Source organism: Janthinobacterium sp. GW458P, from assembly GCF_002127585.1.
Lineage (GTDB): Bacteria > Pseudomonadota > Gammaproteobacteria > Burkholderiales > Burkholderiaceae_D > Janthinobacterium.
Genome location: NZ_NEGZ01000006.1, coordinates 1 through 113,356 on the forward strand (window position 1 = coordinate 1; position 113,356 = coordinate 113,356).

Annotated in this window: 109 protein-coding genes, 3 tRNA genes and 2 pseudogenes; 80 read left to right on the top strand and 34 right to left on the bottom strand. The window is 62.3% G+C overall.

The features are described 5' to 3' along the window. The 11 genes from CBW50_RS06355 to CBW50_RS06405 all read left to right on the top strand — a co-directional run. Positions 1-699, top strand: a 699-nt coding sequence (locus CBW50_RS06355) for a response regulator (protein ID WP_139842415.1), incomplete at its 5' end; no start/stop codon positions are given. Further along, on the top strand, positions 696-2,861 hold the full coding sequence (locus CBW50_RS06360) for an ATP-binding protein (protein ID WP_086144761.1): 2,166 nt from the start codon (positions 696-698) through the stop codon (positions 2,859-2,861). The genes CBW50_RS06355 and CBW50_RS06360, both read left to right, overlap by 4 nt. A gap of 174 nt (positions 2,862-3,035) precedes the next feature. Then, positions 3,036-5,246 (top strand): GGDEF domain-containing response regulator, encoded by a 2,211-nt coding sequence (locus CBW50_RS06365; protein WP_086144762.1) that lies wholly within the window; start codon positions 3,036-3,038, stop codon positions 5,244-5,246. A 130-nt stretch (positions 5,247-5,376) separates the two neighbouring features. After that, a complete protein-coding gene (locus CBW50_RS06370) occupies positions 5,377-6,243 on the top strand; it encodes an urease accessory protein UreD (protein WP_086144763.1) in 867 nt (288 codons plus the stop codon). 25 nt (positions 6,244-6,268) lie between these two features. Next, positions 6,269-6,571: an urease subunit gamma gene (locus CBW50_RS06375; protein WP_086144764.1), complete on the top strand. Its 303-nt coding sequence runs from the start codon at positions 6,269-6,271 to the stop codon at positions 6,569-6,571. Between the two features lie 91 nt (positions 6,572-6,662). After that, complete coding sequence (locus tag CBW50_RS06380; RefSeq protein ID WP_086144765.1) at positions 6,663-6,992, top strand: urease subunit beta; 330 nt, start codon at positions 6,663-6,665, stop codon at positions 6,990-6,992. 1 nt (position 6,993) lies between these two features. Further along, positions 6,994-8,694, top strand: coding sequence for an urease subunit alpha (gene ureC, locus CBW50_RS06385; protein ID WP_086144766.1), 1,701 nt, complete (start codon positions 6,994-6,996; stop codon positions 8,692-8,694). Positions 8,695-8,705: 11 nt separating this feature from the next. Next, on the top strand, positions 8,706-9,230 hold the full coding sequence (ureE, locus tag CBW50_RS06390; RefSeq protein WP_086144767.1) for an urease accessory protein UreE: 525 nt from the start codon (positions 8,706-8,708) through the stop codon (positions 9,228-9,230). After that, positions 9,230-9,910 (top strand): urease accessory protein UreF, encoded by a 681-nt coding sequence (locus CBW50_RS06395; protein WP_086144869.1) that lies wholly within the window; start codon positions 9,230-9,232, stop codon positions 9,908-9,910. Before ureE ends, CBW50_RS06395 begins: the two co-directional genes overlap by 1 nt. A gap of 23 nt (positions 9,911-9,933) precedes the next feature. Beyond that, on the top strand, positions 9,934-10,572 hold the full coding sequence (gene ureG, locus CBW50_RS06400; RefSeq protein ID WP_086144768.1) for an urease accessory protein UreG: 639 nt from the start codon (positions 9,934-9,936) through the stop codon (positions 10,570-10,572). Further along, the gene (locus CBW50_RS06405; protein ID WP_226935907.1) at positions 10,569-11,129 is read left to right on the top strand and encodes a HupE/UreJ family protein; all 561 of its coding nucleotides are present in this window, start codon (positions 10,569-10,571) and stop codon (positions 11,127-11,129) included. Before ureG ends, CBW50_RS06405 begins: the two co-directional genes overlap by 4 nt. A gap of 14 nt (positions 11,130-11,143) precedes the next feature. Here the strand turns inward: CBW50_RS06405 and CBW50_RS06410 are convergent, their stop codons facing one another. Continuing rightward, positions 11,144-11,755, bottom strand: coding sequence for a 1-acyl-sn-glycerol-3-phosphate acyltransferase (locus CBW50_RS06410; RefSeq protein ID WP_086144770.1), 612 nt, complete (start codon positions 11,753-11,755; stop codon positions 11,144-11,146). 248 nt (positions 11,756-12,003) lie between these two features. Between CBW50_RS06410 and CBW50_RS06415 the strand changes: the two genes are divergently transcribed. Beyond that, the gene (locus tag CBW50_RS06415) at positions 12,004-12,237 is read left to right on the top strand and encodes a hypothetical protein (protein WP_086144771.1); all 234 of its coding nucleotides are present in this window, start codon (positions 12,004-12,006) and stop codon (positions 12,235-12,237) included. A gap of 197 nt (positions 12,238-12,434) precedes the next feature. Here CBW50_RS06415 and CBW50_RS06420 read toward each other — a convergent pair whose 3' ends face one another. The 3 genes from CBW50_RS06420 to CBW50_RS06430 all read right to left on the bottom strand — a co-directional run bounded on the left by CBW50_RS06420 (position 12,435) and on the right by CBW50_RS06430 (position 14,350). Further along, complete coding sequence (locus CBW50_RS06420; protein ID WP_086144772.1) at positions 12,435-13,490, bottom strand: alkene reductase; 1,056 nt, start codon at positions 13,488-13,490, stop codon at positions 12,435-12,437. 56 nt (positions 13,491-13,546) lie between these two features. After that, positions 13,547-13,843 (bottom strand): helix-turn-helix transcriptional regulator, encoded by a 297-nt coding sequence (locus tag CBW50_RS06425; protein WP_076571682.1) that lies wholly within the window; start codon positions 13,841-13,843, stop codon positions 13,547-13,549. 147 nt (positions 13,844-13,990) lie between these two features. Continuing rightward, a complete protein-coding gene (locus CBW50_RS06430; protein WP_086144773.1) occupies positions 13,991-14,350 on the bottom strand; it encodes a DUF1304 domain-containing protein in 360 nt (119 codons plus the stop codon). A 211-nt stretch (positions 14,351-14,561) separates the two neighbouring features. Between CBW50_RS06430 and sugE the strand changes: the two genes are divergently transcribed. Together sugE and CBW50_RS06440 are read left to right on the top strand one after the other, a co-directional pair. Next, on the top strand, positions 14,562-14,882 hold the full coding sequence (gene sugE, locus CBW50_RS06435) for a quaternary ammonium compound efflux SMR transporter SugE (protein WP_070217981.1): 321 nt from the start codon (positions 14,562-14,564) through the stop codon (positions 14,880-14,882). A 107-nt stretch (positions 14,883-14,989) separates the two neighbouring features. Next, positions 14,990-15,319: an SMR family transporter gene (locus CBW50_RS06440; protein ID WP_071076659.1), complete on the top strand. Its 330-nt coding sequence runs from the start codon at positions 14,990-14,992 to the stop codon at positions 15,317-15,319. Here the strand turns inward: CBW50_RS06440 and CBW50_RS06445 are convergent, their stop codons facing one another. Further along, positions 15,320-16,273: a succinylglutamate desuccinylase/aspartoacylase family protein gene (locus CBW50_RS06445; protein WP_226935909.1), complete on the bottom strand. Its 954-nt coding sequence runs from the start codon at positions 16,271-16,273 to the stop codon at positions 15,320-15,322. It abuts the gene before it with no gap. Positions 16,274-16,420: 147 nt separating this feature from the next. Here CBW50_RS06445 and CBW50_RS06450 point away from each other — a divergent pair, with 147 nt between their 5' ends. Beyond that, positions 16,421-17,533 (top strand): acyltransferase, encoded by a 1,113-nt coding sequence (locus CBW50_RS06450; protein WP_172404693.1) that lies wholly within the window; start codon positions 16,421-16,423, stop codon positions 17,531-17,533. A gap of 49 nt (positions 17,534-17,582) precedes the next feature. On the opposite strand, the gene CBW50_RS06455 is transcribed toward CBW50_RS06450, so the two are convergent. Both CBW50_RS06455 and CBW50_RS06460 read right to left on the bottom strand, forming a co-directional pair. Further along, a complete protein-coding gene (locus tag CBW50_RS06455; RefSeq protein WP_139842416.1) occupies positions 17,583-18,272 on the bottom strand; it encodes a tetratricopeptide repeat protein in 690 nt (229 codons plus the stop codon). A gap of 139 nt (positions 18,273-18,411) precedes the next feature. Then, positions 18,412-18,876 carry a hypothetical protein gene (locus CBW50_RS06460; protein ID WP_086144776.1) on the bottom strand — a complete coding sequence of 155 codons (465 nt, stop codon included), beginning with the start codon at positions 18,874-18,876 and terminating at the stop codon, positions 18,412-18,414. 148 nt (positions 18,877-19,024) lie between these two features. Here CBW50_RS06460 and CBW50_RS06465 point away from each other — a divergent pair. The 12 genes from CBW50_RS06465 to CBW50_RS06520 all read left to right on the top strand — a co-directional run bounded on the left by CBW50_RS06465 (position 19,025) and on the right by CBW50_RS06520 (position 29,780). After that, positions 19,025-19,101 (top strand) — tRNA-Val (locus CBW50_RS06465). Between the two features lie 89 nt (positions 19,102-19,190). Then, positions 19,191-19,267 (top strand) — tRNA-Val (locus CBW50_RS06470). Positions 19,268-19,482: 215 nt separating this feature from the next. Next, on the top strand, positions 19,483-21,390 hold the full coding sequence (gene thrS, locus CBW50_RS06475; protein ID WP_086144871.1) for a threonine--tRNA ligase: 1,908 nt from the start codon (positions 19,483-19,485) through the stop codon (positions 21,388-21,390). 51 nt (positions 21,391-21,441) lie between these two features. Next, positions 21,442-21,963 (top strand): translation initiation factor IF-3, encoded by a 522-nt coding sequence (infC, locus tag CBW50_RS06480; protein ID WP_071650129.1) that lies wholly within the window; start codon positions 21,442-21,444, stop codon positions 21,961-21,963. Positions 21,964-22,190: 227 nt separating this feature from the next. Continuing rightward, on the top strand, positions 22,191-22,388 hold the full coding sequence (gene rpmI, locus CBW50_RS06485) for a 50S ribosomal protein L35 (RefSeq protein ID WP_038493025.1): 198 nt from the start codon (positions 22,191-22,193) through the stop codon (positions 22,386-22,388). 26 nt (positions 22,389-22,414) lie between these two features. Next, positions 22,415-22,774: a 50S ribosomal protein L20 gene (gene rplT, locus CBW50_RS06490; RefSeq protein ID WP_010399214.1), complete on the top strand. Its 360-nt coding sequence runs from the start codon at positions 22,415-22,417 to the stop codon at positions 22,772-22,774. Positions 22,775-22,920: 146 nt separating this feature from the next. After that, the gene (gene pheS / locus CBW50_RS06495) at positions 22,921-23,937 is read left to right on the top strand and encodes a phenylalanine--tRNA ligase subunit alpha (RefSeq protein WP_086144777.1); all 1,017 of its coding nucleotides are present in this window, start codon (positions 22,921-22,923) and stop codon (positions 23,935-23,937) included. 78 nt (positions 23,938-24,015) lie between these two features. Beyond that, positions 24,016-26,442, top strand: coding sequence for a phenylalanine--tRNA ligase subunit beta (pheT, locus tag CBW50_RS06500; RefSeq protein ID WP_086144778.1), 2,427 nt, complete (start codon positions 24,016-24,018; stop codon positions 26,440-26,442). A gap of 172 nt (positions 26,443-26,614) precedes the next feature. Next, positions 26,615-26,962: an integration host factor subunit alpha gene (locus CBW50_RS06505; protein WP_010399205.1), complete on the top strand. Its 348-nt coding sequence runs from the start codon at positions 26,615-26,617 to the stop codon at positions 26,960-26,962. A gap of 10 nt (positions 26,963-26,972) precedes the next feature. Next, positions 26,973-27,377 (top strand): MerR family transcriptional regulator, encoded by a 405-nt coding sequence (locus CBW50_RS06510; RefSeq protein ID WP_086144779.1) that lies wholly within the window; start codon positions 26,973-26,975, stop codon positions 27,375-27,377. Between the two features lie 203 nt (positions 27,378-27,580). Then, entirely contained in the window at positions 27,581-28,213 is a 633-nt protein-coding gene (locus CBW50_RS06515) for a response regulator transcription factor (RefSeq protein WP_086144780.1), read from the top strand. 151 nt (positions 28,214-28,364) lie between these two features. Then, positions 28,365-29,780, top strand: a complete 1,416-nt coding sequence (locus CBW50_RS06520; RefSeq protein ID WP_086144781.1) for a CHASE3 domain-containing protein — start codon at positions 28,365-28,367, stop codon at positions 29,778-29,780. An 80-nt stretch (positions 29,781-29,860) separates the two neighbouring features. Here the strand turns inward: CBW50_RS06520 and CBW50_RS06525 are convergent, their stop codons facing one another. Both CBW50_RS06525 and CBW50_RS06530 read right to left on the bottom strand, forming a co-directional pair. Then, positions 29,861-30,670, bottom strand: a complete 810-nt coding sequence (locus CBW50_RS06525; RefSeq protein WP_086144782.1) for a Crp/Fnr family transcriptional regulator — start codon at positions 30,668-30,670, stop codon at positions 29,861-29,863. A 227-nt stretch (positions 30,671-30,897) separates the two neighbouring features. Next, entirely contained in the window at positions 30,898-32,955 is a 2,058-nt protein-coding gene (locus CBW50_RS06530; RefSeq protein WP_086144783.1) for a methyl-accepting chemotaxis protein, read from the bottom strand. Positions 32,956-33,140: 185 nt separating this feature from the next. Here CBW50_RS06530 and CBW50_RS06535 point away from each other — a divergent pair, with 185 nt between their 5' ends. Next, positions 33,141-34,817, top strand: a complete 1,677-nt coding sequence (locus CBW50_RS06535) for a peptide chain release factor 3 (RefSeq protein WP_086144872.1) — start codon at positions 33,141-33,143, stop codon at positions 34,815-34,817. Positions 34,818-34,868: 51 nt separating this feature from the next. Here CBW50_RS06535 and CBW50_RS06540 read toward each other — a convergent pair whose 3' ends face one another. Both CBW50_RS06540 and CBW50_RS28675 read right to left on the bottom strand, forming a co-directional pair. Further along, entirely contained in the window at positions 34,869-36,761 is a 1,893-nt protein-coding gene (locus CBW50_RS06540; protein ID WP_086144784.1) for an EAL domain-containing protein, read from the bottom strand. Between the two features lie 276 nt (positions 36,762-37,037). Further along, entirely contained in the window at positions 37,038-37,289 is a 252-nt protein-coding gene (locus CBW50_RS28675) for a hypothetical protein (protein WP_139842417.1), read from the bottom strand. Positions 37,290-37,345: 56 nt separating this feature from the next. Between CBW50_RS28675 and rnk the strand changes: the two genes are divergently transcribed. Then, entirely contained in the window at positions 37,346-37,753 is a 408-nt protein-coding gene (rnk, locus tag CBW50_RS06545; protein ID WP_162835757.1) for a nucleoside diphosphate kinase regulator, read from the top strand. A gap of 63 nt (positions 37,754-37,816) precedes the next feature. On the opposite strand, the gene CBW50_RS06550 is transcribed toward rnk, so the two are convergent. The 3 genes from CBW50_RS06550 to CBW50_RS06560 form a co-directional block, all read right to left on the bottom strand. Then, the gene (locus CBW50_RS06550) at positions 37,817-38,845 is read right to left on the bottom strand and encodes a transporter (RefSeq protein ID WP_172404694.1); all 1,029 of its coding nucleotides are present in this window, start codon (positions 38,843-38,845) and stop codon (positions 37,817-37,819) included. 116 nt (positions 38,846-38,961) lie between these two features. After that, entirely contained in the window at positions 38,962-39,660 is a 699-nt protein-coding gene (locus tag CBW50_RS30280; RefSeq protein ID WP_319017173.1) for a YXWGXW repeat-containing protein, read from the bottom strand. A gap of 206 nt (positions 39,661-39,866) precedes the next feature. Next, positions 39,867-40,115, bottom strand: coding sequence for a hypothetical protein (locus CBW50_RS06560; RefSeq protein WP_086144787.1), 249 nt, complete (start codon positions 40,113-40,115; stop codon positions 39,867-39,869). 312 nt (positions 40,116-40,427) lie between these two features. Here CBW50_RS06560 and CBW50_RS06565 point away from each other — a divergent pair, with 312 nt between their 5' ends. From CBW50_RS06565 to CBW50_RS06585, 5 genes are all read left to right on the top strand, one after another. After that, positions 40,428-42,749 (top strand): hypothetical protein, encoded by a 2,322-nt coding sequence (locus CBW50_RS06565; RefSeq protein ID WP_086144874.1) that lies wholly within the window; start codon positions 40,428-40,430, stop codon positions 42,747-42,749. Between the two features lie 19 nt (positions 42,750-42,768). Then, on the top strand, positions 42,769-45,093 hold the full coding sequence (locus CBW50_RS06570) for a bifunctional serine/threonine-protein kinase/formylglycine-generating enzyme family protein (RefSeq protein ID WP_226935911.1): 2,325 nt from the start codon (positions 42,769-42,771) through the stop codon (positions 45,091-45,093). A 62-nt stretch (positions 45,094-45,155) separates the two neighbouring features. Further along, positions 45,156-45,875 carry an SIMPL domain-containing protein gene (locus CBW50_RS06575; protein WP_253251907.1) on the top strand — a complete coding sequence of 240 codons (720 nt, stop codon included), beginning with the start codon at positions 45,156-45,158 and terminating at the stop codon, positions 45,873-45,875. Positions 45,876-45,952: 77 nt separating this feature from the next. Then, positions 45,953-46,351 carry an OsmC family protein gene (locus CBW50_RS06580; RefSeq protein ID WP_086144790.1) on the top strand — a complete coding sequence of 133 codons (399 nt, stop codon included), beginning with the start codon at positions 45,953-45,955 and terminating at the stop codon, positions 46,349-46,351. After that, positions 46,348-47,235 (top strand): pirin family protein, encoded by an 888-nt coding sequence (locus tag CBW50_RS06585; protein ID WP_086144791.1) that lies wholly within the window; start codon positions 46,348-46,350, stop codon positions 47,233-47,235. The genes CBW50_RS06580 and CBW50_RS06585 overlap by 4 nt, the downstream gene beginning before the upstream one ends. A gap of 7 nt (positions 47,236-47,242) precedes the next feature. Here the strand turns inward: CBW50_RS06585 and CBW50_RS06590 are convergent, their stop codons facing one another. The 9 genes from CBW50_RS06590 to CBW50_RS06630 form a co-directional block, all read right to left on the bottom strand. Then, complete coding sequence (locus CBW50_RS06590; RefSeq protein ID WP_086144792.1) at positions 47,243-49,714, bottom strand: TonB-dependent receptor; 2,472 nt, start codon at positions 49,712-49,714, stop codon at positions 47,243-47,245. A 115-nt stretch (positions 49,715-49,829) separates the two neighbouring features. Next, positions 49,830-50,810 carry a FecR domain-containing protein gene (locus CBW50_RS06595; RefSeq protein ID WP_172404695.1) on the bottom strand — a complete coding sequence of 327 codons (981 nt, stop codon included), beginning with the start codon at positions 50,808-50,810 and terminating at the stop codon, positions 49,830-49,832. Beyond that, complete coding sequence (locus tag CBW50_RS06600; protein WP_253251908.1) at positions 50,810-51,328, bottom strand: sigma-70 family RNA polymerase sigma factor; 519 nt, start codon at positions 51,326-51,328, stop codon at positions 50,810-50,812. The genes CBW50_RS06595 and CBW50_RS06600 overlap by 1 nt, the downstream gene beginning before the upstream one ends. Positions 51,329-51,437: 109 nt before the next feature. Beyond that, positions 51,438-52,037: a metal-dependent hydrolase gene (locus CBW50_RS06605; protein ID WP_086144795.1), complete on the bottom strand. Its 600-nt coding sequence runs from the start codon at positions 52,035-52,037 to the stop codon at positions 51,438-51,440. A 510-nt stretch (positions 52,038-52,547) separates the two neighbouring features. Further along, the gene (locus CBW50_RS06610) at positions 52,548-54,101 is read right to left on the bottom strand and encodes an FHA domain-containing protein (RefSeq protein WP_226935913.1); all 1,554 of its coding nucleotides are present in this window, start codon (positions 54,099-54,101) and stop codon (positions 52,548-52,550) included. A gap of 210 nt (positions 54,102-54,311) precedes the next feature. After that, on the bottom strand, positions 54,312-55,160 hold the full coding sequence (locus CBW50_RS06615; RefSeq protein WP_086144796.1) for a class I SAM-dependent methyltransferase: 849 nt from the start codon (positions 55,158-55,160) through the stop codon (positions 54,312-54,314). 77 nt (positions 55,161-55,237) lie between these two features. Further along, a complete protein-coding gene (locus CBW50_RS06620) occupies positions 55,238-56,197 on the bottom strand; it encodes a PP2C family serine/threonine-protein phosphatase (RefSeq protein ID WP_086144797.1) in 960 nt (319 codons plus the stop codon). A 146-nt stretch (positions 56,198-56,343) separates the two neighbouring features. Beyond that, on the bottom strand, positions 56,344-56,784 hold the full coding sequence (locus tag CBW50_RS06625; RefSeq protein ID WP_086144798.1) for a glycine zipper domain-containing protein: 441 nt from the start codon (positions 56,782-56,784) through the stop codon (positions 56,344-56,346). A 120-nt stretch (positions 56,785-56,904) separates the two neighbouring features. After that, entirely contained in the window at positions 56,905-57,435 is a 531-nt protein-coding gene (locus CBW50_RS06630) for a GNAT family protein (RefSeq protein WP_086144799.1), read from the bottom strand. Between the two features lie 174 nt (positions 57,436-57,609). Between CBW50_RS06630 and CBW50_RS06635 the strand changes: the two genes are divergently transcribed. From CBW50_RS06635 to CBW50_RS06645, 3 genes are all read left to right on the top strand, one after another. Beyond that, positions 57,610-59,058, top strand: coding sequence for a M20/M25/M40 family metallo-hydrolase (locus CBW50_RS06635; protein WP_086144800.1), 1,449 nt, complete (start codon positions 57,610-57,612; stop codon positions 59,056-59,058). 72 nt (positions 59,059-59,130) lie between these two features. Then, positions 59,131-59,364: a hypothetical protein gene (locus CBW50_RS06640; protein ID WP_086144801.1), complete on the top strand. Its 234-nt coding sequence runs from the start codon at positions 59,131-59,133 to the stop codon at positions 59,362-59,364. Positions 59,365-59,368: 4 nt separating this feature from the next. Beyond that, a complete protein-coding gene (locus CBW50_RS06645) occupies positions 59,369-60,274 on the top strand; it encodes a LysR family transcriptional regulator (RefSeq protein WP_086144802.1) in 906 nt (301 codons plus the stop codon). A 126-nt stretch (positions 60,275-60,400) separates the two neighbouring features. On the opposite strand, the gene CBW50_RS06650 is transcribed toward CBW50_RS06645, so the two are convergent. The 4 genes from CBW50_RS06650 to CBW50_RS06665 form a co-directional block, all read right to left on the bottom strand. Continuing rightward, on the bottom strand, positions 60,401-61,831 hold the full coding sequence (locus CBW50_RS06650) for an MFS transporter (protein ID WP_086144803.1): 1,431 nt from the start codon (positions 61,829-61,831) through the stop codon (positions 60,401-60,403). Between the two features lie 122 nt (positions 61,832-61,953). Beyond that, on the bottom strand, positions 61,954-63,282 hold the full coding sequence (locus CBW50_RS06655) for a hypothetical protein (RefSeq protein ID WP_086144804.1): 1,329 nt from the start codon (positions 63,280-63,282) through the stop codon (positions 61,954-61,956). Positions 63,283-63,412: 130 nt separating this feature from the next. Continuing rightward, complete coding sequence (locus CBW50_RS06660; protein ID WP_086144805.1) at positions 63,413-65,542, bottom strand: DUF3274 domain-containing protein; 2,130 nt, start codon at positions 65,540-65,542, stop codon at positions 63,413-63,415. A 139-nt stretch (positions 65,543-65,681) separates the two neighbouring features. Next, on the bottom strand, positions 65,682-66,539 hold the full coding sequence (locus CBW50_RS06665; protein ID WP_086144806.1) for an MBL fold metallo-hydrolase: 858 nt from the start codon (positions 66,537-66,539) through the stop codon (positions 65,682-65,684). 525 nt (positions 66,540-67,064) lie between these two features. Here CBW50_RS06665 and CBW50_RS06670 point away from each other — a divergent pair. After that, positions 67,065-67,313, top strand: coding sequence for a hypothetical protein (locus tag CBW50_RS06670; RefSeq protein WP_086144807.1), 249 nt, complete (start codon positions 67,065-67,067; stop codon positions 67,311-67,313). A gap of 100 nt (positions 67,314-67,413) precedes the next feature. Here the strand turns inward: CBW50_RS06670 and CBW50_RS28680 are convergent, their stop codons facing one another. After that, entirely contained in the window at positions 67,414-67,605 is a 192-nt protein-coding gene (locus CBW50_RS28680) for a hypothetical protein (protein ID WP_139842418.1), read from the bottom strand. A 50-nt stretch (positions 67,606-67,655) separates the two neighbouring features. Between CBW50_RS28680 and prpB the strand changes: the two genes are divergently transcribed. The 5 genes from prpB (at position 67,656) to CBW50_RS06695 (ending at position 75,708) form a co-directional block, all read left to right on the top strand. Then, positions 67,656-68,543, top strand: a complete 888-nt coding sequence (gene prpB, locus CBW50_RS06675; protein ID WP_086144808.1) for a methylisocitrate lyase — start codon at positions 67,656-67,658, stop codon at positions 68,541-68,543. An 81-nt stretch (positions 68,544-68,624) separates the two neighbouring features. After that, complete coding sequence (prpC, locus tag CBW50_RS06680) at positions 68,625-69,779, top strand: 2-methylcitrate synthase (RefSeq protein WP_086144809.1); 1,155 nt, start codon at positions 68,625-68,627, stop codon at positions 69,777-69,779. Positions 69,780-69,802: 23 nt separating this feature from the next. Next, complete coding sequence (gene acnD / locus CBW50_RS06685) at positions 69,803-72,397, top strand: Fe/S-dependent 2-methylisocitrate dehydratase AcnD (protein WP_086144810.1); 2,595 nt, start codon at positions 69,803-69,805, stop codon at positions 72,395-72,397. 61 nt (positions 72,398-72,458) lie between these two features. Continuing rightward, positions 72,459-73,679 carry a 2-methylaconitate cis-trans isomerase PrpF gene (gene prpF, locus CBW50_RS06690; protein WP_086144811.1) on the top strand — a complete coding sequence of 407 codons (1,221 nt, stop codon included), beginning with the start codon at positions 72,459-72,461 and terminating at the stop codon, positions 73,677-73,679. 142 nt (positions 73,680-73,821) lie between these two features. Next, the gene (locus CBW50_RS06695; protein WP_086144812.1) at positions 73,822-75,708 is read left to right on the top strand and encodes a propionate--CoA ligase; all 1,887 of its coding nucleotides are present in this window, start codon (positions 73,822-73,824) and stop codon (positions 75,706-75,708) included. A gap of 41 nt (positions 75,709-75,749) precedes the next feature. Here CBW50_RS06695 and CBW50_RS06700 read toward each other — a convergent pair whose 3' ends face one another. Further along, on the bottom strand, positions 75,750-76,463 hold the full coding sequence (locus CBW50_RS06700) for a S24 family peptidase (protein ID WP_086144876.1): 714 nt from the start codon (positions 76,461-76,463) through the stop codon (positions 75,750-75,752). A gap of 149 nt (positions 76,464-76,612) precedes the next feature. On the opposite strand from CBW50_RS06700, the gene CBW50_RS06705 reads away from it, so the two are divergent. From CBW50_RS06705 to CBW50_RS30300, 37 genes and pseudogenes are all read left to right on the top strand, one after another. After that, positions 76,613-77,029 carry a FeoC-like transcriptional regulator gene (locus tag CBW50_RS06705; protein ID WP_139842419.1) on the top strand — a complete coding sequence of 139 codons (417 nt, stop codon included), beginning with the start codon at positions 76,613-76,615 and terminating at the stop codon, positions 77,027-77,029. Positions 77,030-77,047: 18 nt separating this feature from the next. Further along, positions 77,048-77,590 carry a zinc finger-like domain-containing protein gene (locus tag CBW50_RS06710; protein WP_086144814.1) on the top strand — a complete coding sequence of 181 codons (543 nt, stop codon included), beginning with the start codon at positions 77,048-77,050 and terminating at the stop codon, positions 77,588-77,590. Between the two features lie 331 nt (positions 77,591-77,921). Continuing rightward, positions 77,922-79,127, top strand: a complete 1,206-nt coding sequence (locus tag CBW50_RS06715) for a phage tail tube protein (protein ID WP_139842420.1) — start codon at positions 77,922-77,924, stop codon at positions 79,125-79,127. A gap of 75 nt (positions 79,128-79,202) precedes the next feature. Further along, on the top strand, positions 79,203-79,655 hold the full coding sequence (locus tag CBW50_RS06720) for a hypothetical protein (RefSeq protein ID WP_139842421.1): 453 nt from the start codon (positions 79,203-79,205) through the stop codon (positions 79,653-79,655). 8 nt (positions 79,656-79,663) lie between these two features. Beyond that, a complete protein-coding gene (locus tag CBW50_RS06725) occupies positions 79,664-79,999 on the top strand; it encodes a hypothetical protein (RefSeq protein ID WP_086144817.1) in 336 nt (111 codons plus the stop codon). Positions 80,000-80,115: 116 nt separating this feature from the next. Further along, positions 80,116-84,657, top strand: coding sequence for a tape measure protein (locus CBW50_RS06730; protein WP_086144818.1), 4,542 nt, complete (start codon positions 80,116-80,118; stop codon positions 84,655-84,657). Then, complete coding sequence (locus tag CBW50_RS06735; protein WP_253251909.1) at positions 84,654-86,147, top strand: hypothetical protein; 1,494 nt, start codon at positions 84,654-84,656, stop codon at positions 86,145-86,147. The genes CBW50_RS06730 and CBW50_RS06735 overlap by 4 nt, the downstream gene beginning before the upstream one ends. Positions 86,148-86,155: 8 nt before the next feature. After that, positions 86,156-86,983, top strand: a complete 828-nt coding sequence (locus CBW50_RS06740; RefSeq protein ID WP_139842422.1) for a hypothetical protein — start codon at positions 86,156-86,158, stop codon at positions 86,981-86,983. Continuing rightward, the gene (locus CBW50_RS28685; protein ID WP_139842423.1) at positions 86,980-87,258 is read left to right on the top strand and encodes a hypothetical protein; all 279 of its coding nucleotides are present in this window, start codon (positions 86,980-86,982) and stop codon (positions 87,256-87,258) included. Before CBW50_RS06740 ends, CBW50_RS28685 begins: the two co-directional genes overlap by 4 nt. Next, positions 87,255-87,995: a hypothetical protein gene (locus CBW50_RS28690; protein WP_139842424.1), complete on the top strand. Its 741-nt coding sequence runs from the start codon at positions 87,255-87,257 to the stop codon at positions 87,993-87,995. The genes CBW50_RS28685 and CBW50_RS28690 overlap by 4 nt, the downstream gene beginning before the upstream one ends. Continuing rightward, complete coding sequence (locus CBW50_RS06750; protein WP_139842425.1) at positions 87,992-88,822, top strand: hypothetical protein; 831 nt, start codon at positions 87,992-87,994, stop codon at positions 88,820-88,822. The genes CBW50_RS28690 and CBW50_RS06750 overlap by 4 nt, the downstream gene beginning before the upstream one ends. Beyond that, positions 88,822-90,600: a hypothetical protein gene (locus tag CBW50_RS06755; protein ID WP_086144823.1), complete on the top strand. Its 1,779-nt coding sequence runs from the start codon at positions 88,822-88,824 to the stop codon at positions 90,598-90,600. The genes CBW50_RS06750 and CBW50_RS06755 overlap by 1 nt, the downstream gene beginning before the upstream one ends. Before the next feature lie 14 nt (positions 90,601-90,614). Then, positions 90,615-90,797 (top strand): hypothetical protein, encoded by a 183-nt coding sequence (locus tag CBW50_RS06760; RefSeq protein ID WP_086144824.1) that lies wholly within the window; start codon positions 90,615-90,617, stop codon positions 90,795-90,797. A 75-nt stretch (positions 90,798-90,872) separates the two neighbouring features. Then, positions 90,873-91,301 carry a hypothetical protein gene (locus tag CBW50_RS06765; RefSeq protein ID WP_070313495.1) on the top strand — a complete coding sequence of 143 codons (429 nt, stop codon included), beginning with the start codon at positions 90,873-90,875 and terminating at the stop codon, positions 91,299-91,301. 23 nt (positions 91,302-91,324) lie between these two features. Then, complete coding sequence (locus CBW50_RS06770; RefSeq protein WP_226935917.1) at positions 91,325-91,813, top strand: glycoside hydrolase family 19 protein; 489 nt, start codon at positions 91,325-91,327, stop codon at positions 91,811-91,813. Continuing rightward, complete coding sequence (locus CBW50_RS29280) at positions 91,810-91,950, top strand: hypothetical protein (protein ID WP_172404696.1); 141 nt, start codon at positions 91,810-91,812, stop codon at positions 91,948-91,950. The genes CBW50_RS06770 and CBW50_RS29280 overlap by 4 nt, the downstream gene beginning before the upstream one ends. A 785-nt stretch (positions 91,951-92,735) precedes the next feature. Further along, complete coding sequence (locus CBW50_RS06775) at positions 92,736-94,223, top strand: nucleobase:cation symporter-2 family protein (RefSeq protein ID WP_086144825.1); 1,488 nt, start codon at positions 92,736-92,738, stop codon at positions 94,221-94,223. Between the two features lie 68 nt (positions 94,224-94,291). Then, positions 94,292-94,378: transfer RNA gene (locus CBW50_RS06780), tRNA-Leu, on the top strand. Positions 94,379-94,551: 173 nt separating this feature from the next. Next, positions 94,552-95,760, top strand: coding sequence for an integrase arm-type DNA-binding domain-containing protein (locus CBW50_RS06785; protein ID WP_086144826.1), 1,209 nt, complete (start codon positions 94,552-94,554; stop codon positions 95,758-95,760). Between the two features lie 319 nt (positions 95,761-96,079). After that, positions 96,080-96,472: a plasmid mobilization relaxosome protein MobC gene (gene mobC, locus CBW50_RS06790; RefSeq protein WP_071075382.1), complete on the top strand. Its 393-nt coding sequence runs from the start codon at positions 96,080-96,082 to the stop codon at positions 96,470-96,472. After that, positions 96,462-97,181, top strand: a pseudogene (locus CBW50_RS30285) (relaxase/mobilization nuclease domain-containing protein); the annotation flags it as partial. The gene mobC and the pseudogene CBW50_RS30285, both read left to right, overlap by 11 nt. A gap of 172 nt (positions 97,182-97,353) precedes the next feature. Next, entirely contained in the window at positions 97,354-97,704 is a 351-nt protein-coding gene (locus CBW50_RS30290) for a hypothetical protein (RefSeq protein ID WP_367301822.1), read from the top strand. After that, a complete protein-coding gene (locus CBW50_RS30295; protein ID WP_226936019.1) occupies positions 97,701-98,306 on the top strand; it encodes a DNA-primase RepB domain-containing protein in 606 nt (201 codons plus the stop codon). The genes CBW50_RS30290 and CBW50_RS30295 overlap by 4 nt, the downstream gene beginning before the upstream one ends. A gap of 318 nt (positions 98,307-98,624) precedes the next feature. Further along, complete coding sequence (locus tag CBW50_RS06800; RefSeq protein WP_086144828.1) at positions 98,625-98,876, top strand: hypothetical protein; 252 nt, start codon at positions 98,625-98,627, stop codon at positions 98,874-98,876. Between the two features lie 472 nt (positions 98,877-99,348). Then, the gene (locus tag CBW50_RS06805; RefSeq protein ID WP_086144829.1) at positions 99,349-101,544 is read left to right on the top strand and encodes a hypothetical protein; all 2,196 of its coding nucleotides are present in this window, start codon (positions 99,349-99,351) and stop codon (positions 101,542-101,544) included. A gap of 553 nt (positions 101,545-102,097) precedes the next feature. Then, positions 102,098-102,280 carry a hypothetical protein gene (locus CBW50_RS28695; protein ID WP_139842426.1) on the top strand — a complete coding sequence of 61 codons (183 nt, stop codon included), beginning with the start codon at positions 102,098-102,100 and terminating at the stop codon, positions 102,278-102,280. A gap of 223 nt (positions 102,281-102,503) precedes the next feature. Then, positions 102,504-102,767, top strand: a complete 264-nt coding sequence (locus CBW50_RS28700; protein ID WP_139842427.1) for a hypothetical protein — start codon at positions 102,504-102,506, stop codon at positions 102,765-102,767. A 671-nt stretch (positions 102,768-103,438) separates the two neighbouring features. Further along, positions 103,439-103,840 (top strand): ribonuclease E inhibitor RraB, encoded by a 402-nt coding sequence (locus CBW50_RS06810; RefSeq protein WP_086144830.1) that lies wholly within the window; start codon positions 103,439-103,441, stop codon positions 103,838-103,840. Positions 103,841-103,930: 90 nt separating this feature from the next. Continuing rightward, positions 103,931-104,194 carry a hypothetical protein gene (locus CBW50_RS06815; RefSeq protein ID WP_099420385.1) on the top strand — a complete coding sequence of 88 codons (264 nt, stop codon included), beginning with the start codon at positions 103,931-103,933 and terminating at the stop codon, positions 104,192-104,194. Positions 104,195-104,565: 371 nt separating this feature from the next. After that, positions 104,566-105,183, top strand: a complete 618-nt coding sequence (locus CBW50_RS06820) for a hypothetical protein (protein ID WP_086144832.1) — start codon at positions 104,566-104,568, stop codon at positions 105,181-105,183. Positions 105,184-105,223: 40 nt separating this feature from the next. Further along, positions 105,224-105,370, top strand: a complete 147-nt coding sequence (locus CBW50_RS29285; RefSeq protein WP_157792277.1) for a hypothetical protein — start codon at positions 105,224-105,226, stop codon at positions 105,368-105,370. Between the two features lie 28 nt (positions 105,371-105,398). Continuing rightward, entirely contained in the window at positions 105,399-105,821 is a 423-nt protein-coding gene (locus tag CBW50_RS06825; protein WP_139842428.1) for a hypothetical protein, read from the top strand. Positions 105,822-105,962: 141 nt separating this feature from the next. Then, positions 105,963-107,125, top strand: a pseudogene (locus tag CBW50_RS06830) (IS30 family transposase). Between the two features lie 46 nt (positions 107,126-107,171). Then, entirely contained in the window at positions 107,172-107,462 is a 291-nt protein-coding gene (locus CBW50_RS28705) for a hypothetical protein (protein ID WP_139842429.1), read from the top strand. Between the two features lie 212 nt (positions 107,463-107,674). Next, positions 107,675-108,097 carry a hypothetical protein gene (locus CBW50_RS06835; protein WP_086144834.1) on the top strand — a complete coding sequence of 141 codons (423 nt, stop codon included), beginning with the start codon at positions 107,675-107,677 and terminating at the stop codon, positions 108,095-108,097. 175 nt (positions 108,098-108,272) lie between these two features. After that, positions 108,273-108,824: a hypothetical protein gene (locus CBW50_RS06840; RefSeq protein ID WP_086144835.1), complete on the top strand. Its 552-nt coding sequence runs from the start codon at positions 108,273-108,275 to the stop codon at positions 108,822-108,824. A gap of 94 nt (positions 108,825-108,918) precedes the next feature. Further along, a complete protein-coding gene (locus CBW50_RS30300) occupies positions 108,919-109,281 on the top strand; it encodes a hypothetical protein (RefSeq protein ID WP_086144836.1) in 363 nt (120 codons plus the stop codon). A gap of 165 nt (positions 109,282-109,446) precedes the next feature. On the opposite strand, the gene CBW50_RS28710 is transcribed toward CBW50_RS30300, so the two are convergent. The 5 genes from CBW50_RS28710 to CBW50_RS06865 all read right to left on the bottom strand — a co-directional run bounded on the left by CBW50_RS28710 (position 109,447) and on the right by CBW50_RS06865 (position 113,343). Continuing rightward, positions 109,447-109,797, bottom strand: coding sequence for a hypothetical protein (locus tag CBW50_RS28710; protein WP_139842430.1), 351 nt, complete (start codon positions 109,795-109,797; stop codon positions 109,447-109,449). Positions 109,798-110,081: 284 nt separating this feature from the next. Continuing rightward, positions 110,082-111,806, bottom strand: a complete 1,725-nt coding sequence (locus CBW50_RS06850) for a methyl-accepting chemotaxis protein (protein WP_086144837.1) — start codon at positions 111,804-111,806, stop codon at positions 110,082-110,084. Positions 111,807-112,132: 326 nt separating this feature from the next. Further along, complete coding sequence (locus CBW50_RS06855) at positions 112,133-112,483, bottom strand: DUF4440 domain-containing protein (RefSeq protein WP_226935919.1); 351 nt, start codon at positions 112,481-112,483, stop codon at positions 112,133-112,135. Between the two features lie 38 nt (positions 112,484-112,521). Next, a complete protein-coding gene (locus CBW50_RS06860; RefSeq protein WP_086144839.1) occupies positions 112,522-112,734 on the bottom strand; it encodes a hypothetical protein in 213 nt (70 codons plus the stop codon). Between the two features lie 108 nt (positions 112,735-112,842). Continuing rightward, a complete protein-coding gene (locus CBW50_RS06865) occupies positions 112,843-113,343 on the bottom strand; it encodes a DUF2939 domain-containing protein (RefSeq protein WP_157792275.1) in 501 nt (166 codons plus the stop codon). Positions 113,344-113,356 lie beyond the last annotated feature (13 nt).

A 113,356-nucleotide genomic window follows, 5' to 3' on the forward strand; every position in this document is an offset into this window, starting at 1 on the left:
CAGGCGCCGGGCCGGGTGGCGCGCCTGCCGCCCGGCCAGCGCGGCCGCGCGGTGCTGCTGGTCGACGATGACGAGAATTGCCGCAAGCTGCTCTCCGGCCTGCTGGCGCCGCTGGGTTTCCTGCTGCAGGAGGCGGCGGGCGGCGCACAGGCGCAAGCCATGCTGGCGGCGCAGCGCTACGACATGGTGCTCAGCGACTGGCGCATGCCGGACATGGACGGCCTGGCGCTGACGCGCTGGCTGCGCGCGCAGGATGGCCTGGCGCAGCCGCGCCTGGTGATCATGACCGCTTCCGCCTTCGAGGAAGAAAAGCAGGAGGCGCTGGCGGCCGGCGCCGACGGCTTCCTGCGCAAGCCGATCGAGCAGGAACACCTGTTCGCCATGCTGGAGCAGCAGCTGGGCTTGCGCTTCCAGCGCGCCGCCGCCAGCGAACAGGCGCCGGACGGCGCGCCGCCCGACGCCTTTGATCTGGATCAGGCGCTGGACCATCTTGATGCGGCCGAACGGCAGGCGCTGCTCGAATCGGTGCGCGCGCTGGACCTGCGGCGCAGCGCCATCGTGCTGGCCGGCGTGGCCACCCGCTGGCCGCAGCTGGCCGCGCATCTGTGCGCCATGCTGGAGCAGCACCAGTACCAGCAGCTGTGCGCGGCGCTGGCGCGGCCCGTGGCGTCGACGTTCGCGCAAGGCGCCGACGCATGATGCAGCCGTCGTTCAAGCATGCGCGCCTGGGCGGCGTGTCCATCGTGCTGGCCGTCAGCGTGGCGCTGACCTTTGTCGTCACCGCGCTGCTGCTGGTGTTCGCCGTGCTGTTTTACGAGTCCGAACGCGAACAGCGCTGGCAGCAGCTGCACAGCAGCCTGTCGGTCAGCGCCGACCAGCTGGCCGTGGCCATCGAACTGCCGCTGTGGAACCTCGATGAAAAGCAGATGCTGGCCATCATGCGCAGCACCCTGGGCAAGCGCGACCTGGTGGCCAGCGCGCTCACGCCCGGCATCGGCAAGGAGACGCTGGCCCTGCGCCGCAACGGCGACGGCGCGTTCGAGAGCGTCTCCGCGCTGCCCGACGATCCCGGCCTGCTGGTGGCGCGGCGCTCGGTGACGATGGGCGGGCAAGTCATCGGCGCCGTCACCGTGTATGCCACGCCGGCCCTGCTGCATGCGCAGCTGCGCCAGCGCGCGCTGGCCATCGGCGCCATGATCGTGGCGCTCGACGTGATCCTGGTGGCCAGCATCTGGCTGCTGATGTGGTGCCTGATGATCAAGCCCCTGCGCGCCATCGGCCAGTATGCGGCCGGCGTCAGGGCGGGGCAGAGCGAAGCGTTCGGCACCCCGCCGAAAGCCTGGTTCCTGGGCGAGCTGCGGACCCTGTACCGCAGCATCCGCGACATGGTGGCGCTGCTCGACAGCCGCTACCGCGCCCTGCAGCGCAGCGAGGAGCGCGTGCAGATGGCCACGGGCGCGGCCAGCATCGGCATCTGGGACTGGAACGTCGTCAGCGATGACTTGCAGTGGGATGAGCAGATGTATACGCAGTTCAAGGCCGATGCGGGCGGCGCCACGGCGCCGGCAGCGATCTGGCGCGCGGCGCTGGTGCCGCACGACGTGCCGGCGGCAAAGCTGGCCCTGCGCGCGGCGCTGCACGCAGGCCATGCGTTCACGCACGAGTACCGCATCCTGTGGCCCGATGGCGCCATCCGCTACATCAAGGCCGACGCCGTGATCTTCCGCGACGGCCAGGGCATGCCCATGCGCCTGGTGGGCTCGAACTACGACATCACGGCGCACCGCGAGGCGGAACTGGAGCTGCTGCGCCACCGCCACCACCTGGAAGAGCTGGTGGCCGAACGCACGGGCGCGCTGTCGGTGGCCGTCAGCCAGGCGCAGGCGGCGAACCGCGCCAAGAGCACCTTCCTGGCGAACATGAGCCATGAACTGCGCACGCCCTTGAATTCCGTGATCGGCTTTTCGCGCCTGATGGCCGCCTCGCCCAACATGCAGGCCGATGAAAAGCGCAATCTCGACATCATCCACCGCTCCGGCAATCATTTATTGAGATTGATCAACGAAATCCTCGAGCTGTCCAAGGGCGAGGCGGGACGCCTGCAGGCGCAGGCGGAGGTGGTGGCGCTGGCGCCGCTGCTGCAGGAAGTGATGGACATGCTGGGCATGCGCGCCGAGCAGCAGGGCATGGCGCTGCGCCTCGATTGCGTCGCCGTGCCGCCGGCCGTGCTGCTCGACGCCACGCGGCTGCGCCAGGTGCTGCTCAACCTGATGTCGAACGCCGTCAAGTTCGCCGGCGGCGGCGAGGTCGTCTTGCGCGTGCGCGGCGAGCGGCGCGAGGGCGAGCAATGGATGTTGTCGTTCGCCGTCAGCGACACGGGCATCGGCATCGCCGCGGCGGACCAGCAGCGCATCTTCGAGCCCTTCGTGCAGGCCGACAGCGCGGGACCGAAGGACGGCACGGGCCTGGGCCTGGCCATCTCGCGCGAATTCGTGCAGCTGATGAAAGGCGAGCTGACGCTGGAGTCCAAGCCGGGGCGGGGCGCCACGTTCAGTTTCAGCATCCCCGCGCAGGCGGCCGAGGCGCCCGTGCAGGCGTCCGTGCCGCCGCCGGCGGCGCCTGCGCACGAGGCCCCGCCGGCACTGCGGGCGCAGGACTTGCTGCTGCTGGCCGGGGAAGAGCGCGCCGCCTTACTGGTGGCGCTGCGCGAATTGAACCTGGCCAGGGTGGCATCGCTGCTGGCGGCCCTGCCGGCGGCGGCGGCACCGTTGCTGGCGCCGCTGCAAGCCATGCTGGACCAGCATCAGTACCGCCAGCTGTGCGACTTGCTGGCGAATGAGGGCGCGCTGGCGCTCGCGTAAAAGTGTGGGCTGACAACATCGGTTTCGCTGAAAAGACGGACTAAGTGGCGCCGATGGATGGTGCTAAATTGCAATAAAGATTATGATGATAGTACGTAGTTCACCGCAAAAAAATGTCTTGTCCAGCGTGGCGCCAGAGCGCCGCGCCTCATCCAAAGCTGAGAGAACTGCTACATGCACCGCGATTTTTCGGAAGTGAATTCGAAGGGCGAAGTACTGATCGTTGAAGATACGCCGGCGTCGCTGAAGCTGTTGAGCGATTTGCTGGGCGGCGCCGGCTACGCGGTGCGCCAGGCGCCGAACGGCGAACTGGCCCTGTGGACGGCCCAGGCGCGCCCGCCGGAGCTGATCCTGCTCGACGTGCGCATGCCCGGCCTCGACGGCTTTGAAGTGTGCCGGCGCCTGAAGGAAATGCCGGCCCTGCGCCAGGTGCCCGTGATCTTCCTGTCGGCGCAGTACGACACGGACGACAAGGTGCGCGGCTTTGCGCTGGGCGCCGTCGATTTCATCGCCAAGCCCTTCCAGGCCGAGGAAATCCTCGCCCGCACCGATGCGCATGTGCGCCTGGCGCGGGCGCAGCTGCAGCTGGCGCAGGAGCGCGCCAACCTGGAGCGCCGCGTGGCCGAGCGCACGGCCGAACTGGAACAAGTGGCCAGCACGCTGGCGCGCGAAGTGCAGATCCGCCGCGCCAACGAGGAATTGCTGCGCCTGTCGGGCCAGGTCTTCGAAGCCACGCAGGACGCCATCCTGATCACCGACCCGGCCGGCATCATCGTCACCTCGAATCCTGCGTTTACCCGCATCACCGGCTACGCCGCGCGCGAGGTGCTGGGCACCGACATCATGCGCCTGCATGCCGAATACACGGGCGAAGCGGTGCTGCAGGCCATGCGCCAGGGCCTGCACAGCAGCGGCTGCTGGTCGGGCGAGGTGCAGACCCGGCGCAAGAGCGGCGACACCTATCCCTGCCTGCTCAGCGTCTCCACCGTGCATGGCCCGGACGGCGCCGTCATCAACTACGTGGGCGTTTTCCTCGACATCAGCGAGCGCAAGGCCGAGCAGCACCTGATCGATTTCCTCTCCTACCACGACGCGCTGACAGGCTTGCCCAACCGCGTGCTGATGCGCGAGCGCTTCGAGCAGGCGCGCGTGAGCGCCGTGCGCGACCGCCAGCAGGTGGTGCTGATGTGCCTGGACCTGGACCGCTTCAAGAACATCAATGACTCGCACGGCCAGGCCGTGGGCGACAAGGCGCTGCAGGTGGTGGCGCGCTTCCTGACGGGCTGCGTGCGCGAAGGCGACACGGTGGCGCGCCAGGGCGGCGACGAATTCCAGATCCTGCTGCTCGACGATCCCCTGCTGGGGCGCACCTTGGCGCTGGCGCAAACCATCCTGGCCGGCCTGCGCGAAGAGCTCAGCGTCGACGGCGAGCGCCTGGCGCTGACCACCAGCATCGGCATCGCCCTGTGCCCGGCCGACGGCAACAGCCTCGACGACGTGCTGCGCCATGCCGACACGGCCCTGGTGCGCGCCAAGGAAATGGGGCGCGACCACTATGCGTTTTTCACGGAGCGCATGGGCAGCGATATCCGCGCCCGCCTGGCCATGCAGCAGCAGCTGCGCGGCGCCATCGGCCGCGACGAATTCGAAGTGCATTACCAGCCGCAGATGTGCTTGCGCACGGGCGCCATGCTGGGCGCGGAAGCGTTATTGCGCTGGAACAACCCTGTGCTGGGCAAGGTGCCGCCCGGCCTGTTCATCGCGCTGGCCGAGGAATACGGTTCCATCACGGCCATCGGCGAGTGGGTGCTGGAAAGCGTCTGCGCGCAGATCCGCGTGTGGCACGACGCGGGCCTGGGCAGCATCAAGGTGGCCGTCAACCTGTCGGGCAAACAGTTTGCGCAGGACCGCACGGTGCCTTTCGTCGAGGCGGCGCTGCGCAAGTACGGCATCGCGCCGGCCTGCCTGGGTATCGAAATTACGGAAAGCACGGTGATGGGCGACCCGGACAAGGCCGTGGCGGCCCTGACGCGCCTGAAGGATATCGGCGTGGGCATTTCGCTCGACGACTTCGGCACCGGCTATTCCAGCCTCGGTTACCTGAAGCGCTTCCCCATCGACGTGCTGAAGATCGACAAATCCTTCGTCGACGACGTCACCACCAGCAGCAGCGACGCGGCCATCGCCCGCTCCGTCATCTCGCTGGCGCACAATCTCGACATGCGCGTCATCGCCGAAGGCGTGGAAACGCGCGAGCAGGTCGATTTCCTGACGGAACACGGCTGTGATGAAATGCAGGGCTATTATTTCAGCCGCCCCCTCGCGGCCGCCCCATTCACGGACTTGCTGCGCGAGCGGCGCACGCTGGCCGTGGCCCAGGCCTAAGCGCCGCGGTGCGGCCGATGCACCATGGCGGTGCGTGCGCCGCAGCGCGGTGCAGGATTCTCACTTTTCCTTCCCCTGATGCTGGCACATATCCTGCTTAGGTAATCGCTTATTTACGCGATTGCCCCGCATGCCAGACAGTACCCACCCAGCCACGCCCTCACAGGCCAGCGCGCACGGCGCCTGGCAGGCGCGGCTGCGCCTGGGCTTCGCGCTGCACGATGGCGTCAGCCGCCTCGTCGAACGCGCGCACAGCGGCCCCCTGCGCGTGCAAAAGCCCCTGTATCCGGAAGGCGGCGCCGTCTGCCACGCCATCATCATCCACCCGCCAGGCGGCGTGGTGGGCGGCGACCAGCTGGCCGTCGACGCCACGGCGGGCGAGGGCGCGCACGCCTTGCTCACGTCGCCGGGCGCCGCCAAGTGGTACCGCGCGAACGGCCATGTCTCGGGCCAGCACGTCGTGCTGCGCGCCGGCAGCGGCGCCGCCATCGAGTGGCTGCCGCAGGAAAGCATCTTCTTCGACCAGGCCTGCGTGCGCCTGCGCCTCGAGGTGGAACTGGCGCAAGACGCCGGCTACATCGGCTGCGACATCGTTTGCCTGGGCCGCAGCGCCGCGGGCGAAATTTTCAGTACCGGCAGCATCAGCCAGCAGGTGCGGATCCGCCGCGGCGGCAGGCTGCTGTGGTGGGAGCAGGGCGTGCTGGCCGCCGGCGGCGCCCTGATGGCCAGCCCCCTGGGCCTTGCCGGCCACACGGTGTGCGCCACCCTGATCGGCGTCGGTGCGTCCGTTTCCCCCGCCGTGCTGGCCGCCTTGCGCGAGATCAAGGTGCCTGCCGGCGCCGCGTTTGGCGCCACGCACATGAAATCGCTGGTGGTGGTGCGCCTGCTGTGCGGCGACAGCGAGGCGGCGCGCCGCGTCATGCTGGCCGCCTGGCAGCTGCTGCGCCCCGCCATGCTGGGACGCGCCGCCGTCGTGCCCCGCATCTGGAACACTTGAACAGGAAAGAAGCACAAGGAAAACCATGGACCTGACACCCCGCGAAAAAGACAAGCTGCTCATTTTTACGGCCGCGCTGCTGGCCGAACGGCGCCTGGCGCGCGGCTTGAAGCTCAATTACCCGGAAGCGGTGGCCCTGATCAGCGCCGCCATCATGGAGGGCGCGCGCGATGGCAAATCGGTGGCGCAGCTCATGGCGGACGGCACGAAGATACTCTCGCGCGCCGACGTCATGGACGGCATCGCCGAGATGATCCCCGATATCCAGGTGGAAGCGACTTTCCCCGACGGCAGCAAGCTGGTGACCGTGCACCACCCGATACCGTAGTTTTCCGGCCAGCCAGGGCGTCACCCGCGCCAGGGCTGTTCTTGCGCCGGCCACCCGCCGGCAAGCGTTGCGATCTTTGAAGGAGTCTCACATGACCCCAGGCGAATACAAACTGGAAGAAGGCGAAATCAGCCTCAATGCGGGCCGCGCCACGGCCACCGTGGTGGTGGCCAACCGGGGCGACCGGCCCATCCAGGTGGGCTCGCACTTTCACTTTTTCGAGGTCAACCCCGCGCTGGTCTTCGAGCGCTGGCGCGCCTACGGCATGCGCCTCAATATCACGGCCGGCACGGCCGTGCGCTTCGAGCCGGGCCAGCAGCGCACCGTGGAACTGGTGGCGCTGGCGGGCGAGCGCAAGGTCTACGGCTTCAACGGCGCAGTGATGGGCGAACTGCAGGACACTCCACCAGGAAAGGATTGAGATGGCCAGCATTCCCCGCAGCGCGTATGCCGAGATGTTCGGCCCCACCAAGGGCGACCGCATCCGCCTGGCCGACACGGCACTGTTCATCGAGATCGAGCATGACTACGCGATCTACGGCGAAGAGGTGAAATTCGGCGGCGGCAAGGTGATCCGCGACGGCATGGGCCAGTCGCAGCGCTGCGCGGCCGAAGTGATGGACACCGTCATCACGAATGCCGTCATCCTCGACCACTGGGGCATCGTGAAGGCCGATATCGGCCTGAAAAACGGGCTGATCTCCGGCATCGGCAAGGCGGGCAACCCGGACATCCAGCCAGGCGTGACCCTGGCCATCGGCGGCGCCACCGAGATCATCGCCGGCGAAGGCATGATCGTCACGGCCGGCGGCGTCGACACGCACATCCACTTCATCTGCCCGCAGCAGATCGAGGAAGCCCTGATGAGCGGCGTGACCACCATGCTGGGCGGCGGCACGGGGCCGGCCGTGGGCACGGCCGCCACCACCTGCACGCCGGGCCCGTGGCATCTGCACGCCATGCTGGCGGCGGCAGATGCCTTCCCGATGAACCTGGGCTTCATGGGGAAAGGTAATGTGAGCCTGCCGCTGCCGCTGGAAGAGCAGGTGCGCGCGGGCGCCATCGGCCTGAAACTGCACGAAGACTGGGGCAGCACGCCGGCCGCCATCGACAATTGCCTGTCCGTCGCCGACCGCATGGATATCCAGGTGGCGCTGCACAGCGACACCCTCAACGAGGGCGGCTTCCTCGAACATACGCTGGCCGCCTTCAAGGACCGCACCATCCACACGTTTCACACGGAAGGGGCGGGCGGCGGCCATGCGCCCGACATCATCGCCGCCGTGGGGCAAGCCAACGTGCTGCCCTCGTCGACCAACCCCACGCGCCCGTTTACCGTCAACACGCTCGACGAGCACCTGGACATGCTGATGGTGTGCCACCACCTGGACCCGGCCATTGCCGAAGACGTGGCCTTTGCCGAGTCGCGCATCCGCCGCGAAACCATCGCCGCCGAAGACATCCTGCACGATATCGGCGCCATTTCCATGATGTCGTCCGATTCGCAAGCCATGGGGAGAGTCGGCGAAGTGATCATGCGCACCTGGCAGACGGCGCACAAGATGAAGGTGCAGCGCGGCGCCCTGGCGCCCGACACGGCGCGCAGCGACAATTTTCGCGCCAAACGCTACATTGCCAAGTACACGATCAACCCGGCCATCACGCACGGGATATCGCACGTGGTCGGCTCCATCGAGGCGGGCAAGATCGCCGATATCGTGCTGTGGAAGCCGGCTTTCTTCGGCGTCAAGCCGTCGATGATCTTAAAGGGCGGCATGATCGCCGCCGCGCAGATGGGCGACCCGAACGCCTCGATTCCCACGCCGCAGCCCGTGCATTACCGCATGATGTTCGGCGCCTTCGGCGGCGGCCTGAAAAAATCGTTCACCTTTGTCTCGCAGGCGGCATGCGAGCTCGATATCGGCCACCAGTTGAAACTGAACAAATCCGTCATCGCCGTGAAGAACATGCGCGGCCTGCGCAAGCAGGACATGATCCACAACGGCGCCACGCCGCACATGGAAGTGGACCCGGAAACCTATGCCGTGCGCGCCGACGGCCAGCTGCTCGTGTGCGAGGCGGCGGCCGTGCTGCCGATGGCGCAGCGTTATTTTCTATTTTAGCGAGGGACACCATGCTCACATTGCATACCAGACTGGCGCCTGACGACACTCGCGCCGCCGTTGTCCAACTCGTGCTGCCCTACGACCAGCGCGAAAAATGCCGGCTGCGTGCCGTGCTGTCGAATGGCGAAGAGGTGGCCGTGTTCACCGTGCGCGGCACGGTGCTGCGCGACGGCGAGCGCATGACGGGACCGGGCGGGCAGGTGGTGCGGATCGTCGCCGCGCGCGAAGCGACTTACCTGGTGCGCTGCGCGGATGCCCACACCCTGCTGCGCTGCGCCTTTCACCTGGGCAACCGCCACACGCAGGCGCAGGTGGGCGACGGTTTTTTGCGCATCCGCAAGGACGTGGTGCTCAAGGAGATGCTCGAACGCTTGCAGGCGACCGTGACGGAAGAAAGCGCGCCGTTCGAGCCGGAAGCGGGCGCCTACGGCGGCGGCCATGGCCACCACGACGGCCACGGCCAGCATTTGCTGGCGCCCGTGCCGCTGCGGCAGAAGATCCACCGTCCCGGCGATGCACCGGGCGCCGCATGATGCAGGCCTCGGCCCTGCTGCATCTGTTGCAGTTCGCCAGCCCGGCCCTGCCCATCGGCGCCTACAGCTATTCGCAGGGGCTGGAAGCGGCGCTCGAATCAGGCCTGGTGAGCGACGCGGCCACGGCGCGCGCGTGGATCGCCGAGCATCTGACCTTGGTGGTGGCGCGCTGGGAAGCGCCCCTGTGCTGGCGCTTGATGCAGGCGTTTGCAGCGCAGGACCTGGGCGCCGTGCAGCGCTGGAGCGAGCGTTTCATCGCTTCGCGCGACACGGCGGAATTTCGCGCCGAGACCATCCAGATGGGATACTCATTGAGCAAATTGCTGGCCGAACTGGGCGTGGCCGACGGCGTCTTGATCGACATGCTGCAGGGCCGGCCGGAGGTGGCGCTGCCCACCGCCTATGCCTGCGCCGTGGCGGCGCTGGCCATTCCGCGCGAGGAGGCGCTGCTGGCCATGCTGTTCGCCTGGGCGGAAAACCAGGTGCTCGTCTGCGTCAAATCCGTGCCGCTGGGGCAGGTGGCGGGCCAGCGCCTGCTGCTGTCGCTGCGGCCCGACCTGGAAGCGGCCGCGCTGACGGCGCAAACCTTGGCAGACGACGAGATGGGCAACTGGGCGCCGGGCCTGTCGCTGCTGTCGATGCGCCATGAAGTGCAGTACAGCCGCCTGTACCGTTCCTGAACACTACACCGAGAGACCACAACATGACATCGATTACCTCAAACCCCCTGCGCGTGGGCATCGGCGGCCCCGTCGGCTCGGGCAAGACGGCCCTGTGCGAAATGCTGTGCAAGGGCATGCGCGAGCGCTACGACATGGCCGTCATCACGAACGACATCTATACCAAGGAAGACATGGAAATCCTGCTGCGCGCCGATGCCTTGCCGGCCGAACGCCTGATGGGCGTGGAGACGGGCGGCTGCCCGCACACGGCCATCCGCGAGGATGCGTCCATCAATCTGGAAGCGATCGCGCGCATGCAGGCCGATTTTCCCAATCTCGACCTGATCCTGGTCGAATCGGGCGGCGACAACCTGGCCGCCACCTTCAGCCCGGAACTGTCGGACCTGACCATTTACGTGATCGACGTGGCCGGCGGCGAAAAGATCCCGCGCAAGGGCGGGCCCGGCATCACGCGCTCCGATTTGCTCATTATCAACAAGACGGACCTGGCGCCCTACGTGGGCGCCAACCTCGACGTGATGGCGCAGGACGCCAGGCGCATGCGCGGCGAGCGCCCCTTCGTGTTTACCAACCTGCGCAGCGGCGACGGCGTGCAGGTCGTCATTGATTTTATCCGCGAGCAAGGTTTGCTCGATCAACCCGGCAAGGAGCTGCAATGAGCGCAACACTGATGAGGAAAACGGCCGCCGCGGCCGCGCTGTGCCTGCTGGCCTTGCCTGCCATGGCCCATCCCGGTCATGGCGAGAGCGCGGGCCTGCTGGCCGGTTTTGCCCATCCGTTCACGGGCATCGACCATTTGCTGGCCATGCTGGGCGTGGGGCTCTGGGGCGGCCAGCAGCGCCGCGGCTGGAGGCAGCCCGCCACTTTCCTCGGCATGATGCTGCTTGGCGCGCTGGCCGGCATGGCGGGCTTGACGGTGCCAGGACTGGAAACGGGCATCGCCGCCACGGTGGCGCTGGCGGGACTGGCCATCGCGCTGGCGCTGGCCTTGCCGAACTGGCTAAGCTTGGGATTGGTGGGGATGTTTGCGCTGGCGCATGGCAATGCGCATGGCCAGGAATTGCCGGTCGCCTCGGCCGCCTGCGGCTTCCTGCTGGCCTCGGCCATGCTGCTGTGCGCTGGATGTTTCACCGGCCAGGTGCTGGCCGGGCGCGTGCTGCGCCTGGCCGGCGTGGCCATCACGGCCGCCGGCGTGGTGCTGATGGGGCTTGCTTAATCGTTTAAGCGCGTTTAAGCGCCGGGGCGCTTCTCGGACAGCACGATGGGCGCCGCCTTTTCCGGATGCAAGCCCTGATGGCCCGCATATACGGCGGCGATGGCCGCCATGTCGGCCTCCTTGTCGCCCGTCAAGTACAAATGGTCGACGACGCCCAGCACCTTGTTCGGATAGTCGATGTAGACGAGCAGCAAGGGTACCTTGGCGGCCAGCGCCAGGTGATAAAAGCCGCTTTTCCAGTTCGGGCGGTAGCTGCGCGTCGCTTCCGGCGTGATGGCCAGCCAGTACCAGTCGGCGGCCAGCATGCGTTCGGCCTGGCGGCCGATGGTGCCGCTGGTGGTGCTGCGGTCGACCGGTTCGCCGCCCAGGTAGCGCAGCACCTTGCCCATGGGGCCGCGGAACAGGGAGTCCTTGGCCAGCCAGCGGAACGGCAGCGACAGCGCCCATTTGCCGAACAGGCCCACCATGAAATCCCAGTTCGACGTGTGCGGGTAGACGACGGCGATGCCGCGCGGTCCCGGCAGGGGACGAAAGCGCATGCGCCAGCCGAACAGGTGCAGCACCCGCAGCGCGCAGCGCTGGTGCCAGGTGGGCAGCGCGCCCGGCTGTATGAATAAATCGTCCATTGATACCCTTCAGTGACACTGTTTTAATGGGATGGCGCTGATGGCCATTTTCCTTGAAGCAAAATTCTGCGCAGGCATTCTATACGGGGCTGGCGGTGGCGACAAGCAGCCGGGCCCGCTATCCATGCGGTATCGGGGCTCTTCGTACTGCCATTTTAACCATGCCCGGGCTCTGCGCCGGGCACTAAATGCCTGCCATGTGGTCAAAACTTGATGCAGTGTAGATCCACCAGACATGGAGCCATGGTATGAAGAACAGTATCGATGCATTCAATAGCAGCAATGACGGGGAGAATGTCAGAACGGACAAGGCGATGGCCGAGCTGGTCGAACGGGGCGTCGCTTTCCACCACGCCCTGGGCAGGACGGTGGCGACGGCTTATCTGCGCGAGCATGCCGTGCCGGCCGAGGTCATTTACCGCGTCTTCAGCAGCGCCCAGGCGCGCCGGCCCGCGCGTCCGGCGCGGCGCCGATGGCGTTGAGCGGCCCGGGTGTTGCGCATTTGGTGTTGAGATAAAACAAACGGCGGGCGTTTCGATAGCCGCGCTTTTTCTGCGCTTGTATCGTTGCGCCCGCCGCAAAGGGCGGGGCGCGCCGCGGGTGGACCGCTGCACGCTGGTTTGTCGGCGATTCGCTGGCTGTTAGCTATCTATTTGCCAGTTGTCTATCCGCTGGCTGCTCAGGCCAGCGCCGGATAGTCCGTGTAGCCGGCCGCGTCCGGGGCGTACAGGGTGGCCGGGTTCAGCGGGTTGAGCGGCGCATCGCTGTGCAGGCGGATGGGCAGGTCCGGGTTGGCGATGAACCACAGGCCGAAGGCCACGGCATCGGCTTCGCCCTTGGCCAGCAAGGCTTCGGCCGCCGCCTTGTCCATTTTTTCGTTGGCAATGTACACGCCGCCGAACTCCTGCTTCAGGTAGGGGCCCAGGCGGTCGTCACCGAGCGCTTCGCGCGCGCAGATGAAGGCGATGCCGCGCTTGCCCAGTTCGCGTGCCACGTAGCCAAAGGTGGCGCGCGGGTCGGAATCGCCCATGTCGTGCGCGTCGCGGCGCGGCGCCAGGTGCATGCCCACCTTGTCGGCGCCCCATACTTCTATGCACGCATCCGTCACTTCCAGCATCAGGCGGGCGCGGTTTTCGATCGCGCCGCCGTAGTTGTCCGTGCGCAAGTTGGTGCTGTCTTGCAGGAACTGATCGAGCAAGTAACCATTGGCGCCGTGGATTTCCACGCCGTCGAAGCCCGCTTTCTTTGCATTTTCGGCGCCCAGGCGGTAGGCGGCCACGATGCCGGGGATTTCTTCCGCGTCCAGCGCGCGCGGCGTGACGAATTCCTGTTGCGGGCGCACCAGGCTCACATGGCCGGCCGGCTTGACGGCGCTGGGCGCCACGGGCAAGTCGCCATTCAGGAACAGGGGCGCGGAAATGCGGCCCACATGCCACAGTTGCAGCACGATCAGGCCGCCCGCCTCATGCACGGCGCGGGTGATGTGTTTCCAGCCTTCCACCTGTTCCTCGGACCAGATGCCCGGCGTGTCCGCATAGCCCACGCCCTGCGGCGTGACGGCCGTCGCTTCCGAGATGATCATGCCGGCCGAGGCGCGCTGCGCGTAGTACTCGGCCATCAGGGCGTTGGGCACGCGCCCCGGATTGCCGGCGCGCGAACGCGTCAGCGGCGCCATGATGATGCGGTTTTTCAGTTGCAGGCTGCCGATGGTGATGGGGTCGAATAAGGTTGTCATGATTGCTATTTTTCCTGTCGAGAGTGCCGCGGACGGCGATATGGATGGGGTTGCTGTTACAGACCTTGCTGCATGTGCTCCAGAAAGGCCTCGATGGTGGCTTCATTGCGCTTGAAAAAGCTCCATTGGCCAACTTTCCTGGCGGAAATCAAGCCGGCCTTTTGCAAGGTGGCCAGGTGGGCCGAGACCGTCGACTGCGACAGCCCCAGCCGGCGGTCGATCAGGCCGGCGCAGACGCCGAAGTCGAGCGGATGGTCTTGTTCGCAAAAATACTGCTCCGGCTCCTTCAGCCATTGCAGGATCTGCCGCCGTACGGGATTGGCCAGCGCCTTGTGGATGGCGTCGATGTCCATGCTGTTTCTCCTGGTCGATGTTCGTCTTCAAACGATATATGTATCGTCTTTTGTGAATTTCAATATCGTCATATTACGATATAAATGAAAAACGTGCTGGCCGGGGGATTTTTCAGGCGGGGCGGCCCGCTGGCCGCCCGGCGGGRATCAGGCGAAGTGAAACAGCAGCAGGGCGAGGATGGCGGGCACCGTTTGCAGGTAGAGGATGCGCGTCATGACGGTCATCGCGCCCCACAGGCCGGCGACGGCGATGCAGGCCAGGCCGAACACGGTGAACGCATGGGCGATGGCCGCGTCCGGGTAGAAAAAGCCCAGCGCCAGGGCCGCGACGAGAAAGCCGTTGTAGCAGCCCTGGTTGGACATGGCAGGGCGGACGATTTCCGCTTTTTCCTTGCTCAGGCCAAAGACCTTGCGTCCGCGCGTATCGAAAAGGAGGGTTTCCAGCAGCACGATGTAGATGTGCAACAGCATAATGATCGCCGTCAGAATCTGGGCCAGAACGTGCATCGTCGCTCCTGAAAGTTTTGGATTCAGCAATTATGCTGCCACAAGCATGTTTTTTGGCAATATTTGATTGGAGCGGCCGCACTGGAAAAAATGTACTGGCGGCAAGACCTTTCACCGAATGGTATACTTTTCCCTTTGCTCCTGTGGGGACGACCCCGCTCGATGTGGGGCTGCATGGCGGGGACGACCCTGCCGCCTCGGGAGAATAATCATGGCGTGGATCATCCTGGTCTTGGCTGGCTTGCTGGAAATCGGCTGGGCCATCGGCCTCAAATACAGCGCCGGCTTTACCCGTCTCGTGCCATCCGTCCTCACGGCGGTGTCCATGCTGGGCAGCGTGGTGATGCTGGGCCTGGCCCTGCGCACCTTGCCGCTGGGCACGGCCTACGCCATCTGGACAGGCATCGGCACCGTGGGCACGGCCATCTTCGGCATCATGGTGCTGGGCGAACCGGCCAGCGCCGCGCGCATCGCCTGCATTGCCCTGATCGTCTCGGGCATCCTGGGCTTGAAGCTGCTCAGCCCGCAATAAGGTTTTCCTGACGCGCCCCGCGGCGTCGCGTTGCCTGCCTGAGCGGGTGACGGGCGAGGCGTTGTTGTTTCCGCCCTCTTTGAAAGGATGCAAGCATGAGCCTTGCCATGACGTATTTCTACCTGGCCATCGCCATCATCGCGGAAGTCATCGCCACCAGCGCCTTGAAGGCGTCCGATGGTTTCAGCCGCCTGTGGCCCAGCATCATCACCGTGATTGGCTACAGCATCGCGTTCTGGTGTTTGTCGCTGACCTTGAAGGTTATTCCTACCGGCATCGTGTATGCGATCTGGTCCGGCGTGGGCATCGTGCTCATTTCCGCCGTCGGCTGGTTCTGGTTCAAGCAAAGCCTCGATACGCCGGCCTTGATCGGCCTGGGGCTGATCATTGCCGGCGTGCTCGTCATTAACTTGTTTTCCAAGTCGGTCGGCCACTAATCAAAAGCTGCTGGCCACCCGCGCCAGGTAATACCACTCGGCGTTGGCTTGCGCGTTGACGTCCGGGAAGAGGATGTAGGCGTCGAATTCGGCCGTCACGGGCGTGCCGTCCGCACGCACGCCGATCTGCTCGCCCTGTTTGACCTTGTCAAAGCTGGACCAGGTCTTGATGAAGCGGTCATCCGCGTGCAGCTTGTCGTGGACGACGACCATGTTCAGCGCTTCCATGTCCGCGTCGGCGATGGGTTCCGGTTGCGGCGCATCAATGACGCCTAAAAAGGCCAGGGTATTCTTGATGGCGCGGTAGGCCACGTCCGGCGCGTCCGGGTCCGCGTGCTGGCCGCATTCCAGGGTCAGCGCGTAACCGCCCGTCGAGCGCATGTATTCCGTCGTGCCCACGCCATAGCGCAAGACCAGGCCTACCTGGTCGCTATTGCCCAGGCGGCGCTGCACGCCCTGGCCATACGCATGCAGCCAGCCATCGACGAAGCGGCGCACGCCCAGGCGGCGCGCCAGTGCGCGTTCCTGTTCTTCATGTTTAAAAGGTTGCAGCGGGCCGTCGTTGTTGCGCGGCCCCACCATGACGAAAGGCTGGCTGTCGGCATTGAACGAGTGCAAGTCCAGCAGCACGTCGTGCTGGCCCAGCAGCGGGCACAGCCAGTTGGCGATGCGGTCTTCGAAATCCTGCGGATTATCGTTTGGAAACAAATTGCGGTTCAGGTTGCGGTCGCCGCTGCGCACGCCCTTGGCGTAGGCCAGCGGGTTGGTGATGGGCACGAAGGTGACGCTGCCGGCCACGATGGACAGGGCGCCGCTGTCGAGTTCAGCCATCACGCGGTGGATGCCCTTGGTGCCGCAGGTTTCATTGCCGTGCACGGCGCCCGTGATGATCAGGCGCGGGCCGCTGCCCTGGCCCGTGTAGTTGATGGACTTGAAGTGGAGTGCGCTGCTCATGCTGGACATATCCTATGCTGTTGCGGGAAGGGAAAGCGGGGTCGGCATATTTTAGCGGGATTCGCCGTGCACGCCTGCAAAAATGTGGCCATGGCGCACTCTGGCGTGGCATGATCGGCGCCACCGTTGTTTTCCCTTGCCGATACCATGTCCAGTACGCCCCATCCTTCCCGCCTGTACGGCCTCGACACCTTGCGGGCGCTGGCCATCGTGCTCGTCTTCATGAACCATTATTTGCTGTTCGTCAGCGAGGGCGGGGCGTTTGGTTTCTGGGGAGAAATCGGCTGGGCGGGCGTGGACCTGTTCTTTGCCCTCAGCGGCTATCTGATCGGCAACCAGATCTTTGCCGCCTTGCGCAGCGAGCACGGCTTTTCCTTGCCCCGCTTCTATGCGCGGAGATTTTTGCGCACCTTGCCCAATTTCTATGTCGTGCTGGCTTTGTACTATGTGTGGCCCGCGTTCCGTGGCGACAGTGCGTTATTGCCGCTGTGGAAATTCCTGACGTTTACGCAAAACATCAACCTGACGCCGGGCACGGCGTTTTCCCATGCCTGGTCGCTGTGCGTGGAAGAGCAATTCTATGTGCTGTTGCCGGCCGTGGCGCTGGTGATTGCCGCCTGCCGCAAGTCCTTGCTGTGGGCCTGGCTGGCCGTGGCCGCCAGCTTGATCGTCGGCATGCTGCTGCGCGCCTATCTGTGGGATGAGTACGTACAAGTGCCGCGTGGCGGCCTCGGCTATTACAAGTACATTTATTACGCGTCGTGGTGCCGTTTCGACGAGCTGGTGGCGGGCGTGGCGCTGGCGCTGCTGAAAAATTACCACCCTGGCGCCTGGCTGCGCCTGACATCCCATGGTAATCGCACTTTGCTGGCGGGAATCTTTGGCACGGCGCTGATGTTTTACGTGTTCCTCGCCGATCACTATGGTCATGCGGTGACCGTGTTCGGCTATCCGGCCCTGGCCGCCAGTTTTACCTTATTGCTGATCGCCGCGCTGAGTCCTGCCAGTGCTTTGTATCAACTGCGCGTGCCGGGCGCGGCCAGCCTGGCGTTGTGGTCGTATGCGATTTATCTGTTGCACAAACAACTGTGCATCTTGCTGCGGCCGCTCTTGCAGGATATGGGGTATGGCCCGGACGGCGCGCCGGCGATACTGATCAGTGTTGCCGTCAGTATCTTTACGGGCTGGCTCTTGTATAGAGTGGTGGAAACGCCGTTCATGCGATTGCGGGCGCGTTATGTGCCGGCTAATCACCGCTGAGGTACGGCATTTCCCGCAGTGGGCTTTGCCAAGGCTGCATCATGCATGTTTAACGCCGGCCAAAGCCCGAGCCGGAGCCAACCCTCGTGCCAGCGCAGCAAAATATATCGTCGAATCTTTCAACGGATTTCATTTTTTCAAACAAGCTGGCCTTGAGTATTTCTCCCCTTTCCCTCTCTCTTTTGCTCATGTGAGATAGTGCCTCGTTGATTTGTGGCCAATCGCAAAAGGTGTCATGTGGCGCGCAAAAAGAGTGCCATGCATAGGCCTCGGCAATATCGTAGACCTTGGACTTTTTGTCTACGTAGTACAGGAGGACGTTCATCTCTGCCTTGGCAAATCCCCGTTCCGCAGCGCCGCGAAATAATTGCAGCAAGTCCGCATCGCGCGCGCCTCCGCGGAGCTGCAAGACGCTGGCAAGGTGGAACATGGATGGCGGGAAAAATTTCGCGGCGGATTTTGATAGGTAGAACACCGCAGTGTCGAGGTCACGGTCCTCGCAAGCGCCGAGGTAGGCCTTGATACCCATCAAGTGCTGAGCCTGCGTATCGCCGCTGTCGGCGCGCGTCTTGACGAGTGTGTGTGATTCAGTGCTGCAATCTTGCGGCAATGCCTCTACGATACGCTGGCTCGCAGGTGCCTGCACATCTTCTGCGCCGGCTACGCCTGGACCAGCCATGGCGGCAATCAAGAGAGTAGATTGCAGCCACATGGCGATCTTGGTTGAACGTTTTTTCATTGTCTCTCCTGGCCTGATGGTCATTTCAAATGGCGTGCTGCCGGTGTTGTCGGCAGGCATCATTGTTCTTGGAATGTACAGGAACCTGCTACGACGAAATTGACGTGGCGCATTTGACAGGCAAGTTCGCAGGAGTAAATTACATATCGATCACATTGAGTCCTCGCGGCGTGCCCACCAGTAATTCCAGGATGGCATGCACGCGCAGGTTCGTCTCTTCATGTTCCGTGTTGACGATCAGGGCGCGCAGGCCGGGCACGGCTTCCGCGATGTGGGGACTGGCGTAGGCATTGATCAATAACAAGACCAGGTCCGTGGCGCCTGCGCCCGGTTGGCGCCGCAGCCGCTCGTGGATCACGTTCAACAGCGCGCGCTGCATGCGCGGCGTGGGATTGGTGATGTAGGCGAAGACGCTAGGCGTGTTGGCGATGGCCGCGCACAGACGCCGCTCCATCTCGTCGGGCTTCACGTCGGAAGCGATATCGAAATACGCGGCTTCCCAGCGCGTGCGCGCATACGGGTGGCCGGGCGGGAAGGAGTCGGCCGTTTCAAAACCGCAGATGCGGCTCAGGGTTTTCAGCCAGGCGAATAGGGTGGAGTTCATGCCGCGATTCTAGCGGCATTCCGCGCATGCCGGGCCGACTGTATATAAAGGGGGCTGACGCCCGGGAAGCGGATGAAAAACAGATTAAAGTTTCCTGTAAAACAGCCCTTGTCATTCTGGGAAAGCCTCTCTATAATGCTGGTCTTCGGGGCGGTTAGTTCAGCTGGTTAGAATACTTGGTCGACATCCAAGGGGTCGGGGATTCGAATTCCTCACCGCCCACCAGAATTTAGCAGTAGGCAGTTTTTAAGAGTTTTAAGCTGGCGCAAGCCGCAAGCGGTCATTTGAAATACAATGATCAACAAAAGTTTTACGGGCGGTTAGTTCAGCTGGTTAGAATACTTGGTCGACATCCAAGGGGTCGGGGATTCGAATTCCTCACCGCCCACCAGAATGCAGTTAGAGAGAAAGGGTAAACCGGTTATGACACCGCGAACTACTACCAAGCTTTGGGAGTGACGCTAGTCGAACGGGTTTCCTTTGTCTCAAAAAAGTGAAAAACGCGGCTAGTCCGCGTTTTTTTGCGTCTGCGTTTTCCTTTCAGTTTTTCTGTCCACACCATTCATTGCAGTTTTACCTGGCGCCAGCGCCGATATGGAGATCAATATGCTTACAATCCGACTTCCCGATGGTTCCGCCCGTCAATTTGACGGCCCGGTCACCGTGGCCCAGGTTGCGGCCAATATTGGTACCGGCCTGGCCAAGGCTGCCCTGGCGGGCAAGGTCGACGGCAAGCTGGTCGATACTTCCTATTTGATCGAGCGGGACGCGGAACTGGCGATCGTCACGGACAAGGACGCCGACGGCCTGGAAGTGATCCGCCACTCGACGGCCCATTTGCTGGCGTATGCCGTCAAGGAATTGTTCCCGGACGCGCAAGTGACCATCGGTCCCGTGATCGACAACGGCTTTTATTATGACTTCGCCTACAAGCGTCCGTTCACGCCGGAAGACCTGGTCGCGATCGAAAAGAAAATGGCGGAACTGGCCAAGAAGGATGAGCAAGTCACGCGCAAGGTCGTCGCCCGCGACGAAGCGATCGATTACTTCAAGGGCATCGGCGAAGCCTACAAGGCTGAACTGATCGGCTCGATTCCTGCCGACCAGGAAGTGTCGCTGTATTCCGAAGGCAAGTTCACGGACTTGTGCCGCGGCCCCCACGTGCCATCGACGGGCAAGCTGAAAGTATTCAAGCTGATGAAGCTGGCCGGCGCCTACTGGCGCGGCGACTCGAAAAACGAGATGCTGCAGCGTATCTATGGCACGGCCTGGGCCAAGAAGGAAGATCAGGAGTTGTATCTGCACAACCTGGAAGAGGCGGAAAAGCGCGATCACCGCAAGCTGGGCAAGCAGCTTGATTTCTTCCATTTCCAGGAAGAAGCGCCGGGCCTGATCTTCTGGCACCCGAAAGGCTGGTCGATCTGGCAGCAAGTCGAGCAATACATGCGCAATGTGTACCAGGTCAACGGCTACCAGGAAGTCAAGGCGCCGCAAATCCTTGACCGTGGCCTGTGGGAAAAAACCGGCCACTGGGATAATTACCGTGAAAACATGTTCATCACGGAATCGGAAAACCGCGCCTATGCGCTGAAGCCGATGAATTGCCCAGGCCATATCCAGATTTTCAACAATGGCATGCGCAGCTACCGCGACTTGCCATTGCGCTACGGCGAATTCGGCCAATGCCACCGCAACGAGCCGTCGGGCGCCTTGCACGGCATGATGCGCGTGCGCGGCTTTACGCAGGATGACGGCCACATTTTCTGCCTGGAAGAGCAGATCGCCGGCGAAGTGACGGCTTTCCACCAGCAGGCCATGGATGTGTATACGGCGTTCGGCTTCACGAATATCGACGTGAAACTGGCCTTGCGTCCCGATAACCGCATCGGCACGGAAGAGTCGTGGGATTTCGCCGAGGAATCTCTGCGTTCGGCCCTGCGCGCCTGCGGCGTGGAATGGACGGAGTTGCCGGGCGAGGGCGCCTTCTATGGTCCGAAGATCGAATACCACCTGAAGGACAGCCTGGGCCGCGCGTGGCAGGTGGGCACCGTGCAGATCGATCCGTCGATGCCGGGCCGCCTGGGCGCCGAATACGTGGCCGTGGACAACACGCGCCAGGTGCCCATCATGCTGCACCGCGCGATCGTCGGTTCGCTGGAACGTTTCATCGGCATCCTGATCGAACACTATGCGGGCGCGATGCCGCTGTGGTTGTCGCCGGTACAGGTGTCGGTGTTGAATATTTCCGACGCTCAAGCCGATTATGTACAGGAAGTTACAACAAAACTGCGCAAAGCGGGGCTGCGCGTACAGGCTGATTTGCGTAACGAGAAGATTACCTATAAAATACGTGAACATTCCGTACAAAAATTGCCTTACATCTTAGTAATTGGCGACAAAGAGCGGGATGCGAATACAGTGGCCGTGCGGGCGCGGGGCAATGTCGATCTGGGCGTCATGTCCGTCGATGCCCTGATAGAGCGACTCAAACTTGAAGTCGACACCAAGGCCTGACGAGGAAACTCGCTGCACGACCGTCTTACAAGATTTTTAAAGGAAATTACAATAGCTACTGACAAGTCACATCGCATCAATGGCGAAATCACTGCCCCTGAAATGCGTTTAAGCGGGGTCGATAACGAGCCACTCGGTATCGTAAGTTTGGCTGAAGCCTTCCGCCTGGCGGAAGAGGCAAACGTCGACCTGGTGGAAATTGCGCCTACCGCGCAGCCACCGGTGTGCCGTTTGATGGACTACGGCAAATTTAAGTATTCGGAGCAGAAGAAAGCTCACGAAGCCAAATTGAAGCAAAAGATCATCCTCGTGAAGGAAGTCAAATTCCGTCCGGGGACTGATGATGGTGACTACAATATCAAGTTGCGTAATCTCATCAAGTTCCTCGAAGATGGCGATAAAACCAAGATTACCTTGCGTTTCCGCGGTCGTGAGATGGCGCATCAGGATATTGGCTTCCGCATGCTGGAACGTCTGAAGGCCGATCTGGAGCCATATGGCCAGGTCGAGCAGTTCCCGAAGATGGAAGGCCGCCAAATGATCATGGTTCTTTCGCCTAAGAAGAAGAAGTAAGCTACAATAGCGTTTTACTGTGGGTGAATACAGCGCGTGCCAGCATTGGCGCGGCGTCAAACCCCAGGCAGAATTTGCGCGGCCCGCTCAGCAATGTGCGGGCCGCGTGAACTGTAGCGGACTCGCATCCGCTGCACAACATGTGAAAGCAGGCATCTAAGCGCAACGTCGTGTTGCCACCTGCAATCCTGTTATAAATGGAGCTGTCCGTAAGAGGACAGATTGCTATGCCTAAAATGAAGACCAAAAGCTCCGCGAAAAAACGTTTTCGCGTGCGTCCAGGTGGAACTGTCAAGTCGGGTCACGCGTTCAAACGCCACATCCTGACCAAGAAGACCACCAAGAACAAACGTCAGTTGCGCGGTACCCGTAACATCAACGCATCGGATGTTACATCCGTCATGCGCATGATGCCGACTGCTTAATCTCACACTCAATTTAAGGAGTTACTATGCCTAGAGTAAAACGTGGGGTTACAGCTCGTGCCCGTCATAAAAAGATTCTTGTTCAAGCTAAAGGCTACCGTGGTCGCCGCAGCCGCGTATACCGTGTTGCCAAGCAAGCAGTTATGCGCGCTGGCCAATACGCTTACCGCGATCGCCGCAACAAGAAGCGCGTTTTCCGCCGCCTGTGGATCGCCCGTATCAACGCCGCTTCCCGTGAGCATGGCGTGACGTACAGCGTATTCATGAACGGCTTGAAAAAAGCAAATATCGAACTGGACCGTAAAGTCCTGGCCGATATGGCTGTGATGGACAAGCCAGCATTCGCTGCGATTGTCAACGCAGTGAAAGCAAAAATCGCTGCGTAAGCACGGTTATTGCACAACGTCATCCGCAGGGTGACGTTATAAAGAGCGGGGCAGGGGTTTTAACACCTTATGCCCCGTTTCCGTTTTTGATTGTTGGATTTTAGCTAACCGAGTCCAGAATTGATGTCCAAAACAGGAAATGCCGCATGAACTCCCTAGAAGAACTCGTCGTCTCGGCCCAGGCTGACTTTATCGCCGCCGCAGACGCTGCCGCACTTGAAAACGCCAAAGCCCGCTACCTGGGCAAGACTGGCCAGATTACCGAAATGATGAAGGGCCTGGGCAAGCTGGAACCGGACGCGCGCAAGGCGCAGGGCGCCCTGATCAACGCCGTCAAAGTACAGATCGAAGACGCGCTGACGGCGCGCCGTGATGCGCTGGCCGATGCCCAAATGCAAGGTCGCCTGAATGCCGAAGCGATCGACGTGACCCTGCCAGGCCGTGGCCGCATGCCTGGCGGCATCCATCCCGTCATGCGCACGTGGGAGCGGGTCGAGGAAATCTTCCGCTCGATCGGCTTCGACGTGGCCGATGGCCCTGAAATCGAGAACGACTGGACCAACTTCACGGCGCTCAACAGCCCGGAAAACCACCCAGCCCGTTCCATGCATGACACGTTCTACATCGACGGCAACGATACCGATGGCAATCCCTTGCTGCTGCGCACGCACACGAGCCCGATGCAGGTGCGCTATGCGCGCACGCATACGCCGCCGATCAAGGTCATCGCGCCGGGCCGCACCTACCGCGTCGACAGCGACGCCACCCATTCGCCCATGTTCCACCAGGTCGAAGGCCTGTGGATCGCCGAAGACATCAGCTTTGCCGACCTGAAGGGTATCTACCTGAACTTCGTCAAGGCCTTCTTTGAAACGGATGACCTGCAGGTGCGCTTCCGCCCGTCGTACTTCCCGTTCACGGAACCGTCGGCCGAGATCGACATCGCCTTCGGCTCCGGTCCCTTGAAGGGCCGCTGGCTGGAAGTGTCGGGCGCCGGCCAGGTGCATCCGACCGTGGTGAAGAACTTCGGCCTCGATCCCGAGAAATTCATCGGTTTTGCTTTCGGCTCCGGCCTGGAACGCTTGACGATGCTGCGCTATGGCATCAACGATCTGCGTCTGTTTTATGAAGGCGATTTAAGGTTCCTGAAGCAATTCAACTAAGCGTTGTTCCGTTTGATTCATGGCGCTTGAGCGCCTGTGCGCTCGCGCTGTGAGCTTTGACCATTTGAAGGCTTGATTATGCAATTTTCCGAAAACTGGCTCCGTACCATGGTCGATCCGAAGATGACTTCGGACGAACTGGCCCATCTGCTGACTATGTCCGGTCTCGAAGTCGAGGACGTCGATCCCGTCGCCCCGCCATTCTCGAACGTGGTCGTGGGCCTGGTCCTGGAGATGGAAAAACATCCGAACGCGGACCGCCTGAATGTGTGCCAGGTTGACGTCGGCACGGGCACCATGCTCAACATCGTCTGCGGCGCGCCCAACGTGCGCCCGGGCTTGAAAGTCGTCTGCGCGATGGCAGGCGCCGTGCTGCCTCCTGGCGCCGACGGCAAGCCGTTTGAAATCAAGGTGGGCCAGCTGCGCGGCGTCGAGTCGCAAGGCATGCTGTGCTCCGCGCGCGAATTGAAATTGTCGGAAGAAAACGCCGGCCTGATGGAATTGCCGGACGACGCGCCGATCGGCCAGAATTTCCGCGATTACTTTGCGCTCAACGACCTGAAATTCACCATCAAGTTGACGCCGAACAAGGCGGATTGCCTGTCCGTGCTGGGCGTGGCGCGCGAAGTGTCGGCCCTCACGGGCGTGCCGCTGAATGCGCCGCAGTTCCGCACCGTGCCCGTCACCAGCGACGAAATCCTGCCCGTGAAGGTGAGCGCGCCGGATCTGTGCGGCCGTTTCACGGGCCGCGTCATCCGCGGCTTGAACGCCCGCGCCGCCACGCCGGACTGGATGAAGCAGCGGCTCGAGCGCAGCGGCCAGCGTCCGCTGTCGGCCCTGGTCGATATTTCCAATTATGTCATGCTGGAACTGGGCCGTCCCAGCCACGTTTTCGACCTGGCAAAGATCCACGGCAGCCTCGACGTGCGTTGGGGCAAGGCGGGCGAATCCGTCAAGCTGTTGAATGGCAACACCATCGCCGTCGACGAATGGCTCGGCGTCATTGCCGATGAGCAGGAAATCGAATCGCTGGCCGGCATCATGGGCGGCGACGCCAGCTCGGTATCCGACGATACGGACAGCATCTACCTGGAAGCGGCATTCTGGTGGCCGAACGCCATTCAGGGCCGCGCCCGCCGTTTGAATTTCTCGACCGATGCGGCGCACCGCTTCGAGCGCGGCGTCGATTTCGCCACCACCGTCGAGCACATCGAGCGCATCACGGCCCTGATCGTGGAAATCTGCGGCACGCCGGCCACCACCGTCGGCCCCGTCGACGACCACGTGGTGAACTTGCCGCAACGCCAGCCCGTCACCATGCGCACGGCGCGCGCGCAAAAAGTCATCGGCGTGCCGCTGACGGATGCGCTGATCGCCGATATCTTCACGCGCCTGGCCCTGCCGTTCACCCTGGCCGACGGCGTGTTTTCCGTGACCTCGCCCAGCTACCGTTTCGACATCGAGATCGAGGAAGACCTGATCGAGGAAGTGGCGCGCGTGTATGGTTTTGAAAACATCCCGACCCGGCCGCCCGTGGCGGCGAACGTGATGCAGATTGCACCGGAAAATACCCGCTCCTTGTTTGCGGTACGTCATGTGCTGGCTGACCTGGGATTCCAGGAAGTGGTTAACATGAGCTTTGTCGATACGGCATGGGAACGCGATTTCTCGGGTAACACGCAGCCGATCAAATTGCAGAACCCGATCGCCAGCCAGATGAGCGTGATGCGCTCCTCGCTGATTGGCAGCCTGATCGCCAATGTGCGCTATAACCTGAACCGCAAGACCAACCGCGTGCGCATCTTTGAAGTGGGCGCCATCTACCAGCGCGACGACAGCGTGCAAAACGGCCCCCTGTCGGTAGCCGGCTACGCCCAGCCGAAGCGCGTGGCCGCCATGGCATACGGCGCCGTGGCTGACGAGCAATGGGGCCAGGCTGCGCGCACGGTCGATTTCTTCGACGTGAAGGCGGACCTGGAAGCGCTGTTCGCACCGCTGGTCTTGCGTTTCAGCAAGGCAGAACATCCAGCCCTGCATCCGGGCCGTTCGGCCAACGTGGAACTCGACGGTAAAGTCATTGGTTTCATCGGCGAACTGCACCCGCGCTGGATGCAAAAATATGACTTGCCGCTGGCGCCCGTGCTGTTCGAAGTCGATGCCGCGGCCTTGACGCAGCGCGAAGTTCCCGTGTACCAGGAAATCTCGAAATTTCCTGGCGCCAGCCGCGACCTCGCCGTGGTGGTCAAGCAATCGGTGGCAGTGCAGGATCTGCTCGATACGTTCCAGGCTGCCGCCAAGGCCAGCCCGGCAGCACGTATCGTGCAAGCCATTGTTTTATTTGATGAATATCGTGGAAAAGGGCTGGAAACGGATGAAAAAAGCCTTGCTTTCCGGATTAGCTTGCAAGATACTCAAAACACCCTGCAAGACGATGTCGTCGATGGCCTGATGGCTGTGTTGATCGATGCCGCCAAGCAGGGCCACGACGCGAAACTGCGTTCGTAATTACCGGACCGGCCGTCGCTTTTTGCGTGACGGCCTTTCCGTCGTCAACCGTAGACGAACCGGCCATGTGGCCGGTTCGGGCGCACAGAAAAGGCAGGGCAGGAAAATTAATAATAGCGACGTTGATTCCGCCGTACTGCAGTCCGCATTGGCCGCCGATCTGCATCGGGCCATGCTGGTTGCCAAAGTGCGCCAGGAAGCGGAAAAAGATTTGCCCACCTTGACCAAGGCGGAACTGGCCGAACTGTTGTTCGAGCAGGTGGGCCTGAACAAGCGCGAAGCGAAGGATATGGTCGAGACCTTTTTCGACGAGATCCGCAATGCGCTCGAGCGCGGCGAAGCCGTCAAGCTGTCCGGTTTCGGCAATTTCCAGTTGCGCGACAAACCGCAACGGCCGGGCCGCAATCCGAAGACGGGCGAAGAGATTCCCATCACGGCGCGCCGTGTCGTGACTTTTCATGCGAGCCAGAAGCTGAAAAGCATGGTCGAAGAGACCAGTCCGCTGGCCCGTGCAGCCTGAGTGAGTGGCGATGAACGAGCGCATCAGTAAAACCGAGTTGATCGCCTTGCCGCCCATCCCGGCCAAGCGCTATTTCACGATCGGCGAGGTCAGCGAGTTGTGCGGCGTCAAACCGCATGTACTGCGCTACTGGGAGCAGGAGTTTTCCCAGCTTAAGCCGGTCAAACGACGTGGCAACCGCCGTTATTACCAGCACCATGAAGTGCTGCTGATACGGCGGATCCGTGAATTGCTGTACGAACAAGGTTTTACCATCAGCGGCGCGCGCAACAAGCTCGACAGTCGTGGCGCGGCGCATGCCGTCATCGACGATGTTCCCGTCCTGCCGGCCGAGCCCTTGCCGCCGCAGGAAGCGCCGCTGGACCGCGTATGGATACGCAATGAATTAATTGCGATTTTAAACTTGCTAAAATAAGATTTGTACCAATATAGGTCGGGTTGTCCGGTGCCAGCTGCCAATACTGAGCTGGCGCACCGCCTTGGTGCGGTGGCCGTAGCGGACGGCGCGCCATATTTTGAATATAATGTTAATGTTGCGTTTTTGTTAGTAACGCTGAACCGGAGCAGCGTTCAGGTTCCGGTAGTCTTTCCCAGGCCAGGAAAATTTAAGGGGAAACAATGATACGCGTTGCCATTTGTGATGATCACCAAATAGTACGAGCTGGATTCAAACAGATTTTTTCGTCGTCAAGCGACTTCAGTGTCGTGGCGGAAGCCGGTACGGGGCGCGAAGCGCTCGATATCGCCCGCCGCGAGATTTGCGATGTGCTGTTGCTCGATATTGCCATGCCCGACCAGAGCGGCATCGATACCTTGCGCACGATCCGCCAGGGCCAGCCGGAATTGCCCGTGCTGATACTGAGCGGCTATCCTGCGCAGCAATATGCGCTGAACCTGTTCAAGATGGGGGCAAACGGCTATCTGAACAAGGAATGCGAGGCCGACGAGCTGATGACGGCCGTGCGCACCGTGTACCAGGGGCGCCGCTACGTCAGCTCCACCGTGGGCGAATTGCTGGCCCAGTCGTTCGACCGCGATACGAATGCCGCGCTGCACACGGAATTGTCGGACCGCGAGTTCCAGGTCTTTTTGCGCCTGGCGCGCGGCGCTACCGTGTCCGATATCGGCGTGGCCTTGTCGCTGAGCATCAAGACGGTGAGTACTTACCGTACGCGCATCATGGAAAAAATGGGCTTGCAATCCAACAGCGACTTGACCTATTACGCAATGAAAAACAATTTGCTTGACTAGCGCGGCGGTGCGATCATGGTCTCATGATCGCCCGGCATGCCAGCCTGGCACGACTTGATGTTGTGCAGTGCAGCAGTCTGTGGCGAGGATTATAATTGGCCGGCGCCGGTGTTCTTTCCCGCGCCGAACCTTGCTAAGGATGCACATCAGGATGTATTTCACCGCTGAACCGGCCCCGAATCACCGCCTGCCCCTCTACAAGACGATCCTGTGCGTGACTTGCGCCTTGCTGCTTGTACTCAATGGTTTCAGTCTCTTCCATAACCTGCAATCGCTGAAGGGCACGAATGCCTTGCTCAGCCAGAGCGCCCGCGTGGCCGACCGCCTGCAGTACCTGAACGTGCTCGTGCTCGATGCGGAGAGCAGCTTGCGCGGCTATTTCATTTCCGGCTCGGAAACCTATTTGGGGCCGTCGAAGACGGCTTCCATGGAAATCGACAACGAATTCAATGAGTTGCAGACCTTGCTGGCGGGCAGTCCGACCCAGCTGAAGAACCTGGCGCAACTGAAAAGCTTGATTCGTCGCAAGATGTCGATGTTGCAACAGGCAATTGAGGTCTACAAGCAGGGCGGGTTGGCCGAAATCGTCAATATCTCGCGCGTCACCGATGACCGCGCCACCATGGATGAAATCCGCCTGCAGGTGGTGATCATGACGCGCGAGCAGAATGAAGCGCTGACGTCCGGCAGCGCCGCCTTTTACCATGAGTACCAGAAAGCCGTGATACTCGGCATCGGCATCAATGCGCTGGCCATCCTCGTGCTGGTCATGTTTTACCAGCTGGTGCGGCGCAGCTTCCAGAACCGCGCGGCCGTCGAGTACGCGTTGCAAAATGCCAATGACACGCTGGAATCGACGGTCACCAGGCGAACCGAACAATTATCCGTGCTGTCGCGGCATTTGATCAGCGTCAATGAAGTGGAGAAGGCGCGCCTGGCGCGCGAGCTGCACGACGAACTGGGCGCCAATTTGACCTCGATCAGCATGGACCTGGGCGCCGTCACGCAGCAACTGGCGCACACGCAGCCGGAACTGGCCGCGCAATTGCGCCGTGCCAAGGCAACCTTGCTGGAGACGGTGGAACTGAAGCGCCGCATCGTCGAAGACCTGCGCCCCAGCCTGCTGGACAACCTGGGCCTGTGCGCCGCCATCGAAAGCTATTGCGAGGATTTCGCCCGCATGAGTTCGGTGCGCTGCGAAACGGACGTGGCCATCAATATCGACAATCGCGAAGCGACCCTGACGATCGCCCTGTTCCGCATCGTGCAGGAGTCGCTGACGAACATCCTGAAATATGCGCGCGCCGGCATGGTCAGCGTCACCCTGAAACGCAATGAGCACGGCCTGGTGCTGCGCGTCATCGACGACGGCATCGGCATCACGGACGAGGCCCTGCAAAAGCCCATGTCGCACGGCTTGCTGGGCATGCGCGAGCGGGCTCTGTTGCTGGGCGGCACACTGACCGTGCGCCAGGGCCCGGAAGGCAAGGGCACGTGCGTGGAAGCGGTGATTCCCTTGCCGCTGACGCCGGAACCGGAAGAGATCGACGAAGACGCCAGCGTTTAAGTGCTGACGGGCGAAAAAATGGCCAGGCATGCAGCCCGGCCATTTTTTTATCCATCCTGCTGATCCAGGTCAGCAGCGCATCAGCAACGGGAAACGTCGCGCAGCAAACGGTCGTATTCCGTCTTGGCCACCTTGTAGCACTCGCCCGCATAGCATTCGAGGCCGGCGCGGTCCAGCACCGTGATGTTGCCGCGGCGATAGTGGATCAAGCCTTCTTCCTGCAATTTGCCGGCGGCGGCCGTGATGCTTTCGCGGCGCACGCCCAGCATGATGGAAATGAGTTCCTGTGTCACTTTCAATTCATTCGATGGCGAACGGTCCAGGCGGTCCAGCAGCCAGCGGCACAGTTTTTGCTCGATCGAGCTGTGGCGGCCGCCGACGGCGTTCTGCGCCATTTGCGCAAACAGGGCGTTGGTGTAGCGCATCAGCAGCTGGGGCAGGGCGCCGCCCTGGTTGAAGGCGTCGCGCAGGCTTTGCGTTTTGAGGCGGTAACCGTAGCCGGCGCTCTGCACGACAGCCGTGCACATGGCGCGTTCGCCCGCCAGCAGCGAGGCGCCGGCCACGCCTTCATGGCCGACGACGGCGATTTCCGTCGTGGCGCCGTCTTCCATCACATACAGCAGGGAAATGATGGCGGTGGTGGGGAAATAGCTGTATTCCAGGTTATTGCCGTAGGCATACAGTTCCTTGCCGAAAGGCAGTTCCACCAGTTCCAGGTCCTGGAACAGCGATTCGAGCGCGGCGCGCGGCAGGGCGGCCAGCAATTCATTCTGTTGTGCGCTACTGAGGCTGACCCGCGACGCAAGCTTGATTTCCCGGCCGGCCGCCGGCATGGCGCGCGGCAGCAACTGGTTCTTCTGGACCGGGGTGCTAAGTTGAGTATGGTTCATGGTATGTCCTCACAGGCTTTTTACATCGGAGTGCGATTGCCGCGTTGCTGGTCAAAAAATCGGCCGGTTCCATCTGGAAACGGCGTTTTTTTTCAACCGCGCGGTGCAGATCGCGATGTAGCTACTTTAAAAGCTTATGTAAGTGGCGAACATAAGATTAGCAGTCGCCACTTTGTAGTCTCTACTGAGGCGAAATTGTAGTCCTTGTCCTACATGCACACTTTAGCCTAGCTAGCCTTGCGCCGTTCTGCGCGATTTTGTGATATGACGCGCGGCTTGTTGGCGCTCCACAGGCCGGCCGGACGCACGCTGGGCAGGCCGTCGCGCATGCCGGCGGCCGGTGCCGGACGCTCGGCAGGTACGTCCTTTTCTCCCAGGCGGAAGCGGCTGACGGCCTGCGTCAGCGCCCCGCCTTCCTGGTGCAGGCGCTGCGAGCCGGCGCGCGCCTCCTCGACCAGGCCCGCGTTCTGGCGCGTCATGTCATCGATCTGCGCCAGCGCCGCGTTGATCTGGGCAATCTCGCCATTCTGCTCGGCGCCGGCGCTGCTGATGCGACCGATGACGACGGCCACCTGCTGCACGGCGTCGACCACCTGCCGCATGGTGCTGCCGGCCGCGTTGACCAGGTCGCCACCGGCGTCCACGGTGGCCACGGAATCGCCGATCAGGCGCTTGATCTGCTGCGCCGCCTCGCTGGAGCGCTGCGCCAGGCTGCGCACCTCGGCCGCCACGACGGCAAAGCCGCGCCCCTGTTCGCCCGCGCGCGCCGCTTCCACGGCCGCGTTCAGGGCCAGGATGTTGGTCTGGAAGGCGATGCCGTTGATGACGCCGATGATGTCGACGATCTTGTGCGAGCTGGCCTTGATCGAGGCCATGGTCTCGACCACGGCGCTGACGGTCTCGCCGCCGCGCAGGGCCACTTCGGCGGCCGACGCCACCAGGGTGCGCCCCTGTCCTACGTGGGCTTCGTTGCGGCCCACGGTGGCCGTCAGCTCGCGCATCGAGTCCACGGTGGCGCCCAGCGCCTGCGACTGCGTGGCCGTGTGGCCGGACAGGGCGGCGTTGCCCTGGGCGATATCGGCGCCGGCCGCCGCGATGACGGCCGCGCCGCCGCGGATTTCCTGCACCAGGGTGGCCAGGCCGTGCGTCATGGCGCCGAAGTCGCGCACCAGGTCGCCGATTTCGTCATGCGCCTGCGAGGTGATGCGCTGCGACAGGTCGCCCGCCGCCGCCGCTTTCACGGCCACGCGCAGCTGCGTGACGTCGCGCGCGAACGCGGCGTAGAAGCCGGCGCACAGGTAGGCGGCGGCCAGCAGCACCAGCAGCATGGTGCCCAGGACCAGGGCGCGGCGCGCCTGGTCGCGGGCGATGCGGTCCAGCAGCAAGCCGTCCAGCGCCGTGGCCGAGGCGCCGGACAACGCGTGCAGGGCGTCGATGGCGTGCATGCCGGCCGCGTGGAATTGCGCGCCCGAGGTCTGATCGTAGGAATTCGTCACTTCGTTTTTCGTGCGTTCGAGGAAGGCCAGCGCGGCCGGCACGGCTTTCAGGGCCGGCTGCAGGCTGGCGCGCAGTTCCGGCCGGGTGCCGAGGATTTCGTCGAAGCGGGCCGGCAGGCGTTCCAGCTCGTGGCGCGCGATCAGGGCATTGGCGTTGACGAGCTGGTCTTCGTTGGCTTCGAACAGGCCCGTGTCGATGTAGGCGGCGCCGCGCCCGGCGATGTCCGACAGGCTCTCGGCCAGGTCGGGCAGGGTGGCCGTGAAGACGGCGCTCAGGTGGTTGGCGCCCGCGTCCGGGTCCAGGCTCAGGTGCGAGCGGTCGGCCACCAGCTGGCCCAGCTTGCCTGCCTGGCGCAGCAGCGCCGTGTGCGCCGCGTAGCTGTCGCGCGCCGCGAGGCCCGCCTGGCGGCCCAGCAGCGCTTGCCACTGCTTCGTCAGCTCGGCCGCCTGGGGCAGGCCGGCGCCCGCCGGCAGGCGCGCCAGGGCCGCCAGAGAAGCCGTGATGCGCGCGTTCAGGGCCGTGTTGTCCATGCCCGCCTTGCCGCTCAGGCGCAAGTGTTCGAGGCCGCGCCGCTGCTGCAGCAGCCGCGTCCCTTCCTGCAGCTGGCGCACATAGGCCACGCCCAGCTGCGCGTCCTGCGCCTGGGCCAGCGACTTGCCCAGTTCCGAGATCAGCAGGGTCGTCGCCAGCGCCAGCGGCAGCAGGAAGACGAGGCAGACGAGCATGAATCTGGGCAGCAGTCGCAAGCGCTGCATGAGTCGGATGGCGGGGGTGAGGAGCATTTTCATCGGGTTTCCAGGGTAGGGTGACAACATTTCTGCAGTGCAATGTTGCCTGCGGATTGTGACCCCTTGATGAACTGCGCCCCGGTCAGCCGATTTTGCCGTTCGCCAGAGTGAAGCAGTTCACACGGAAGGCCGATCCTTCTGTAAAATCGAGGGTTTTTTGCGAGGGCCATATTATGGTCACCAATATGGCCAACGAGAACGACATCAATACCCCCGATTCCAGCGACAGCGCGGACAGCGCCGCAGCGCCGGCGAGCAGCAAGGCGCCGGCCGTGATCGCGCGCGAAGTCAAGCGCCGCCGCACTTTCGGCATCATTTCCCACCCGGATGCGGGCAAGACCACGCTGACGGAAAAACTGCTGCTGTTCTCGGGCGCGATCCAGATGGCCGGCACCGTCAAGGCCCGCAAATCGGGCCGCCACGCGACGTCGGACTGGATGGAGATCGAGAAGCAGCGCGGCATTTCCGTCGCTTCCTCGGTGATGCAGTTCGAATTCCGCGACCACGTCGTCAACCTGCTCGACACCCCGGGCCACCAGGACTTCTCGGAAGATACCTACCGCGTGCTGACGGCCGTCGACTCGGCCCTGATGGTGATCGATGCGGCCAAGGGCGTGGAAGCGCAGACGATCAAGCTGCTGGCCGTCTGCCGCATGCGCAATACGCCCATCGTCACCTTCATGAACAAGATGGACCGCGAGACGCGCGATCCGCTGGAACTGCTCGACGAACTCGAATCGGTGCTGAAGATCCAGTGCGCGCCCGTCACCTGGCCTATCGGCATGGGCAAGAACTTCCGCGGCGTGTACCACCTGCTGAACGACGAGATCATGCTGTTCAAGGCCGGCGAGGAAAAGGCCGACGGCGCCTTCGAAATCATCAAGGGCATCGACAATCCGCGCCTGCAGGAGATGTTCCCGCTTGAGATGGATCAATTGCGCATGGAAGTCGAGCTGGTGCACGGCGCCTCGCATCCGTTCAACCTGGAGGAATTCCTCTCCGGCGTGCAGACGCCCGTGTTCTTCGGTTCGGCCATCAACAACTTCGGCGTGCGCGAGATCCTGTCCGCGCTGGTCGACTGGGCGCCGGCGCCGCGCGAGCGCGACGCCACCGTGCGCTCCGTCGATCCGACCGAGCAGCCGTTCACGGGCTTCGTCTTCAAGATCCAGGCGAACATGGACCCGGCGCACCGCGACCGCATCGCCTTTTTGCGCGTGTGCTCGGGGCGTTTCGAGCGCGGCATGAAGGTCAAGCACTTGCGCCTGGGGCGCGAGATCAAGGTGTCGAACGTGGTGACCTTCATGGCATCGTCGCGCGAACAGGTGGAAGAAGCGTACGCGGGCGACATCATCGGCTTGCCGAACCACGGCAACATGCAGATCGGCGACAGTTTTTCCGAAGGCGAGATGCTGACCTTTACCGGCATCCCATACTTCGCGCCCGACTTCTTCCGCTCCGTGCGCATCCGTAATCCCTTGAAAATCAAGCAGTTGCACAAGGGTTTGCAGCAGCTGGGCGAAGAGGGCGCGGTGCAGGTCTTCAAGCCCGTGCAGGGCGGCGAACTGGTGCTGGGCGCTGTCGGCGTGCTGCAGTTCGAAGTGGTGGCCAGCCGTTTGCTCAACGAATATGGCGTCGACGCCGTGTTCGAGGGCACCAGCATCAGCAGCGCGCGCTGGGTCAGCTGCGACGACAAGCGCGTCCTGCAGGATTTCGAGAACGCGCTGGGCCACAACGTGGCCTACGATGCGGCCGGCAACATGGCCTATCTGGCCACGTCGGGCGTCAACCTGCGCCTGACGGAAGAGCGCTGGCCGAAGCTGACGTTCCACGCGACGCGCGAGCATTCCGCGAAATTGGCTTGATGAATATCAAGTAGGTGCCAGGGGGGCAGAACCAGCGGTTCTGCCCTTTTTTTACGCCGGCAGGATCGTGCGCGTGCTCCAGTCGCGCCGTTCCAGCAGCAATGCCGTCAGCTGCGCCGCCGTCATCGGGCGCGCGAAGAAGAAGCCCTGCACGTTGTCGCAGCCCGCTTTCCTTAAAAACTCCACCTGCTGCAGTGTTTCCACGCCTTCGGCCACCACTTTCAGGTGCAGGCTGTGCGCCATGGCGATGATGGCCGTGACGATGGCTTCGCCCTCGCCGGGCAGGTCGTGCACGAAGCTGCGGTCGATCTTCAGCTGGTCGATGGGCAGGCGCTTCAGGTAGGACATCGAGGAATAGCCGGTGCCGAAGTCGTCGACCGACAAATGGATGCCCGTTTCCTGCAGGCGCCGCATCAGTTCCACATTGGCGTGGATATTGTCCATCAATACCCCTTCCGTGATTTCCAGCTCCAGCAAGCCGTGCGGCAGCTGCGTCTCCTGCAGGATGGCGCGGATGTCGTCCATCAGGCCAGGATCGCTCGCCTGGCAGGCCGACAGGTTGACGGCCACATGTTCCAGCGAATCGAGCAGGCCCGCCTTGCACCAGGCGGCCGCCTGGCGGCAGGCGCTTTGCAGCACCCAGCGCCCCAGGTCGACGATGATGCCGCTTTCCTCGGCCACGGGAATGAATTCGCTGGGGCTGAGCTGGCCCATGTCGCGGCAGTTCCAGCGTATCAGCGCTTCCACGCCGACGATGCGCCCGCTGCGCAGGTCGATCTGCGGCTGGTAATGCAGATACAGTTCCTCGTTCTGCAGGGCGCGGCGCAGGTTCGCTTCCATGCGCAGGCGGCGCTGGGCGCGCAGCTCCATTTCCGGCTGGAAGACGGCGTAGCGGTTCTTGCCCTGGTGCTTGGCGTGGTACATGGCCGTGTCGGCATTGCGCGTCAGGGTCGCCACGTCGCGCGCGTCGAACGGGTACAGGCTCATGCCGATGCTGGCGCTGACGTACAGCTGGTGGCCTTCGATGGCGAACGGTTCGGCCAGCACGGCGAGGATCTTGCGCGACACGCTGGCCATTTCCGAGGCGTCGTCGGCCGGTTCGACGATGACGACGAATTCGTCGCCGCCGATGCGGCAGATGATGTCGGTGGTGCGCAGGATGGCCATCAGGCGTTCGGCGACGAGCTTGAGCAGCTGGTCGCCGCAGTGGTGGCCCAGGGTGTCGTTGACCACCTTGAAGTTGTCCAGGTCCAGCAGCAGCAGGCCCACGCTGCTGTCCTGGCGGTCGGCGCGCGCCAGCGCGTAGGCCAGGGCGTCATTGAATTCATGCCGGTTCGGCAGCTGCGTGACGGGGTCGACGTGGGCCAGGTAATGCAGATGGTTTTCCGCATGCTGGGCGGCGATGCGCGTGCGGCGCACCATCAGGGTCGTCAAGCCGAACGCGCACAGGCTGACGAGCAGGGTAAAGGCGGCAAAATGCGCGAGGCTGCGGTATTGCTGCGCCAGGCTGGCGCGCAGGAACAGGGCGCCGCCGCCAGGCAGGGAGGCAGTGAAGGTGGCGTTGCCAGCCAGAAAGTCAACGTGCAGGCCCGGGCGCGGCGCGGCCGGCGCGGCATCGGCGCCGTGGCGCGCATAGCGGGCAAACGGCGTGCCCTCGGGTTTGTACAGCAGCGCCTGCTGGAGTTGGGGAGCGGCGGACAGGGTGGCAAGCGTTTGCTCTGCGGCAAGGAGATTGTTCTGGCGCAAGGCCGCGCTGGCGGCGGGAGCCAGCATGCCGGCCTGTATCTGCAGGTTGCGCTGCAATGATGCTTGCAAGGAAAACCACTGGAACAGCACCAGCAGCAGGCTGGCGGCCGTCAGCATGGCTGCCGCGGCCAGCAGGTTCAGCCTGGCTATCCGGTCGCCGCGCAATTGCGCCGACGGCAGCATCAATGGCGTCATCATGCCGCCTTTCCTTGCCGGCCCGGCTTGCCGCCGCCCCGTGTGATCCCGCCTCGCCCTGCCATACTTTGCGTTCCAGTCTGATGAAAACCGATGTGAGCCGGAACTCTCAACGTGTTGTTAAGGCCGACATATTGTCATTTTGCAGCGTGAAAGTACAGGCTGTGCGGCAATTTAGTGGGCCAGCCGCAGTCCGGCGGCAGCATGCATGGCGACCAGGGAGAAGCAGGCCGGCACAGGCTAAAAAACGAGGCATGTCTTTCTAATAATTTTTGTGTTTTATTTTAATCCTTTTTTTGCCGGCTGGTTTTTTTTCAAAAAAGAGATGCTGGCCGTAAACAAAATGCCGTGGTGAATAACTTTGCGGCGGCTGCCGAGTTTATTGCTGGTGTAAATATTGCATTGCAAGTCGTTGATTTTAATAAATTTTACGGGGGAATGTGCAAACGCTATGGCCTTGCCACGCGAGTTCGTCCATAATCCGCTGATGATGGACGTTCTGATGCTGTTTGTTTTGTCTGCCGCGGCCAAGTAACTTGCCGCCAGCGAAACCGGACGCCGCCCTAATGATAATCAGTGAGGATATCTTGGAAAAAAAACCAAAAATTATTTTGTCGTCACAAGACCTGGAACGACTGGAAGCGTTGTTGTATGCCTTGGGAAATAACTTGTCGCCGGACAAAGCCGCCTTGCTCGATGAGCTGGGCCGCGCCGAGGTGCTCGAGCCGCAGGAGATACCGCCGACCGTCGTGACGATGAATTCCACCGTGCGCTTCACGGTGGAGAACAAGGAAGAGTTTTGCCTGACGCTCGTCTATCCGAAGGACGTGGAAGGCCAGGCCGACCGCATTTCCGTGCTGGCGCCCGTCGGCAGTGCGCTGCTGGGCCTGTCTGTCGGCGACAGCATCGCCTGGCCTATGCCCGGCGGCGTGGTGAAGGTGAAGATCGAGGAAATCGTCTATCAGCCTGAACGGGCCGGCGAATACCACCGCTAGGCGCGGCAAGCAGTGACGGCGGACGGCGCCTGCCGTTCGCCTGCCAGGCCGTGTTTCCAATAGTCAACTATTGCGTTGCACGCGCACCACCAGCCATCCCGCCACGACCGTGAACGTGACGATGATGGCAACGATGATCCAGAAGCCCTGCGGGTGCTGGGCCAGCGGAATTCCCCCCACATTCATGCCCAGCATGCCGGCGATGATATTGATCGGCAAGGCCAGCACGGTGACGATGGTCAGCACGAACAGGCTGCGGCTGTTTTCCTCGTTGACCCTGGCGGCAATCTCTTCCTGCAGCAATTTGATGCGTTCCTGCAGCGAGGACATATCGCTGAGCACGACGGAAAACTCCTCCGTCGACTGGCGCAATTCCAGGCTGTCCAGCTCCGACACCCATGCGGGCGGGCGCTGCAGCAGGCGGAACAGGGCGGCCGGTTCCGGCGCCAGCAGGCGCTGCAGCCGTACCAGCACGCGCCGCATGGCGCCCAGGTCTTCGCGTTTCGGCACCAGCCGCCCGGCCAGCAAGTGGTCTTCGATGTCGTCGACCCGCGCCACGGCGTCGCGCACGATGTTGACCAGTACGTCGGCCTGGTCGCGCAGCAGATGGACCAGCAGCTCCACCGACGAGCGGATCGGCTCGTGGTTCTTGATGACGGCCTGGCGCAGGCGTTCGATCGACTGCAGCGGCGCGCGGCGCGCCGTGATGACGAGGTCTTGCGCCACGCTGGCCCACATGGTGGAAATGTCGGACGCCTCGAACGAGAAATTGTGCACCACGTCGTTGACGACGGCGATCAGGGTGTTTTCCGCCTGCTCGATGCGCGTGGAGCGCGAGCCCTGGTGCAGGGTTTCATAGAATTCGTCGGCCAGCTGCGTATGCGTCATCAGCCATTTTTCGCTGGCCGCATGCGACAAATTAAAATGCAGCCAGACGAATTCCTGCGCCGGCCGTGCCGCGCCCGCATTGAGCCAGGCCAGTGCGGCCGTCGAGTCGAGCGCCAGCGGCTGACCGTCGCGGCCAAACAGGAAGCCCCAGACGAGGCCCGAGGTGTCCGAGCCATAGGTAAAGCCGGCAGTTTCCATCGCCATCGTGAATCTTTCTCGCGCAGTGTGATTGATCGTCGCGCGATGTTAATACACGGATATGTCCGGAAAATGACAAGGCCACCGCGATGGGTGGCCTGGACGGGAACTGCCGCCGCGGATTAGTTGCGATGGGGATTGTCGGGCCGACGGTCGTCGCGGTTCGGAATGCCGTCGCCGTCGCGGTCGTGGCGGTTGCCATTGTCGCGGTCATAGCGGTTGGGGATGCCGTCCCGGTCGCGGTCGCCGTTCGGGCCGCGTGGCGACCAGCGGCCTTGCTCCATCTGCCAGCGGCCGTCGCGCTGGTTCCAGGCGGGCGGCGCATACACGTAGCCGGGGCGTTCGGCGATCCACACGCCCGGCGTCCAGGCATAGCGCTGGGCACGCCATTCCCAGTGGCCGGGCGCCCAGACGTAGCCGTGGCGCGCGCGCGGGATGGCTTCGCGGCGCGGCGGCGGCGGGGCGATGCGGATCTCGTCATAGCGCACGGGCTGCACCTGCGCCGCGACCCAGCCACCCCGGTCCAGGCGCCATTGATTGTTTTCCTGTACCCAGGCGGCGCGGCGGTACTGGTTGCCGCCCCGTTCACGCAGCCATTCGCCGCTGTTCCAGACGTGGCGGTGGCCGTCCCAGTTCCAGTAGCCGGGCGCCCAGACATAGCCGGCGCGCGCTGGCGGCACGCTTTCAAACCGTGGTGGAGGCGGGGCGTTGCCGATGACAATGCTGACGCCGACCTGGCTTTGCGCCATCGCCTGGACTGGCAAGAAGGCTGCGGTGCTGATGGCGAGCATGGCTGCTGCGTAGAGTGTGATGGGTTTCATTTCCGTCTCCATTTCGGTGAGTGCATGAAATGGACTATAGACACTTGCCGGCGCGGTGATCGCCTTTGATTCAACTTATTACAATTGACACAATGCTGGGTGTCCGTGTATCCGTGGCGGATACAAATGGCGGCCTGGCGCGGATACTTGCTGTGTGGAATTAATGGTGCTGCGGCGCCAGGCGGCGCGGGGGCGTCATGCGCGGCTCACAGTGCGCTGGCGGTGGCATTGGCCAGCATGGCCTGGCGTTCCTCGATCAGCGAGGTCTTCTTTTCCTGTTCCGTCAGGCGTTTGGCGCTGACGACCACCACGGGAATGGCGTGCGCCCGCGCCACGTCGCCAGCCTTGGCGGGCTGCGGCTGCATGAAGCTGACATAGCTGGCGGCGCAAGCGATGGCGACGGCGACGGTGAAGATGACTTCCATGTTGTTCAGCGTGCTTTTCAGTGGTTTCATGATCGTTCCTTTCGGGTGGCGGGTGGGTATGCATGCACTGTAGCCAAGGGCGCGCCGGGCCGCCATGCGCATGCGACCAGCCGTGGTTTTGGCGGGATGGCCTGCAAAAAAACGGCGCTGAAACGCCGGCGGGGGCGGCTGGTGGTGCGACGGCTGGAATTGAGGGCTAAATAGCCCTGTATCCGGGCATATGAATGCAATTGCCACATGGCATTATTTGAGACTGCGCGGCGTAGCGTGCGCCGCCGGCGCTCCTGCTAGAATCGCTACGGCAGCCAGCGCGCGCGCAATCATTCTCATCAGGAGTCACACATGTTCCAATTGTTTGGTTTTGGCGGCGCCCGCTGTCCCCGTTGCGAGCACAGGAACGGCGCCGCCGCCGGTTACTGCGCGCAGTGCGGCCTGTCGCTGGGCGCGCCCGACAGCGATGCGGTGCTGCACGCCAACCAGTGGCGCCTGGCCGACGAACAGCTGGCCCTGTTCTTTGGCGTGCGCGAGCTGTCGTCCCTGTTCGGCGCCGCCGCGCGCCGCCTGCAGGTGCCCGCCGAAACGCGCGCCTGGATCGTGCAGACGGACGCTTTCACCTTGATACCGGCTGGCGACTACGACAGCGCCGCCTTCTTTGCGCGCCTGCCGGCGCTGCTGCCGGCGCGCCCGGCCGAAGTGCTGATCGCGCGCGCCGGCGCCGTGAACCTCGATTTCGACCTGCCCGACCTGGCCAGCACGGAACTGCTGAACATCGCCGCCTCGCTGCGCGTGGACATCGCGCTGGGCCAGCCCGATGCGTTCGCGCGCCAGTTCATGCGCGCGCCGGGCGCCGTCACGCGCGCCCACCTGCACGCCTTGCTGCTGCCGTCCGTGCGCCAGATTGCGCTGGAATTCATCGGCAGCCGCGCGCTGCGCGAGATGGACGCGAATGCCGACCTGCGGCCCGAATTGAACGAACGCCTGCAATCGGCCCTGACGCAGCGCCTGGCGCCGTCCGGCCTGGCCGTGGCGCGCGTGGAAACGCTCAGCCTGCGCCACGACAAGCGCGCCGGCGACGGTTCCGCCGCTGCCAGCATCGGCACGCTGTGGCTGGGCGGCTTGCCGGCGCAGGAACTGGAGCAGCACAGCCTGGAGCGCATGAAACAGCTCGACCAGCTGTATGACGAGGAAGAATGGCAGCGCATCCGCCGCGAAGAGCTGGCGGCGCGCCATGCGCAGCGGCGCGCCGAGCTGCAGCAGGACGCGACGGTGGAAAAGGCCGAACTGGGCCACCAGGAGGCGGAACGCCTGCAGGCGCTGCGCGGACGCCAGATCGACCTGTACGGCCGCATCCTGGAAGCGAAATCGCGGCGCCAGGCGCTCGACCACGGCGCCGCGCTGGCGCTGGGCGAACTGGAACAGGAGCTGGCGCAGAAGGGCGCGCAGCGCGCCGATGAAGCGGCCAACTGGGAACACGTGCGCGCGCTGGCCGCCATCAAGATGCGCAGCGAGCTGGAATTGTCACAGCTGAGCGGGCGCGAGCAGATCCAGCTGGCGCAGCAGCGCTTCACGCACCAGGTGCATTTGCAGTCGATCGCGCAGCAGGTCGAGAGCGCGCTGCTGATCGACGACGAGGCGGGCCGCCGCGCCCAGCTGGCGCGCCTGCGCCAGGCGGAAGCGGACGCCGCCCGGCGCGAGGCGCAGCTGGAGGCGGAGCAGCACCAGGCCGCCTGGCAGGGCCTGATGCTGGCCAACGCGGCGCGCAAGCGCGAGGCCGAGCGGGTGCAGGAGTGGGAAGACCAGATGCAGCTGGCGCGCCAGCGCGAACTGCTGCGCGCCGAGGCGCACAAGGACGAGGCGGCCCAGGTGCAGGCGGCGGAAATCGCGGAAAAGGTGGCGGCGCTGCGCCGCGGCGGCGCGCGCGAAGAGGCCGTCGCGCAGCAGGAAAAGCTGCTGCGCACCATCGAGGCGGACGGCGTGCACGCGCGCCAGCTGCAGCAGCAAGCGCAGCTGGCGCAGTTCGACGCGCTGGCCATCGAGGAACAGCGCCAGCAGCTGCGCCAGCTGGAACAGGAAGCGCAATGGCAGCGCGACCTGCTGGCCATGGCACAGCAGCGCGACACCGATTACGCGCGCTGGAAGGGCGAATACGAAGCCCTGCTGGCGCAGCAGGCGCACGCGGCCGAACTGGCGCGCATCGACATCGACCGCATCGAGAAAATCGGCACCCTGAGCGACACGGGCAAGCTGGCCATGGCCGCCGGGCAGAATGCGGCCGCGCTGGCGCAAGTGCTGAAGGTGCAGCTGCAGGCGGGCATGAGCGCCGAGCAGCTCCACGCGCTGGCGGCGCTGGCGGCGGCCGAGAACAGCGTCGCGCCGCTGGACGCGCTGCGCATGGCGCAGGACAGCGTGGCGCAGGAACGCAGCTACCTGGAAGGCCAGGCGGAGCGCGAACGGCGCCAGCAGCTCGACCTGATCAACTTGCAAAATGCGGCGCATGCGCACGGCCTGTCGGCGCAGGCGCAGCTGGGCGCGGCCGTGGCGCAGGCGCTGCAGCCAGGCGCCGCTGCTGCGGCTCCGGCGCGCTGCAAGAACGGCCATGCGCAGCGCGCCGGCCATCCGGAAGATAAATTCTGCGCCGCCTGCGGCGTCGCCTTGCAGCCTTGACGGAAGCGTTTCACCCCAGATGATGCAAAAAGCACGAGAAAAACTGCGGGAACTGCGCGCCCTCCACGACGACGGGCTGCTCAGCGAGCAGGAATTTGAAAGCCGCAAGAACGCCATCCTCGACGCCGAATACGCGCCGCCTGGCGCCACGCCCGCGCCGCTGCCCGTGCGCCAGGGCACGGAGCTGGGCTTCATGACGGGCCAGGAAATCGGCCCGCAAAACCGTCGCTACCGGCTCGAACGGCTGATCGGCACGGGCGGCATGGGACAGGTGTGGCAAGCCACCGACCTGGCCACGCACGCGGAGCTGGGCAGCAGCGAAATGGTGGCGCTGAAGATCCTGCCGCCGCAGCTGACGCAGAGCGCCACGCACGCCAAGCTGCTGATCGAGGAAGCGACGCAGGCGCGCAAGCTGGCGCATGAAAACATCGTGCGCGTCTATGAGTGGGCGCAGGACCCGGCCACGGCCAGTTATTTCATCATCATGGAATGCCTGGACGGCGAAGACCTCGAACATTACCTGGGGCGCCAGGGCGCGCTGTCCCTGCCGACCGTGCAGGAACTGCTGCAGCCGGTCGCCGACGCGCTGTCGTATGCGTGGGAAAAGCACAAGCTGGTGCACCGCGACCTCAAGCCGGGCAATGTCTTCCTGACGGCGAAGGGCGACATCAAGCTGCTCGATTACGGCATCGCCACGCGCGTGCGCAATGCGGGCAGCAGCCTGGGACTGGAAACGCCGAACGCGGGCACGCAGGGCTACCGGGCGCCCGAAGCGGGCACGCACCAGCGCCAGCCCAGCCCGCGCCTCGACGTGTACGCGGTGGCGGTGATGATTTACCAGATGCTCGAAGGGCGCATGCCGTTCGACGACGCGCGCAGCGCCAGCGACCTGCCCTCGAAGCCGCAGGCGCTGAATGCGCCGCAGTGGCAGGTGTTGCAGAACGGTTTTTCGCTGACGGCGGAACTGCGGCCGCAATCCGTGCAAGCCTTGCTGGAAAGCCTGGAACGCGCCGCCGGCCCATCGCCGGAAGAACTGGCCGAACTGGCGCGCCAGGAACAATCGCGTCTGGCGCAGCAGCAAAAGCAGGCGGCGCTGGCGGCCGGGCAGGCGCGCGAGGAAGAACTCAGGCAGGCCCGCATACGGCAGGAGGAACTGGACCAGCGCCGCAAGGCGGAAATCCAGGCGGCGGCATTGGAAAAACAGCGCCAGGACAAGCTGCGCCGCGAGCGGGAAGCACAGCGCCATTTCGAAGCGGAAGAGGCGCGCAAGCTGCGCAAGGAGGCGCTGCGGGGCCAGCTGCGCGCGCGCCGCGAAGCCGATGCGGCGATGGCGCTGCAGGAGCACCAGGAACTGCAGCGCAAGGCCATCGTCGCCAAGGCGGAGGCGGCCTACCGCGCCGAGCAGGAGCGCGCGCGCCGCGAAGAGGCCAGCCGCGCCGCGGCGCAGCAGTTGCAGCAGCAGGCGCCGGCCGCCGTGGCAGCGGCCGAGACGGCGCCGCCGCCCGGCCATGCGGAACCGGTGGCCAATGCCGAAGGCGTGCTGCGCGACGATTTTCTCGATGGTTCGGGCCAGGGCCCGGAACTGGTGCTCATTCCCAGCGGCCGTTTCCAGATGGGCGCGCACGAGACGGAGCACAAGGCCGCCATCCAGGCCGGTTCGCAGCAAACCTGGCTCGACCGCGAAACGCCGCAGCACTGGGTGGGCATCGAGCGGCCGTTCGCGCTGGCGCGCCACCCCGTCAGCGTGGGCGAATGGCGCGCCTTCGTCAAGGCGACCGGATGGGCGGGCGGCTCGGAAACGGACTGGGACAATCCCGGTTTCGTGCAAACCGACCTGCACCCGGTGGTGGGCGTGAGCTGGAATGACGCGCAGCTTTACCTGGCGTGGATGAGCGAGCGCACGGGCCGGCAATATCGCCTGCCCAGCGAGGCGGAGTGGGAATACGCGTGCCGCGCCGGCACGCGCACGGCCTTCAACGTGGGCGACACGATCAGCACCGAGCAGGCCAACTACGACGGCCTGTACGTGTACAACGGCGGCCCGCGCGGTGTGTACCGGGGCGGCACCACGCCGCTGGGCACCTTCGCGCCGAATTCCTGGGGCCTGTTCGACATGCATGGCAATGTGTGGGAATGGGTGCAGGACGTCGTGCATGACAACTACGAAGGCGCCCCTGTCGACGGCAGCGCGTGGGAAGAGGGCAGCGACAGCAGCCGGCGCATCCTGCGCGGCGGCTCCTGGCTGTACCACCCGCGCTACTTGCGCTCGGCCTTGCGCAACGGTTTTTCCACCGTGCTGTCGAACGACATCGTAGGATTCCGGGTAGCGCGCACGCTCGATTAATTTGTTGTTAAATGTGTCATATTGGCGGATACTTCATGCACCCCAACCGTGCTGGAGTCTCCGTGTTCAAACGCCGCCTGCTGTCCATCGTGTTCGTCTGCCTGCCCGTCTCCGCCCTGGCCGGCGATTTGCCCTCCTATCCCTTCATCCACGCGACGGGGACAGCGTTCAGCTTTGTCATGCCGGACCTGGGCGAGATCGATTTCGACGTCAGCGCCTTCGATCCCGCGCCGGACGTGGCCACGGCGCTGGTGCAGGCGCGCATCACGGAAATCAAGGCGCTGCTGGTGGAGCAGGGCTTGCCCGAGGCGGCGGCCGGCATCGAGGTACGCGACGTGCGCAAGGAAATCCGCAAGGGCGCAGAACAGGATCCGGCCAACCCGCAGTACACGCTCAAGGCCAGCGTGCATATCAACGTGGCTGACCTGTCGAAGTGGCCGGCCGTCATGCGTCCGCTGCTGGCCATGCCGAATATCGACGCGTTTGCCGTTACCTTCGGCGCCACGCAGCGCATCCGCCTGGAAGAAGAACTGATGGGCGAGGCCGTCAAGGATGCGCAGCGCAAGGCCGACGCCATGGCGCGCGGCTTCGGCAAGCGCGCGGGCGCCGTGGCCGGCATTTCCTCGGACCAGCTGAAAAACCTGGGCAATGCGGTGGGCCTGGTGCCGTCCGACCGCTACCAGCGCGCCAACAGCCGCCAGCGGCAAAATCCCGACGACATGCTGACAGTGACCAGCCTCAAGATGGGACAGACGGTCGACGCCGTGTTCCGCATCAAGTAGCCAGGTGCCGGGGGGCGGGCTGCGCAAAGCGGGCAAACGGTGTAAATTGTGGCTTTCCAAACGCACCAAGGAACGCCATGCCCATCAAAGCCATCCGCGACCAGTCGCAACCCATGCGCCACATCGTGCACGTGCGCGATCACATCATTTCCGCCGATGCCTCGGTGGACGAAGGAGGCGGCGATTCCGGCCCGTCGCCGCACGACCTGTATGACGCGGCCCTGTCGGCCTGCAAGGCGCTCACCGTCGTCTGGTACGCCAGACACAAGGGCATCCCGCTGGAACACGTGGAAGTATCGACCGAGCGCGATGCCAGCGAAGAGCGCAAGGGCGTGTACCGCCTGGCCGCCACCCTGCACCTGACGGGCGAGCTGACGGATGCGCAGCGCCAGGAATTGCTGGCTGCGGCCGGCAAATGCCCGCTGCACAAGCTGATGACGGCGGTGACCACCGAAGTGACGACGGTGCTGGCATGAGCGCGGCCATCCTGAAAAGCCACGAAAAGGACCTCGGCGGCGGCTTTGTCGTGCGGCGCCTGCTGCCTTCCGCGGCCAAGCAGGCCGTCGGCCCCTTCATCTTTTTCGACCATTTCGGCCCCATCGACGTGGCGCCCGACGCCAACCATGACGTGCGTCCCCATCCGCATATCGGCCTGGCCACCGTCACCTATCTGTTCGAGGGCGCGATCGACCACCGCGACAGCATCGGTTCCTGCCAGCGCATCGAGCCGGGCGCCATCAACTGGATGACGGCCGGGCGCGGCATCGTGCATTCCGAGCGCACGCCGCACGACCTGGCCGGCCAGCCGCACCGCACGCACGGCTTGCAGCTGTGGGCCGCGCTGCCAAAGGCGCACGAAGAGGACGCGCCGAGTTTCACGCACACGCCGCAGGCTGACATTCCCGTCGTGACGCTCGACGGCGCCGTCGTGAAAGTCCTGATTGGCACGGCGTTCGGCCAGACCTCGCCCGTGCGCAGCTACATGCAGACGGTGTACCTGGACGTGGCGCTGCAGGCGGGGCGCGAGTTGCGGCTGGAGGGCTTGCCGCCGGAAGCGGCCATCTATCCGGTCAGCGGAGAGGTATCGGTCGATGGCGTGCTGCTCGCGCCGCACACCATGGCCTTGCTGGAGGAGGGGACGGTGCCCGTGGTGACGGCAGGCGGCGGCCCGGCGCAGTTCGTCGTCATCGGCGGCGAGCCGCTGGACGGCCACCGCTACCTGTTCTGGAACTTCGTCTCGTCGAGCAAGGAGCGCCTGGCGCAGGCGGCCGACGACTGGAGCGCCCAGCGCATGGGGCAGGTGCCGGGCGAGACGGAATTCATCCCGCTGCCGAAGGCGCCCCTGCGCCCGGCGACCTGAGTCCCGCTTAGAAGCGCGCGCGCAAGGTCAGTTGCGCCTTGCGCGGCTCGCCGTAGAAATTGCCCCATGCGGGCGCACCCACGGTCTGGTAATAGCGCTTGTCGAGCAAATTCGTCACGGACAGTGAGGCCGTCCAGTTGCGGTCGATCTGCCAGGCGGCGCGCGCGCTCCACAAGGCATACGCGCCCTGCGCCACGGTCACGTCGCGCGTGATGCGCGAGCTCTCCGTCTGGAAGTTCACGCCGCCGCCCACGCTCCACTTCTGCAAGGCGCCGGGCAGGCGGTAGTCGCTCCACGCGCGAAGCATGTGGCGCGGCGAGTAGGTGCTGGCGAACATCACGCCCGCGTTCGACGTCTGCTCCAGGTATTTGAAATTGTTCAGCGTGTAGCCGGCGAACAGCTGCCAGCCCGGCGCCACTTCGCCGCTGATTTCCGCATCGAGGCCTACACTGCGCACCTTGCCCGTCGAGAAATAGCACTCCGTGCCGCTGGAGCAGGCATTGGCCAGGTCGAGTTCCGCGCGGTTGCGCTGCTCGATGCGGAACAGCGCCAGCGAGGTGTTCACCTTGCCGTCGAACAGTTCACCTTTCACTCCTGCTTCCAGGTTGCGCCCCTTGAGCGGATCGAGCAGGGCGCCATCGGCCGTGCGCTGGTTCTGCGGCTGGAAGATGTCGGAGACGCTGGCGTAGCCGGACCAGCGCCTGTCGAATGCGTAAATGATGCCGCCATACGGCGTGACGACGCCGGTTTCGCGGTACGGGTCGATATACACCTCGCCCGTGTCGCGGTACACGCTGCTCCATTTGTAGTTCGACACGCGCGCGCCCGCCACCACGGTGAGCGGATCGCTGACGCTGAAACGGGCCACGCCGTAGGCGCCTGTCTGCGTCATTTTTGTGACGCTGGGGTCGCCCCGGTAGCTGTGTTCGCGGAACCAGGCGTCGCTCGGTTCGGCCACGCCGTGATTCGGCTGCAGCGGATTGTTTGCTTGCTGCAGCAGCGCCAGATTGAAATCGCTGTCGCTTTCCAGCCGGTTCGTGCTGATGCCGGCGCTGAAACCGTGGCGGCGGCCGAAGGCGTTGAATTTGCCGTCGAGCGACAGGTCGATGCCCTTGTTGGTGCTGCCGTAGTCAAATACGCCGCCGTACATCATCATGCCGGCCATGTTGGCGGGATTGATCGCGCCCTGGCTGAACATGTATTTCACGTCATGCCGCTCGCGCGTGTAGTTGGCGCTGGCTTTCAGCGACCAGTCGGCGTCGAAGCGGTGCTCGAATTCGGCGAAGACGGCCGTCTGGCGGCTGTTCCAGCGGTTCCAGTCGGCGCCCAGGAAGGTCTCGCGGGGCAGTTTCGGGTCGCTGCCATCGAGGTAGCGCGGCATGCCGGAGAAAAACGGCGTCGATTTCAGTTTTTCATGGCTGGCGCCAGTCGTCAGCCTGCTGCCCGGCGCCAGGTCGAATTCCAGCACGCCGTACAGCACGTCGGTGCGGCTGTCGGCCACGTCATAGAAATAATCGCGCTGCTCAATCGCGGCCACGGCGCGGCCGCGGATGCTGCCCGATTCGCTCAAGGGGCCGGTGACATCGACTTCGCCGCGCACGTCGTTCCAGCGGCCCGCGCCGAGCGCCAGCTGCACCTGCTTTTCCGCCAGCGGACGCTTGCGCACCATGTTGATGGCGGCGCCCGGCGAGCCCGTGCCCTGCAGCAGACCCGTGGCGCCGCGCACGATCTCCACGCGGTCCAGCACGGCCGTGTTGCTGGTGAAGCTGTTCGCCTGCGGATAGTACATGGCGCGGTTGACGCCATCGAACTGGTAGGTGTCGACCATGAAGCCGCGCGAATACACATAGCGCCCGCCCATGGGACTGTCGTACATGGTGATGCCGGTGGCATTGGCCAGCACGGCGTCGATGGTGTTGAGGTTCTGGTCATCCATTTTCTGGCGCGTGACGACGCTGACCGATTGCGGAATTTCGCGCAGGGTTTGCACGCCCTTGCCGACGGTGACGGCGCGCGCCGCATACGAGTTGCTGTGTTCACTGACGGGGTCGCGCTGCATGCTGGCGTTCACGACCACGGGGGCCATGGTCTTTTCCACGCCGGCCGCCGTTGCCGAAGGGGCGGCCGCCTGGCGCAGCACGTAGGCGCCGTTCGGCAGCTGCACCGCTTCCAGGCCGCTGCCGGCCAGCACCTGGGCAAAGCCCTGGCTTACGTTGAAGCTGCCGCGCACGCCGGGCGAGCGCTGGCCGCGCGTCTGCGCGGGGTCGGTCGACAGGCTGACGCCGGCGGCCACGGCGAAGTCGTTCAGGGCGGTGGCCAGCGGGCCGGCCACGATGGCGTAGCTTTGTGGCGCGGCGGCCTGGCCTTGCGCCAGCGCGGGCGCGGCGACAAAGGCGGCGGGCGCGGCGCACGCCATGGCGACGACGGCCAGGCGGATGGCGCGCGCGGCGGGATGGAGGACGGGGGTGGTCAGCTGCATGCTCGGTCTTTCTGCTAAAAGGGATAGGAAAATGGCGTATGAATCGGCTACTTACCTGTCTAGCCGAAGCAGCGCGCCGAAACACCAACCCCTGAGGCAAAAAAACTGAAGATAATTATGTTGGCCGGGCCGACACCGTGGCCCAGTAGCGCGTGAAGTAGGTCACTTGCAGCCCGTGCGAGGCGCACAGGCTTTCCAGCACGGCGTCGATATCGTCGAGGCGGTAGGTGCCCGTGACGGGGCGTTGCGCCACCCTGGCGTCGCAGGCGAGCCGTCCGCGCCGGTAGCGCGCCAGCTCCCGTACCAGTTGTTGCAGGGGCCAGTCGGCGGCCACCAGCATGCCGCGCAGCCAGCTGTCCTGGTGGGCCGGCATGGCCAGGACGGCTTCAAATCCGGCCTCCGTGAAGCGCAGCTGGCGGCCCGCTTCCAGGCGGCGCACGGCGTCCGGGCGCGCAGTGCAGCGCACTTCCACCGCCTGCTCGAAGACGCTGGCGACGCTGCCGCTGTCATCGCAGCGCACGCCGAAACGCGTGCCCAGCGCGCGAATCACGCCGTGCGGCGTGTCGACGAGGAAGGGGCGCGGATCGGGCGCCGTCGTGATCATGATTTCGCCATGGTGCAGGCGGATGCGGCGCTGCGTGGCGCTGTAAGCGACATCCAGGGCGCTATCCGTATTGACTTCCAGGCCCCCGCCATCGGCCAGCGCCACATGGCGGCGCTGGCCCGGCGCCGTGCGCAAGGACGCCGTCAACGCTTGCCATGGGCCCGATTGCATGCCCGCCTGGCCCAGTGCGATGCCGCCGCCGGCCGCCACCAGCACGGCCAGTATCCTCGCTGTCGCGCGGCGGCGCTGCTGCGCCGCCTGCAGGGCGGGAAGCGCCAGCGCCGGCGGTATCGCGCCCAACTGGCCGTCCATGCGCTGCAGCAGGTCCCAGGCCCGTTCATGCTCGGCGCTGGCCTCGCGCCAGGCCTGCACGGCGGCGGCATCGGCGCTGCCGCTCTTGATTTCCACGTGCCAGTGGGCGGCGGCGGCCAGGACCTTGCGGGGGATTGGGGCTGGCGGCGGGGCTGGCTGCGGGGCGGAAGGGGAAAACATCAGGCGGCCGCCAGCATCAGGCATTCCGTGTAGGCGCGCACCAGGTGCTTCTTGACGGTGGGCAGGGAGACGCCCAGGCGCCGGCTGATGTCCGCATAGCTCAGTTCTTCGATCTGCGCCAGCAGGAAGATGGTCCGCGTACGCGCACCCAGGCTGTCGAGCAGGCGGTCGACGGCCAGCAGGGTTTCGATGATGATGGCGTGCGTTTCGGCGCAGGCCGCTGTCGGCTCGGCTTGCTGGGCCAGCGCCTCCAGGTAGGCGTGCTCCAGCGCCTGGCGCCGGTAGCGGTCGATCAGCAAGCCACGCGCGATGGTGGCCAGGTAGCCGCGCGGCTCGCGCAGGGACGCCAGCGGTGTCACCTCGCGCTTGCCCAGCAGGCGCAAGAACGTATCGTGCGCCAGGTCGGCCGCCTCGGCGCGGTTGCCCAGCTTGCCGCGCAGCCAGCCATACAGCCAGCCGTGGTGCTCGCGGTACAGGGTAGTCAGGGGGATGGCTTGGACGGGACTGACGGTGCTCACTGCGTACTCCGGGCAAGGGAAGAGCTGGGCTGACGGAACGCGGGGCGCCGGCTGGCTGGGCTGTTTGAGAATGATACTCATTATCACATTGCCGTGCGGGCGGCGTCAATTACTGTCCGTCTCCCAGGCGCCAGCGCTCCTGCCACTGTTGCAGATCCGCCCAGGCTTGGCCCAGGGCGGCGGCGCACCAGTGCAGCAGGCCGTCAAACGCCAGCACGGTGCGCCGCAGGTGGATGCCGTCGAAAAACACGTGGTCGGCCACGACGGTGGCGGCCAGCCAGGCGGCGATGATGACGATGATGTCGTGGCGGCCGCTTTTCCACCAGCGCAGCGAGTGGCGGCGGAAGATCCACGGCACGCCCAGCGGATTGGGCCAGTCGGCCAGCAGATGCATGATGCCGCCGGCGGCAAAGCCGAACAAAGGCGGCGCCCAGAAGTGATGCGGCAATTGCAGATACGTGTAGACGAGCAGGGCGATCCAGGCCAGGCCCCAGTGGGTCCATGTGCGGTGCGTGATCCACAGCCGGTGCGTGCGCGCCCACCAGGCCACTTCCAGCCAGTCCGGCGCCGTGCCGCCCAGCGCGCCCATGACAAAGGCGAGCATGCTCAGCACTTGGTAAGGGCCGCCGGCGCCAGCGTGCGCGACGAGGGCCGCGGCGATCACGCCGGCGGCCCAGCCAGTCGCATGATGCGCTTTGTTGGAAGCCATAGGAAATGTAAAACGCCGCGCGGGCGCTTTGTGAAGTACGGGAAATATTAACTGGATGAATATACAGTACGCAGGGGCGCCAATGGGGGCTATTTGCGCAATATCTGCTATTAAAGTGTTAAATTGTGTGTCGGAATGGACGTGATGGCGGACTCGGCGCCTGATGCCGGCCGGTCAAGTATGTTGTGCGGCTGATAATGTATTTGGCGCGCGGCGCGCTATGCTGAAAGCAGTCTTACGTTTTAAGGGGTGTCGCCATGAAAATCCCGCGCGAATTGCAGATTCCCGCCATCGTGTTTACGCTGGAAGCGGTGTTCATTCTGGGCCTGTCGATGATTTTTCTCGTACTGATACCACGCTAGTGCGTTGTGGATAACAGCGGACTTACAACACTGAACAAAACCGTAGCGAGCGGAAGGGAGAGGTGGTCGAGAAGCGCAACCATACTAGAAGTACGGTGAGCATCGCAGGCCGCCTATACGGACGCGCAGTAGGTTTGGTTCAGTGTTCCTATGCAGTTTGCATGGTGCTATCGCACAGGGCAGCGCCTTCGGTGCGGATGATCCAGCATTCCGGATACGGTTCGCTGGCAAAGCGGTTATGCCGGGCAAAACCGCTGAGCTTGTCAAGGGCGGTGGCGGGGGCCAGCGCGGTTTCCTTACCGCTGGCCTTGTCCAGGTGCCAGAAACCGCCGTTGCGGTGGAACAGCACGGGAAGGCAGCTTGCCTGCGGCGTGGCAAGGTGACTTGCCGGCGCGGGCTGGGTGTCGGGCAGCAGCAGGTAAAAACACTCGGCGCGGGCGCCGTGGTCGATGCGGTGCAGGATCACGCCGTGCGCGAGCAGGGCCGTGACGCTGAGCACGACGATGCCCTTGATGCTGGCGGACAATTCGATGCGCATGCCCAGGCGCAGGGCGACGGGCTTGTGCTTGCCGGGCCACACGCCGTCGAGCAGCACGCCGTAGCGCGACACGTCTTCGATTTCAAAGCCTTGCTGGCTGCGCCGGATGATGGCGTGGCGGCCCGACAGGCGGCGCGTCAAACCGTTGTTGTCCTGGCCGTCGGGGCTGAAATGGCTGAGCAGTACGTCGGCTTCCGGGTCCACCAGCTCGAAGCGGCCCAGCATGCATTCTTCCAGCGCGAACAGGCGGATCTGGCGCTGTTCGCCCGCTTCCGGCGCCGCATTGACGAGGCAGGCGGCCTGGCTCGGGTGCGGATGGCAGTGGCTGGCGGCGGGCAGGTCGACTTCGATCAGTTCCTCGTCCCAGGCGATGGTGGTAAAGCCCATGTCGATCTTGCCTTGCGGCGCCGATAAATCCACATGGGCGATGCCGGCGTTGCGCGCCGTGACGTCGAGGTTGCAGCCGTCGCCGCCCGTGACTCTGGCGATCGAGGCGTCGTCGGCCATCACGCGCACGTTCTTGTGCGTGCTGAGGAAGATCTGGTGGATTTCCGTCAGGGTGGCGTCGCGGCGCGGCACGAGGATGACAAACGTGCACACCCATTTCTGCGCCACGGCGCCATCGACGTGGCTGTGGACTTCCACGTCGATCTGGTATTGCCCGTGTTCCTTGTTGCGCGAGGAGAACTCGACAAAAACGGGCCGCCAGTCGCCGCGCGTGGTGCGCACGAAATCATGCTGCACGTGCCCGCGCGGGATCAGGTCCGAGCGCAGGCGCAGGGTCAGTTGCGGCGCGCAGTTGGCGCTCATGCCGCGCAATTCCATTTTCAGGGTCTGGCGCCCGCCTGCCGCGCGGGGATCGAAGCCGCTGATGTGCAGGTGGGCCTGCACGGGCTGGTAAGCCGCGGGCGCCGCAGGCGTGAGGACCCGGGGCGCGGCGGCAGCCGGCGCGGGGCTGCTTGCCACCTGAATGACAGCGTCATGGGCAGGGGCGTGCGGAAGCGCCGTTGCCGATGGCTCGGAACGGGCGCTGCGCAGTGCGGTCAACAGGTCGTAGCTGCTGGGAGCAATCGTCGCTTGCGGATGGTTGGCCGCGCAGACGTTTTCCCCAGGCAAGACCCAGAACGTACAGTGCGGGTGCTCCGGGTTGCTGCATTTTTTCATGACATTCTGACTCGAATCGAGCGGGGACATTTTGCCCTCTGTTATACCTGAGAGCTTACGCGCATTTGCGCCCGCTTGGCAACCTTCGCGGCGTGCGTGCGCACTCTTTTTTCCTGAATTGATGTCCCTGATCACATCCTGCTATAATTGCCATGGAAACAATTGCTTAAAATCATATTTTATATCTTTTAAGGCATGTTTATTTGTCAATCAGCTGCGGCGTTTGTTGATGATCACCTCCAGGTATTCGGCCGGCACGACCAGCGACTGGGCGCCGGCCGTGTTCGAACGCTCGAGCAGGGTCGTGAGGTCTTGCTCCAGGGCCCGGGCGCCGGCCTGGTCCAGCGCCGCGTAGGCCTTGTGCACGGGACCGTAGTAGTCGCGGAACACCTGCAGCCAGTGGGCGGCCGAGGCGTAGCGGAAGTTGAAGAACTTGCGCTGCGCATGCACCTGTTCCGCCCCCCGGCCAAACAGGTCGCGCAAATAGGCTTCCTCGCCCCAGCGGGCCGGCGACGTCACGCCCGCCGGCGGCGGCACGTATTTGCCGATGATCCTGAAGAGCTGCCCGATAAAGCCGTCCGGCGTCCAGTTGGCCATGCCGATGCGTCCGCCGGGACGCAGCATGCGCAGCATTTCGCTGGCCGCGCGCCGGTGGTCGGGGGCAAACATCACGCCGAAGGTCGACAGCGCGGCGTCGAAACTGGCGCCGTCGAACGGCAGGTTTTCGGCGTCGGCCACGCGGAAGGTCACGGCCAGCCCTTCGGCCTCGGCGCGGGCGCGGCCTTTTTCCAGCAGGGCCGGCACGTAATCGGTGGAGACGACGCGCGCAAAGCGGCGCGCCGCGGCCAGGGTGGCGTTGCCATTGCCGGCGGCGATGTCGATGACGTCTTCGTGGGCGCGGATGTCGGCCGCCTCGGCCAGCGACTCGCCCACTATTTGCAGGGTGACGCCGATGACGGCGAAGTCGCCGCTGGCCCAGCCCGCCTGCTGGCGCTGCTTGATGGCGGCATAGTCGGGGGCGCCGGGCGCAGGCGGTGGGGCGGGAATGGCGTCGCTCATGGCAAGCTCCTGGTGGCGGTGATGGAATGCTGCAAACTGTCTACCATCAGACCACGCGGGGCGCCGCGGGTTCATTTTTATGCGGGCCGCTGCGGCGCGGCTGGGCGCGAATGATGGGGAAGAAAGCGCAGCGCCAGCACGGTCAGGTTGTCGCTGGACAAGCCCTTGGGCGGGCTGGCGAGGAATTCGCCCAGCAGGGCCGCGACAGCTTGCGCCGCCGTCCTGCCTGCGCACAGGGCCGGCCAGCGCGCCGTGGCGGCATAGGGGTCTTCACAGGCCCAGAAGCCGTCGCTGAGCAGCAGATAGTGGGCGCCGGGGCGTAGCTGCAGCACGCGGCGGTCGCCCAGCCGGGCCAGGAAGGGCGGCAAATTGCCTGCATCGAGGGCGAGCAGGGGTTTGTCGAGATGCAGGGACGCGCCGAAGGCGTTGCCTAAAATGAAGGCCTGCGAGATTTGCGGATGGTGTTCGCCATGCACGCGGGCGCGCCATTGCGCCTCGTCCAGCGCGCCGCGCATCGCATAGGCGGTGGCCGGCACGTGGTCGACGGTGAGCACCGCGGCCGCGCCATCGCTGATCTCGTACAGGCGCGAATCGCCCACGTGGTACAGCAGCGGCGCCTGGCCGGGCGGTATTTCGAGCAAGGTCAGGGTGGTGCCCGGTGGACGGGCCGGCATATCCGCCGTGAAAGCGGCTTGCAAGCGCTCATGCAAATGATCGAGCTGGGCCGACAGGCTGGCCGTGTCGCAGCAGGCGGGGATGGCCAGCAAGCCTTGCACGGCCGCTTCCGCCGCTTCGCGCCCGTGGCCGTGGCCGCCCATGCCGTCGAGCACGGCGGCGCGCACGTGGCCGGCCGGCCAGCCGGGAACCTGGCAGTGGAACGGCGCTTGCTGCGACAGGCAGACGGCGTGGCCGCCGGCGTCGATCAGCAGGAAATTGTCCTGGTTTTCGCGCCGCGGCATGGGGCCGGCGCCCACGCTGCTGCCGGCCGCCGCGTCAAGCCAGGGGCCAAAGTCGAGCTCGTCTTTGATTAAATGCATCGTTTGCTGCGGTCCAGGCGGCCCGATATTGATCATAGGACACAGCTTAGCCGATATTGTGGACGGGCGATACCTTGCTTTTCTCGCAAAAAAACCTGCGGCAGCAGGCTGGCGCAGGTTGTTGTCACGGTGCTGCGGGGCGTTGCCTAGCGGCGATGGCCCCAGCCGTGGCCGTGGCCATGGTCATAGTAGTCACGGCGGCCATGGTCGCGGTAGTAGCCGCGGCCCGGTTGCACGTAGACGACGGCAGGCGGGCCGTAGTAGCGTGGCGGCGGCGCGTAGTACACAGGCTGCGGCGCGGGCGCGTAGTAGACGGGCTGTGGCGCAGGGGCGTAATAGGTTTCGCGGTAGCCGCCGCGATAGCCGCCACGGTCGTAATAGCGGTCATTCGTGCTGATGCTGTTGCCGACGGCCGCGCCCAGCACGCCACCGACGATCGCGCCATTGCGCCCGCCGGTGCTGTTGCCAATGGCCGCTCCGACAACGGCGCCTGCAACGGTATTGAAGTCGCGGTCACCGGCGACTGCGGCCGAAGACACAGCCACTGCCGCTACCATTACCGCACCCAGGAGTTTCTTGTTCAACATGGCATTTCCTTCCATTCCGGCGAGATCACAATGATCTGCATGAACTGGACTATATCCGCTGTTCCCCGCTTGTTCCACGTCTAATACAACTTATTACAATCCCGCCCCGGCGGTAACAAGTCAGCGGGAGCGGGCTTGCCATTCCGGCCGCAGCAGGCTGTACATTTTGACATCGCGCATGCTGCCGTTGATGAAAAAGGCTTGCCGTTTCACCCCTTCCTCGGTAAAGCCGTTCTTTTGCGCGATGCGCTCGGAGGCGGTGTTCTGCGGGTCCATCAGCAATTCCAGGCGGTGATAGGGATAGGCATTGAACAGGTAGTCGATTACCAGACGCGTCGCTTCAGTGGTATAGCCGCGTCCGCCCCACCTGGGGTCGAACAGGCGGTAGCCGATTTCGCGGCAGGCTGGCGTGCGGCTCTTGAAATGCGTGATCGTGCCGATGATCTGCTGGGCGTGATCCTCGATGAGGAACAATTCGCTGTCCTCGGTGACAAAGCCTGTTTGCAGGAAATCGCGCCGCATGACCTCGGGCGACTTGAACTGCATCGAAAAGAATTCGCTGCGCGCGGGCAGGTCGTTGATCAGCGCGATATAGGTGTTCAGGTCGGCGGCAGTCAAATGCCGGACGATACAGAGAGTTCCCTTGAGCATGGCGGTATCCGGTGGCGATCACGACCTGCATGGTAATCGACTCTGGCGGATACAGGCAATCGGTCGCGCAAAAGTTGCTGCAATGACAGAATAAATACGTTATCGTAGAAAACCGCGCCGTGCCCCCGGCCATGGCGCACCCGCTCCGACCTTGTAGACTGGAACCGACATCACATGCAGACCATCCTGACTGGCGCTTTGCGGCGCCGTTGCGCTTTATCGATCGCCCTGGGCTGCCTTGTCAGCACGGACGCCTTTGCCGCCGCCCCCGGCAATGCGCCGCAGGCGCTGGCGCAGGTGCGCGACACGGCCCTGCAAAGCGACTGGGCCTACGCCCGCCTGGCCGACATGACGGATCTGATCGGCCCGCGCCTGTCCGGCTCCGCCGGCGCGGCGGCCGCCGTGCGGCAGGTGGCCGACGCCATGCGCCAGCTGGGCGCCACCGTCACCCTGCAGCCCGTGAAAGTGCCGCACTGGGTGCGCGGCGTGGAAACGGCGGAAATCGTCGACTACGCTGGCCGTCCTCAGGGCGTGTCGCAGCGCGTGGTGCTCACCGCCCTGGGCGGCTCCGGCGCCACGCCGGCCGCCGGCCTGACGGCACCCTTGATCATCGTCAAGAGCCTGGAAGAACTCAAGGCGCGCGCGCCGCAAGTGCAGGGCGCCATCGTGCTGATCGACACGCCGTTCGACCAGGAGATGGCCGAGCGGGGCCTGGCCGGCGTCACGTATGGCCAGGGCTCGCGCTTGCGCTTCAACGGACCGAAGGCGGCGGCGCAGCTGGGCGCGGCGGCCGCGCTGGTGCGCTCGGTGGGCGGCGCGAACTTCCGCATCCCGCACGCGGGCGCCACGGGCCTGGACGACAGCAAGCGCATCCCGGCCGCCGCCGTCACCGTGGAAGACGCCTTGCTGATCGGCCGCCTGGCCGCGCGCGGCCCCTTGACAATGCACCTGACCCTGACGCCGCAAAACATGCCCGAGGCGGACAGCTACAACGTGATCGCCGACTGGCCGGGCACGGACAAGGCGGACGAAGTGGTGGTGGTCTCTGGCCACCTCGATTCCTGGGACCTGGCGACGGGCGCGCACGACGACGGCGCCGGCGTGGTGGCGGCCATGGGCGTGCTGGAAACCCTGAATAAGCTCGACTACCGGCCGCGCCGCACCATCCGCGTGATCGCCTGGATGAACGAGGAAAACGGCGGCCGCGGCGGCCAGGCGTATTTTGAGGCCCACAAGCAGGCGCTCGGTAAACAATATGCGGCCATCGAGATGGACAGCGGCGCCGGCCGCCCGTTCGGCATCCTCGCCAGCGTGGGGCCGAAGTCGGAAAAACTGTTTGGCCCCCTGCGCGCCGCCTTGCAGCCCATGGGCGCGCACGCGTTTACCCGCCGCGACGCGCTGGGCACGGGCGACCTGCACCGGCTGGAAACGGGCGGCGTGCCCAGTTTCGAGCCGCTGGTCGACAGCCACAGCTACTTCCACTACCACCATACGCCGGCCGACACCCTGGACAAGGTCGATCCGGATAACCTCAAGCGCAACGTGGCGCTGATGGCGTCGCTGGCCTGGTTCCTGGCCAATCTCGACGGCGAAATCGGCCGCGCGCCGGAGCAGGGCGAATAATCTGCGTAGCGCGGGCCGCTGCCTTGCCGGCGCGCCCAGCGTCGTTTTGACAACATCCATCGAGCGTATTTCATGACTCCAGATTCCGCCCTCATCGACAGCGTCATCCAGCAGATCCGTACTTATATGAGCCGGCATCCGCATGCTGCCGACACGTGCGAAGGCATAGCGCAATGGTGGGTGGCCGGGGAGTGTCCGCCGTGCGTCGTCGACGTGGCGCTGCAGCAGCTGCACGCCATGGGCGAACTGGAGCGCATAGCCTTCGGCACGCGCCAGCTGTGGCGCCGGCAACAGGGGGCACGGTAAAACCATGTCGATACCGGACCTGAACCTGTTGCTTACCCTCGATGTCCTGCTGGCCGAAGGCAGCGTCACGCGTGCGGCGCGGCGCCTGCGTTTGAGTCCATCGGCCATGAGCCGCGCGCTGGCGCGCCTGCGCGAAACGACGGGCGATCCGCTGCTGGTGCGCGCCGGGCGTGAACTGGTGCCCACGCCGCGCGCGCTGGAGCTGCGCGAACGGGTGGGCCACCTGCTGGGCGAGGTGCTGGCCGTGCTGGGGCCGGCGCAACGGCTCGATCCGCGCCAGCTGGAACAGACGTTCACGCTGCGTTCGAGCGACGGCTTCGTGGAAAATTTCGGCCCGGCGCTGCTCGCGCACATCGGCGCGCAGGCGCCCGGCGTGCGCCTGCGCTTCGTGCAAAAGCCCGACCGCGAAAGCGTGCAGCTGCGCGAGGGCAGCATCGACCTGGAGACGGGCGTGATCGGCAGTTTCACCAGCCCGGAAGTGCGCACGCGCAGGCTGTTCGGCGACCGTTTTGTCGGCGTGGTGCGCAGCGGCCATCCGCTGGCGCAAGGCGGGATCAGCGCCGAGCGCTATGCGGCCGGCCAGCATGTGCTGGTGGCGCGGCGCGACCAGGATACGGGGCCGATGGACGATGCGCTGGCCGCGCTGGGACTGCAGCGCACGATCGCCAGCATCGTCGGCGGCTTTACGGCGGCGCTGGCGCTGGCCGCCGGCTCCGACCTGATCGCCACCGTGCCGGAACGGCATACGGGCAATCTGCGCGCCGGCATGTTCAGCTTTGCGCTGCCGCTAGGCATGCCGGACCTGACCGTGTCGCTGATGTGGCATCCGCGCATGGATGCCGACCCGGCCCACCGCTGGCTGCGCGGCTGCGTGGTCGACGCCTGCGCGGCACGGATCAGCGTCGGCTGAAGGCGCCGGCGGGGCCTCCCGGTGCGGCAGGTCAGGGCCAGCAGCAGCCGGACAGGATGGCGCCGCAGGCCAGCGCCAGCAGCAGTAAGCGCAGGACAGGAAGGAATCCGGTTGCACGGGCGCGCATCATGCGGGCTCTCCAGCCCTGCGCAAGGCGCGGCCGAGCGCGAAAATGGCCAGCGCGGCGAGTATCAGCGCGCTGGCGACGGCAAAGGTGGCGTGCATGCCGCCGATCATGGCGGCTGGCCGGGCGCCGGCGATATCGCCAGCGCCGGCGGCGAAGACGGCGCCCATCACGGAGGCGCCCGTGACGAGGCCCAGATTGCGCGACAGATTGAGCATGCCGGAGATGACGCCGCGCTGGTCGGCAGCGATGTCGCCCATCACGGCGGTATTGTTGGCCGCCTGGAACAGCGCGTAGCTGGCCGTGAGCAGCATGATCGGCGCGACGTAGCCGGGGATGCCCAGGCTGGCGGGTAGCAGGGCCAGCGCCAGGCAGGCCGCTGCCGCGCCGCACAGGCCCGCGCCGCCCATGCGCTGCGCGCCGTAGCGGTCCACCAGCCAGCCGGACGGCACGCCGCAGAACGCCGCCACCAGCGGCCCGGCCGCCAGCACCATGCCGGTGACGGCCGTGCCCAGGCCCAGGCCGCGCGCCAGGTAGAAGGGACCGACCACCAGGGTGGACATCATGACCGTCGACACCAGCATGCTGGTCGCCAGGCCGGCGCTGAGCACGGGCGCGCGCAGCATGGCCAGGCGTATCAGCGGCGCCGGCGCCTTCAGTTCGACCCGGACGAACAGGATGGCGCCGATGCAGGCGGTCAGCAGCAGCGCCGCGTTGCGCACGCCGAAATGGCCGCGGCCCAGGGTCATGGCCAGCGCATACGCGCCCAGGGTCAGCGCCAGCAGCACGGTGCCGCGGTGGTCGAACACGGGGCGCTTGGCGTGCGCGCCGTGCAGGTCCGCCGGCAGGTAGCGCCAGGCCAGCAGCAGCGCCACGCCGGCCAGCGGCACGTTGACAAGGAAAATGGCTTGCCAGCCGAGGCGCGCGATCAGCAGGCCGCCCAGCGCGGGGCCCAGCGTGGTGCCGACGGCGGACATGGTGCCGAGCAGGCCCATGGCGCTGCCCGTCCGGGACTTGGGCACGGTGCTGCCGACAAAGGCCATGGTCAGGGCCATCATGACGGCAGCGCCCAGACCCTGCAGGGCGCGCGCGGCAACCAGCAGCCACAAGGTGGGCGCCAGAGCGCACAGGATGGAGGCAAGGGCAAACAGCGCGATGCCGGCCAGCAGCAGGCGGCGCCGGCCGAGCATGTCGCCGAGGCGCCCCACGCTGACGATCAGGGCGGTGATGGCCAGCAGGTAGGCCAGTACGATCCATTGCACATCCTGGAACGACGCCTGCAGGGCCCTGGCCATGTCGGGCAAGCCCACGTTGGCGATGCTGGTGCCCAGCGCGGGCAGCAGCATCGCCAGGGACAGGCTGGCAAGCGCGCCGCGCACGGGTAGCGTGATGGCCTGCTGCTCGGGTGGTGCGGATTTTGACGGTAGTTGCATGGCGTGGCTGATCCTCGAATAGGGTCACCACATGGTAGCGAGGGATCTGGCATGGCGGAAGACGCATCATTTGCATTGTGTTATTGCGTTTGACGCCATGTGACGAGCGTTGCCTTCGGATTTCAATCCGAGTAACCCTGCATACCGTCCGCCGCGTCGTGGCGGATGCCCCACCACGGCAGGTAGGCATGGTGTTCGCCGCGCGCGCGGAACCACGGCTGGTCGTGATTGATGGGGCGCACGATGGCCGGCGGCGACACCAGCACGCCCGTGACGCTGTCGGGATCGCTGGTGCCCGCCACCAGCACGGGCTGGCCGACGTGGTTGGCATGGGCGATGCCCAGGGCGACATTGGTCAGCGCCGTGCCGGCGCCCATTTCGCCCAGCAGGGCAGGCGTATTGAAGGTCTGCGGCAGGAAGTCGAAGCCCGGCACTTCCAGGGTCAAGGCATGCGCCAGCTGGCCCAGGCGGTCGGGGGACGTGGGCAAGGTCCTGTTGGCATCGTGGATGACGTAGCCGATGTCTTCTTCCGTCTTGCCGCCATGGCGCGCGACTTCGGCAAATAGCGCCTGCCAGGCCTGCACGGCGCGCGGCGGCTTGCCCTTGGCCAGTGCAAAATCGGCGACATTCTTCGTGGCCGGATAGCCTATCCACGCCAGCGCCGCCCGCTCCGTTTTGTAATCAGGGCCGGCCAGCACCAGCAGCACGAGGTTTTCATTGATCTGCATGGTTTTCGGCCGGCTCGGCGCATCCCAGTTCATGACCCATACGGTTTCCTTCGGATGCGCTTCCAGATAGGCCAGCGCGGCTTGCAGGGAGACGAAGCCCGCATTGTTGCCGCCCAGGGTGATGCGCACGTCGGGTGGCGTGGCGCGGGTCCAGAGGGTGGGGAAGTGAGTGTTGCCGATGCTGAAGGTGTCGGTGATGGTTTGCTGCGTGAATTGATGTACTTCTGCCAAATCGAATTTTCCTTCAGGCAGGGCATATTCCACGCGGATGCCGGCCAGTTCACGCCAGTTCTGTTTTTTATCCTTGGGGTAGACGTGGTAGAAGTAGGTGGGGCTGGAATAATAAATGTCGTGGAAATTGGTCATCAGCTCGCGCAGATACTTATGGTGATAACCCTTGAACGTTTCCCTGCCATTGATATCGTGAGCAATGGGGGCGACGGCCTGCAAGGTGCTGAAGCCCCTGGGATCCGTCCTGACCATATCGTCATTCTTGTTGGGCTTGGCCAATCCCAACGTCCATAGCAGCTGCCACTCGGTCGGATAGTCGAGCCGTTGCAGTGGATTGAGCCATTGCAGGCCCACCACTTGTGCCCGGAAGGGAGCATGGGTCGTGTTTTTTGGGAGATCGTCTTCCTTCTGCACAGGTTGCACGGCGCAGGCCGTCAATAGCGCAAACATGGTGAACGCAGCGAGCATGGGCAGCGCAAGGAACTGTTTCATGAGTTCTCCAGGTGAATGGATAGTCTGGTGACCTGCATAGCTTGGCCAGTTGAGCCAGAGCACAAGGCAAATGACAATGAAAGATGTGGCGAGCGCCCAGGCCAGTCGCTGGCGCGGCGTGACAATGAACTTACGCACCGTCAGTCCTCAGTGCAAAGTTGGTGGAAGGGTCGGCAGGCCTGGCATTCTGGCGCTCGTCAACGATGCTTTTTGGTTTTCTGGCAGGGCTGTCTTTGTCATTTGCCCATGTAAATAAAGATACATTTTTAAATGTCCCATTGTCGTAGTATTCAAAGAACTCTCCAGACTCGAAAGATGAGCCTTTCAACAGGCTCCAATCCGCCGCAACCCTTAATTCTCGCAACGCCTCCTGCCTGATCGTGCATACGCCCACCGCCACGTCATAGGCCAGCGCCTTCTGCGCATGCTCGGGATTGGTCATGATGGTCGAGTGATCGGTGGCGTGGGTGTCGATATTGGCGGCCAGGTAGTTCTGGATTTCCTGCTTGCGCCAGGCCTTGAATTCCGTGGAAGCCTCCTCCGGCTTGTCCACCGCCGTCACAGGCTTGCCTTTTTCGACCCAGCCGTCACGCCTGGCCTGCATGCGCAGCATGCCATTCTGTTCGTAGCGCAGTGCCGCCTCGGTCTGTGCATCGCCCTTGCCCTGGGAACGGTAAGGCGCATACGCGTCGTCGGTTTCGGCGGCGCGGTCCTTGTGCAGGGAGCCGGCAGGGGCATCGCAGCCTTCGTCAAATTGTTCGCTCGTATCGGCAAAGCGTTTCGAATGCGGCAGGAAGGGCTCGGGCAGCCTGGGCGCCTTCATCGGCAGCCGCCAGGACTTGGGCGGCAGGGCGTTGATGCGCGTGCCGGCAGTCTTGGCGAGCACGATGACGATGGGGGCGAAGAGGAAGGTCAGTATCTTGCGGCCGATGCCTTTGCTGGCCCGCATGCCCTTTTCGATCGAGTACTCGGCGACCAGTGAACGCGGGTGCCAGAAATCGAGGCTGTCCGGCGTCAAGGACTGGCCATTGCGCTGCCAGATGTCGTAGTCCTTTTCATTTTCCTGGCCGACAAGGTGATTTTGCGCAAACACGCGCTGCGTGAAGACGCCTTCACCGCCCGCATCGGCAATTTCCTGTGCCGACATGCCGCGCCAGCCTATGCCTTGCACGGGCGTGGCCGAAATCACCTGGTCGTGCGGGTTGAAATACAGGGTGACCCTGCCATAGGTGGAACCATGCAAGCCGTAGTCTGCGCGGTCGAACGCGGCCGTATAGCTGTCCTTGCGTGCAGGCTTGCGATTGGCGCTGCATTCGTCGACAAAGGCGGCATCCTGCTGCATGGCCGGGCGGGTGCGCAGGATGTTGAAAAACGCTTTCAAGGTCTGCGTGCGCGCTTCGTACTTTTGCCGGCCCGTGTTGCCATGCTCATCCTTCAGATGGCCGCTGACCCAGTTTTCCGTAAAATTGCTGTCGAGCAGGCTGTAGGGCGGGTTGCATAGAACGTAACTGTCTGCCACGGCGGAAGCGCCCAGCGTTTCGCCGAGAAACGCGGCCGCCATGGCCACCATATTGCCCTGGCTATGGCAGACGATGGTGACGGGCGCGTCGTGCTGGCACGCTCTGATCGATTGTACGAGACGCGCCAGGCGCCAGGCGGCGAACACGAAGTACGGGCGTGGCGGGCAGGCATACACTTGCCGGTCATTCGTCGGGTTCATGTGCTGGATATGCATCCACAGGAACAGTTCCTCCGACAAGCCCTGGCCCCACAGGTCAGGCAGGGCGCTGCAGCCGTTGGCGAACGGCCCGCCGCCCCAGTAATTCTTTTCGTTCAGATAGATGCCGTCGCCGAATGCCTGCAATTGCTCGCCGTTGGCCTTGTAGCCCCAGCGAAAGCGGATCACGGGTGAATTGGCATCGTCCGCCTGCAGGAAGGTGGTGGCATTGCGCTTGGGGTTGAGGAAGCCGTCGTCCGTCAGTTCGCGCGCGTAAGTGGCGGCCTGCATCTGTCCGGCGGCCGGGCCGGGGAGTGCCAGGTCCTCGTCGCGGCGCTTCAGGCGGGCATTCAGGCCGGCGCACAGGCCTTGCTCGGCCTGCTCATACCATTCGCCGTCGGAATTGACGCCGTGCACGAAGATGACGATGCCGGGGCGCGGCAAGCGCGTGACGGCCTTGAGCAAGGCATGGCTGAACAAGGTCGTGCCTTCGGCCTCGGCCAGCAGCAGGCAGTCGGTGCCTGGCGTGTAGTCGGGAAGCATACGGGCGCTCCGTCAAGGTTCAACAGGAAAAAGCGGCGCCCAGGCGAGCCCGGGCAATCTGCACTGTATGCGGATTGCCCGGGGTGGAACTTGCGTGGTGTCAAGAAAGGACGTGCGGCAGGCGGGGAGTGCGGGAAAATCAGATGGCGTTCAGCGGTATCTTGAGGTAGCGCACGCCGTTGTCTTCCGGCTCGGGCAGCTTGCCCGCGTTGATGTTGACCTGGATGGCGGGCAGGATCAGGGTCGGCATGTCCAGGGTGGCGTCGCGGCGGGTGCGCATCGCCACGAACTGGTCTTCCGTGATGCCGTCGTGCAAGTGGATGTTGCCGGCGCGCTGTTCGGCCACCGTCACTTCCCAGCGCGGCGCGCGGCCGTTGGGAGGGTAGTCGTGGCACATGAACAGCCGCGTCTGCGGCGGCAGCGCCAGCAAACGCTGCACGGAGCGGTACAGCAGGGTAGCGGAACCGCCGGGGAAATCGCAGCGGGCCGAGCCCACGTCCGGCATGAACAGGGTGTCGCCGACAAACACGGCGTCGCCGATCTGGTACGCCAGATCGGCCGGCGTGTGGCCGGGCACATGCAGCGCGCGCGCTTCCAGCTTGCCGATATGAAACACCTGGTCGGGCGCGAACAACTGGTCGAACTGCGAGCCGTCGGCCGGGGCCGCATCCTGGTGGTAGACGGCGGCGAACGCCTGCTGCACCGTCTGGATGGCTGCGCCGATGGCCACGTCGCCGCCCAGCTGCTGCTGCAGGTAGGGCGCGGCGGAAAGATGATCGGCGTGCGCGTGGGTTTCCAGCAGCCAGCGGCACTGCAAGCCATGCTCGCGCACGAAGGCGATCACCTTGTCGGCCGAGGCGGTGGACGTGCGGCCCGCCTTCGGGTCGTAGTCGAGCACGGAATCGATGATGGCGCAGTCGCGTCCGTCAGCCTCGTAGACGACATAGGTGACGGTGGCGGTGGCGGGGTCGAAGAAAGCTTGGATTTGTGGAGTCATCACGGCGGCAAGGGACGGACAGGGAAGGGCATTATATCGCCAGAGTTCGCTAAAAAAATGCTGCAGATTCACATTTAACATGCGAAAAACAGATAAGGGGCCGTGCCGCGCACGCGACTGCCGTGCGCACCCTGGGCCTTGCAGCGTGGTAACCTCATTCTGACAAGGAGGAATTCATGAACGATATCACTGCACGCAGCGAACAGTACCGTGGTTTTACGATTTCCGTGACCCCGCAAAAAGGATAACGACGATTTATGGGATTTTAGCTATCGCCTGCAGCGCGACGGGGAAGCCGGGGCGCAGGCCATCACGCGCAGCCGCACCCTGGGCGGCTATGCGGCCCCCGAGACGGCCTGCGCGGCCGGCCTGGAAGTGGCGAAGACCGAAGTGGACAATCTGCTGCGTCCTTGAGCCAGCGTAAATCGTTTAGCCCAATTGCGTGCCGGCGCGTGAAACACGTCGCTGCCGGCGGCGCTTCATGCTACGATTTCCACTATTAAGTCAGTCACCAAGGAGGCACCCATGGATAACAGTTCTAAAATTCACTATAAAGGCTGGGAAATCGTTCCCCTGGCCGTGCCCACCACCGACGGCAAATGGTCGGCCAGCTGCGACATCGAACGCGCCACCGCGGAAGGCCTGGAAGTCTTCGAAGGCTCGACCATGCAGTTCGTGCGCGACGACGAGGAGGGCGCCATTGCCGCCGCCTGCGAAGAGGCCGTGCGCCAGATCGACAACATCATCGCCAATCCGCTGGTGCGGCTGGCGTAAATCCTGACGTTCCAGCAATCCTGCAGCCGGCGCCCGCCGGCTGTTCTTTTATGCGCGCGCCCGGCGTCCTGCCTGCTGGCAGCCTGATCTGTTTCATGTTTCAATGTTTCAAGCGGAATGATTGAAACATATTTGAAACATCGTTGCGCTGAATCGTGACATCGATGTTTCCTGGCGTGACAGCGCGCGCAGCGCCGCCGCGTGGCCGCCTCCCCTGTTTTTCACTGTGCCGCGGCGCATTTCCCTGGCCGGTGAGCGGGGCTGGCACGGCATTTGCAATAGGAATGCTCATAGCCACTCCGTGAAACATTCGGGACCATCCGAAACCCATAAGGTGAACACATGACTCAATACTCCGCAGGTGCCGCATTCCGCAAGGCCGTCCAGGAAGAATCGCCGTTGCAAGTCGTCGGCGCCATCAACGCCAATCACGCCTTGCTGGCCAAGCGCGCCGGCTATAAAGCCATCTACCTGTCCGGCGGCGGCGTCGCGGCCGGCTCGCTGGGCTTGCCCGACCTGGGCATTTCCAGCCTGGACGACGTCTTGACCGACATCCGCCGCATCACCGACGTGTGCGACCTGCCGCTGCTGGTCGACGCCGACACGGGCTTTGGCGCCTCCGCCTTCAATGTGGCGCGCACCGTGAAATCGATGATCAAGTTCGGCGCGGCCGGCCTGCACATCGAAGACCAGGTGGGCGCCAAGCGCTGCGGCCACCGTCCGGGCAAGGAAATCGTCAGCAAGGAAGAGATGGTCGACCGCATCAAGGCGGCTGTCGACGCGCGCACGGACCCGAACTTCGTCATCATGGCGCGCACCGATGCGCTGGCCGTCGATGGCCTGGAAGCGGCGCTGGAACGCGCCATCGCCTGCGTCGAAGCGGGCGCCGACATGATCTTCCCGGAAGCCATCACTGACCTGGACATGTACGCCACGTTTGCCAAGGCCGTCAATGTGCCGATCCTGGCCAACATCACGGAATTCGGTGCCACGCCGCTGTTCACCTTGGACGAACTGCGCAGCGCCCATGTGGGCCTGGCCCTGTATCCGCTGTCGGCCTTCCGCGCCATGAACAAGGCGGCGGAAAACGTCTACCAGGCGCTGCGCCGCGACGGCACGCAAAAGAACGTCGTCGACACCATGCAGACGCGCATGGAATTGTATGAATCGATCAACTATCATGATTTTGAACAAAAACTCGACGCGCTGTTCGCCGCGCAAAAGAAATAAGCAGAAATAAGTAAAGAAGCAGGGGCCGCCTGCCGGCCCCGCAGTGACGCAACCGAGACTAGTCAATTTTTGGAGAAATCAATGAACGCACCGCAAGCCGCCACTTTCAAGCCTAAAAAATCCGTCGCCCTGTCCGGCGTCACCGCCGGCAACACGGCGCTGTGCTCGGTCGGCAAGACCGGCAACGATTTGCATTACCGCGGCTACGACATCCTGGACGTGGCCGACAGCTGCGAGTTCGAGGAAATCGCCTACCTGCTGGTGCACGGCAAGCTGCCCACAAGCGCCGAACTGAAAGGCTACAAGGCCAAGCTGAAATCGCTGCGCGGCTTGCCGTCGGCCGTCAAGCTGGCGCTGGAGGCGCTGCCGGCGGCCGCCCACCCGATGGACGTGATGCGCACGGGCGTGTCCGTCCTCGGCTGCACCCTGCCGGAAAAGGACGACCATAACGCGCCGGGCGCGCGCGACATCGCCGACCGCCTGATGGCGTCGTTCGGCTCCATGCTGCTGTACTGGTACCACTACAGCCATAACGGCAAGCGCATCGAGGTGGAAACGGACGACGACTCGATCGGCGGCCACTTCCTGCACCTGCTGCACGGCGAAAAACCGTCGGCGTCGTGGGAAAAAGCCATGCATACCTCGCTGATCCTGTACGCGGAACATGAGTTCAACGCCTCGACCTTCACCAGCCGCGTCATCGCCGGCACGGGTTCGGACATCCATTCGGCCATCACGGGCGCCATCGGCGCGCTGCGCGGCCCGAAACACGGCGGCGCCAACGAAGTGGCGCTGGACATCCAGAAGCGCTACGACAACCCCGACGAAGCGGAAGCGGACATCCGCGAGCGCGTGGCCAACAAGGAAGTGGTGATCGGCTTCGGCCACCCCGTCTACACGATCTCGGACCCGCGCAACGTGGTCATCAAGGAAGTGGCGCGCAAGCTGTCGCTGGAAGCGGGATCGACCAAGATGTTCGACATCGCCGAGCGCCTGGAATCGGTCATGTGGGAAATCAAGAACATGTTCCCGAACCTGGACTGGTTCTCGGCCGTGTCCTACCACATGATGGGCGTGCCGACGGCGATGTTTACGCCGCTGTTCGTCATCTCGCGCACCTCGGGCTGGGCCGCCCACATCATCGAGCAGCGCATCGACAACAAGATCATCCGCCCGAGCGCCAACTACGTCGGCCCGGAAGACCTGGAATTCGTGCCGATCAAGGACCGCAAATAATGAGCACCGCAATGACTACCCCGATGAATACCCTGTACCGCAAGCCATTGCCGGGAACAGGGCTGGACTACTTCGACACGCGCGCCGCCGTCGATGCCATCGCCCCGGGCGCCTACGCCACCTTGCCCTACACCTCGCGCGTACTGGCCGAAAACCTCGTGCGCCGCTGCGACCCGGCCACCCTGGACGCTTCGCTGAGCCAGTTCATCGAACGCCGCCGCGACCTCGATTTCCCGTGGTTCCCCGCCCGCGTCGTCTGTCATGACATCCTGGGCCAGACGGCCCTGGTTGACCTGGCCGGCCTGCGCGACGCCATCGCGGCCCAGGGCGGCGATCCGGCCCTGGTCAACCCCGTCGTGCCGACGCAGCTGGTGGTCGACCATTCGCTGGCCGTCGAATGCGGCGGTTTCGACCCCGACGCCTTCGCCAAGAACCGCGCCATCGAAGACCGCCGCAACGAAGACCGCTTCGATTTCATCGACTGGACGAAAAAGGCGTTCAAGAACGTCGATGTGATTCCGCCAGGCAACGGCATCTTGCACCAGATCAATCTTGAGCGCATGTCGCCCGTGATCCAGGTGCAAAATGGTGTAGCCTATCCCGATACCCTGGTGGGCACGGATTCGCACACGCCGATGGTCGACGCGCTGGGCGTGATCGCCATCGGCGTGGGCGGCCTGGAAGCGGAAAGCGTGATGCTGGGCCGCGCCTCGTGGATGCGTTTGCCCGACATCATCGGCGTCAAGCTGACGGGCAAACCGCAGCCGGGCATCACGGCGACCGATACCGTGCTGGCGCTGACGGAATTCTTGCGCAAGCAGAAGGTCGTTTCGTCCTACCTGGAATTCTTCGGTGAAGGCGCGTCGCACCTGACCCTGGGCGACCGCGCCACGATTTCCAACATGGCGCCGGAATTCGGCGCCACGGCCGCCATGTTCTACATCGACGCGCAAACCATCAAGTACCTGAAATTGACGGGCCGCGACGACGAGCTGGTCAAGCTGGTGGAGCTGTATGCGAAGGAAACGGGATTGTGGGCGGACAGCCTGGCCGATGCGCAGTACGAGCGCGTCTTGAGCTTCGACCTGTCGTCCGTCGTGCGCAATATCGCCGGCCCGTCGAATCCGCACAACCGCGTGCCGACGTCGGAACTGGCCGCGCGCGGCATTTCCGGCGTGGTGGAAAACGAGCCGGGAAAGATGCCGGACGGCGCCGTCATCATCGCCGCCATCACCAGCTGCACCAACACGAACAACCCGCGCAACATGATCGCCGCCGGTTTGATCGCGCGCAATGCGAACCGCCTCGGCCTGACCCGTAAACCCTGGGTGAAATCGTCGCTGGCGCCCGGCTCGAAAACCGTGGAACTGTATCTGCAGGAAGCGGGCCTGATGCCGGAACTCGAAGCATTGGGTTTTGGCGTGGTGGCCTTTGCCTGCACCTCGTGCAATGGCATGTCGGGCGCGCTCGATCCTGTCATCCAGGACGAAGTGGTGTCGCGCGACCTGTACGCCACGGCCGTCCTGTCGGGCAACCGCAACTTCGACGGCCGCATCCACCCGTACGCGAAACAGGCTTTCCTCGCCTCGCCGCCGCTGGTGGTGGCCTATGCGATCGCCGGCACCATCCGCTTCGATATCGAAAAGGATGTGCTGGGCCATGACGCCGACGGCAAGCCGATTCTGTTGAAAGATATCTGGCCGTCTGACGAGGAAATCGACGCCATCGTCGCTTCCAGCGTCAAGCCGGAGCAGTTCCGCAAGGTCTACATTCCCATGTTTGCCGCGCAGGCGGATGACGGCATCAAGGTCAGCCCCCTGTACGACTGGCGTCCGCAGACGACGTATATCCGCCGCCCGCCATACTGGGAAGGCGCGCTGGCCGGCGCGCGCCCCTTGAAAGGCATGCGTCCGCTGGCCGTCCTGGGCGACAACATCACCACCGACCACTTGTCGCCATCGAACGCCATCATGCTCGACAGCGCGGCCGGCGAATACCTGGCGAAGATGGGTTTGCCCGAGGAAGACTTCAATTCCTACGCCACGCACCGGGGCGACCATCTGACGGCGCAGCGCGCCACGTTCGCCAACCCGACCCTGAAGAACGAGATGGTCGTCGAGGACGGCAAGGTGAAGGCCGGTTCGCTCACGCGCATCGAGCCGGAAGGCAAAATCTCGCGCATGTGGGAAGCCATCGAGGTGTACATGGAGCGCAAGCAGCCATTGATCATCATCGCCGGCGCCGACTATGGCCAGGGTTCCTCGCGCGACTGGGCCGCCAAGGGCGTGCGCCTGGCCGGCGTGGAAGCCATCGTGGCCGAAGGTTTTGAACGCATCCACCGCACCAACCTGGTGGGCATGGGCGTCTTGCCGCTGGAATTCCTCCCTGGCGTGAACCGCAAGACCCTGGGCCTGGACGGCAGCGAAACCTACGACGTCGTGGGCGAACGCACGCCGCGCTCCACCCTGACCTTGTTGATCCATCGCAAGAACGGCGACACGGTCGACGTGCCCGTCACCTGTCGCCTCGATACGGCGGAAGAAGTGTCGATCTACGAGGCGGGCGGCGTTCTTCAACGATTCGCGCAGGATTTCCTCGAATCGTCCAAGGCAGCGTAAGCAGTTCGTCATTCACCGGGTGGCGCGCAGGCGCGCGTCGCCCGGCTTTTCAGGAAATTTCATGACCCACACCCCCCAAATCAAAATCCCCGCCACCTACATGCGCGGCGGCACCAGCAAGGGCGTGTTCTTCCGCCTGCAGGATTTGCCCGCCAGCGCGCAAGTGCCGGGCGCGGCGCGCGATGCGCTCCTGCTGCGCGTGATCGGCAGCCCCGACCCCTACGGCAAGCAGATCGACGGCATGGGCGGCGCCACGTCGAGCACCAGCAAGACGGTGATCCTGGCGAAAAGCAGCAAGCCTGACCACGACGTCGACTACCTGTTCGGCCAGGTCTCGATCGACAAGCCCTTCGTCGACTGGAGCGGCAATTGCGGCAACCTGTCGGCCGCCGTCGGCTCGTTCGCCATCGCCAGCGGCTTGCTGGACGCCGCCCGCGTGCCGCGCGACGGCATCGCCACGGTGCGCATCTGGCAAGCCAATATCGGCAAGACCATCATCGCCCACGTCCCCATGACGCATGGCGAAGTGCAGGAAACGGGCGACTTCGAGCTCGATGGCGTGACCTTCCCGGCCGCGGAAGTCAAGCTGGAATTCCTCGATCCGGCCGCGGACGAGGAGGGCGGCGACGGCGGCAGTTCCGCGATGTTCCCTACTGGCAACCTCGTCGATGAGCTCGACGTGCCCGGCATCGGCGTGTTGAACGTCACCATGATCAACGCCGGCATCCCGACGATTTTTGTCGACGCGGACGCCATCGGCTACACGGGCACGGAACTGCAGGACGCCATCAACGGTGATCCGGCAGCCCTGGCCCGCTTCGAGACCATCCGCGCGCACGGCGCCCTGCGCATGGGTTTGATTTCCCGCCTCGATGAGGCGGCCAAGCGCCAGCACACGCCGAAAGTGGCGTTTGTCGCCCGGCCGGCTGGCTACGTGTCGTCCAGCGGGAAAAAGGTGGAAGCGGGCGAGATCGACCTGCTGGTGCGTGCCATGTCCATGGGCAAGCTGCACCACGCCATGATGGGCACGGCGGCCGTCGCCATCGGCACGGCGGCGGCCATTCCCGGCACCCTGGTCAACCTGGCGGCCGGCGGCGGCGAAAAAAGCAGCGTGCGTTTCGGCCACCCGTCGGGCACCCTGACGGTGGGCGCGCAAGCGGCGCTGGTCGATGGCCAATGGAGCGTCACCAAGGCCATCATGAGCCGCAGCGCGCGCGTGCTGATGGAGGGATTCGTGCGCATTCCCGGCGACGCCTTGCCCGGCGACGCCTTGCCCGGCTAAGCCGTGCCGCCGGGCCGCCGCTGGCCCGGCCGATACCTGCCCTGCCAGTGCCGGCACGGTGCGGAGGGCGCTTGCGCGAAAAAGATCAGCAGAACAGGAACGAGCAGCAACTACAACAGATTGCAAGCCTACCGGAGGAGACATGAATTTCGCAGCATTTTATCAGCGCTCGATCGACACGCCAGAAGCGTTCTGGCGCGAGGAAGCGGCAAAGATCGCCTGGCATACCCCGTTTTCACAAGTGCTTGATTATTCGCGCCCGCCATTTGCCAAATGGTTCGTCGGCGGCACCACCAATTTGTGCCATAACGCCGTCGACCGCTGGGTGGACAGCCAGGGCGATGCCGCCGCGCTGATCGCCATTTCCACCGAGACGAACACGGAGCGCAGCTACAGCTTTCGCGAGCTGCAGCGCGAAGTGGAGCGCTGCGCCGCCATGCTGCAATCGCTGGGCGTCGTCAAGGGCGACCGCGTGCTGATCTACATGCCGATGATCGCCGAGGCGGCGTTCGCCATGCTCGCCTGCGCCCGCATCGGCGCCGTGCATTCCGTGGTGTTCGGCGGCTTTGCGGCCAACAGCCTGGCCAGCCGCATCGACGACGCGCAGCCCAAGCTGGTCGTCTCCGCCGATGCCGGCTCGCGCAACGGCAAGGCGATTGCCTACAAGCCGCTGCTCGACGAAGCGATCCGCTTGTCCGCGCACCAGCCGCGGCATGTGCTGCTGGTCGACCGGCATCTGGTGCCGATGCAACTGACGCAGGGGCGCGACGTCGATTACGCGGCCCTGCGCGAGCAGCACCTGGGCGCGCAGGTGCCCGTCGCCTGGCTCGAATCGAACGAGCCCTCGTATGTGCTGTACACCTCGGGCACGACGGGCAAACCCAAGGGCGTGCAGCGCGACGTGGGCGGCTACGCCGTGGCGCTGGCGGCGTCGATGCAGTACACATTCTGCGGCAAGCCCGGCGAAACCTTCTTTGCCACCTCGGATATCGGCTGGGTAGTGGGCCATTCCTACATCGTGTACGGCCCGCTGATCGCCGGCATGGCCACCATCCTGTACGAGGGTTTGCCCATTTGTCCAGATGCGGGCGTCTGGTGGAGCATCGTTGAAAAATACAAGGTCACGCGCATGTTTTCGGCGCCCACTGCCATCCGCGTGCTGCGCAAGCATCCGGTGGAGCTGATGCGCAAGTATGACCTGTCGTCATTGAAAGCGCTGTACCTGGCGGGCGAGCCGCTTGACGAAACCACGTCGCAGTGGATCGCCGACGAACTGAAAGTGGACATCATCGACAACTACTGGCAGACGGAGACGGGCTGGCCGATTTTGTCGGTGGCGAAAGGCGTGGCCGACACCCCGACGCGCCTGGGCAGCCCCGGCCTGGCCATGTACGGCTACCAGGTCAGGCTGCTCAATGAGGCGACGGGCGAGGAGTGCGGCGCCAACGAGAAGGGCGTGCTGGTGCTGGAAGGTCCGCTGCCGCCCGGCTGCATGCAGACAGTGTATGGCGACGACGCGCGCTTTGTCGACACCTACTGGTCCACTTTCGGCGAGCGCCAGGTGTATTCCACCTTCGACTGGGGCATGCGCGACGCCGATGGCTATTACTTCATCCTGGGGCGCACGGACGACGTGATCAACGTGGCCGGCCACCGCCTGGGCACGCGCGAAATCGAGGAAAGCATCTCCAGCCATCCGAACGTGTCGGAAGTGGCCGTGGTGGGCATGGAGGACAAGCTCAAGGGACAGGTGGCGATGGCTTTCGTGATCCTGAAGAATCCGCAGGGCATCGACAGCGTTGACGCGAAAGCGGCCCTGGAGCGCGAGGTGATGGCGGTCGTCGACCGGCAGCTGGGCGCCGTGGCGCGGCCCGCGCGCGTGCTGTTCGTCGCGCAGCTGCCGAAGACGCGGTCGGGCAAGCTGCTGCGCCGCTCGATCCAGGCCATCTGCGAAGGACGCAGTCCGGGCGACCTGACGTCGATCGAAGATCCTGCGTCGCTGCAGCAGATCGCCGCAGCCCTGGCTTAAGCGCCAGGAACAACCGGAGTTTATCGTTCGGTAAACTCCGGCTAAATCCGGTCGCTTTCCTTGCGCACGACGCGCCCGACGATCAGGCATTCATTGCCGCGGCATAGCTTGCGGTGGTATTTGCGCTGGTCCGGGTTGTCCGACGTCAGCCACCATTCGCCGATATCGCGCGCCAGGCGCTTGACCACCGGCTCGCCTTCGTAGTTGATGGCAAATACCACGCCGTCGGCCGGGCGGCTGTCGGCCGTGTTGATGATCACCACGTCGTCCTCGTACAGGGCCGGCTCCATGCTTTCGCCCTTGACCTTGATCGCCACCAGTTTCTCCGGGTGGTAGCCATTGCGCTCGACCCAGCTGCGCGGCACGCTGATGGTGCTGCCGTCGTGCGTTTCCGGTTCGATGGCAAAGCCCGTGATGCCGGCCGACAGGCGCAGCTTCACCTTGCGGATCGGGTAGAAGCGCTCATCTTCGCCATCGTCCACGATGACGGGCTGCACGCCGGCCAGCGCGCGCGCCGCCATGGCCGCCTGGTCGGGCGCCGCGCCCTGATCGAAATACATGCCGTCCAGCCGCAGGTCCGCTTCCAGCTTGCGCGCGATCTTTTCGCTGAACGCGCGGCCCTCGCGGTAGGTGGGCGAGAGGATTTGCGAAATGCGCGCCTCGCTCCAGCCGCTGGCGTCGGAAATTTTCTTGCGCGTGTTGTCGTAGTGCTCGCGGATCAGGGCCAACAGGCGGTCGCGTCTGTATTGATACATATTCATCTCCACATTAAACCTGAAATTTACCGTTTGATAAATTACCAAATGCTTGACTTTAACATTAGCGATTGATAAAGTCTACTCGTTGCCTGTCGCAAACGCACTACAGCGTCTGCCGGCTGGCACCACCACGGGAGGTCAGGCAGATGTTGAACAGTAGTCAGGAAAGTGTGGACAGGGCGGCGGCGCGCACGCCGCGCCAGTTACAGGGACGCAGCAAGAAGGCGCAGCTGCATATCGCCCGCATCGTGCAGTACGTCGGCGAGCAGGGCCAGGCCAGCGCGGCGCAGCTGTCCGCCTTGCTGGGACTCGACGCGGGCACCATGAGCCGCTATTTGCGCCACATGTGCGGCATGGGACAGATCCACCTGGCGCAGCGCCACTGCACGGAGCCGGGGCGCCAGCGGCCGGCCTTGTATGCGCTGGGGGAGCAGGACGACGAGGTCGACGGCTGGGCCCAACTGCCGCCGCAGGTGCGCCGCACGGCCAGCTGGCCACGCGGTGCGGCGCGCCGCGATCCGCTGGTGGCGGCGCTGTTCGGGCCGGCACGGAATAACGATTAGTATCAACGAGGAGAAATCATGGGATTTGCAGAAAAATTCATCGCATCGCTGTCCTCGCAGAACCTGCGCGACGATGCGGTCCACCACGACCTGGACGTGATCGCGGCGGCCGCGCTGGCCGGCGACATGGGCGCCTTGCTGTGCCGTGTCAAGTACGCGGACGGCACCGTCAGCCGCCTGTTCGAAGGCAATGCGGGCAATCTGGCGCAGCTGCTGCGCGCCTGGACTGCGGCCGTGACGCAGAAGGGCCGGGCGCGGCGCTGGGTCAAGGCGCACACGGCCTGGGATGCGCAGGCCGCCAATACCTTGTATCGCCGCGTGGCCGAAGCGTCGCTCGCGCATTGGCTTGACAGCAAATGCAAGGTCTGCCACGGCACGGGCGTCGTCGCCGCCATGCAGGCCGGAGCGCCGGTCGTCTGCAAGGCGTGCCACGGTGCCGGCGAAGCGGCCATCTGCTGCTCCGGCGGCTTCGAGCTCGAACGCATCAAGGATATGGTCAGCGAGCTGGAAGGCATCTTCCAGTCGCACGGGGCCCGCGCCATGCGCCGTCTGGGTCACTGAAAAGTTTTTTGCAATATGCCTGACGCTGAAAAAAATGCCCCTACAATAGAGTCTCGATCACGCAGCAACAGCAATACCGGCAACACCGCAGGACCACATGCTTCTCCACTCGTAATAGACGCGCCTCTGGCGCGACACCGATAGGGGAAATCAGCGCAGCGAACCGCCTTCATGGCCCCCTTCGCCCATTCCGTCCGGCACGGCCTCGCGCCTTCCGGACGCCAGCCCGCCGCCTCACCGCGCGGGCTTTTTATTTTCCCGATACTTGGCAGTTCCCCCCCCTCAAGACCACAGCTGTGGTCTTTTTTTCATCCCACGAAAGGTATTACTTATGGCATCGACAGCAAACGGCATTGACAGCTTGATCGTTATCAGCAAACAAAGCGCCGAAGGCAGCAAGGCCGCAGCCGGCGGCGGTCAGATTTATCCCCGCGTCACGGCCACCTTCGACACGGAAGCGGACAAATACGCGAGCGCCGAAATCGACGCCAGCCAGCAGCAGGGCGATACCCGCCTGGGCAATTTCCGCACCACGGGCGCCATCAAGGCCGAAGCGGCGTGCGGCACCTACGCGCCGCTGATGGCAGCGCTGCTGCGCCGCGACTTCACGGCTGGCGGCGTCGCTGCCGCGCAAACCACCATCGCTGCCGCCGCCTCCGGCCTGACGCGCAGCGCCGGTTCCTGGCTGGCCGAGGGTTTCCGCGCCGGCAGCGTGGTGCGCATCACCGGCATGACGGCACCGGCCGCCGCCAACAACGCGAAGAACTTCTTCGTCACGTCGGTGACGGCGACCAACCTGAATGGCCAGTTCATGGATGGTTCGGCCATGATCGTCAAGGCGGCCGGCGACTCGGTCGGCGTGGCGGCGGTGGGCAAGCGCAGCTTCACCCCTTTGAGTGGCCACACCACCGACTGGTTCACGGCCGAAGTGCAGGACCCGAAGATCGGCGTGCACCGCAGCTTCGTCGACCAGCTGGTCAGCAAGATGGATATCGCCGTGCAGCCGAACGGCATCACGAGCCTGGACTTCACCCTGATGGGCAAGGCGGAAGGCCCGACCACGGCCGTGCCGTACTTCCCCACGCCGCTGGCCGCGCCTGGCGCCGGCAAGTTTTCGGGCGCCACGGCGATGCTGTCCGTGAACGGCATCCCGTCGCAGATCTGCACCGGCATGTCCGTTTCGCTCGACGGCCAGGTCAAGGTCGACCCGGTGATCGGCTCGAAGTACGCCACGGCCGCCTCGCGCGGCAAGGTCATGGGCTCGGGCCAGTTCACGGTGCTGCTGCAGGACGCCACCTACCTCGACTACTTCAAGTCCGAGACGGAAATCCCGCTGGCCTACGCCATGGCGTCGGGCACGGCGCCAACCGCCGACGTGCTGGCGCTGGCCATGGGCCGCATCAAGATCACGTCGGCCAAGATCGACGACGGCGAGAAAAACAAGATCGTCACCTGCGCCTTCGACGTCCTGCGCTACAAGGGCGCCGATGCGCAGCATGAAGCGACCACCCTGACCATCCAGGACAGCGCGCTGTAAGCGGCTGACGCTTGACCCGGGGCCGCCGTGAGGGCGGCCTTTTACTTTTTACCTTTATCAAGAAAGAAAATACACATGAACAACGCACAAATGATCGCCTCGGCTGGTTTTGATATCTCCCTGCTGAATGACGGTAACAAGACTGTGGACCAGGTGCACCTGGTGTCGGTCTTGTTCGACGAAGATGGTGCGCACAAGGCGGGCTTTGAAATCGTCGGCAAAAATTCCGACCAGTACCGTGCCGTGATCCGCGAAACGTCGGTGGTGGCGATCAAGCGCTCGGTGCAAAAAAGCAAGCAGATCGACGCGAAGACCGACGAAGGCGCTGCGGAACTGTATGACTTGGCGGAAAACCGCAGCATGAAGATCGCCATCGCGGTGGTGGTGGGCATGCCTGGTTTCGTCGACAAGGGCGTGCCGGTACAACCGTCCCCGGCTTTGCTGAAGGCGATTTTTGAAAAAATGCCGTCCTGGCAGGAAAAAGTGCTGGCTGCGCTCGAGGCGGACGGCAATTTTTTGACGGTCTAGCCGCCGCCTTGCTGCTCTTTGCCGACGAACAGTTTGAGCGTTCGGCGAAGGCGGCTGATGGCAATGCGAAAGGCGAGCACCTGGATGCCGCGAAGCGTCATCCACTCTACCGGGAGCCGCAGGCTCCCGTTTGCGCGCAACTGCCGTTTGAACTGGCGCACGTGTGGCAGTTTTTCGTGCAGATGAGCCGCAAGCGGCAAAACGGCATGGCGGTCAATCCCTTGAGCAGCCTCGATATCCTGGCTTGGCAGTTGCGACACCGCATACGCCTGGCGGTATGGGAAGAAGAGCTGGTCGATCAGCTTGACGCGGCCTACATGGCCCATCAAAACAGTTCTCATTAGGCTGGCCTTTACCCGGCCTATCTATAGCAGAGGTGACGCCAAAAACACAACTGTCATCGCCAGGGGGGCCTCGATTTGCATTGCCACCCTTCGGTGGCTTTTTTTATGGGTAAATTATGACCGTTGATATTGCAACACTACAGATACGCATTGATACGCTCAATGTGCGCATCGCGGCAGATGACCTGGAACGCATGCGCGAGGCCAGCGAGAAGGCCGCCAAGTCGACTCTGAAACTCGAAGATGTCACGAAAAAGTACACGGAGATACTCTCCAGCCTGGGTATTTCCAACAATATCGGCCAGATCGTTAAATTAACTGATGAATATACGAAATTGACAGCGCAACTGCGCATGTCGACCAGCTCTACGCAGGAATATGGCGAGGCGTACGACAATGTCAAGCGTATTGCCGCCTCGGGACAAACGGATCTCGCCGCTACGGCGGGTCTGTATACCCAAATGAACGATGCGACCAAGAAATTGGGCATCAGCCAGGCCGAAGTGGCCGGTATCACCGAGGCGCTCAATCTTGGCGTCAAGATCAGCGGCGCCTCCGCGGCCGATTCCGCTACCGCTTTCAAGGGGCTGTCCGATGCCTTCGCCGATGGCGCTCTGAACAGTCAGCAATTTAACGCCATCAGCCAGGCCGCCCCTGAAGTCATGGCGGCAATGGCCGCCGGTCTGGGCGTGTCGAAAGAAGCGCTTGCCGGGTTTGCCGGCGCAGGATTGATCACCGCCGATGTGATGGCCATCGCGCTGCCGAACGCGCTGGGCGAGTTGCGCAAGGAAGCCGTGCAGTTCGAAACTATTGGCGGCAGCTTTACCGTTCTGAGCAATAACGTGATGGAATTCACGGCGAGGCAGGCGGAGTCGAGCGGCGCCGTGCGCCTGATGACGAGCGGTCTCGAATTTTTGTCGAATAACCTGACCCTGGTCGTTGGCGTGCTGGAAACGCTGACCACCGCGAAGTTTGCCACCTGGGCTGCCGGCGTCGTAGTGGCTACTTACAGCAAGGTCACAGCCAACCGGGCCTTGCTTGCATCCACCCTGGCGGCGGCGAATGCCGACGTGACGGCGACCGCCGCCACCTCGGCACTGGCGACCGCGCGCGTGGCTGAATTGCAAGCGACGATACGCGCCAGCCAGGCCGACGTGGCGCTGGCGTTGACCACCAATGGCCTGATACCGGCCCAGGCCCGCGCTGCAGTTGCCACCGAGGCCCATGCGGCTGCATTGGTGGCGCAGACGGCGGCAATGCGTGCCGCGTCCGTCACCGCTGGCGTGTTGCGCGGTGCGTTGGCATTCCTGGGTGGCCCGATCGGCTTGATTGTCACGGTGTTGGGCTTGGGTGCAACTGCCTGGGCCATGTGGGGGAATTCATCGAAGGACAATGCGGAGAAAGCCGTAGAACCCATGCGCAAGAGTACCAAGGATATTATTGCTGAACTCGACAAACAGATGGTCCAGCTGGCAAAGCGCAATGAGCTGGCAAAGCTGGGCGTGTCGGAAAAGGGATTGGATACCCCGGCTGGCGAGCGCATGGCAGAGATATCGACGGAGATGGATGCGGTGCGCAATCGCACTGGAAAATACCAGTCCCTGGACAAGGCGGCGCGGGACAGCAACATGGCAAGGCTGCAAGCCGAATTCGATGCGCTGCAGGGCAAGCTCAAGCAGCTTGAGCAGCAAGGCGCGTCGGGTAAACCGACGAGCGGAACTGGTACAGGCGCGCCATCACTTCCCGCTCCGCCAACGCCTTTCGAAGCCATGATGGATGACATGCGCGGCAAGGCCCGCGACCTGAAGCGCGAAGTTGCCGGCTATGCCGAGATGAACGAGGCGCAACAGTTCGATTATCGGTTGAAGGAACTCCTGGCGGATCGGACGAAAAAGGTGACCGCAGCACAGCAGGCGGGATTCGAGGTTGCACGCAAAGTGATACAAACTCGCCTCGATGAGATCGAGGTGGACAAGAAAGCCAAGGCAGTGTCGGAGCAGGCGCAGGCGGACGCGAAAGCGCTGTCCGATACGCGGACGCAGGCCGTTGCCGATGCCGTCAAGGAAGCGGAGGCTGGCGAAAAGCTGGTAGCGGTGTATGGCATGAGCAAGACCGCTATCGCGCAAAATGAAATGGCGTTGTTGAAGGAACAGCGCGCCGCGCTGGCGGTGGGCAAGGAAAATGCGGCGCAGATCGAGTATTTGAATGCCTTGATCGATGCCAAGCAGCGCAGCATGACGGCGACGGAAGAACTGGCCGCCAAGGAAGCGTCTGCCGCTGCGGCCAAGAAGGCCTCGGATGACTGGGCCGCCAGCGCCAAGGATATCGAAAAATCGCTGACTGACGCCTTCATGAACGGCTTCGAAGGCGGCAAGAACCTGGCGACGATGTTCAAGGACAAGTTGAAGAGCATGTTCAACAACCTCGTGCTGCAACCGATCATGTCTCCCATTGCGGCCGGCTTTGCCTCGTTTCTGAATCCGGGTGCGGCGCAAGCGCATGGCAGTTTGGCCAATGGCGGGGGTATCCAGTCGCTTTTGAGTTCGGCGAAAGGCATCTATGAATCGCTGTCGAACGGACTTTCCGGTATTGGTACTTCGGTAGCCAATGGCGTGCAGCGTGGCATGAGCATGCTGCAAGGCACTCCGTACACAGCCGGGGCCAATGGCGCATTTGCCACCGGTGCGGGCGCGGCGGCAAGCGTTTCCGCCGGCGTCATGGGTGGCGTGTACGGCGGCAAGATGATTTCGGGTGAATATGGCCGCAATGGCATCGTCAATGCTGGCACGGCGATCGGGACTGTCGTTGGCAGCATTTTCCCGGTGGTAGGTACTGCTATGGGCGCCCTGGTTGGCGGCTTGCTGGGAGGCGCCGCGAATCGCCTGTTCGGCATGGGAGAGAAAAAGGTCAGCAGCGCAGGTATTTCCGGCAGTCTCGGTGTCGATGGCTTTACGGGCGAGAGTTATTCGAACTGGACCCAGAAAGGCGGTCTTTTCCGCAAGAATAAAAAGGGTACCGACCACTATGAAGTTGATGCCGAGCTGGCCGCATCGCTAGGCGATACGTACGCGCAGATGAAGGCGGTGACGGGCACGTTCGCCAGCACACTGGGCGTGAATACGGATGGCCTGGCCACGCGCACGCAGTCGCTCAATATTGTCATGACCAAGGACGATGCGACCAATCAGAAAGCCATTGCCGACTTCTTTACCGGCGTCGGCGATGCCATGGCCATGGAATTGGTTCCTTCCTTGTCGCAGCTCAAATTGAAAGGCGAGTCGGCGAGCGCTGCGCTGCAGCGCCTGGCGGGTAGTTATGCCACTGTTGACGCCGTGCTGGCAACCTTGGGCAGCACTTCGCAGCAGGCATTTGGCGCCGTCGGCGTGGCATCCCTGGCGGCGCGCGAGCAATTGGTCAAGGCTGCCGGCGGCGTTGAGGCACTGGGCAATCGGACTGCGTTCTTTGCCGAAAATTACCTGACCGAAGCCGAGCGCCTGGCGCCCGTGCAAAAACACGTGACGGAACAGATGGCCGCCCTGGGCTATGCCAGCGTGACCACGCGCGCGCAGTTCAAGGACACGGTCTTGCAACTGGTCAATTCCGGCGCATTGGCCACCAAGACGGGCGCCGAGCAGTATGCGGGCCTGATGGCGCTGGCCGATGCGTTTGCGAAGACGCATGCGGCGACGGAAGACCTGACCAAATCGGAGCAGGGTATCGCCGACGAGCGTAAGAGCATCCAGGAAAAACTTGACCAGATGACGATGACGTCGGCGCAATTGCGTGCCCGCGAGCGTACTTCGGTCGATGCTTCCAACCAGGCGCTATATGACCAGCTGCAGGCGCGGCAAGACATCACCAGCGCCTACGAGACGGAGTCCTCCGCCCTCAAATCCACCATCGACCGCCTGAAAACCTTCGGCGATGGCATCCGCTCTTTCAAGGATTCCCTGCTGCTGGGCAGCTTGTCGACCCTGACGCCGATGCAGAAAATGGCTGAGGCGCAGCGCCAATATGAGGAAACGCTGGCCAAGGCGAAGACGGGCGATGCGGCGGCGCAATCGGCGCTGACGGCGGTGGCCACGGCGTACTTGACGGCGAACCAGGTAGTCAAATCGTCGAGCGACGCCTATGCGGCCGATGCGGCGCGGGTGCAGGCTGACCTGGCGGCGCTGGCGGCGATTGCCGGCACGCAGATGAGCGATGCGCAGAAGCAGTTGACGGCCCTCGACACGCAGGTAGGGCAGTTGATCAATCTAAACAAGACGGCGGTGGGCATCCAGGAAGCGGTCGATGCGCTGGGCGCTGCATTGCGGGCAGGTGGCAACGTCGATATTACAGGCGGGATGCAGTTCGCATCCGCTTTCGGCATGCCGCTTGCCGCCGTTGACGAGGTGGTGGTCGACGCGCCGGCGGCGCAAGCGATGCAGCGCTATTTCAGTGCCGGCGATGGCGTCAACGAAGCGCTGGTGGCAGAGATCAAGGGCTTGCGCGAGGAAGTGCGCCAGCTGCGCGCCGATCAGGACCAGCAGACGGGCGCCATCATCAGCAGCAATTACGATGCCAATGAACGCGCCGCCGACAAGGTGTCGGCCGGCGCGTCGGAAGCGGCCCGTGCCTCAGTTTGGGCCAGTCAATCGAAAGCGAGCATAGTATGAACGAAACCTTGAATGGGGCCATGGGCGACGCGCAGTTCACCGCGTGGCTGCGCAATCCCTCGGCGCGCCGTCTGGTGCTGATCGAGGTGGCCGTGTACAGCGGTGGCCAGGAGCGCACCCGCTTCCTGAGCACGGGTGCGTATGTCACGTCGCCCGATGACACGCCGCCGAACCTGGCGTACCAGTCCATCGTCTCGACGGGCATGCAGTTCACCGAACAGCTGTCGCTGGGCGGCGAGGCCAGTCTGTCGGCGGGCGACATCGAGATCCACAATCCGTCCGGCATCCGTGATGCCTGGCTCGATGACGTGTGGATGAACCGTCCGATTCGTGCCTGGATCGGCGATCCGCGCTGGCGCCGCAGCGACTTTCGCATGATCTTCAATGGCGTGGTGGCCGACGTCGCGCCGAAAGGCCGCGACAAGCTGGCCCTGAAACTGCGCGACAAGCTGCAACGCCTGAATACGCCTGTCAGCGAGGCCAAGCTGGGGGGCGCGACGCCGAACAAGGACGCCGTGCTGCCGCTGGTTTTTGGCGAGGTGCACAACATCACGCCGCTGCTGGCCGATCCGGCCTTGCTTCAGTACCAAGTGCATGACGGCGCCATCGAAGGGATCATCGAAGTGCGCGACAACGGGTTGCCGGTGCGAATCACGGCTGACAAGGCCAGGGGAACCGTCGTCCTGGCGGCGCCACCCGCCGGGACAGTTACAGTGACTGTGCAGGGCGACCGTCCTGGCGCCTATGCCAATACGGTGGCCGCGCTGGTGCGGCGCCTGGCGACAGGTTACGGCAAGGTGGGCGACCGCTTTGCCGATGGCGATCTCGATACGGCCAACCTGGCGGCGTTTGATGCCGCGCATCCGCAAGCGGTGGGCCTGTTCCTGGCCGGCCGCACGAATGTGCTCAATGCCTGCCAGATGCTGGCGTCCAGCTTGGGTGCGCAGCTGGTGATGTCCCGCCTGGGGCAGCTGCGGCTGCTGCAACTTAGCCTGCCTCCCGCCGGCTCGCCGACGCAGGTAGGGCCGAAGCACATGGTGGCGGGCAGCCTGACGCCAGTCAGCCGCAGCGCGCCGATGGCATCCGTCAAGCTGGGCTTCTGCAAGAACTGGACCGTGCAAACGGGTTTGTTGACAGGTATCCCAGTCCAGCACAAGGATTTGTTTGAAACGGAGTGGCTGACGGCCACCCTTGTGGACAGTGCGATACAGGCGGCCTACCGGCTCGACGCGGAACCGCTGCAGCAGGACACCATGCTGCTGCGCCGCGTCGATGCCGAGGCAGAGGCGCAGCGCCGCCTGGCGATTGGCCGCGTGCCGCGCATGGTTTACGAATTCGACGGCACGGCGGAGATGCTGGCGCTGGAATTGGGACAGGCCGTGACAGTCACGCATCCACGCTTTGGCATGGAAAACGGCGTGGCGGGGCAGGKTGTATCACTGGCCCCGGATTGGTTGACTGGACATGTGAAAGTGGGGTTTGTCGTATGAGTACCATCATGAATGACCGTGACGTGCTGTTGCAGGCAACGTCGCCACGGCTGACGGCGCCGGAAGCGGGGGCCGCGCTGCTGCTGACGGTGGACACGCCCGTGTTCCACGTCAGCACCAGCGGCGCCGGCTCGCCGGCCGCCATCAATTTCAAGGCCACGCAAATCAATTTGCCCGGCACCGTGCAATGGAGCTGCAGCGCTGGCGGCGTCCTGAGCGGTAGCGGTAACACGCGTAGCCTGGCCTATAGCGCCATGTCGGTGCAGCAGGTCACCGTGACCGCCACTTTGCTGCACGACAGCGGCGTGACGTTCACGGCGCAGCAGATCGTCAACAAGGTGCAGGACGGCGTGAATGGCGTGCCTGGATCGAATGGCAGCAGCGGCAAGTCAGCGCGCCAGTGCTTCACGCTGATCGACGGCTATGCGCTGGCCTTCAATCCGGCCAGCGTGACGGTGCAGGGCGACGCTTATCCCCCCGTGGGTACCTGGGGCGAGACGCGCCCCTGGGGCGCGGCCATCAATGGCGCCCCGGCGGAACGGCAGGTGTGGTTCCAGTCCAGCGGCAACTACGATCCGGTAACCAACCAGACTGTGTGGACGACTCCTTTCCAGAGCTATGCCAAGTTTGGCTCGCTGGAGGCGATTTCGACCAAGACGGGGGCGTTGACGTTCAGCGATACCTGCAAGTCGGAAAATGGGAATGTGGCTATTAATGCGGATGGTACGTTTTTGTTAAGGTCCCAAGGCAATGAGCGAATGGAACTTACGCCGAAAGGTTTCTATTTGTTTTCTGACGGTAAGCCCGTTATTGAGTTAGGAGTACCATATAAATGACAGAATTTGCATTGATTATTCGAGAACCTGGAACCCAACGGATTAAATTTGATTCGCGCCTAGCGGTAGGGGGAGTATGTTTGGGTTTGTATAATGTGCCAACAGGCGGTCGATTTTTTTCATTCCCAACGATGGGGCCCGGTTTGTCGGGAATCGTCGTCAGGCCAAGTGGTAATGCCATGAGTGACGGAGGCTATAGATATGAGGGGAGTCTTTATCCAATATTTATTTTTCAGTTTGGCATTGATGAGCCGGTCGCGCTTTTTGTTAAATGAGCATCCGCTTACGTATCAATAATGGGAGCCAAGAATTGGTTGTCAGTTCAGAAGGACGTTTGCCTTACTGTATTGGCAAAGCTGCCTTGCATTCGATTGTACAACCGGCTGGGCGTGTCCCTTCAGCGGAGCCTGGACGTGTGGCAGGATATTCGATTTATCGAATCCTTCATACAGGACCGATACTTGTGGCCTTTGATATGCCAATTGGCCGTCATGTCGGCATTAATCGTGTGACTAGCCCTAATCCAGGCGTATGGGAGATCGAGGCCTATTGCGGTGGAAATCCAGATGAATATGGATTTGATACTCAGTATCCAGTTGATATATGGATTTTTGGTTTTTCTAAATCGCGCGCTTCACCATTAGGGCTAGTTTTGCATGATGAGAACGACGGTAGTATATCTGCTGATTTTACTCAAGATTCTCCTCTTTTTCCACGTGCGTTTGGTGATGGCTTTGCAGCGAAGAATGGAATTAGTATTCCAGAAATGCGACGACCTGTTGGGATTGGAATGCCAGGATATGCGGCAATTCTCAATACTCGTGAACGATGGAGTATTTATACGATGTTGCATATTGAGATTTTTTCATATTGGCATCGCGTCAGCGAGACACTTATTAAAGTGGGAAATAAAACAGCAATTCGATGCATGCTTGATATGGAAGAGGACAGCAAGAGTATTTTCGATGGCCCTGGGCCACTATTTATTATTGAGGGGGCTAATTTGCCATGAAAAATCTTCGCATCATCCACCACAACGCGGCCGACCAGACCGTCATCACGGCATCAAGCCAGTCTGGCGCGCTTACCGTAGCGAATTTGTTGACAGACATTAAATCCGAAGTTTGGCGGTCGACAGGCACAAACGCCACCCTGCGCGCAGTTTTCCCTTCAGCCGCTTTGATCGGCGCTGTGGCGCTGCCATTTTGCAACTTGAGTTCGGCCGCCACCTTGCGTGTGCGCGGCTACGTATTGGCGAGCGATTCGACACCCGCATTCGACACGGGCACGGTGCAGGCTTGTGCACACCAGCCGCTGGGTGCCTGGGACTGGGGCCTGGAACCCTTGGGTGTGAACGCTTTTTCGTATGGCGGCGGCGCCTACGGGCGCATCTGGTTTGCACCGACTTGGGTGGAAAAGCTGGAAATTGACATCGATGACGCGCTCAATCCTGCCGGCTACATTGAGGCGTCGCGCCTTGTCGCCGGCATGTACTGGTCGCCTGAAAGCAATGCCGACTATGGTGCTTCGGTGACGGCCGACGATGCCAGCCAGCATTACCGCAATGAAGGCGGTGATTTGCTGACGAATGTGGGACCGCGCAGCCGCAAGCTGGCTCTGAGCCTGACTGCCATGTCGCCACCCGACCGCAGCAAGTTGATGGCCATCTTGCGCGGCAATGGCAAGTCGCGTCCGGTCTTCATCAGCCTCTTTCCGGAATCCGACGACCCCTTGCTGGAGCAGGATCACCAGGTATACGGCAAGCTGCCCGATGCGGCTGCCGTCACCACGCCGCAATTCGAACGTTATTCGACATCCATTACTGTAGAGGAAATCTGATGCCAGCCAATTTTTATCCCGGGCAAACGGACTATGTGCGCAAGCTCAACGACTTGGCGCTTGCTAAGGATGTCGCGGATATTCCGCGCAATGCGGCTGCTGCTGCGGCCAGTGCGGCAGCGGCGGGACTGGCCGCTACCAGCGCCAGCGCAGATGCAGTTAAAGCATCCGCGCAGGCCGCATCCGCAAGCGCCGCGTTTGTTTCGCTCGACGCGCGCTATCTCGGTGCTAAAGCGCTGGCGCCGACATCGGACAACGCTGGCGCAGCGCTGCTGGCCGGCGCGACCTACTGGGACACGGTGCTGAACGGCGGCTGCCTGCGCGTATTTCAGGCTGGCGCCTGGATGACGATACCCACCAACGTGGCCTCGCAAGTTGCAAGCACGCCGGCGGGTGGCATCGTTGCGACGAATGTGCAGGCCGCGCTGGCCGAATTGGATACCAAAAAAGCGGTGCGCGCGACGACGCTGGCTGGCTATGGCATTACTGATGCGCAGCCTAGCTCGTATGTGCCGGCCTGGGGCAGCATTACTGGTAAGCCACAGTTTGCGGCGGTGGCTACGTCAGGCAGCAAGGTTGATGTTGGCCTGGGTAGCGTCGACAATACGGCCGATATGGACAAGCCAGTCAGCATTACGCAAAGAGCGGCGCTGGATTTAAAGGCATCGCAGAACGGTGATGTCACACTGGACTTTAAATTAGCCAGTATTAACGGTTCGTTCATCGGCGGTATGCAGAATCGTGTCATCAACGGCGATATGCGTATCAATCAACGTGGTGTACCTAATTCGGGCACATATCTCATTGGTTATGGTTTGGATCGCTGGAACTACGATGCATCGGTGGCAGGTAAGGTTGCCTATGGCCCTAATTTTTACAATGTGGCAACTCGTGCCCCCGGCTTCCCTAATTACCTTGGTTTGGGCGCTCAAGGCGCTTATTCTGCCTCGGCTATAGAGGCATACCTCTTACAGCAGGTAATTGAGGGCAATCATTTAGCCGACCTGCAATATGGCACAGCCAGTGCAAAAACTTGCACGTTGTCCGCTTGGGTTTACTCGAACATCGCTGGTTCACATTCGGGTGCTTTATACAACATTTTGGCAAACAAAAGCTATGTGTTTTCTTTCTCGGTTCCCGTAGCGAACACATGGACGAAAATCGCTGTCTCTATCCCCGGTGACCTTGCAAGTGCAATGAACACGAATAATATGCAAGGCCTGCACCTGCGCTTTAACTTGGGGTCGGGGGTTAACTTTGTACGTCCAGTAACAGGTACTTGGATTACTGGCAACATGACAGGTGTAGCCGGTGCTGTAAACATGTTAGCTAATAATGGCAACTTCCTGATCACAGGTGTGCAGTTTGAAGTAGGCACAGCAACACCATTCTCGCGTCGCTCTATGGCAGAGGAAATGAGTCTGTGCATTCGTTACTACTGCAATTCGTTCCCTGAAGGTGCAGATGTAACTGTACTTGCTACTGACGCGCTTGGGTTAATTTTATCGGGAGGCGAAGCTGTAGATTCTCTGGAAAATAACGGCCGTCATACGGTTAAGTTTCCTATCCCTATGCGTGCTACTCCGACGATCAATATGCGGGGCTATGTGGGCAATCCGTACAGCTGGGCATGCCAAGGTACGGCAGCTCAAGGGGGTGTCCAGGGCTTTTTGGGACAAGCCGGAGAAATTACCAATAAGTACATGAAAGTAAAGTCCAATACCTCGGCTCGTCAGTACAATATCCAAGGTAACTGGGAAGCCATCGCCGAAATTTAAGATTAGGAGAACGCATGTACACCATCGCAGAAGAGGCAAACGTAATCATACGTGAAGCGGACGGGGCGATCATACCGATGGATTGCCAGAACGTCGATTACATAAAATATACGGAGTGGCTTGCGGACGGGGGCATGCCGAAGCAGTTTGAAGCCCCATTGCTTGACGCAGTGCCCGCAGACGAACGGATGACCTAAGTTCCTGTATTTCTTATACCTCATCAACAAACCCGCTTCGGCGGGTTTTTCATTTCCACCACCTGAAAGGCAACCATGGCCCTCGAAACCACCGCCGCCGGCGGCGCATTGATCAAACTGTTTGGCGTGCCCGTGCTGGCCGGCGCCGCCGCCACGTCGCTGGGCTTCATGTTCATGTGGCCCCAAACCACCAAGGAGGCATTTATTCGTTTTTGTTCCAGCATCATCATTTCCACCTTTCTCGGCCCTGTGCTTGTGGCCGCCGTGCTGTCGTGGTGGCCCAGCCTGTTCGACAGTGCGAAAACCGTGGCGGGCCTGTATGGCGGCGACCCGGCCACGGGATTTTTATTTATCGCCGCGCCGCTGATGGTGGCTGCCGGCTTGCCTGCCTGGTGGGTACTGGGCGCCTGCGTGCGCTGGTTCGATAAGCGGCGCGGCAAGGATATCGGCGAACTGGCGGCCGATGCGGCCGCTGCCGTCAAGGATGTGCGGGGCATGCTGTGACAGGCGCGCAATTGATGCAGATCATGCCGTTAGCCGGCCGCCGCGCTACGCTATTCCTGGCACCGCTGAATGCGGCGATGAGCGAGTTCAGCATCGATACGCCGCTGCGCCAGGCGGCGTTTCTGGCGCAGGTGGGGCACGAATCGGGACAGTTGCGTTATGTGCGCGAGCTGGCCAGCGGCACGGCCTATGAAGGACGCGCGGACCTGGGGAACGTGGTCGCTGGCGATGGCGTGCGCTTCAAGGGGCGTGGCTTGCTGCAGGTGACGGGGCGCGCCAACTATGCGGCGTGCGGCGTGGCGCTGGATATCGACTTGCTGGCGGCGCCGCAGTTGCTGGAGGAAACGACTTTCGCGTGTCGCTCGGCGGGCTGGTTCTGGCAATCGCGCGGCTTGAACCGCCTGGCCGACGCGGGTGACCAGGAACGGGTGACGCGCCGCATCAACGGCGGCGTGAACGGCCTGGCAGAGCGTCTGTCCTTGTACCAGGCTGCGCGCAAGGTGCTGGCATGAAGCCGTCGTTGAGCATTTTGGCCATGCTGTTGCTGCTGGGGGCAGCTATGTTTTCCGCGCAGCGTTGGGGACGCGAAGCAGGTCGTGCAGCGTGCGCGGCGCAAGTGCAGGAGACGCAGGGGCTGTTGCTGCGCTAGAACCAGGCCCTGAATGCGATGCGGGAGGAGGGCGCACGCCGGTCGGTGCGGTTACGCCAGGCGCTGGGCAGCGCACAGGTCGGGCAGGCTGATGCCCAGGCAGCTGCGAGGCGTATCCTGGCGCTGCAGCCCGAAGGCGAAGCCTGCCGTGCCGCCGAGGCGCTGATCGCCAGCGAAATGCCATGAGGCCAACGCGTGAGAGTGCAGGCAGGCGGGCAAAGAGGCGGAGTGTCGAGTGTGCCAGCACGCTATTGTTGGTGAGTTTCTTGAGCGGCTGTGCGACATGCCTGCCAGCATCGAAGGTGGACGCTGTGCCCGTGAGCGCGCCATGCATAGCCACGCGTCCTGTCGCGCCCGCCTTGCCAGCGGTACCATCCCATGGCATCTTCGAGCAAGTGCAAGCCTTGCTGGCGCGTGAACAGCTACGTGCCGCCCATGTCCGCCAACTGGAATCGCTGCTTGATGTCTGCTCTAGCGGCTAAATCCTTGTCACCTGCCAGCACTGTCGCATTTTTGCCGCTTTTCGGTGCATGCGCAGGGGGCGCCATGCGAGAAATCGGTGCATGCACCGTCAGATTGGTCAATCGCTGGTGATTTTCGGCACAATTTCCGCATACAATTGACCTGGCACGATGCATGCATGCTCAGCCATGGGCATTCGCCCGTTCAAGGAGCTTCGCATGCATCGTCGGTCGCCATTGTATTCCTGTCGTCCCGTTTCTCTCTTGCTTTCCCCTTGCACCCGCGTCCATCCTGGCCGCGGCAACCCAGGAAATGGAGCGTAAATGGCCTCTCCCCGACTGAAATCCGTCCACCGCAGCGTGCCCGCCGCCACATCGCCCGTCGATGAAATCTTGCCTGTAGGGAAGCTATTCACCCTGGGCCTGCAGCACGTGCTCGTCATGTATGCGGGCGCCATTGCCGTGCCGCTGATCGTCGGCCGCGCCCTCAAGCTGCCGCCCGAACAGGTGGCGGCGCTGATCAGTGCCGACCTGTTCTGCTGCGGCCTGGTGACGCTGATCCAGTCCCTGGGGATAGGCAAACACTTCGGCATCCGCCTGCCCGTGATGATGGGCGTGACCTTTGCCGCCGTCAGCCCGATGCTGGCCATGGCGAATAACCCGTCCCTGGGCATCAGCGGCATCTTTGGCGCCGTGATCGGCGCCGGTGTCGTGTCCATGCTGATCGCCCCCTTCATCAGCCGCCTGCTGGCGCTGTTCCCGCCCGTGGTGACGGGCAGTATCATCGCCGTGATCGGCGTGTCCCTGATGCGCGTGGGGGTGAACTGGGCCATGGGCGGACCGCCGGCCATGGCGCAGATTGCCGACCCCGCCTTTGTCCAGAGGGCCGCTGCTGCTGCGGCGGCCGGCTTGCCCGCGCCGCCAGGCCCCGTGCCCATGATCGCCAATCCCGGCTACGGCGCGCTGGACAATATGGGCATCGCCTTCTTCGTGCTGGCTGTCATCTTGCTGGTGGCCAAGTACGGCAGGGGATTTCTGTCAAATATCGCTGTCTTGATCGGCATCATCGCCGGCACGGCCTTGTCATTTGCGCTGGGCAAGGCCGATTTCGCCAAGGTGGCCAGCGCCAAGGCCTTTGCCATCGTCACGCCGTTTCAGTTCGGCATGCCGACTTTCGACCTGGTCGCTATCGTGACCATGAGCCTGGTGATGATCGTCGTCATGATCGAGTCCCTGGGCATGTTCCTGGCCTTGGGCGAGATGACGGGCAAGCGTATCGAACAGGCCGACATCAGCCGCGGCTTGCGCGTCGACGGCCTGGGCACCCTGATCGGCGGCATTTTCAATACCTTTCCCTACACCTCGTTCTCGCAGAATGTGGGCCTGGTGGGCGTGACGGGCGTGCGCAGCCGCTGGGTGTGCGTGGCGGCCGGCATCATTCTGCTCGTCATGGGCGTCATCCCGAAGATCGCGCAGACGGCCGAAGCCGTGCCGGCATTCGTGCTGGGTGGGGCAGGGCTGGTGATGTTCGGCATGGTCGCCGCCACCGGCATCCGCATCCTGGCCGGCGTCGACTACAGGAGCAACCGCAACAACCTTTTCATCGTGGCCCTGTCGATCGGCTTCGGCATGCTGCCGCTGGTGGCGGAACAATACGCGCAGCATATGCCCAAGGTACTGTCGCCATTGTTGCACAGCGGCATCCTGCTGGCCGCCATCGTCGCCGTGCTGCTCAATTTGTTCTTCAATGGTCTGGCGTGCGCAGATGCGGCGCGGGAGCAGGCGCGCACGAACAGTCATGGGAGCGAGTGAGGGAGACCGGCCAATTGCCAGGCAAGATGGTGCAATCCATATCACTTGTGCTAGAATCTTGCCGCGCTGCCCGGATGGTGAAACTGGTAGACACTGGAGACTTAAAATCTCCCGCCTGTAAGGGCGTGCCGGTTCGATTCCGGCTCCGGGCACCAAGAACTCAGCCGTAAAAATCCAAGAACGTCCAAAAACCCGCCTTCGTCATAGGAGAGCGGGTTTTTTGTTGTCCATCCGCGTCCCTTGGCGTACATTAAAAGCGATGAACTTTGTTGGTACTTTTTGCTGGATTTAGGATTTTCTCTAAAAAAATACCATCAGGGAGTGCGCCATGCCACTGTCCGATCTGCTTATCCGCCATGCCGTCTACAAGGGCACGCCCAGCGGCGACAAGTATCCCGACCTGTACGGCATGTACCTGCTGGTCACCCGAACGGGCAAGTACTGGCGCATGAATTACCGCCATGCAGGCAAGCAAAAAACGCTGGCGTTCGGCGTCTACCCCCGCGTGAGCCTGGCCCAGGCGCGGCGCAAGGCCGAAGACGCGCGCAAGGCGCTGGCCGAAGGAATCGATCCGAACGGCGTCAAGCGCGCGCAGAAGGCCGAGCAGCGCAGCGCCGCCTTGAATACCTTCGACAAGCTGGCGCGCCAGTGGCTGCTCACTATCCAGCGCAACGGCAGCGCCAGCACGCGCAAGAAAGTCGGCAACTGGCTCGAAGGCGACGTCATCCCCTACCTGGGCAAGATGCCGCTCAACACCATCCGCCCACGCGACGTGCTGCGCGTGGTGCAGCGCGTCGAGGCGCGCGGCGCGATCGATTCGGCGCACCGCATCAAGCAGCTGTGCGGCCAGGTGCTGCGCTTCGGCGTGGCGATGGACCTCGTCGAGCGCGACGTCACGGCGGACCTGAAAGGCGCATTGACGCCGGTGCCGAGAACGCACTACCCGGCACTGACGGAACCGGGCGATGTCGCGCCGCTGCTGCGCGCCATTTATGGCTACCAGGGCCACGTCACGGCGGTGGCGGCGCTGAAATTKGCGCCCMTGCTGTTCGTGCGTCCCGGCGAACTGCGCGCCGCCGAATGGAGCGAAATCGATCTCGATGCCGCCGCGTGGCGCATCCCGGCCAGGAAAATGAAAATGCAGCTCGAACACCTGGTGCCGCTGCCGACACAGGCCGTGGCGATCCTGCGCGCGCTGCAGCCAGTCACCGGCGAAGGCCGCTATGTGTTTCCCGGCCTGCGCAGCGGCCAGCGCTGCATGAGCGAAAACACCATCAATGCGGCGCTGCGTTCCCTGGGCTATGCCAAGGAAGTCATGACCGGCCACGGTTTCCGCGCCATGGCCCGCACCATCCTCGACGAAGTGCTGCAAGAGCGCGTGGACCTGATCGAGCACCAGCTGGCGCACAGCGTCATCGACCCGAACGGGCGCGCCTACAACCGCACGGCGCACCTGCCTGCGCGCCGCGCCATGATGCAGCGCTGGGCCGACTATCTCGACGCCCTGCGCGACGGCGTCGCCACGCCGCCAGCCTGACGGCGACGCCCGCCGGGAGAAAGAAAACCAGTGGCGGCGCTGGCAGGAACAGGTGTGGCGATACGCATGCCTGTCGCCTGCGCGCCACGATGGGCGACACGGCGTGCGTCCACCCGCATCCGCCGTCGTCCTGTTTCGCGACAGCGCCCGCGCTGTTTGATATCGCGTAAGAAAAGCGGCTGGCCCGCGCCTACATTAAAGACCGGGGAGCCGCGGGCGCGTGGGCTGGCGAGGAGCAAGCCATGTTTTCGCTTCGCTCAAACCGGCTTGCCCTGCGGGGCCATCCTCGCTGCGCTCGTCCACCACGCCAGGAGCATCGATGCACGCCGAGACCACGCCACGCAAGCGACAAGGCGGCCGCCCGAAAGGCGACCCGGCCGCCGTGCGCGGCGCCACCATCGGCGTGCGCGTCTCGGCCGCCGAACATGCGGCGCTGCTGGAACGCGCCGCCCGCATGCAGATGCGTCCCGCCCAATGGCTGCGCGCCGCAGCGCTGGCGCGCACCTTGCCCCCGCCGCCCGTCGCCGCCATCAACCGCGAACACTACGTGGAACTGGCCCGCCTGGCGTCCAACCTGAATCAGTTGACCCATCTCGCCAACGAGGGTGGCCGCGTCGCCGTGGCCGACGCCCTGCTGCAGCGGCTGATCGCGGAAACGCGCCGCCTGCGGCTGGCACTCTTGGGCGTGAAGGAGCAGGACGATGATCGCTAAGGCCATCAAGGGACGCGGCTTTCGCGGCGTGCTGGCGTATGACCTGGGCAAGGAGCAGGCGCGCGTGATCGACACCAACATGACCGGCCGCACGCCGCGCGAACTGGCGCAGGAATTCGGTGCCGTGCGCAAGCTGCGCCCAGGCCTGGGCAAGGCGGTGCTGCATGTATCGCTGTCGGCCGCGCCGGGAGAGCAGCTGTCCGACGCCCAGTGGACGCAGATCGCGGGCCGCTATCTGGCGGGCATGGGCCTGGACGACAACCAGTACCTGCTGACGCGCCATGCCGACACCCGGCATGAACACGTGCACCTGCTGGTCAATCGCGTGCGCTGCGATGGCGGCGTTGCCAGCGACAGCCACGACTACCGGCGCCAGGAAGTCATCATGCGCGCGGTCGAACGCGACTTCGGCCTGCAGCAGCTGCGCCCCTCCACCGAGGCGCCGCGCCGCGCGGCGAGCCGGGGCGAAGTCGAGGCAGGCCTGCGCACAGGCATCGCCTCGACGCGGCAGCGCCTGCAGCAGTTGTGCGACGCCGCCATCACCGGCTGCGGCAGTTTCACCGCTTTCATGCAGCGCCTGGCAGCGGCGGGCGTGGCCCTGGTGCCGGTGACGCAGCGCCATGACAGCACCCTGGCGGGCCTGTCCTACCGCCTCGATGGCGTACTGATGAAGGGCAGCGATCTGGGACGCGGATACAGTCCCATGGGATTGGCGAAACGAGGAGTCCACTATGACAAAGAGCGAGACCTTGCGGCAGTTGGCCACTGCCGAGAATACGGCGCAACTGGACGCGCTGGCGTGCAGGATGGCGCAGCTGCACCAGGCGAAGCTGGCCAGCGCCGAGGAACTGGCGGCGATCCTGGAGCCGCTGGCGCAGGCGATGGCGGCCCTGACGGACGAGGCGCACCAGACGATGCAGCAGCTGAACGTCGATGGCACGCGCCAGGGGGAGCAGTTCCGGCACCAGATCGAGGCGGCGGCGAGCGCCTGGCGCAGCGCGGAACAGGCGGCGCGCGTGAGCGCCCGGGCAATCGAATCCAGCAACCAGACGCTGTCGCAGCGCCAGTATCTGCTGGCCGCGCTGGTGGGCATGATGACGGGGCTGCTCGCCAGCGCATTATGGCTCTGTCTGGCACCTGCCCCCAGGCTGCAGAACGTGCTGGACGCGCAGCAGCTGGCCGCGCTGATCCGGCCCGCGACCGCAGCCTGGAAGCCGTGCGCGGGCAAATGACGGCACTGGGCTGCGCCCAGTTCGTCGTCAGGCTGGCGCAGGCAAGGGACGGCAAGCAAGAGACGCGGCAGTGGAGCGGGCTGGAACTGCTGCGCAGCCTGGCCTGGCTCAAGCGCATGAACGCGCGCGGCTACGACATCACCGTGCGGCCCGCAGGCCAGCATGGCCTGGTGCTGCTCGACGGCTTGCAAGAGGCTGACTTGCAGCGCCAGGAGGTGCGCGGCTGGCAAAGCGCCGCCGTGGTGGAAACGCGGCGTGGCCGCTTCCAGGCCTGGATCAAACTGTCCGCGCAGCCCGTCGCAGACGCCTTGCGCGGCCAGGCGACATCGCGCCTGGCGTCCGAGCTTTGCCGCAGCGGCAGCGGCAGCGCCATCACGGTTGCCGAATTTGGCGCGCTGGCCGGATTAACCTGCCACGCTCCGGGCATGGCCGAAGGGCCAGCGGCACGCTATGCGCTGCTGCACGCATCGAGCGGTGCAGTGGCAGCCGCCGCAGCACCCTGCCTGGAGCGCATGGCGCACCTGCCGGACCCGCCGCTACCGCCCAGGCTATCCATGCCGCAGGGCGCTGTCCGGAAACGCTCGAGCGGGCGCGCCAGATAACCGGCCAGGTGCTGGCGACCTTAGCAGCAGCTTTACCGGTTGTATTTCGGCATGGCGGCGAACGTTTGGTGTATAGGAAAGCTTTTGCACGGGCGTGATAGTGCGTGTAGTTTTCCGTTCGGCAATTTGCTATTTTCGGGAGCGCTTGTCGGCTGCGGATTCAATTAAGTAACGGCGGCAAGCGGCCAGAAGCAGCCATTTAGAGCAGAGTGACAATGTGTGAGAATTTCTGCTTGGCAATCCGCTATGCTCTGCTGCCGCTATCGGCCAATAGCAGCCACGAGCATTGATTAATGATTTTTGCCAGATTGAATGGAAATGAACATCAAGGACTACGAGAACCTGCCAGATGGACTTGATCCTTTGACGGTTTGGGAGCATACCAGGATTGCACTAATCGAATCCGAAGGGGGGGGGACAAGTGCCTTACCCTCCGTAAACTTCACGAGCTCGCGCACCATCAATGGCACACCTTTGAAATTCCCCCATCAGGTCTTCGCGATCAGTTACAAAGTTGGCTTCATGAGCATTGGCAGCATTCGTATCAGTTCATTGAATCCGTTCTGCTAATTGCCTATAGTTTCTGTCTAAACAAGGGGATTTATTCTAAGGCGCTAGAAGAGTTCCCTGGTGCTTTCAGCTTGAGCGAGCAAGATCTTGAACAGTCAGCAGGCGAAAGCATGAATCCGTGGTGGTCTTTGGCTCCAAAAGTAAAATGACTGAGCAAGGCGTAAGCATGTTTTTCTTTGACATGTGACCGCTTTTGGGAGCAGCCTACCAATGACAGCAAACGGCCAGAAGCGGTCGCTCACAATATTGAATCGCTGCTATTTGGCCGTCTTTCCATTCCTCATTTAGACTCTACAGACTGCCGTCCGGATTGAGATAAACTGAAGCAACTTCAACGGTTTGGATATTAAAAATATTCGTGAAGGATTTTTGGTGCAGCTCACGCGAGGTACGAGAGGTATAGTGAATAGACCTTTCAGGAAAAAGTTTTAATGTGGTATTTTTCAATTAAAATATTTTACAGGAAAATAAAATGCGCTGGCAAGATTTAGAACGCGAAGTTAGAAAAATTGCGGAATCGGTTTGGTCAACAAAGGCCGAGCCAGAAAACGTGGCTGATATTCGCTGCGATACCGTTTTAAAAATAAAAAAAGACTATTGGATACTTATAGAAATATCGAAGCGAGATGATCTGAATAAATTGAGAGGCGATGTTGCAAAACTAAATTCAATGAAGCAGGCATTATTGAGCAAAAGAATTTACTCGGAAAGTTTCTTTGTAACATCTGGTGACTATACTTCGCTGAGAGGAACCGGTGAAGCATTAGATGTAGAGGTTCATAGCTTGGAAACTTTTGCCTCAAAATTTATAGGCTCATCCCAATATATAGCTGAACGATTACGCAGCCCTTTTGGAAGCGCTGTCGATCCTGACACAGGCAACGTCGACGAGAAGTATTACACCCCTATACGATATTTAGATGACTCTGGCAGAGAATACACTGTATCCGACATAACTGAAAAATTAAAACACGGCACCAAAATCGTGTTGATGGGGGAGTTCGGATCGGGTAAATCTCGTTGCATAATGGAAGTTTTTAGAAGTTTAATTGTTAATAATTCTCAATTTCCACCGCTCGCAATTAATCTTCGGGAAAGTTACGGAGTTAAAAAGTTTAATAGATTGATTGCTGATCATTTAGATATATTAGGTTTAGGTGAATATAGCGATAATATTGTTCGAAGTGTTCGGCACGGACAGCAAATAATTTTGCTAGACGGATTTGACGAGATTGGTTCGCAGCCATGGTCAGGTGATCCAAATCGGCTTAGGGAAGTCAGGAAGAAAAGTCTTGAGGGGGTAAGGGACCTGATTTCCTCCGCAGGCGCCGCAGGGATTTTCCTTGCAGGAAGGGAACATTACTTTTCTTCCGATATTGAAATGGCAGAATGTTTAGGGCTTAATCTTCCTGATGTATTGTTATTGAAATCCCCTAGTGAATTCTCCAGTGATGAGCTAGCCGAATACCTAAAACTTAATACTAAACTACAAGCTGTTCCGGACTGGATGCCGCGTAAGCCACTGATCTGCCAACTTCTAGCTAGATTGAGCAATGAAGAGGTCGAACGGATTGAATCTGCGGCTGAGGGGGAATTGGAATTTTTCGAAAGCGTATTTGATGCTATATGCGCGCGAGAAACTAAAGCAAATCCCGCTATTTTCAAGGACAGTTTAAAGAATATTTTGCTTTCATTGGCTCAGCGCACTAGGGAAAAGTATGAGGGTAGCGAAAATATAACTGCAGAAGAAATAAATACCGTATTTTTTGAAGTGACAGGATCGCCGCCTATTGATGAAGCTGCACAGTTGTTGCAAAAACTCCCTTATTTGGGGCGGACGGGTGATGGAGGAGCAGAGAGAATTTTTGTCGATGACTATGCTAAAGACGGACTTCGTGGAATAGCACTTGGAAATTCATCGCTGAAATCAGAGAAATCGATTGCTAAAAAAAGGTGGCTTCAGCCATTAGGGGAGTTAGGTTTGCGCATGTTCACGCGCGTGGCCGGGCTAGAGCATGAAACAGAAAAGTTTGTAAAATATTGTTGCTCACATGTCAACACGCAAATAGGTTGCGATTTTGTAGCTGCTAAAATTTTTCAGGGGCAAGAAGCAATCGATTTTCGAGGTTTTTCTGTATTCGATGGCCGAATAAAAGAATTACCTCTAGTTGATATAGAAATTTCTAATCTTTCAATTGTAGGTGTAGAAATTGAAAAGTTAGTTATTGAAGGTGCGAATTTCAATTCAACAACATTCACAGATTGCATGATTACAGTTCTAAAAGGAGCTTCAGATCTTTCTGGATTTTCTGAAGTATTTTTCGCACCTATTGTAGGGAAAAGTGAAGACACGTCTTCGGTAGCAAAAATAAGTGAACTAAATCTCACAAATAAGCAAAAAACGTTGCTAGCTATTCTAAAAAAACTTTTCTTTCAAAAGGGGCGCGCCCGACAGGAGGAAGCACTTCTAAGAGGAGCCGAAAAATATTGGGATGCAGAAGCTGCCGAAAAAGCTATTCAGTATATGGTATTGCACAAAATTGTTACCCGCGATCCAGGTCGACAAGGGAGCCTTTATGCGCCTCAAAGGAAATACACTCGACGTATTGAGCAAATAATGAAAATGCAAAATAATTCAAAAGATGATTTGTGGCTTGCAATAATTTGACGTTGCATTTTATTTAATCACGAATGGTTTTACAGATGGTGCAATGGATTTTCTCTTCCCTCCCATTTAGAAATAAGTTTCCGCACCTAGTCTTGGCGTGCTTGATCGACCATTCCGAGAAGGTGCGCGAAGCCTAGGTGTCAAGACCCGCCGGGTTGCAGCGGTTGCACTCGCGTACCGGTGGGCGTCTGGAGGGCAGAGCGCGTTTCGCCGAAGGTCCTCTTTGGGGCGTAAGCGGACACCGCAATACAGAAGCAGCCACCTCAAAAAATCGCAGTAGTTTCGGCCATGCTTTTCAAGAAGGTATTCCCTTACTGCTGATGCTTGCAGGAACGAAAATACAAAGTCAAAAAAAACTTCAACGCGAGTACTAGCATTTGACGTTTTTTGTACTAGACTATTTGTCTGAAGTCACCAGCAACCGCTCCAGGTGGAATGGTAACGAAGAACTTTTTCTCCAATGATGGTATTTATGATGGTATTTTTGGATATTGGCTGAGTTAACAGAGCGGTTTTCGATTCCGGCTCCGGCACCAAGAACAAAAAACGCATTATGATACAAAAGCCGCTTTCTTCTATTTTTATAGGAGAAGGCGGTTTTTTTTCATCTGTACAAAACGCAATATGCGGCATAAAACACCGAAATGCCGCTGCCATTTGCCAAAATTTACCAATGGATTTACCAAAATGGCAGCTCCGGTCATGGATGGCAGAATTTGGCGGCATCGCCACATGATCAAGGGCGTTCGTGTGTCCGTAAGCTTCGAGACCAGGGCGGCCGCTCTCGCATGGGAGGCAAGCCAGCGCGTACAACTGGCGGACGGCAAGAGGAAGGTTGTCGAAGAGACGTGCAAGGATGCGTTTGATCGCTACGGGCGCGAGGTGTCCCGGCACAAGGCTGGAAAACGCTGGGAGATCAGCCAGTCGCCGACGCCTTGCGCGGCCAGGCGGCATCCCGCATGGAGGCCGAGCTTTGCCGCAGCGGCAGCGCCATCACGGTCGCGGAATTTGGCGCGCTGGCCCGGTTGACCTGCCACGCATCGGCCATGGCCGAAGGGCCAGCGGCACGCTATGCGCTGCTGCAGGCATCGGGCGCAGCAGTGGCAACAGCCGCAGCAACCTGCCTGGAGCGCATGGCGCACCTGCCGGACCCGCCGCTACCGCCCAGGCTGCCCATGCCGCAGGGCGCTGTCCGGAAACGCTCGAGCGGACGCGCCAGATAACCGGCCAAGTGCTGGCGACCTTAGCAGCAGCTTTACCGGTTGCATTTCGACATGGTGGCGACTGTCTGGCGCGTGGGGAGTCATTTGCACGGGCGTGATAATACGTGTAGTTTTCCGTTTGACAATTTGCTATTCTCGGGGACGTTTGTCGGCTGCGGTTCAATTAGGTAACGGCGGCAAGTGGCCACTACCAGACGTTCACTTAGGCTAAATTTTTGTCACGATAAATGCGACCAAACACCTACTACTATGTTGAGTTCGAAAGTTTTGGAGATATGCCAACTCGGTCATCTTTTCGTTCTGTTAGCGAAGCTGAAGTTCTTAGTTTTTCGAATCTCAATCTTAAACCCGGCTCAGAGCTTTTTGTTGCGTGTCTTGGCGCGTCCGTAGACTACGGCAATCTTATAGTTGAAATAGATGCACAAGAACAAGCCACCATAGTCGCACATGAACATTGCGGGTTTATAGCCGAAGGACTGACGGTGAGCGCTGCTATAAATACTCTGAAGTGTTGGTTACCGTTGCAGCGCAGAACTCCAGGAATTCAATGGAGAAGCCAATGATTCTTCAGTTCAGGTCTACGCTGCAATCGGCCAGAAGCAGACAGTCAGCTGTCGTTGGCCAATGTGCTCACCACATTTTTATACTAGATCAAGAAAGATCACATCTCTATGAAACCACTTAGCCTGTTAGCCTGCGCGACGTTGGTAACTGCATGGTTTGCGGCATCGACAGTCATTGCTCAAACATCAATTGCCGAACAGCAGGATGCACGGGTCATAGAAACTCTGCGTCAGAACGGCGCGGATGTTAGCAAAGTACACGACATCGATTTCTTTCTTGTCTTTACACGAAAGGACGACGCGGTTGCCACTGCGGAGAAAATCAGTGCCTTGGGATACGAGATTGTAGGCGTTGGCCAGCCGCCCACCACGAAGCAATGGGAAATTCACGCCAAGCGCAAGATGGTGCCAGAGTTGCAAGCAATGCAGGCGACTACACGCACACTGCAATCCCTGGCAGAAGTTCGCAACGGGTATTACGATGGCTGGGGTGCCGTCGGAGTCAAATAGCGGAAATTGCGGGACCGACGGCTTCATTGCGGCCAAGAGCGGACTGCCCTTGGCACGAAATGCATCTGTACTGATGATGAAATCATTGAAATGCAACATAAAATTCGAATTGCAGCAGTTAGAAACACGCTTGCTCCTGCGTTGGAAGTCTTGCACAAACTTGGCTATGCGGTAACTCGAGACAAGACGGCTGAACAACAATATCAAGCGGAAGATGACGCCGGTATTTTTGTCGCTGATGACCCATTGACTTTGCTGGGGCTAGTAAAGATTTACGAGGAACGTGGTGCTGACTGGCAGCCGGGCGATGAAGAAGTGCAGCGCTTCCTTTTGCTCGACGAATATGATGAGTAACGGCCGAGTTCGGCCAGAAGCGGACGTTTAACGAAGAGCAGCTCCCCCCATAGCGGGCCTTCGCACCAGCATGTGACAATGTGTGAGTTTTTCCGATTGGCAACTTGTTATGCTCTTGGGCGCAAAACGGCCAGAAACAGCCCTTCGCAACATCGGTTTTGATATTTCTAGGATACAGAAAAGGAATGATGGAGACTTTGGATAATACTTTAAGCATTCTCGATGAAGAGGACGGCATGGAGCGTTGGCGCCCCGCCTGTTTATAGGGGCGCGCGATCAAGCTTGCGTCAACGCGAGCCATGCCGCGGCTCCCGCTTCCAGGAGCCACCAGTAACCATAACGAACGCGGTATCGTTCGCACCAGGAAAAGAATGAGTATTAACACCAAACTGAAAAAACTCGAAGACAAGGCCATGGCCAAAGGCGAGTATGCGGTCGCCGCAGCCGCAGCCCATCTGTTGCAAGATATTGGCTGCGTGGACAAGCAGATTAACCTGGTCGGTGCGCTGCACGAAGTTGGCTACCTGCAAAATTCGTTTTCTCCATACTGGAAAGAATTCAGAACTGATGAATCGGCATGGATAGAACGCTGTTTGGCCAGGCTTGTCACGGCTGATCATGATTATTGGGCGCTTGCCTCGCTTCTGGGCTGCAATGGCCCAACGACCATCAGCATCGCCATTGGCCAGGGTTTCAAATCCGCTGCAACAAGGCTTTACGAACGTTTTGACAAACCCAAGGTCCATGTCGATACTTTATATTTGACAGCTAATGGAGAAGTGCTGCATCCCGTATTGGAAGTCGGCTATGACATCAAAGACATGAAAACTGTCGATATGGGAAGAGCACGGGCACTTAGTCTGAAGAATAAACAATGGAAGCCAGGCGATCGTATGGGTGACGGCGGACTGTCACTTTCCATGCAGGCCAAACTTCCGCATGGCGCATGGCGCTCGGTATGGACGGCTTTTAAAACATGGGATGCATGACGACATGATGAATTGCAGGACAGTCAATGCATGACTGGAAATGGCGCAAGACGATGAGGTGTTAATTGATGCCGACGACATCAATCGCGAAGCAATGGGAAACATGTGGAGCTTTTCACCCACGGCCGAGGAAACGGCGGAGATTCATGCGGCCGATACCGGCCAGAAGCGGACAGTCGGCAATTGACCAATTAAGCTTTACTCAGAAAGTCAGCATGTCTCACCGTGATCCTTTTGATGTTATTTCATCCACCGTTGATCTGGATGATCCGGTAGAGCACGGTGATGCTCAACGCTTTATGGTTAACGCCCTGGCTCGGGTGATCGAATGTCTACCCGTTACCGCGCAGTCTTCTGTTTTGGCTGCTAAACGATATCTTGAGGGCGCGGCAACGGATAGCGAGGCCTTAGCTGTCCGGGTGAGGCTTTGGGAGACCATCCGAGGACGCGATATGTCGGATGACCCTGAGGTGTTGCGTATCAGAACCACGATTTGTGCGCTGCACGGCATGGACGCTGAAGCACCTTACGACAAGTTGGAGTACTTTCTGTTTTTTTGGGAGCGCAGCGGCTTAAGCATGGTCGAGCTAGCTGGAGCTATGTTCGACACATACGGCGTTGTTTATCACGACGGTTAATCTGCTGCGGTGGCATATGTCGAATGCGTCAGATCTATGTCTGCTTCGGGGCGTAACCGACCAACGACGGCAACCGGCTGCGGATTCAATCGGTGGTCGCAACACTCTAACCCAAACGCCTAGGTTACAGGAGTGTTGAAGATGGAACAGAAACCACGCATTTATTACACCGAGAGCCAGAAGGCCTTGATGTGGGAGCGCTGGAAGCAAGGTGATTCCCTGCAGATGATAGCCCAACTGTTTGATCGGAATCACTCATCGATACAGCGCATTCTGGCCGAATCTGGTGGTATACGGCCAGCGCCGCGAAGCCGTTCCAGACTGGCGCTGACACTGGCCGAGCGCGAGGAAGTCTCGCGCGCCATCGTTACCGGTGTATATCCATCCGCGCACTTGCCCGGCGCCTTGGGCGCGCACCATCGACCATCAGCAGGGAACTCAGGCGCAATGGTGGCCGCGAAGCATATCGTGCGACTCAGGCGGATCAGCATGCTTGGGATCAGGCGCGTCGCCCCAAACCTTGTAAGCTGACGGAGAGCCGCATGCTGGCCAACATGGTTGCCAGCAAGCTCCAATTGCAGTGGTCGCCGGAACAGATTGCTGGCTGGCTCAAGCGGCTGTTCACGCGCCACGAGGAGTGCCACGTGTCGCATGAAACCATTTACCGCAGCCTCTATATCCAGGCCCGAGGCGCCTTAAAGAAGGAACTGCTGGAGCACTTGCGTCGTACGCGCGCCATGCGCCGCTCACGTCATCACACCCAAAAGACGGACAACCACGGCAGAATTGTCGACGCCGTGTCGATCAGCGAGCGTCCAGCGACGGCAGCGGATCGAGCGGTGCCCGGGCATTGGGAGGGAGACCTGCTATGCGGCAGCCACAACAGCCAGATCGTGACCTTGGTTGAGCGCCAGACGCGCTATGTCATGCTGATAAAAGTCGCCGCCAAAAATACCGAAACAGTGGTTAACGCATTGATCGACAATGCCCGCAGGCTTCCCCAGGAACTGTATAAATCACTGACCTGGGATCGTGGCAGCGAGCTCGCTGGGCATAAACGCTTTACGTTGGCCACCGACATCCAGGTCTACTTCTGCGATCCACAGAATCCATGGCAGCGCGGTTCAAATGAAAATACCAATGGCCTGTTGCGCCAGTATTTCCCCAAGGGGCTGGATATTTCCACGTATTCGCAAGAGCAACTCGATGGAATAGCCAGACGACTCAACGAGCGGCCCAGGAAGACGCTACACTACCAAACACCGGCTCAACGATTTGAACAGTGTGTTGCGTTGACCGATTGAATCCGCAGCCAGAAGCGGACATTACCAACACAGAAGGGATTGCGACATGGAGCCGATTCTACTTTTTATAGTCGAGGACGCGTTTCAGATAACTAATCGTGGATGCGTGCTTGCTCCCGGCCCTTCTGGAGAGGCCGGTGCGCAGCCGCTTCGAATTGGAGATCGCCTACAGTTGCGCAAGCCTGATGGGCAAAGCTTCGAAACTGTGATTCAAGGTGTGGAAATGTTGGGTCGCCCAAGACAGATGGTCATCACGGCTCCAATCCTTTTACCAAGAGATATTACGAAAAATGATGTTCCGAAAGGAACGGAAGTGTGGTTCATTCCCCGGGGCTGATTGCCGAATAACCTGTCGCAATTAAACGCGCGAATTCGTTGTTGCGTTTATGCCGATTGTTAGTGTCCGCAATGGCGGCGTAACCTGCCAATGACGGAAAACGGCCAGAAACAACTAGTTGCGTTGACCGATTGAATCCGCAGCCAAAAGCGGACCTTCGCCGACTGGCAGCTTCGGGCCGACGGCAAATTCATAATTATCGGGAGTTCTATATGGACGACGAGCAGCTCGTAGAAAAGATTTTGCAGTCTCTCGTCGAGCTGGAGCAAGAGGGGGAACTCGTTCTCACAACCAACTCTGGTTCTAGCGTAGCGAGATACATTCTGGACTCGGCGTTAAAACAACCAGTCACCACTTTTCGTGACTCGGACGCACCGATAGAATGCACGATGCCGCATCTGCTAGAGCAAACTATCGATGAGGTAAAGAAACGGTTTGGGGTGCCGAGTCAGCGCGCTCGAGAGATTACAGGCTCCTATTACAACCGGTTACTTGCACGTCTAACAGTTGAGAAGATTGCTGAACTTTACTGGCACGATACCCCTAGCGAGATGGCGAAGCGTTCCTACTACCGCGTGGAATTGGACAGGGACGACAGCGAGTTTGAATACCTTGACTGGCGTCGTAAGCACTGAGCTTTGCCTGCTATCATTTCATTTGTACGGCGGCTTTGGGTCGAATCAAGCCTGTAGTGGGACGCGCTGGATTTTTGTGCTGACGACCTGCTATGCTGAGCTGAACGGCCTGGTTCGGCCACAAGCAGACGTAGGAATTCGTTTCCGAATCATCTAGTTAAAGGATTCTATTCAGATGGCTACGACTTACCGATTCGCCGCTAGCCCAGAAGCATGCTCTGAAATACTTGAATGGTTTCGTGCGCTCGCAGTTCCCCCAGCCGTTACACTTACCGACTGGGGCGCTGCTCTGCACTTCAAGACTTTCGGCGAGATCAAGTACCACGCTGATGGTGCGATTGACGCCAATGCTTCGCCCCTGGTGACTGTGTTGCTTCCCAAGGTTCGCCGCGACGTCATCTGGACCATCGGCGAGGTCCGATTTCTGCCGACGCCTTTACGTCGTCTGTATCCGGGGCTGCACGGAATGAGTACCCAGTTCGCAAAATGGATTGAGGGGTTCGACTGCGTCTTCGCCAATGACTCCCAACGCGAGTCGATAGATGGATTTAACTATTATTTAGAAGGCTCTGTCAGAAATTCTCTTGATCCGATTTGGGCACTGCCGTCTGGATTTGAGGCTCTGCAAAACGAAAGATATTTTGTGAGCGTGCAAGACAATGAGATTAAGGTGGAAACGCTTTGTCGTTCGCTTCGTTTGCGCGGTGTCGAATGCTCCTCAGCATAGGCAATATCTGGTTCGGGGCAGAATCTGGCAACGACGGCAGCCGGCCAGGAGCGGTCTTTTGCAGAGTGGCGGAAACGGCGATGGTGACTAAACAATGAAGAGATTTGCGATTGAAGGTCCACTGCGTGGAGAAGGGCTAATCGTCCGACAAGTTGGCGGCATGCATCGCTACGGTCACGTAATCCTGTCAGTCGAACCGGCGCAAACGGCGCTTTCATTCACATGGGAAGTCTCGCCTACAAGGATCCCTGAGGAATTTAAGGCAGCGGTTTACAGAGGCATCGAGGCACAATTCCAGCCTCACGCAAGGTTTGGTACATACAGCACGGAAGGTCTCCTGATTCGGATAGTAGATGGGTCATCACATGCTATTGATTCGAACGAGGGAAGCTTTGAAATTGCGGCATCGTTGGCTTTGTTGAGAGCACTGGACCAACTGGCTCAGTGTTCGACATAAGTTAGGCGAGTGTCGGCTTTGGGGCGTAAGCGGACACCGCAATAGAGAAACCGCCGCCTCAAAAAAATCGCAGCAGTTTTCGGCCATGCCTTTCAAGAAGGTATTCCCTCAGTGCCGATGCTTGCAGGGACGAAAATACAAAGGAAAAAAACTTCAACGTGAGCACTACCATTTGACGTTTTTTGTACGAGATTGATTGTCTGAAGTCACCATCAACCGCTCCAGGCGGAATGGAATCGAAGAACTTTTTCTCCAATGATGGTATGTATGATGGTTTTTTGGGCTATTGGCTGAGTTAGCCTGGCGGTTTTCGATTCCGGCTCCATCAGCGCGCATGTAATTCCCCGAGATAGTACTCACTATTTTCCAAGCCTTCGCCAGTTCCGCAAAACGCTCTGTTCCGAAAAAGCCACCTGCGTCCATGCTGCCGGTTCCATCAGCCTGCCACGACGATGCCGGACATAGCGCTGTCATTGTTGCCGTAGAGCTGAGCAAGCCGGGCTTGCGCAGCGTCAACTCTCCTTACTTTGTATCCGTTCCAGCCTTGGCCCGAGTGTGTGCCATTTCTGGCTGGTGGGGCAATTGCTGCCGGCCGGCCTTGTGGCGGGCCGGCTTAGGTGCGGGACGAGCCTGTTGCTGGCGAGGCCGGCCCAGCCAAACTGGCGCAGCTTGCGCCGCTGGGGGGCGGGCACCGCTGCCGCGCGTGCAGGCGAACCTGGCTGGTCCTCCCGGCGCGCGGCGCCGGCTGCCTGCCATGTGTCGTTGCAGCAAGGCATGCGCGCCCGCATGGCCGCAGCGCGTCAGAACTCTTCCCAGTCGCCTGCCGTCACGGCTTCCGCCTGCACCGCGCGCAGTTTCGCGGGTGCGGCCTGGCGCCTGGCGGGGCTGCTGGCGGGCGCCGGTACCAGGCGCAGCGGCTTGGCGCTGGCGCGTGCCGGGGTGGGGGCGGGCGCTGCCACCTGGCTGTCGTGCGTCTTGAAGATGCTCACGGTTTGCACCAGGTGGCTGGCCTGGTCGCGCAGGGATTCGGCCGCCGCCGCCGCCTCTTCCACCAGTGAGGCGTTTTGCTGCGTGACGCTGTCCATCTGGGCCACCGCCTGATTGATCTGCTCGATGCCGGTGGACTGTTCCTGGCTGGCCATCGTGATGTCAGCGATGATGTTGCTGACGCGGGCGACGCTGGCGACCACCTCGGACATCGTCGTGCCCGCCTGCGCCGCCAGCCTGGAACCCGCATCGACGCGGCTCACGGAGTCGTCGATCAGCGTCTTGATTTCCTTGGCCGCGCTGGCGCTGCGCTGGGCCAGGCCGCGCACTTCGGTCGCCACGACGGCAAAGCCACGGCCCTGTTCGCCGGCGCGCGCCGCTTCCACGGCCGCATTCAGGGCCAGGATATTGGTCTGGAAGGCGATGCCGTCGATGACGCTGATGATGTCGACTATCTTGCGCGACGATTCGCTGATCAGGTCCATGGTGCCCATCACTTGCCCTACCACGGCGCCGCCCTTGCTGGCAACGTCCGATGCCGTGCTGGCCAGCACATTGGCTTCGCGGGCATTGTCCGCATTCTTGCGCACGGTGCTGGTGAGTTCTTCCATCGAGGAAGCGGTTTCTTCCAGCGAGCTGGCTTGCTGTTCCGTGCGCAACGACAGGTCGTTATTGCCGGTGGATATTTCCGCGGCGGCCAGTGAGACCGTGTCTGAATCCTGGCGCACGGATGAGACTACCGAGGTCAGCGACACCTGCATGCGCTGCAGCGCTGACAGCACGCTGGCCGTATCGTTCGGCGCGACGCTCAGTTTGCCTGTCAGGTCGCCGCCGGCGAGCAGGCTGACGGCGTCGCACAGCTGGCGCGGTTCGGCGCCCAGCGCCTTGAGCAAGTGACGCGTGATGAGCCAACCCGCCAGGGCAGCCAGCACGATGGACAGCAGGCTGGCGCCGATGAGGATATTTCTGTTGAGAATGTACTGTTCGTTATCTTCCTGCAGGATGAGGGCGGAGCGCTGGTCTGTGAGCGCGAAATACTCATCGCTGGCGGCGACGAGGGCGGCCAGCAGCGGACGGCATTCCTCGTTCATCTTGACAATGGCTTGCTCGTTCTTCTTTTGCAAGGCCAGATCGACGATGGCCAATGCCACGGGCGAATAGCGTTTTTCGATGCTGTCGATCTTGTTGATGGTGCTGCGCACTTCGTCCGATACGCCCGGCTCCTGCGCCAGTTGCAGCAGCTGCTGCATGTTCTTGACGACATCGGCCTGCGCCTGCAGGACGTGCTTGCGTTCGATTTCCATGTCTTCCGGCTTGGAAACGAGCACCAGGTTCCTGGCCGCCACGGCGCGCATGTCGATCGCATCGCGCACGCGGTGCGCCGTATTGGCGCGGGCGGTGATGCCGTTGACGTACCTGTCAAAACTGGTGTTGAAGTTGGACAGGCTCCGCACTGACAGGATCGAGATGCCGATGAGGAAAAAGACCAGCAGGCCGAAAGCCAGAGTGAGCTGGGTGCGAACAGTTAATTTATCCATGATGCCTCTCCCAAATACGTGATGAAGATTAGAAAGTGTGCTTGCGCGGGGCGGGTGGCCGGATGTTGCCTGGCAACGGGGACATGCCCTACGCAGTGCTTCTCTATCCTGAACACGGATTCGTGGTGCAAGGATCGTGCTATCTAAAAACCGATTCCATTAATTAATTTCTTTATTTGTTTTATTTGTTAAAATCATTGTTGCACAAAAAATTCGGTAAATCAATGAATTTTTGCGTGCCAAAAAACAACTTCATGCCATGGACAGTTTGTGCGGCCGCGGCCGATGCGCGCCGGCCGGGCCGCTGGCGTGGGCGCGGCAAGGCGTCAGACGGCTACCGGCGTGCCTTGGTGAAATGCCATTTGCCAGCGGCCATCGCGCCACTTCCACAGCGAACTGCGCAAGCTGGCGGCGGCGGGCAGGGCGCCGCTGGCGTGACGCACGGAGCGGTAGGTAACGAATGCAACATCGCCGGCGAGCCAGCGGGCCTGGAAATCGCTGATGCTGCGCGGGCAGAAGTGTTCTGCCGGCAGGTCCGCCAGGGTCGCCGCGCGCGTCCAGACTTGGCCGGAACTGCCGAATTCGACGAATTCGTCGGCCAGCAGGGCCGCCAGCCTGGCGCCGTCGGCGCGCACCGCCCGGCTTTGCAGCGCCGCTTCCAGCGCCTGCAGATGCAAAGCCAGATCCGAAACGTGCGGCCCTGCCTGCTCCGTCATCAGATGGGAAAGGCGCCCGCGCCCGAGACATTCAGGCAGGCGACCTTGTCGCTGGAAAAGTATTTGATCTGGCCCAGGCCGATGGCGTAGCAGCCGTCGCCGAGGGCGCTGATGGGACCCGTCAGTTTTTCACCGTTGACGAGCGTTACCACCCACGGCGTGGCGGGCGGTTTGGCCGCGTGGGCCAGTGCGTGTTGTACCAGGTCAGTCATGTGGCCTCCTATGCGTATCAAAGCCAGATGATAGCAGTGCTGCGTGGGCGTGCGCATGTGTCGCGATGGCCGCGCGTGCGGGCCGGGGCCGCGACAGCGCCCGGCGCGTCAGGCGTCGGCCAGCAGATTCTTTGGCAACGCCACCGATACCAGCTTCCAGTGCCACAGGCCGTCACGCGTCAGGGTCAGTTCGCCGATGTGGCTCTTGCTGTGCGCGCGCTGCACGACGACCTTGTCCCACGATGTGTAGCGCAGCTTGTATTCGGGCTTGGCGTTGCGCTGGCGGCCGCTGATGTCGCTGACCTTGGCGATCGGTTTTTCGTAGCGGTCATTGAGCTTCATCAAGGCAACGATGCCTTCAGGCATCAGCATGGTGTCGAGCAGCGGGTCGATGACGTCGGGGCTGATGTCTTCCGCCACTTCCGGCGCCGAGAACAGGGCGTGCAGTTGGCTGCCCAGGCTGCCGCGCAGCTGGGCCAGGTCGATATGCGCGGCCAGCGCTTGCGTATCTTCGTCCATGGTCGCCGTGCGAATCTTGTTCATGGTGAAATACGGGCTGCCATAGAAAATGCCGGCCAGCGCGACCAGTGCCACTAGGGCGAGAAGCAACGTTCTTTTCATC

Bases quoted from the DNA above. Each gene is read 5' to 3' on its own strand.
- CBW50_RS06360 (WP_086144761.1), top strand. From the start codon at position 696: ATGATGCAGCCGTCGTTCAAGCATGCGCGCCTGGGCGGCGTGTCCATC.
- CBW50_RS06365 (WP_086144762.1), top strand. From the start codon at position 3,036: ATGCACCGCGATTTTTCGGAAGTGAATTCGAAGGGCGAAGTACTGATC.
- CBW50_RS06370 (WP_086144763.1), top strand. From the start codon at position 5,377: ATGCCAGACAGTACCCACCCAGCCACGCCCTCACAGGCCAGCGCGCAC.
- CBW50_RS06375 (WP_086144764.1), top strand. From the start codon at position 6,269: ATGGACCTGACACCCCGCGAAAAAGACAAGCTGCTCATTTTTACGGCC.
- CBW50_RS06380 (WP_086144765.1), top strand. From the start codon at position 6,663: ATGACCCCAGGCGAATACAAACTGGAAGAAGGCGAAATCAGCCTCAAT.
- ureC (WP_086144766.1), top strand. From the start codon at position 6,994: ATGGCCAGCATTCCCCGCAGCGCGTATGCCGAGATGTTCGGCCCCACC.
- ureE (WP_086144767.1), top strand. From the start codon at position 8,706: ATGCTCACATTGCATACCAGACTGGCGCCTGACGACACTCGCGCCGCC.
- CBW50_RS06395 (WP_086144869.1), top strand. From the start codon at position 9,230: ATGCAGGCCTCGGCCCTGCTGCATCTGTTGCAGTTCGCCAGCCCGGCC.
- ureG (WP_086144768.1), top strand. From the start codon at position 9,934: ATGACATCGATTACCTCAAACCCCCTGCGCGTGGGCATCGGCGGCCCC.
- CBW50_RS06405 (WP_226935907.1), top strand. From the start codon at position 10,569: ATGAGCGCAACACTGATGAGGAAAACGGCCGCCGCGGCCGCGCTGTGC.
- CBW50_RS06410 (WP_086144770.1), bottom strand. From the start codon at position 11,755: ATGGACGATTTATTCATACAGCCGGGCGCGCTGCCCACCTGGCACCAG.
- CBW50_RS06415 (WP_086144771.1), top strand. From the start codon at position 12,004: ATGAAGAACAGTATCGATGCATTCAATAGCAGCAATGACGGGGAGAAT.
- CBW50_RS06420 (WP_086144772.1), bottom strand. From the start codon at position 13,490: ATGACAACCTTATTCGACCCCATCACCATCGGCAGCCTGCAACTGAAA.
- CBW50_RS06425 (WP_076571682.1), bottom strand. From the start codon at position 13,843: ATGGACATCGACGCCATCCACAAGGCGCTGGCCAATCCCGTACGGCGG.
- CBW50_RS06430 (WP_086144773.1), bottom strand. From the start codon at position 14,350: ATGCACGTTCTGGCCCAGATTCTGACGGCGATCATTATGCTGTTGCAC.
- sugE (WP_070217981.1), top strand. From the start codon at position 14,562: ATGGCGTGGATCATCCTGGTCTTGGCTGGCTTGCTGGAAATCGGCTGG.
- CBW50_RS06440 (WP_071076659.1), top strand. From the start codon at position 14,990: ATGACGTATTTCTACCTGGCCATCGCCATCATCGCGGAAGTCATCGCC.
- CBW50_RS06445 (WP_226935909.1), bottom strand. From the start codon at position 16,273: ATGAGCAGCGCACTCCACTTCAAGTCCATCAACTACACGGGCCAGGGC.
- CBW50_RS06450 (WP_172404693.1), top strand. From the start codon at position 16,421: ATGTCCAGTACGCCCCATCCTTCCCGCCTGTACGGCCTCGACACCTTG.
- CBW50_RS06455 (WP_139842416.1), bottom strand. From the start codon at position 18,272: ATGAAAAAACGTTCAACCAAGATCGCCATGTGGCTGCAATCTACTCTC.
- CBW50_RS06460 (WP_086144776.1), bottom strand. From the start codon at position 18,876: ATGAACTCCACCCTATTCGCCTGGCTGAAAACCCTGAGCCGCATCTGC.
- thrS (WP_086144871.1), top strand. From the start codon at position 19,483: ATGCTTACAATCCGACTTCCCGATGGTTCCGCCCGTCAATTTGACGGC.
- rpmI (WP_038493025.1), top strand. From the start codon at position 22,191: ATGCCTAAAATGAAGACCAAAAGCTCCGCGAAAAAACGTTTTCGCGTG.
- rplT (WP_010399214.1), top strand. From the start codon at position 22,415: ATGCCTAGAGTAAAACGTGGGGTTACAGCTCGTGCCCGTCATAAAAAG.
- pheS (WP_086144777.1), top strand. From the start codon at position 22,921: ATGAACTCCCTAGAAGAACTCGTCGTCTCGGCCCAGGCTGACTTTATC.
- pheT (WP_086144778.1), top strand. From the start codon at position 24,016: ATGCAATTTTCCGAAAACTGGCTCCGTACCATGGTCGATCCGAAGATG.
- CBW50_RS06505 (WP_010399205.1), top strand. From the start codon at position 26,615: ATGCTGGTTGCCAAAGTGCGCCAGGAAGCGGAAAAAGATTTGCCCACC.
- CBW50_RS06510 (WP_086144779.1), top strand. From the start codon at position 26,973: ATGAACGAGCGCATCAGTAAAACCGAGTTGATCGCCTTGCCGCCCATC.
- CBW50_RS06515 (WP_086144780.1), top strand. From the start codon at position 27,581: ATGATACGCGTTGCCATTTGTGATGATCACCAAATAGTACGAGCTGGA.
- CBW50_RS06520 (WP_086144781.1), top strand. From the start codon at position 28,365: ATGTATTTCACCGCTGAACCGGCCCCGAATCACCGCCTGCCCCTCTAC.
- CBW50_RS06525 (WP_086144782.1), bottom strand. From the start codon at position 30,670: ATGAACCATACTCAACTTAGCACCCCGGTCCAGAAGAACCAGTTGCTG.
- CBW50_RS06530 (WP_086144783.1), bottom strand. From the start codon at position 32,955: ATGAAAATGCTCCTCACCCCCGCCATCCGACTCATGCAGCGCTTGCGA.
- CBW50_RS06535 (WP_086144872.1), top strand. From the start codon at position 33,141: ATGGCCAACGAGAACGACATCAATACCCCCGATTCCAGCGACAGCGCG.
- CBW50_RS06540 (WP_086144784.1), bottom strand. From the start codon at position 36,761: ATGATGACGCCATTGATGCTGCCGTCGGCGCAATTGCGCGGCGACCGG.
- CBW50_RS06550 (WP_172404694.1), bottom strand. From the start codon at position 38,845: ATGGCGATGGAAACTGCCGGCTTTACCTATGGCTCGGACACCTCGGGC.
- CBW50_RS30280 (WP_319017173.1), bottom strand. From the start codon at position 39,660: ATGAAACCCATCACACTCTACGCAGCAGCCATGCTCGCCATCAGCACC.
- CBW50_RS06560 (WP_086144787.1), bottom strand. From the start codon at position 40,115: ATGAAACCACTGAAAAGCACGCTGAACAACATGGAAGTCATCTTCACC.
- CBW50_RS06565 (WP_086144874.1), top strand. From the start codon at position 40,428: ATGTTCCAATTGTTTGGTTTTGGCGGCGCCCGCTGTCCCCGTTGCGAG.
- CBW50_RS06570 (WP_226935911.1), top strand. From the start codon at position 42,769: ATGATGCAAAAAGCACGAGAAAAACTGCGGGAACTGCGCGCCCTCCAC.
- CBW50_RS06580 (WP_086144790.1), top strand. From the start codon at position 45,953: ATGCCCATCAAAGCCATCCGCGACCAGTCGCAACCCATGCGCCACATC.
- CBW50_RS06585 (WP_086144791.1), top strand. From the start codon at position 46,348: ATGAGCGCGGCCATCCTGAAAAGCCACGAAAAGGACCTCGGCGGCGGC.
- CBW50_RS06590 (WP_086144792.1), bottom strand. From the start codon at position 49,714: ATGCAGCTGACCACCCCCGTCCTCCATCCCGCCGCGCGCGCCATCCGC.
- CBW50_RS06595 (WP_172404695.1), bottom strand. From the start codon at position 50,810: ATGTTTTCCCCTTCCGCCCCGCAGCCAGCCCCGCCGCCAGCCCCAATC.
- CBW50_RS06605 (WP_086144795.1), bottom strand. From the start codon at position 52,037: ATGGCTTCCAACAAAGCGCATCATGCGACTGGCTGGGCCGCCGGCGTG.
- CBW50_RS06610 (WP_226935913.1), bottom strand. From the start codon at position 54,101: ATGAAAAAATGCAGCAACCCGGAGCACCCGCACTGTACGTTCTGGGTC.
- CBW50_RS06615 (WP_086144796.1), bottom strand. From the start codon at position 55,160: ATGAGCGACGCCATTCCCGCCCCACCGCCTGCGCCCGGCGCCCCCGAC.
- CBW50_RS06620 (WP_086144797.1), bottom strand. From the start codon at position 56,197: ATGCATTTAATCAAAGACGAGCTCGACTTTGGCCCCTGGCTTGACGCG.
- CBW50_RS06625 (WP_086144798.1), bottom strand. From the start codon at position 56,784: ATGTTGAACAAGAAACTCCTGGGTGCGGTAATGGTAGCGGCAGTGGCT.
- CBW50_RS06630 (WP_086144799.1), bottom strand. From the start codon at position 57,435: ATGCTCAAGGGAACTCTCTGTATCGTCCGGCATTTGACTGCCGCCGAC.
- CBW50_RS06635 (WP_086144800.1), top strand. From the start codon at position 57,610: ATGCAGACCATCCTGACTGGCGCTTTGCGGCGCCGTTGCGCTTTATCG.
- CBW50_RS06640 (WP_086144801.1), top strand. From the start codon at position 59,131: ATGACTCCAGATTCCGCCCTCATCGACAGCGTCATCCAGCAGATCCGT.
- CBW50_RS06645 (WP_086144802.1), top strand. From the start codon at position 59,369: ATGTCGATACCGGACCTGAACCTGTTGCTTACCCTCGATGTCCTGCTG.
- CBW50_RS06650 (WP_086144803.1), bottom strand. From the start codon at position 61,831: ATGCAACTACCGTCAAAATCCGCACCACCCGAGCAGCAGGCCATCACG.
- CBW50_RS06655 (WP_086144804.1), bottom strand. From the start codon at position 63,282: ATGAAACAGTTCCTTGCGCTGCCCATGCTCGCTGCGTTCACCATGTTT.
- CBW50_RS06660 (WP_086144805.1), bottom strand. From the start codon at position 65,542: ATGCTTCCCGACTACACGCCAGGCACCGACTGCCTGCTGCTGGCCGAG.
- CBW50_RS06665 (WP_086144806.1), bottom strand. From the start codon at position 66,539: ATGACTCCACAAATCCAAGCTTTCTTCGACCCCGCCACCGCCACCGTC.
- CBW50_RS06670 (WP_086144807.1), top strand. From the start codon at position 67,065: ATGGATAACAGTTCTAAAATTCACTATAAAGGCTGGGAAATCGTTCCC.
- CBW50_RS28680 (WP_139842418.1), bottom strand. From the start codon at position 67,605: ATGAGCATTCCTATTGCAAATGCCGTGCCAGCCCCGCTCACCGGCCAG.
- prpB (WP_086144808.1), top strand. From the start codon at position 67,656: ATGACTCAATACTCCGCAGGTGCCGCATTCCGCAAGGCCGTCCAGGAA.
- prpC (WP_086144809.1), top strand. From the start codon at position 68,625: ATGAACGCACCGCAAGCCGCCACTTTCAAGCCTAAAAAATCCGTCGCC.
- acnD (WP_086144810.1), top strand. From the start codon at position 69,803: ATGAATACCCTGTACCGCAAGCCATTGCCGGGAACAGGGCTGGACTAC.
- prpF (WP_086144811.1), top strand. From the start codon at position 72,459: ATGACCCACACCCCCCAAATCAAAATCCCCGCCACCTACATGCGCGGC.
- CBW50_RS06695 (WP_086144812.1), top strand. From the start codon at position 73,822: ATGAATTTCGCAGCATTTTATCAGCGCTCGATCGACACGCCAGAAGCG.
- CBW50_RS06700 (WP_086144876.1), bottom strand. From the start codon at position 76,463: ATGTATCAATACAGACGCGACCGCCTGTTGGCCCTGATCCGCGAGCAC.
- CBW50_RS06705 (WP_139842419.1), top strand. From the start codon at position 76,613: ATGTTGAACAGTAGTCAGGAAAGTGTGGACAGGGCGGCGGCGCGCACG.
- CBW50_RS06710 (WP_086144814.1), top strand. From the start codon at position 77,048: ATGGGATTTGCAGAAAAATTCATCGCATCGCTGTCCTCGCAGAACCTG.
- CBW50_RS06715 (WP_139842420.1), top strand. From the start codon at position 77,922: ATGGCATCGACAGCAAACGGCATTGACAGCTTGATCGTTATCAGCAAA.
- CBW50_RS06720 (WP_139842421.1), top strand. From the start codon at position 79,203: ATGAACAACGCACAAATGATCGCCTCGGCTGGTTTTGATATCTCCCTG.
- CBW50_RS06730 (WP_086144818.1), top strand. From the start codon at position 80,116: ATGACCGTTGATATTGCAACACTACAGATACGCATTGATACGCTCAAT.
- CBW50_RS06740 (WP_139842422.1), top strand. From the start codon at position 86,156: ATGAATGACCGTGACGTGCTGTTGCAGGCAACGTCGCCACGGCTGACG.
- CBW50_RS28685 (WP_139842423.1), top strand. From the start codon at position 86,980: ATGACAGAATTTGCATTGATTATTCGAGAACCTGGAACCCAACGGATT.
- CBW50_RS28690 (WP_139842424.1), top strand. From the start codon at position 87,255: ATGAGCATCCGCTTACGTATCAATAATGGGAGCCAAGAATTGGTTGTC.
- CBW50_RS06750 (WP_139842425.1), top strand. From the start codon at position 87,992: ATGAAAAATCTTCGCATCATCCACCACAACGCGGCCGACCAGACCGTC.
- CBW50_RS06755 (WP_086144823.1), top strand. From the start codon at position 88,822: ATGCCAGCCAATTTTTATCCCGGGCAAACGGACTATGTGCGCAAGCTC.
- CBW50_RS06760 (WP_086144824.1), top strand. From the start codon at position 90,615: ATGTACACCATCGCAGAAGAGGCAAACGTAATCATACGTGAAGCGGAC.
- CBW50_RS06765 (WP_070313495.1), top strand. From the start codon at position 90,873: ATGGCCCTCGAAACCACCGCCGCCGGCGGCGCATTGATCAAACTGTTT.
- CBW50_RS06770 (WP_226935917.1), top strand. From the start codon at position 91,325: ATGCCGTTAGCCGGCCGCCGCGCTACGCTATTCCTGGCACCGCTGAAT.
- CBW50_RS29280 (WP_172404696.1), top strand. From the start codon at position 91,810: ATGAAGCCGTCGTTGAGCATTTTGGCCATGCTGTTGCTGCTGGGGGCA.
- CBW50_RS06775 (WP_086144825.1), top strand. From the start codon at position 92,736: ATGGCCTCTCCCCGACTGAAATCCGTCCACCGCAGCGTGCCCGCCGCC.
- mobC (WP_071075382.1), top strand. From the start codon at position 96,080: ATGCACGCCGAGACCACGCCACGCAAGCGACAAGGCGGCCGCCCGAAA.
- CBW50_RS30290 (WP_367301822.1), top strand. From the start codon at position 97,354: ATGGCGGCCCTGACGGACGAGGCGCACCAGACGATGCAGCAGCTGAAC.
- CBW50_RS30295 (WP_226936019.1), top strand. From the start codon at position 97,701: ATGACGGCACTGGGCTGCGCCCAGTTCGTCGTCAGGCTGGCGCAGGCA.
- CBW50_RS06800 (WP_086144828.1), top strand. From the start codon at position 98,625: ATGAACATCAAGGACTACGAGAACCTGCCAGATGGACTTGATCCTTTG.
- CBW50_RS06805 (WP_086144829.1), top strand. From the start codon at position 99,349: ATGCGCTGGCAAGATTTAGAACGCGAAGTTAGAAAAATTGCGGAATCG.
- CBW50_RS28695 (WP_139842426.1), top strand. From the start codon at position 102,098: ATGATACAAAAGCCGCTTTCTTCTATTTTTATAGGAGAAGGCGGTTTT.
- CBW50_RS28700 (WP_139842427.1), top strand. From the start codon at position 102,504: ATGGAGGCCGAGCTTTGCCGCAGCGGCAGCGCCATCACGGTCGCGGAA.
- CBW50_RS06810 (WP_086144830.1), top strand. From the start codon at position 103,439: ATGAAACCACTTAGCCTGTTAGCCTGCGCGACGTTGGTAACTGCATGG.
- CBW50_RS06815 (WP_099420385.1), top strand. From the start codon at position 103,931: ATGCAACATAAAATTCGAATTGCAGCAGTTAGAAACACGCTTGCTCCT.
- CBW50_RS06820 (WP_086144832.1), top strand. From the start codon at position 104,566: ATGAGTATTAACACCAAACTGAAAAAACTCGAAGACAAGGCCATGGCC.
- CBW50_RS29285 (WP_157792277.1), top strand. From the start codon at position 105,224: ATGGCGCAAGACGATGAGGTGTTAATTGATGCCGACGACATCAATCGC.
- CBW50_RS06825 (WP_139842428.1), top strand. From the start codon at position 105,399: ATGTCTCACCGTGATCCTTTTGATGTTATTTCATCCACCGTTGATCTG.
- CBW50_RS28705 (WP_139842429.1), top strand. From the start codon at position 107,172: ATGGAGCCGATTCTACTTTTTATAGTCGAGGACGCGTTTCAGATAACT.
- CBW50_RS06835 (WP_086144834.1), top strand. From the start codon at position 107,675: ATGGACGACGAGCAGCTCGTAGAAAAGATTTTGCAGTCTCTCGTCGAG.
- CBW50_RS06840 (WP_086144835.1), top strand. From the start codon at position 108,273: ATGGCTACGACTTACCGATTCGCCGCTAGCCCAGAAGCATGCTCTGAA.
- CBW50_RS30300 (WP_086144836.1), top strand. From the start codon at position 108,919: ATGAAGAGATTTGCGATTGAAGGTCCACTGCGTGGAGAAGGGCTAATC.
- CBW50_RS06850 (WP_086144837.1), bottom strand. From the start codon at position 111,806: ATGGATAAATTAACTGTTCGCACCCAGCTCACTCTGGCTTTCGGCCTG.
- CBW50_RS06860 (WP_086144839.1), bottom strand. From the start codon at position 112,734: ATGACTGACCTGGTACAACACGCACTGGCCCACGCGGCCAAACCGCCC.